Raw genomic sequence first — 96,837 nt, forward strand, 5'->3', positions numbered from 1 at the left:
TTTTTTGCTTACTTTTTTCATCAAGGAAAAAAGTAAGGCCCGCCCGGCCAGGGCAAGCTATGAAATAGCACTGGTTGCTATACCTGCAAAAAACATTAGCCACAGTGCAAAGCAGGCTACACCTATACATGGGCCAGAGGCCCCACCATAGCAAGTCACGAGCGAAGACGCTCGCGCCATAAGTGCTATACCTGCAAAAGACATAAAAAAAGCCCCATTCAGTTAAGAACAGAGCTTTTGATGTGCGCGCGGGGAGATTCGAACTCCCACACCCGAAGGCACCACCCCCTCAAGATGGCGTGTCTACCAGTTTCACCACGTGCGCAGCTGATTAGGTTTGCAAAAGTATACCGCAGAATTGAGAATTGCAACAGCCAACCACCACCAAAGGCATTTTTTTAACGCAGGTTAAGCTTCGCGTCTTTCAGCTATACCCTATACCTCAAACAGTCAGGCCAGTAGCTACTGCGGCAAGGTATAGCGGATGCCCAGGAAAAAACGCCGCCCCTGCATGGGCGCGTAATTGTACTCCGTGTCGAAGCTATAACCGTAGGGGTTATCCACCTCCACCTGCTTATCAAACGGATCGAAGGGACGCATCAGCGGATACCTGGGCATAAAGTTCAGCAGGTTTTTCACCCCGCCGTATACCTCCAGCCCCTCTCCCATGGCTTTCGTGGCCTGCAGGTTCTGCAGACTGAACCAGGGTGACTGCTCAGGCCTGAAATCATTTTCCTGCACCGGCAGGTACATCGGTCCTTTTACGCTGCCTGTGTAGTCCAAGGTGAGCGCCAACTGCCTGAATTGGTAGGAGGCGGTGAAAGTGCCCGAAAATCGGGGTGCGTGCAATTGCGGAATCCGCTCCTCCCCATGCTCGGGCGTACGCTGCACCTGGTATACATCCATCAGAGTAACACCGGCGTGCAGGCGCAGCGGGAACGTAAAAGCCAGCTCTGTATTCAATGCTATACCTTTGGAAATGGCGTGACCGCTCAGGTTGTCGTAAATGATCTGCGTGTTGTTGGTCAGGAAATCAGCGATGATTTTGTTCGTGAAATAGGTATAGAATACGGCCCCCTCCAGGTTCAGAAAACCACTGCCCAACGGAATGTAGCGCTGGTAGTTCAGGTTAGCGTTGTACGACTGCTCCGGCTTCAATTCATTGCGGATGACCACTTCGCGGGCACCAGTCAGGGCGGCGTGGTCTTCAGTGAACAGGTTGACTACGCGGTAGCCGTTGCCCATGCTCAGGCGGAAGATATTGTCTTCGTTCGGAGCCCAGCGCATGCTCAGGCGCGGCGAAAAGATACCACCGTGCGCCGAGTGGTAGTCGTAGCGCAAGCCGGAGAGCAGCGTGAATTTGTCGGAGGCTTTGAACTCGTGCTGGGCAAAGGCCCCCGGCAGCGACGTACGATCCGGCTGGTTTTCAGCACCCGCCTCACGCTGCGTGGCAGGCGTGTTATCGTCGTACCAGGTATAGCGGTAAGTGGTGCCCAGCAGCAACTTTTGCTTAGCTCCCAGGTTCTTGTCCCAGACCAGCTGCCCAAAACCTACCCGCTGATGCCCTCTGTAGACGGTCTCGCCGTAAGCGGCATTCTGCTGGTGATCATTGTAAGAGAAGCTGAACAGCAGGTGCTCAGGTATAGGCAACTGGTAACCACCCAGCACTTCGTAGCGACTGGTATAGACCGACTCGCCGTATACCTGGTCACCGCCCCGGTGCATGGGCTGCCACTGCATCTCCCCGCCAAACCGGTCTTCGTAGTAATAGCGGGCCGCCAGGTTGGCCACTCGGTTCTGCGGACGGTTCAAGCTCCATTTGTTGAAAACCGAAAAGCGGTGCTGCACCGGTATATCCGTAAAATTATCCTCGTTCACATCGCGCCTGTCTGCAAACCGGAAATAGTTGGTGCTGATCATAGTCGAGGCGCGAGTCCAACGTTTGCTATACCCAAGGTCGGCATTCAGTTCCTGGTGCGAGGTATAGAACAGATCGGCAGAGAGCCGCGGCGCCGTTAAGGGGCTTTTGGTGATGATGTTGATGAGCCCCGCCACTGCCTCCGAGCCGTACAGCGTGGAGGCCGGCCCTTTCACCACTTCTACCCGCTCAATTAAACTGTTGGGTATACCACTCAGCCCGTACACGGTGGACAGAGCACTTACGATTGGCATGCCGTCGATCAGCACCATGGTATAGGCGCCTTCCATCCCGTTGATGTGGATGTCGCCTGTGCCGCACACGCTGCAATTGATCTGAGGCTGCACCCCGTTCACGATCTCCAGCGCCTCGAAAATAGCCGGGGTTGGGTTCTTTTGAAAATACTTGGGGGTATAGATCTCCACCGGCACCGGAGATTCCAGCAGGTATGTCTCGCGCATGGTGCCCGACACAACAACCTCACGCAAACGTGCGTCCTGGGGCTGCAGGCGAACTTTCACGGTGCTTATCTCACCAGTCTTTACTGTTACCGTCAACTCCTGCGCCCTGAAACCGATGGCTGAAAAGCTGATTTTATGAACTCCTACCGGAACCTGCCCTAACTCGAAATGCCCCTTTTCGTCAGCAGTGGTCCCTATACTGCTACCAACCAATCCGACGCTGGCAAAGGATGCGGGCACCTCCCCAGTCATTACCTGCCCCTTCACTTTGCCAGTTTGGGCACTTACCAAGGAAGGGACGATGAGCAAAACACAAATCAGGTATAGGTACTTCATTTTCATTATTTAGGCTTATCATGTCTATTACGAGACAAACTTAAATAAAAGTTTAGATTTCCTTATACTTAATTTTAGATTACCCTAAAAACATTAATTCTCTGTCGTTGTTCAGATAAGGATACTGTTGTAAGTTTTTGGTACTGAAAGCCTTGTGAAACCGATTTCGAAAAAACGTGAAACATTTGTGGAGTGCCGAAACCTTATGCACAACGAACAATGTTGGTTTAGCAAAAACGCGCATAAAGTTTTGAGGACGCCGGTGCCCTCAAGCTTAAGTTTCGTATTTAATGTTTGGACTATTTCAGGGGTATAGCTAAATTTATACCTTCATAAAGAATAGTTATATTACAATATTTAGCCAGGGAGTTTATGAGTGTAGAGATAAAAGGACTATCCAAAGCGTATGGCAACAAACATGTATTGCAATCGCTAGACATCACAATAGAACAAGGCCAGTGCTACTGCCTGCTGGGCAAAAACGGAGTTGGCAAAAGTACCTTTCTCAACAGTATTCTCGATCTCATAAAACCTGATTCCGGCACCATTTCGCTCTTTGGAAAAGACTACCTGAGCAATCCACTCGAGGTAAAGCAGGATCTGGGCGCCCTTTGCGAAGACAATCCCCTGATTGAAGAATTTACGGGCTTGGAGTACCTTAACTTTGTGGCAAAACTCTATAGATTGCCTGAAGACGAGGCGCAGCAGCGTATCAACAGCCTGACCAATTACTTTTTCACGGAGCGTGAGTCGTTGCACAAGAACATTGCGGGCTACTCTACTGGCATGAAAAAGAAAGTGGGCATCGTAGCCGCTATCCTGCACAAACCACGCGTGCTCATCCTGGACGAGCCTTTCACGGGCCTCGACCCGATTGCAGCTCAACTGCTGGTGAAGCTGATCCGCAACTACAGCACGTCAAGCCGCGTGGTGCTTATCTCATCACACGACCTGAACTATGTAGAGCGTGTCGCCACGCACATCGGGGTGCTCAACGATGGGCAGCTGATGTACAACGGATCGGTGCAGGAATTTACCATGAACGGCGAGGCGCTCATCGACCAGGCCCTGTTTCAGTTGCTGCTCCCGCACCACACCGCTGCCGACGCCGACATCGACTGGATGTTGAATTAAGTTAGAAAATTAAAAAGTTGGGAAGTTAGAAAGTTATTTTTCTGGCTCTTCGACTTTCTACCTTTCTAGCTTTTTAACTTATCACTTAAGTAAATGGATCTGATTTTATATTCCTGCAAGGCAAGACTGAACAGCTATTTCCGACACAAGAAAATGCAACGGGTACTCCTGCTCGCGCTGGGCATTGTGCTGTCTGCCTTCTATGCCTGGCTGATTACGTTTCTGCTGCAGCAGGCCCGTGAAGGCGGCCTGAATATGGATGTCAGCCAGATGCTGGGCTATACCAACCTCCTCCTGCTGTCGTTCACGATACTGCGCGGTTTTTTCCCGGCCTATATCCCGAAAGCAGATTTCATCAACCGCATTTACCCCATCAAACCGCTCAAGCGCTTCTGGACTGAACTGATCGTGGAGTTGGTGTCGCCCTTCTACTTCGTGCTGCTCAACTTCCTGCTGCTGCTCTGCATGATGTCGCCTGACTATACGGTGTTGCATCTCGCGCAGAGTTTCCTAGTGTTTCTGACGGCGCATATTACAAGGCGGTCGCTGCAGGTGTTCATTGAGCGGCGCATCAACTGGCGCGGCAGTGCTTTTTGGGGAGCCGTGATCATGGTGGGCGCCTTTATCGCCCTGGAGGCCCGCGCGCCTATGTTTGAGCCGGTGACTTCCGTGATGATGCTGGTGGTGCACCTGGCTTCGCTGGCCTGTTTTCTGGTCGCGAACTACCTGCTGGAGCAGGCGGCCTACGAGCCGAAGCGCCGCACAGTGAACTACAGCAACGATGCCCGCCGCAGCCTGGGCTGGCGCCTTTTCAAGAACCACAAAATGGCGAAACAGCTGCTCCTGTTTGGTCTGGGCTTTAAGGTGCTCATGCTCGGCATCGACGCAACGGTATACTCGGCCAAGGGCATCCACATGCTCGACAAGAACGTATCGCTCTGGCTGTTTGTGGGTCCGCTTGTGATTTATACCTACGTGTTCAACAACGTGTGGGGCTTTTACAAAAACCTGTGGCTGACAACGGAACGCGCCACCGGAAACTACAAGGAATTTCTGAAGGCCAGCCTGCTGCCCCTTCGTATGCCCATTCTGATAGATGCGGCCATCGTGGTGTTGTATGTGGCTTTCTTTAACCACGAACAGGCAACCTTTATTTTGCTGATGTACAGTGCCGCCGTGCTGGTTTTGACTCCCATCGGCATCATTGCCTCATTCACGAGCCCTAAAATGGTGAAAGGCGGTATCCTGAGCTTTAGTGCGAAAACCTCATACCTGTACAGTTTCATCTCTATCCTGCTGCTGGGCCTGCTGTTCTTGCCCCTGCTGCACCCGATGCTGTACATGGTATACCCTGTCGTGATCGCCCTGACCGTTTTTGCCATGGTAGCGGTATTGCAGGAGTACAAGCAATACAAGTACAAGCTGTTTGAGACGCTCTACAAAACCGAATAAACCGCACATCGAACTAAGTGTGTAGCAATATTGTCATTGCAATAGCCTGACACACCCCACGGGCAAACTATATCAGATGGAATTCGATTATGACAAATTTTTAGTTGAACTGCAGGTGCAGAATCTTTCTAAAGAAGAGGCTGCTCAAGCGGTTTACCAGGAGATTCGCGACGCTGAAAATCAAAAGGCTGGCTTTTTGGACCAGGCCACCGAAAACCCGGATTTTTTCACCTACATCGGCAGCCAGGTAGACAGCTACATTACGTACCTGAAAGTGCTGCACAACAAGATAGCGCCACAAGGGCAGTATGCACCTGATGAGCAGGTATACCGTCCTGACATGGAAGTGATTAACCGTACACTGGAATTGGTGCAATACCTGGAGAAGGTGGAGCAAGGCAAGTTGGGGAATAAAGAGGTAACCACCCAAAAGACCAATCTCAACATGACCAGTGCCGATATTTGAATATCTTAAACAAAAAAAGAAAGGCTTCTTACGTTTCGTAAGAAGCCTTTCTTTTTTAAGTGATCCCGCTGGGATTCGAACCCAGGACCCATACATTAAAAGTGTATTGCTCTACCAGCTGAGCTACAGAATCAGTACTGTTTATTCCCAGTGTTGGGAGTGCAAAAGTAGACCTTTTTCTTTAATTCACAAAGTCTGCTCCCTTTATTCATGCTACTTACGGTAACTGTATAAAACGCTGGCGTTTCATTTTGGTTTAATCTTCCTAAGCATCAATCGGTTACCGGCCATCCAAAAAAAATTCATTTCAGAAAAAAAAAGCGCGTCATACCGGATAAAATCGCTTCAAGCCCTGAATCGCTGGTCAAGCGGGTAGCAGTTCACTCAAATCAGACACATCCACTTCTACATTTGCCTGCAGCTCCAGGTTCAGGAACATCCGGTTGGCTTTTGGCGTGATGTCATGCACCCGGACCTCCTCTACTGTACCGGTAAGCTTCAGGCCTTTCAGCTCCATACCTGTTTCCAGCATACCGTTTGCCTTGGCCAGTTCGTTCCCAATTATTTCGGCCAGATTTACTCTCGCCTTCTGGATGATCTGGTTGTAGGCCACCTTGTTGACCAGCACCTCGAGAGAGGAGTTATAAAAGCGGCTGGAAGTCTGGGCCTGCATGTTGAATCTGTGGATGTATACCTGCTGCGTGGCGTTGTCGTAGCCAGGCGTTGCCTGCACATACAGGTCCACATTGTCGCGCTTAAGGATGGTTCTTAATATCCGGATCCTGACCCTCAGGATAATGTCACCTGTACCGGAGCTGCTGCCTGCCAGCCCGACATCCAGAATCTGGGCATATGGGTTTGCATCCGTATCTTCTGAGGGCTTGGGTATGTATTCGCCTACCAGCTGCTTCCTGAGCACACCCTCCAAAGCAGGGTAAGAAATAGAGACCGGCACCTGAATTTTGACAAAGTTTTCCATATATAGACTTTAGGTATACAAAGGCATTTAAACTCAAAAATACCTAAAGGGTTTGAGGTGATCGAAATCGGCAGAAATAAAAAGAGCCCCAAACCCAGGTTTGAGGCTCTTCTAAAGTGATCCCATCGGGATTATAATAAAGCACACAAAGCTTTACAAATTAATAATTTCAACATACTAACAGAGCCTCGAATAGGCCACCCCACACACGAGACTTAAAGTTAGGATTAATTCCTTAAAACCGAATAATACACCGGAGCACCACAAGACAAACCGGGCATTCACAGACCTAGTCGCTTCCCCTAGCCCTCACTTGACTGTTATCGTGCCCTTCATGACGGGGTGGAAACTGCAATAGTAACTGGCGCTGGTCTTCGCAACCTTCTTCCAGGAGCCCTTGGCTGCCAGAGGCGGCGACTTCCATGACTTGCCGGACGCCTCTGTCACGTCGTGCGTGACCATATCCAGGTTCACGAAAAGCACTGTATCGCCGGGCCGCACGCTCAGGCTGGAAGGACTGAACTTCATCTGCACAATCTCCACGCGGTGCGTCTTGCTAGCAGGCCTTTCCTGTAAGGTGGAAAATCCCGTCAGCAGAAGCAGCGCGCAGGGAAACAGTACCTTGTGCATTGACATAAACATGGGGCATTATTTTTTGGACATTTTTTGCTGTATCATTTTCGCATGCTCCAGGTGTGCCTCCAGGGCCGGCACCACAGACATCAGTAAATCCTTCAATTCCGCATTCTCTGTCTCCGGAATCAGGAGATCCTTCACCGCAGCGATAACAGAGGTATGGTAGGCTACTTCATTGTCTATATAAGCCTTGTCAAAAGCCTTTCCTGACTTGGCACGCAGTTGCTCTTTGGTTTTCTCCGCGTCGGCCTTCAGCTGCTGGCTGACTGCATTGTCCTTGGGAGTCACGGATAACTTTTCCGTCAGCGCGACTGCCTGGTCGATGACGGCTTGATGATCATTGGCCATGGTCCGGGCAAATTCCAACACCTGGGTATCCTTAGACTTCTCCCTGGCAATAGCGGCAAAATCAATGTCAATCTGATTGGCCGTCACGGCTGCCGAGGCTACCTCCGCATCCGATAGCGTCGGGTTCCCCTGCGCCAGCACCGTGGACCCAAAGGCAAACACGCCAAGAAATAGCGCTGCAGTCTTCATGGTGAACTTCTCAAAACGTTTCATATTTTCTGATTTTAAAGTGATTAGATAAGTATTGGAGTAGCTGGCTCGTAATAAGTTACAAAAGAGGCCATCGTTTTTTGGGACGGCGCAGGAAGGTGCTCCCGTTGTAACCTATACCTGCCCCGGGCACTCTAAAACTTTAAAAAAGAACCCATGCGATTTCCAAAAGGCAAAATTGTGGCGATAGGCGGAAACGAGGACAAAGGCACCCTGCCCGTACCCGCCGAAGGCAACGTGCGCGACCAGATACGTTTTTTCGAGACTGGCATCCTGAAGCGCATTCATGACGAGTTGCATGGCATCGGCACCCGCATCGAGGTGATCACGACGGCCTCGCATATACCGGAAGAGATGGCCAAAGCTTATTATGATGGTTTCCTGCTGTTGGGCTGCGACAACGTGGGTGCCCTGCACCTGCAGACAAAAAAAGACTTAGCCATACCTGAAAACCTGGAAAGGCTGCGAAAAACAGATGCCGTCATGTTCACCGGGGGTAACCAAAGCAGGATTACAGAGGTTTTTACGGGTTCGCCGGCATTAGATATCCTACATGAAAGGTATTGGCAGGAGGAGAAATTTCTGATCTCGGGGACCAGCGCAGGCGCTATGGCCATGGCCGAAATCATGATCCTGGGCGCGGCCGAGAAAAACGTGTTGGTGAAAGGGGCCGTCGAACTCGGGTATGGACTGGGGTTCCTGAAAAATGTGATGATCGACACCCACTTTGTGAACCGCCGCCGCATTCCCAGAATGATTGAGAGTCTGGCCGCCCACCCGACCCTGATTGGGGTGGGGCTTGGGGAAGACACCGCAGTGCTTATCAAAGATGGGAATTGCCTGGAGACCATTGGCTCGGGGCTGGTGGTGCTGTTGGACGGCAGGCACCTAAAGGCGAACAATTACAGGCTACTGGCACCCGATGAGCCCCTCTGCCTGGAAAATATGATCATGCACGTACTGCCCAAAGGCAAGAAATTTGACACGCAATCCGGCCGTTTCATGTAAAAGCCTCCCATACCAGCGAACCCTGTTCTAGCCTCCTCACTGTCTTTTCTGTGATTTTGTAACCAATCGCTTCCCTTCTGACTCTAAATCAAAAAAGGCATTCATTCTTAAAGACAACTAATAATAAGTGGGCGTGGTATTCAGGTATACACCTGGTACAGTACCAGTTACATTCACTTACAATCTTAAAAAATCATGCATAAAACGGAAGCCGTGGTCAGCTATGCACCGGACAGCGAGATTGTCTCAAAGATAAAGGCCGGTGAAAAAGACCTGTTTGAAATCCTGATCAGGCGCCACAACGGAGCGCTTTACAAAGTGGGTCGTTCTTTCGGGCTTTTGCATGACGATGTGCAGGATCTGATGCAGGAGGCTCACATTGCGGCTTACCTAAATCTGGGGAAATTTGAGTCCCGCGCCGCCTATAAGACCTGGCTGATCAGAATAATGCTCAACAAGTGCTATCACTGGACCATGGAAAAAGCGCACAAATCCAAATCCGCCTTCTCGGAGGTCAGCCATACCGGAGAGGTAAATTTCGCGGAGAAGAATCCGTCCTCTGACGGGCATAGAGAAGTGCTGAACCGTGAGCTTGGGCGGGTGCTGGAGGAATGCATTGAGCAGCTGGCTCCTGAATACCGTACCGTTTTTGTACTGCGTGAGTTGGAGGGCCTGAATGTGCACGAGACGGCTGAGGTGATGGAGATCACGGAGACGAATGTAAAAGTACGGCTGAACAGGGCGAAAAGCATGCTGCGCAGGAAACTGGAGAGTTGGTATCCGAAGGCGGCCGTGTATGAGTTCAACCTCATTTACTGCGACCAGGTAGTGGAGCGGGTTTTCCAGCGGATCTGAAAGCGGTGCCAGCCCAACCGCTTAAGCCAGTTAGGCAGTAAAATGCAAGGCGGGAAGTCGTTTATTTTGATACTTATACTTTTACCACTCAGCCATGGAGACACAATCTTTTTGGGAGGCCACAACTCCCCAGCGCCCTGATTACCCCACCCTGGAGGGTAGCCTTCAGGTGGATGTAGCCATTGTGGGCGGCGGCATAACCGGCATTACCGCAGCGCACCAGCTTGCCAAAGCAGGCAAGCGTGTGGCGGTATTGGAGGCCCGCCGAGTGGGAGGCGGCACCACCGGCTGGTCTACCGGCAACCTGTATGTGCCCGTGGGGCCCTACTTCCATCACATTGCCAAAACCAGAAGTCAGGAAGTTGCCAACACCGTTGCGCAGGCAAGGTTCGCGGCGCTGGATTTTATTGAGCAGCACACCCGAAAGTACAGCATCGACTGCCATTTCGCGCGGCGGCCCTGGTACTTCTTCACGCAGGAGGAAGACATGGCGTCTACGATTGAGAAGGAGGCGGAGGCACTGCAACAGGCAGGTATGGCCGCTGAATTTGTGACGCAGGTTCCCGGGCTCAGGTTCGACAGTGTGCAGCGGGCTGTCCGTATGGATGGGCAGGCACGCTTCCATCCGTTGCGGTACGTGCTAGGCTTGGCAAAGGCAGTCACCCAAATGGGCGTCCAGATCTACGAACACACCACCGTGGTGGACCTAAAAGAGGAGGAAGATCACTGTCTGCTGACAACAACACAAGGCACGGTGACCTGCCACCAACTGATTCTTGCCACGCACATTCCCATCGGTATCCATACGGTGCAAACCGTGGCCGCTCCCTATCGAAGCTATGTAGTGGCCATGCGCCTGAAGTCGGGTGCTTATCCGGATGCCTATTTCTGGCACAACGACAAGACCCACCACGCCATTACCACCCACAGCACCGACTCCATGGTACTGGACATGCTGATGATCGCCGGCAATCACCACAAAACCGGGCAGGCCTCGCACCAGGAGTACCAGCACTATTTCAACGAACTCGAAGCCTATGCCCGGCAGCACTTTGACGTGGCCTCGGTCGAGTTCAGGTGGTCGGCCCAGCATTACCGCTCAGGAGACGGGGTGCCTTATATCGGGCTCACGCACAAAGGGTCGAAGCGAACGTACATTGCCACTGGTTTCTACGCCGATGGACTCACCTACGGCACCGTGGCCGGCATACAGCTGGCTGACACGATAGCCGGGGAAGGAAGTCCCTGGCTGGAGACATTTGACGCTACGAGGGGCACTAACCTGTCTACCGTCGGAAAGTTTATCAAGGAAAACGCCAACGTAGCCGCACAGTACCTGAAAGACATACCCGCGGGTCAGGTCAGCCATTTCGCTGATATAAATCCAGGTGAGGGCAGAACCATCGAGGTGGAATCTGAAAAGCTGGCCGTATACCGCGATGAGCAGAACCAACTGCATGTCTGCTCGGCAGTCTGCACCCACATGAAGTGCATTGTGAACTGGAACAATGCCGAGAAGACCTGGGACTGCCCCTGCCACGGAAGCCGCTTTATGACAGACGGGAGCGTGATTGAAGGCCCTGCCATCCTTAATCTGGAGCGGAAAGCGATTGACCCCAAAACCGGTCACTTACTAGAATCGGGAGGCAAAACCTCCGGCGAACGCGAAATCAATAACCCGATCACCTAAACCCTGACAGCCATGAATCTGATCTATACCGCTATTGGTTTTTTCGCGCTGGCCGCCTTGCTGGGGATGTACCTGCTCACCTTTGTGCTCCGGGGCAAAGAGACGCCCAAGGCGATTGTCTTCTCGCATGGTCCCATGGCGGTCGTCGGGCTGGTGCTCCTGATCATTTACATTACCAAAGGAGGTCCTAACCCCTGGGAGAGCCTGGTGCTTTTCGTGCTGGCAGCCTTAGGGGGACTGTACATGGTTTCCCGGGACCTGACGGGCCGTCCCATCCCCAAAGCCTTGGCCGTCGGGCACGGACTGCTGGCGGTGGCTGGTTTTGTGCTGCTGTTGGTTTTCGCGTTCGGGGAATGAGTCATTCTCCATACCCTCTCTATACCTAGGACTGTTTCATTCTAAGAAAACAGGCTAAAAAAACTTATTGTCATTCTGTAAAGAAACTTGGTTGAAATACAGGGCCCTTTCCCTCGGGAGGTTAAGCCGAAGCTACTCGCTACCAGGATCCTTACAGGATGACAAAAGAGATAGAATGAAACGGCCCTGCTGATATACCGCCTTCTGGTAAATGAAAGCGCCAGTTGGATTATCAGTTTTACTATCAACCGTTGGGATTCAGAAGGCTTCTTTGAAATTTGAGGTAACTCTTGTGAACCCGCCGGACATAAAAAAAGCCCAATCCTTACGGATTGAGCTTCTCATTTGTGATCCCGCTGGGATTCGAACCCAGGACCCATACATTAAAAGTGTATTGCTCTACCAGCTGAGCTACAGAATCGGTACTGTTTGTTAGTAGTTAAAAAAGCGCCTTACCGAAACAAAGCGCTTGCATTTGTGATCCCGCTGGGATTCGAACCCAGGACCCATACATTAAAAGTGTATTGCTCTACCAGCTGAGCTACAGAATCTTTTACTAACTTGCATTGTCAGGGACGTTTCCCTTAATTGCGTTGCAAAAGTAATAGCTATCTGTTTAAATGCAAAATCTTTGGTTCAAAATCTCTGGTTTTTTGCTCCTTTTTTTGGCGCTGAACACCGAACCAGTTTATAGTCAGACAGATAATAAAATCCTTTTGCGGGCCGATTCCCTCTTCAATAACCTGCAGTATACGGAGGCTTTCACGCTTTACGATTCGCTGCTGCAGCACGAGCAGGTATACACGCCACAAATGCTCCTCAAGATGGCCTACATCAAGGAGAGTGCGCGCGACTATACCGGGGCCATGTACTACCTGCATCTTTTCTACAAGAAACAGCCCAGCCGTTCGGTGCTAAAAAAGATGGAAGAACTCGGGCAAACCCACCGCCTGAGCGGCTACGAATACAACGACCTGCAGTTCTTCAAGACGCAGTTCAGCAAACACTACATGCGCATTCTGGAGCTGATGTTGCTGGTGGCCGTCGTGGCCGTGACGATTATGTTCGTGAGCTGGCGCAAAGGACACCGGTTCAGCCAGACGTTCAAGGTGGGCTTTGTGCTATACCTGCTCTTCATCCTCTACTACATCAACTTCCTCAACCTGGGTGATGCAGGCATCATCCGCAACGATCAGGTAGCCATCATGTCCGCGCCCTCGGCTGGCGCCACCTGGCTGGCCACCGTGTCGCAGGGACATAAGGTACCTATCACAGGCGAACAGGATATCTGGTACGAGATCCGGTGGAAGGGTGAAAAGGCCTATGTGCGGAAGCACAATCTGCTGGAGCTGCCTTAGCTTCTGCGTATCACGACACACGTATCACGTAGCACGACTTGTCTCAGGGAAATGACCTGACAGAAGACTGCTTGACAAAAAACTTTCTAAGGCTATTACGGATTTGATATCCGGAACAACAGCTATACCTGTGTAAAGTCTAATACCCTTTGAACGCTCTTTCGGATTTGCAATCCGCCTTGCAGAGGCTGTTGCTCTTGGCAGGCACGCGGATTGCAAATCCGCATAATAAGTGGCCCCGGATTGCAAATCCGGAACAGCAACCTGTGTCCTGGGTCAAGTAGTCCATTGTCAAGTCCTCTCTGAGGGCATCGTGCTACGTGATACGTGTGTCGTGATACGTAATTACTTCTTCAACGGCGAGTCCTTCTCCTTCGCCATCACATTGTAGACCAGCTTATCAGCCAGGCTTGGGAAGAGTTTGTTTACCCATACCGCCATTTTGCCCTGGGTCGTCATCACAAGGTCACGCTTGCGCTTGATGGTCGCTTGCAGGATGCGGTCGGCTACTTCTTCGGCACTCATCATTTTCTGTTCGTCACGCGGTGTCTCTCCCTGCTGCTGCCCGTCGGCGGCGAGGGCCGTGTTGCGGATGTTGGAAGCCGTGAAGCCCGGGCAGGCAATGAGGACATGCACGCCGGAGTGAAGCAGTTCGGTGCGCAGCGTTTCCAGGAAGCCGTGCATGGCAAACTTAGAGGCGGAGTAGCCTGTGCGGGCAGGCAAACCGCGGTAACCGGCAATGGAGGAAATACCAATGATAGAGCCTTTGACCGCTTGTATGTAAGGCAGTGCGAACTTGGTGCTGTAGACCGTTCCCCAGAAGTTGATGTCCATTACCTTGCGCAGCACGTCCAGGTCGAGGTCCTCGAAAAGCGCCCGCATCGAGATGCCCGCATTGTTGATGAGGATATCCAGTCTGCCATACCTGCTCACCGTTTCAGCGACCATGCGCTCGCAGTCGGCCTCGACGCTCACATCCGCGTTGATCGCCAGGTTGTCTATACCTGCCGCCGCCAGTTCCTGCGCGGTCTGGTCGAGGTTCTGTTGGTTTCGACCGGAGTAGGCCACATTCGCGCCTGCCTTCCCGAAAGCAAACACCAGCGCCTTGCCTATACCTGATGTGCCACCCGTTACGAGCACTACCTTATTTTTCATCTTTTTCAAATCAGCTTATACCTTGCCTACATAGCAGACAAATATTTAGATCCCGCACTGTGCAGGCATCAGATGCAAAACTACTACTTCTGCGCTAAATTTCGTTTAGGAATTCCGCCATGGGCAGATTACGCCTATACCTTAGATTTTGCGTACCTTTGCAGGTATAAAGCAGAGAAAAGATGAGTAACTATACCCCATTAAGCGAAGTAGGCGAGTTTGGCCTCATCAAGCGACTAAAGGAAAAAATAGAGTTGCGCCAACCTTCCACCATCAAGGGAATCGGCGACGATGCAGCCATTCTGGAGCCGGGCGAAAAACAGATCGTGGTGACAAGCGACATGCTGCTGGAGGGTGTGCACTTCGACCTCACCTTTTGCCCGCTGAAGCACCTGGGCTACAAAGCAGTGGCCGTGAACGTATCGGATATAGCGGCTATGTTTGCCAAACCGACGCAGATTACGGTGAACATTGCGCTGGGTGCCAAGTATACCGTGGAGGCCGTGGAGGAACTTTATGAGGGGATGCGCCTGGCCTGCGAAAACTACGACGTGGACCTGGTGGGCGGCGACACCACCTCTTCCCGCACCGGCCTGGTGATCAGCATTACGGCGATCGGCGAGGTAGCCAAAGGTGAAGCGGTACTGCGCAGCGGCGCCAAAGAAAACGACCTGATCTGCGTGACCGGCGACCTGGGCGCCGCCTACCTCGGACTTCAGATTTTGGAGCGCGAGAAGCAGGCTTTTATGGCCGATCCGGAAATGCAGCCACAGCTCGAAGACAAGCAGTATATTGTGGGCCGCCAACTGCGCCCGGAAGCCCGTATGGACGTGATCCACGACATGAAGGGGCGTGACATCAAACCAACTGCCATGATCGACGTGTCGGACGGGCTGGCCTCTGAGCTGTTCCACATCTGCGCGCAGTCCGGCGTGGGTGCCACCATCTACAAGGACAACCTTCCCGTAGATGAGCAGACGCTGGAAGCAGCCATGGAATTCAAGCTCGACCCGATCACCTGCATCCTCAACGGCGGCGAGGACTACGAGCTCCTGTTCACGGTGCCGCTGTCCGACTACGACAAAGTGAAGAACCACCCCGACATCAGCATTATCGGCAAGATCACCGACAAGAGCGAAGGCATCAACCTAGCCAACAAACACGGACAGTCCTTCCCGTTGCAGGCGCAGGGCTGGCAGCATTTTTAAGGTACGTATCACGACACACGTATCAAGTATCAAGATTTCTTCAATAAGATCATAAAACGAAAAAGGAAAGCTGCTCAGCTTTCCTTTTTCGTTAGGTATAAAGTCGTGCTACTTGATACGTGTGTCGTGATACCAAAACTTGCTTCGCAAGCCTAATCCTCCGGGAAGGGGATGAACACGAAGTTGGTGAAGTTCTCGCCGTCTACGACGAAAAGGCAGCAGAACTCGTCCGGGTCTTTGTAGGCCGCCACGAAGTCATCTATTTTCTCCGAATCCACCAATCGATGCTTGATGAAGTCTTCGAGGTAAGAAGCATAGATATGCCACTCCAGCGCCAGTTCTTCTTTGGCGAGGAAGAGCGAACCGATGGGCACCTCCGTGCGGGAGAAAACGAAGATCGGGTATTTGGAAATCTGGCGTTTGCGCACCTGGTAAGAGGCTTCGCGAAGCGTCTCGGCCACCACCACAAAGTCCCTGGAGATGGTGCCCAGGTATTTACCGTTCAGTTCAGGATCGTTTTGCATAATTCTTTTTTGCGCAGCACGACTTCTTCTGGACAAAGGACTATAGACTTTGTAACTTAAGACTTTCGCGTACAGGTATAGCCGAAAAAAATCTTTTGTCTTTTGTCAAATAGTCCTTTGTCTAGTTCTCACTGAAGCAATCGTGCTACTTGATACGTGCTACGTGATACGTCTAGTTAACAATACAATATTCTCAACGTGGTGCGTCTGCGGGAACATGTCCACAGGCTGCACACGCGTTACGTCATATTTCTCGGAAAGAAGCTCCAGGTCGCGGGCCTGCGTGGCGGGGTTACAGCTCACATACACAATGCGGTTCGCATGCACTTGCAGCAGTTTGGCCACCACCTTCTCGTCCATACCGGCACGCGGCGGGTCAGTGATCACCACATCCGGTTTACCATGGCGCTCGATCAATTCATCCGACAAAATATCCTTCATATCACCGGCGTAGAAGGTTGTGTTCGTAATGTCGTTGATCTGCGAATTGATCTTCGCGTCTTCGATGGCACTCGGCACATATTCTATACCTATGACTTCGCGGCACTGACGGGCCACGAAGTTGGCAATGGTACCGGCTCCGGTATAAAGGTCGTATACCAGTTCGTTTCCGGTCAGACCCGCAAACTCGCGGGTCAGTTTGTAAAGCTCATAAGCCTGGTCGGCATTGGTCTGGTAGAAGGATTTCGCCCCCACCCGGAAGCGTATACCTTCCATCTCTTCGTGGATGTAGGGCAAACCCTTGTAGCAGATAACCGGCAGGTCATGGAAAGTCTCGTTGCCTTTACCATTCACCACATACTGCAGCGAGGTGATCTCCGGAAATTCTGCCGCCAGATGATCCAGTATACCTGTCAGGGCTTCCTGGTCGTCGTGGTATACCTGCAGGATCACCATCAGCTCGCCGGTGTTGGCGGTCCTAACGATCAGGTTGCGTAACCAACCTGTCATGCGCATCTTATCAAAAAACACCAGGTTGTTGGCACGGGCGTAGTCGCGCACGGCCAGTCGGATGCTGTTGGACGGCTCGGGCTGCAGGTAGCAGTTCTGGATGTCGAGGATCTTGTCGAAGCGGCCCGGCATGTGGAAACCCAGTGCGCGGCGCTCGTGCTCCTCCCCTGACTTGATCTGCTCGTTGGTCAGCCAGCCGTAGTTAGAGAAAGTGAACTCCAGTTTGTTGCGGTAGAATCTGTCTTTGGCAGAGCCCAGGATTGGGTCGAAAGGCGGAAGCGCCACTTTGCCGATGCGCTCCAGATTATCCTGCACCTGCTTCTGCTTGTAGAACAGTTGCGTGTCGTAGCCGATGTGCTGCCACTTGCAACCGCCGCAGGTACCGAAGTGCTCGCAGAAAGGCTGCACGCGCACATCGGAGTAAGCGTGGAAACGCACGGCTTCCGCCTCCATAAAGCTCTTCTTTTTGCGGGTCACGCGCAGGTCTACCACGTCGCCGGGGGCCACACCGCCCACAAAAACCACCATGTTCTCATGACGGGCAAGGCATTTGCCCTCGGCCACCATCTCCTCAATTCGTATGTTTTCGAGTATCTCGAAATTTATCTTCTTCTTTTGCTTTCTCACAGTGCTGCAAAATTAACTAAAAATCGGGAGATGTGGGAAGTGGGTACTAATTAACTCAAGCACTGCTATCCCTGGACATTGTCCTCGCTCGCGCGCCTTCAAGCGAGGACAAGGGGTGATTACGAACCAATCGTCTAAAACAAAAAAAGGCCGCTCCCTTTCAGAAGCGGCCTTGCTATACCTTAAGGCATGTCAGCTCAATAAGGTTTGGCTTTGTGGGACTTCTGCTTCGCGTCTTCGACACCCTGCTCTCCGGTCACGTTGCCCATCGGACCGTCCATTCCTTTGTCCATTTTCTTCATCTGCTTCGTCACCTGCTCGATGCGCTCGCGCACCAAACGTCCGTAATTTTCATCGGCCTGCGTGAAATGATCCAGCATTCTTTCCTGAATACGGGGGTCGCATTTAGCCAAGTCGTTGCCCAGGTTGTTGATCAGTTCCTCACGCTCCCAGTCCTCGAAGTTGCGGAACGTCTCCCCGGCCTGCTTGAACGGATTGGCCCGCTCGATCGGCTGGCGTACCAAATTGGCTTCGTAGCGCGGGGTGTACTCTTTTGCTGGCTTCGGTGCTTCGCTCAATCCGCCCAGTATAGACGGCTCGTAGTTCACGTGAATGTTCTGTCCTTCGGCAAAATCCGTGTCGTAGGCCATCTGGCCGCCACGCTGGTTGGTGGCCACGTGTACTTTCGGCGCGTTGATCGGCAGCTGCAGGTAGTTGGCGCCGATGCGGTAGCGCTGCGTGTCGGAGTACGAGAAGGTACGTCCCTGCAGCATCTTATCGTCAGAGAAGTCCAGTCCGTCTACCAGCACACCGGTACCAAATGCAGCCAGTTCTACTTCGTTAAAATAATCTACCGGATTTCGATTCAGGGTCATTTTACCAACCGGGTACCACGGAAACTGCTCTTTCGGCCACAGTTTGGTGTCGTCCAGCGGGTCGAAGTCCAGTTCCGGGTGGTCATCATCGCTTATGAGCTGCACGTTGAGCTCCCACTCCGGAAAGTCGCCGCGCTCGATCGCCTCGTACAGGTCCTGCGTGGCATGGTTGAAGTTTTTGCCCTGTACCTCCTGCGCCTCTTTTTGGGTCAGGTTGCGGATACCCTGGAGCGGCTCCCAATGGTACTTCACCAGCATGGCCTCACCCTCAGCATTCACCCACTTGTAGGTGTTCACGCCGGAGCCCTGCATCTGGCGGTAGTTGGCCGGAATGCCCCAGGGCGAGTACAGGAAAGTAACCATGTGAGTGGCTTCGGGAGAGCCGGAGAAAAAATCGAAAATACGCTCCGCGCTCTGGATATTGGTTACCGGATCCGGTTTCTGCGAGTGAATCAGGTCCGGAAACTTCATGGCATCGCGGATGAAGAAGATCTTCAGGTTATTGCCCACCAGGTCCCAGTTGCCGTCTTCGGTATAGAACTTCACGGCAAAACCACGCGGGTCGCGCAGGGTTTCAGGTGAGCCTGACGGATGGCCTACAGTGGAGAAGCGCACAAAAGTGGGCGTCTCCTTTCCTTTTTTAAACACCTTGGCGCGGGTAAATTTCTCGACCGGGTCCTTGCCTACTGTGCCGTACGAGACAAACACGCCATGGGCACCGGCACCGCGGGCGTGCACTACGCGCTCCGGCACGCGCTCCCGGTCAAAGTGCGATATCTTTTCTATGAAGTGGTAGTTCTCCATGGTAGCGGGGCCGCTGCTGCCAAGGGTTCTGATGTTTTGGTTGTCGGTGACAGGATGCCCCTGACGGGTGGTGAGGGTGTTGCCTTTGCTGGCATTGCGGGATTTTTCGGCTTTGCTATACCTGGACTTTTCTTGCCCGTTGCCTTTGCTTCCGTTTTTTTTCATGACCTGCTTTTTTTGATAGATTTTCAGATAGTATTTAACGAAACCAATACCTAAGGGTTGATGAATTCAGGCTAAATCATTGATTCTTATCTGAATATCAACGCGCAAACACCGTTTTGTCATAAGCAGCGTCTAAGTCATTTCAACCCGCGTATACCTCTTACAATTATCACGTTATGTTACATCCCCATGAAAATAACCGCACTTGAACTGCAGACCAGCCAGCCTGAAGAACTGAAAGCATTTTACACGCAATTGCTCGGCTTGCCCTTGTTATCAGAAGACGACGAGTCTTTTAGTGTACAGGCGGGGTATAGCACGCTGACATTCCGGACTGGCGAGGCAGCGCAAAATGGAGGCTATCACCTGGCCTTTCATATACCTGGAAACGGGATTACGGAAGCTGCTGCGTGGCTGCGGGACCGGGTGGCGTTCCTGTATGCTCCCGGCGCAGCCTCCCCCGTAGTCGACCATGAAACCTGGCAGGCGAAGGCGCTCTATTTCTACGATCCTGCCTTTAATCTGCTGGAGTTCATCGCCCATCGCAGTGCCCCTGCCAGCCATACCCCATTCGGACCAGCTCAACTGTCAGGTATAGCCGAGGTGGGACTTCCGGTGATAGGGGTAGCAGCATTTGCACAGGAGCTGCGGGAAGAATTTAAACTGTCGCGCTGGAAAGTAGCAGATGCGCTGTTCGAAGCTGTGGGCGATGCGGAGGGCCTGTTCATTGTGGTGCAGGAACAAAGGCCCTGGTTTCCCACGCAAAACCCCGCCCTGGCGTTGCCACTGTGTGTACGGGTGCAGGCACCGGGTGCCGGCCGTATAGCCCATGGCCCTTTCGTGATCGAATCGGAGAAGACAAAAGTACAGGTATAGCCAACGCCAGCTGTGCAGATTACGGAAAGCCGCCGCCGGTATTGGCGAACGAAGAGAACACTGCGGCCCAAAGCCCGTTAATAAGGCAGAAGGTACATCAACCCAAAACACTTAAAACTATGAGACACAACGAAAGAAATTACGACAGCGACTACCGTAACCGCGACTACCGCTCCGGTGACAGTGATAATCTATCAAATTACCAAACCCGCTACGAAAACAGGGGCAATTACTACGGCAGGCCGGATCAGGGCCACGAAGAGCGCAGCGTAAGCAGCCAGGGGCGCTACTATGGCGGTTCTTCTTCTGGGTCGGGAGGCAGCTACGGAGACAGCAGCCGCAGTCAGGCTGATCGCCATACCCAGGGGCAAATGCACCAGAACGAGTGGGGCGGCGGCAGTTCATACAGCAACCGCGAAAGAGGCAGCTATGGCTCAGGACGTGGCAGTTCACAGAGCGACCATTACCGCTATGGCGACCCGAACCCTTACATGAATTACCAGCGCCAGGGAGGCTACGAGCGTGACCGAGACACCGACTGGCGCAGAGAGAGCGATGTAGACCATGCCAACCGTCGCTACGAGCGGCAGGAGAACAGCTACCGCCAGACCGGCCACGGACGTCGCTTCGACCAGTATGGCACGGATGAGCGCTACAACTACGCACACGGCCGGCAGGACGGTCGCAGAAGCATTGACAACCCTGAAAACCTGGACGACCGCTACTACGACCGCGGGGAACACAGCCGCAGCAGCAGCGACAACGACTATGGCAGCAACTACGATCACCGCAACCAGAACCGCAGGGGACGCGACGACAACTACGAATCAGGCCGCTTACGCGACAGTGGCCGCGATAGCTCCCCAAGCCGCAGCCCACGCGGCTATGGCTACCCTTCCGGCCCTGACTACTCAGCCAACTCCCCCATCACCAACTACGGTCCCGGAGTTCGCGGTTATCAGAAATAAAACCTAAAGCGAAGTCCACCTACCTCTGGTGGACTTCCTGCTTTACACCACCAAACCACCTTATTATGCGCTCATGCGTATGCTATTCCATACCCGGACAAAGCACAGGTATAGCGCGAGCCCTTTATTAAAAGACTATGAAAAAAATATTACGCTACAGCTGGCTATTGCTACTTTTTTTATTCCTGAGCGCCTGTAACCTTAGCGAGAAAAACAGGCGGTACGGCGTTGAGGGAGACACAGAGCTGAAAAGTTCGTACTGGATACTGCTTTCGCTCCAGGACCAGCAATTTGAGGACAACCCCGAAAACCAGACGGCTTACATACGCTTCGAGGCAGGTGAAAATGAGTTGACAGGCTTCACAGGTTGCAACCGCCTGATGGGCAGGTATAGCCTGAGTAACGGTTCCCTGCAACTCACGAACCTGGCTACCACACGGGCCATGTGCCCGATCATTGAGCAGGAAAACCTCCTGATGGCCGTGCTCAAAACGGTCGACTCCTATGAGATCGCGGGCGATGTGCTCACGCTCTTCCACCAAAAAACGGCCGTCGCCACCTTCAAGACAGGTTCGGAACCCAACATGCCAGATGTTCGATGAGAGAATAACTATCAGATTATAACCATATTAGCATGTAAGCAGTATGCTAAAGGCACCAACAGTCATGTATTTATTGAGCAGCTAAAACACCTATACCTATGGCAACAACTAAATGGATCGTTGATCCCACGCACAGCGAAGTACAGTTCAAAGTGCGTCACCTCATGATCACAACGGTGACCGGCTATTTCGAAAAGTTCAATGTGGAAGTTGAGACCGAGGGAGAGGATTTTCACAGCACCAAAAAGATCCTGTTCACAGCCGATGTCGACTCGATCAGCACCAACAACGAGCAGCGCGACACACACCTGAAATCGGCAGATTTCTTTGATGCCGAGAATCACGGGCAGGTGCGGTTTGAGGGCAAGAACTACGAGGAGCTGAAACCGGGCTTTGAGAAACTGCACGGAGACCTCACCATACGCGGCACCACGCGGCCTATTACGCTGGACGTGGAATATCACGGCACCGTGGTGGATCCCTATGGTCAGACCAAGGCGGGCTTCAGTGTGGAGGGCAAGATCAAACGAAAAGAATTCGGCCTCAACTGGGATGCCGTAACCGAAGCCGGCAGCGTGGTGGTGAGCGACGAAATTCGCCTTCACTGCGAGATCCAGCTCGTGAAACAGTAACCAGGATAGCTGCGCTAGTCACTGGCGCCCCGGCTGGCGCAGCTACCGAATTACCCTATACGTGTAGCATACTCCCGTTCGCTTAGCCCGCCAACTCCTGGCAAGCGCCTCTACCGGTTTCTCTGTCCGGTAAACCTTGCTTGTGCCTTTACCGGCTGTTTGGCCGCCCCATACCTCAGCATGCCTGTTTGCATGAATCCTCCTACTATTATGCAAAAGAAAAGCGCCAGAAAAGCGATAAAAGATACCTTAAACATCGACTTAAGCGATAAAGCGGCTCAGGAGCTATACCTGAACATCTGCAACTTTATGCTTCACAACGATGACAAGTGCTACATCAGCGTCATCAGGTATAAGTACCTGCTGCTCTGCGGTGAGATCAGCACGGCGGTAAGCGATTACTTGGTGATGGAACAACTCATCGAGAAGATGCAGGCCAAGCACCCCTTGGTGCTCTCAGCCATCGCCTACATAGCGCGATTCAAGTCCTGACTCAAAGTAAAAGGTATACCCCAACCCGTAGCAGGCAGGGTATACCTTTTATCTTTTCTAGGTGGCACGCTATTCCTGTAACAGCTTTTGATAGTTCGAGTTTCTGTCGATGAATTTCTTTACGACCGGGCAGGTAGCGATCACTCTCTTGCCGTTCTCCTCTGCGTAGCACAGGCCTTCCTCTATCAGCTTGTTCGCTACGCCTTTGCCCCGCGCCGACTCCGGCACGAAGGTGTGCGTAAAATCCATCACCTCTTCAGAAGGGGTGGCGTAGGCCAGTTCAGCGTCTTCCTCCCCCAGACTGGCGGTAAACTGCTGGTATTCTTTATCGTGCTTGATGTTCAATTCCATGGCTATGTTGCTTTAGTTGTTATTTTGGCGTCACCAATTGCCCTGCCGGATGATGTAGCAGCACGACAGAGCGACTCCCGATCCGTATGTTCCCACCGGCTTCCACGGTAGTTGCTTCATCTTTTATCTCAGTGTGGTAAGTATCCAGTATTTTGGTCCATTGCGCCCCATACTTTGCTTCGGGAATGATGTAGTCTACGTCTTCGTGGTGGGCGTTGAAGATCAGGTAAAAGCTGTCGTCTATGATCTGCTCGCCTTTGGGGCCAACCGAGTGCAGGCCGCGCCCGTTCAAAAACACCCCCAGCGACTTGGCAAAATCGTGGTTCCAGCGCTCTTCCGTCATCTCCGATCCGTCAGGCTGAAACCAGGCAATATCTTCCACTCCCAACCCCTTGATAGGCTGCCCCTGAAACCAGCGGCGTCGGCAGAACACCGGGTGGTTGCGGCGCAGATCAATGATTTTTTGTGTAAAGGCCAGCAGCTCTTTGTCGGCTGTGAGCCAGTTGATCCAGGATATTTCGTTGTCCTGGCAGTAGGCGTTGTTGTTGCCCTGCTGCGTGCGGCTGATCTCGTCGCCGGCCACCAGCATCGGCACTCCCTGCGATAAAAACAGCGTGGTGAGGAAGTTGCGCTTCTGCCTGTTCCGCAGTTCAACGATCTTTTTATCTTCCGTCGGGCCCTCGGCACCGCAGTTCCAGGAGCGGTTGTGGCTCTCCCCGTCGTTATTGTCCTCGCCGTTGGCCTCGTTGTGCTTCTCGTTGTACGACACCAGGTCATTCAGCGTGAAGCCGTCGTGCGCCGTGATGAAGTTGATGCTGGCCGTGGGGCGGCGGAAGTCATCGCGGTACAGGTCGGAGCTGCCTGTGAAACGCTCGGCAAATTCCCCCAGGGTACTCTCCTCCCCTCGCCAGTAGTCGCGTATGCAGTCGCGGTACTTTCCGTTCCACTCGGCCCAGCCGGGCGGGAACTTGCCCACCAAATAGCCGCCTTCCCCAATGTCCCAGGGCTCGGCAATGAGCTTTACCTGTGAGATAACCGGGTCCTGGTGGATGATGTCGAAGAAGGAACCCAGGCGGTCCACCTCATGCAGCTCGCGGGCCAGCGTGGCGGCCAGGTCGAAACGGAAGCCGTCGACGTGCATCTCCAGAATCCAGTAGCGCAGGCTGTCCATGATCAGGCGCAGCACCGGCGGCATCATGGCATTGAGGGTGTTGCCCGTGCCGGTATAGTCCATGTAAAAGCGCTTGTCCTCCTCCATCAGCCGGTAGTAAGACGAGTTGTCTACGCCCCTGAACGACAGCGTTGGGCCCATGTGGTTGCCCTCGCCGGTATGGTTGTACACCACATCCAGGATCACCTCTATACCTGCCTTGTGCAGCGCCTTCACCATGTTTTTGAACTCCACCACCTGCTCACCCAGTGTGCCACTGCTCGAGTAGCGCACGTCCGGCGCGAAAAACCCGATCGAGTTATAGCCCCAGTAGTTTGTCAGGCCATTGTCAGCCAGGTGCCGGTCGGTAATGAAATGGTGGACCGGCATCAGTTCGATCGCCGTAATCCCCAATTCCTGCAGGTACTTGATGGTAACCGGATGGCCGATGGCCGCATACGAGCCGCGGATCTCCTCCGGTATATCCGGGTGCAGCTTGGTCAGCCCTTTGACGTGGGCCTCATAAATAATGGACTTGTGGTAGGGAATCCTGGGCTTCTTCACTCCTTCCCAGTCGTAATTCGGGTCCACCACCACACTGAAAGGTATAAAGGGGGCACTGTCAAGCGTGCTCATCTCCATGTCTTCTTCAGAACCGCCTAATTCGTAGCCGAAAAGGGAGTCGTGCCAGTCGATAGTGCCCGAAATAGCCTTGGCATACGGGTCTATCAGGAGTTTGCTTGGATTGAAACGGTGGCCGTTGGACGGTTCGTAAGGTCCGTAAACGCGGTAGCCGTACAGTTGACCGGGCTTGATCTCGGGAAGGTAAGCGTGCCATACCTGGTGGGTGCGTTCGTTCAGTTTTATCTTCACTGATTCGCTTTCGTCTTCTGTTGTGTTGAAGAGGCACAGTTCTACACCGGTTGCATTGTCGGCGTAAAGGGCAAAGTTCACGCCTTCTCCATCCCAGGTGGCGCCCAGTGGGTAGGGACTGCCAGGGTATACGGTAATATTCATACGGATTTTGTAACTTAGTTAGCTGATGATGTCCTTTTCAGGACTTCTTCGTCTACGCAGAAAGCCCGGAAAGAGTCGGGCTATACCTTGTTTTATTGTGAGCGCCGGATATAGAGTACTCCCCTTATAATCATCGCTTTCTGCCAGATCGTATGAAGTAGCAGCACAGAAGACACCTTGAGCATAAAGTTTGGGCACGGCGCTATACCTGCATTTCACACTTTTTTGTACTTTTAACCAGGCATCCTCCCTCATCACTAAAAGTATCGGAATGAACGCCCTAGATTTCCTCCTCATCCTGCTTGTGCTGTTAAGTGCCTACACGGGCTGGCGCCGTGGCTTTGCCTTCAGCCTGCTGGACCTGGTGCGCTGGGTGGGCAGTCTGGTGCTGAGCTTCCGCCTATACCCTGCGCTCGCCGACTGGCTCAGCCGGGCCACCGACTGGAACGTGTACTGGATTCCGCCCATTTCCTTCTTTTTCATCGCGGTGCTCTCCAGCATGCTCATTCAGTTCATCGGCTCGCTTATACTGGATCAGTTCTCAGACGAGCTGCACACCCACCCCGTGAACAAAGCGCTCGGTACCTTACCGGGACTGCTGAGCGGCATCATCACTATTGCCATCATTTCCGTTCTGCTGCTGTTACTTCCACTCCCGGAGCGTTTTCACAACTACGTGCAGGACAGCAGCCTGGCGGGCCGGTTTGGCAACTATACCCATCTGGCTGAAGACGAACTCAATTCTGTATTTGAACGGGTGGCGGAGCGCACCCTCAATGAACTCACCATTGCGACGAAAACGGAGGAGTTTATCGAGTTGCCTTTCAAGACCGATGACTACGAGCCGCAGCCAGCACTGGAGGACCGCATGCTCGAACTCCTGAATGAGGAACGCATTGCCAGGGGACTGCAGCCTTTGCAGGCGGACACAGCCCTCACCAAGGTTGCCCGCCGCCACGCCGCCGATATGTTCTCGCGTGGCTATTTTTCGCATGTCTCGCCGGAGGGAGCCAGTGCCGCGGACAGAATCCGGGCTGCCCATATTCCATTCAGGGCGGCTGGCGAGAACCTGGCCCTGGCCCCCACTATTGCCATTGCCCACGAAGGACTGATGGAATCGCCAGGTCACCGGGCCAACATCCTGCACCTTCGTTTTAGGCGGGTAGGTATAGGCGTGCTGCAAAGCAAAGAGCATGGCCTGATGATCACACAGAAATTCCGAAACTAACGTATACCTGAGCAGGACCCAGGTAGAGTCATGCAGCACGCTAACAGCAACTTTATTAGCATCCAGCTCGGCAGTGGCGCCACACGTGCTACCTTCCTGCTGGATATGGGCAAACTCTGCTACGCTTATTTCAAACCGGAGACGGAGCAGCAAACCGCCAAACTCGTGCTCGACTTCGGCGCCTCGCAGAAAATATTCGAGAAGCAGGACGCGGAGCAGGTATACCTGGCCCTTTCCCGTTATACCTCTTCCCAGGTATAGGTATAGGTATAGCTGATCTGTAGTCCTAACCGCTTATAACTAGGGCTGTTTCATTCTAATAGGTTCTCCCCTTGAGGACAAGTGAGAACGAGTGTTCGAAACTTGCGAGCGTAGCTCTCAGAGGAGTGTTTACAGTTGGAGGGTAAATAAAACCTGGCCAATTGTTGACTTTGCGGGCCTGAATTTACACCCCTATAATCCCCTCAAGGGGATAGTCCCGGAGAATGCAACAACCCTGTCTTCTAATTTCCCTTTCATTCCCTAAAAAGTCTTCTAAGCTTACTTTAAGGCACAGACATATTCTTCCCTAAATGCTTGGTTCTGTACCTATATACCTCTTCTTAAATATTTTTTAAAAATAATTTGGTATTAATAAAACAATATCTACATTTGTAGTGTACTATGTAACTAATACACTAAAACAAACACAAATGATAGAGATCAAGAACCTCAGTTTCGGGTATAGCCGCAAGTCGCTGCTGTTCCGGAACCTGAACCTAACGCTGCAGGAGGGCCATATCTATGGGCTGCTGGGCAAGAACGGGGCGGGCAAGTCCACGCTGCTCAAAAACATGGTCGGGCTGGTTTCTCCCCTGGAGGGCAGCTGCCAGGTAAACGGCCTCGACTCGCGCAAACGGCTGCCGGCCATGCTCGGGGATCTCTATTTTATTCCGGAGGAAATTTACATGCCGTCGCTCACAGCCAGGCAGTTTGTGGCAAGCACCGCCCCTTTCTACCCCTTCTTCGATGAGGAGGCCTTTTACCGATACCTTTCCGAGTTTGAAGTGCCAGTGCACGCCGTGTTCAGCAAGATGTCCTTTGGGCAGCAGAAAAAGGCCATCATCGCCTTTGGCCTGGCCACCAATACCAGCGTGCTGATCATGGACGAGCCGACCAACGGCCTGGACATTCCTTCTAAGGTACAGTTTCGCCGCATCATCGCCTCGGCCCTCACCGAGACCCGCTGCATCATCATCTCCACCCACCAGGTGCGCGATCTCGACAGCCTGATCGATACACTGGTGGTGGTGGTGCATGACCGGGAGATCGTGCTGAACGAGTCGCTTGATGCGATCGGCGAACGGCTCACCTTCACGACCATACCTGAATCCGAAGCCCACAGTGCCCTCTACACGGAGGACGCGCTACGTGGCAAGCAGGCCATCCTGCCGAACCTGATGGGCAACTACAGCAAAGTGGATATGGAGCTGCTTTTCAACGCCATCACCAGTGGCAACACATCTGTAACCGAAATCCTTCAAAGACCTCACTATGAACAATCACTTTAACCTGAGTCGCTTTGCGCTGCTGTTTCGCAAGCACACCGTGGAGCACTACAAGACCTACCTGATGTCGCTGGGTGTGCTGCTCGGCGCCATGTTCCTGATTATGGGGACCGCCAGTTATATGGCTGTAAGCCCTATGCAAGCTACCGAGCAGTCCATCTTCTTCCTGTTCTTTCTGATGGGTGCAGGCATGGTGTTTTCGAGCACCGTGTTTGCGCAATTGGGCGATAAAAAGAAGGCGATCGCTTTTCTGACCTTGCCGGCGTCGCAGTTCGAGAAGTACCTGGTCGGCTGGCTTTACTCCTTTCCGATCTACCTGCTGTTGTTTATACCTTCTTTTTACCTGATCGTCTACATTCTGCTCATCATAGACCCGCGTGTGGGGCCTGAACATGAAGTAATGAATATTCTCACTTCTGAGCCGCCGATGCACATATTACTGACTTTCTATGCGCTGTTCAATGCCCTGATGCTGGTGGGCTCGGCTTACTTTAACAAGCACCATTTTATCAAAACGGCTTTTGCGGGTTTTCTGGGCATTTTGCTGCTTTACAACCTGAACAAGCAGGTGGTGCAGGCCATGCTCGGTCGCGACCTGTCATCGGTAAGCCCTTTTTCAGCAGCCTATTTTATGGAGGGTGACAAGCGCTTTGATGTAGGCGCTTACGAAGGGAATGAGGCGCTTATGCTGTTGCTGCTGGTTGTGCTGGCGCTGGTAAGTTGGATCGTGGCCTATTTCAAAATAAAGGAAAAGCAAGTTTAGCGGGGAGGAAACACTATGGAATTTAAAGAAAACGAACCCATTTACCTGCAGATCGCGGCCCACGTGTGCGACCAGATCCTGCTGGGCAAGTGGGCAGCAGAAGACAAGATACCCTCGGTGCGGGATTTGGCGGTAAGCTTTCAGGTGAACCCCAATACGGTGATGCGCACCTACGAGCAGCTGCAGCACCAAGAGGTGATCTACAACAAGCGCGGCATCGGCTTTTTTGTGACGCCGGATGCCGTCCGGAAAGTAAAGGCACAGCGCAAAGAGCGCTTTCTGCAGCAGGACCTGCCGGCGTTTTTCCGCAATATCTTTTTGCTGGAAATCGGCCTGGATGAGATTCAGCAGCGCTACGAGGCTTTTAAAACAGAAAATTACGAATCAGAAATCGAGCAGAAACCATGAAAACCAGCAATAAACTCTTACTCTTCGCTTTAGTGGTGCTTTTGGGCGCACTGGGCACTTACAACATCGCCCTGAAGGCGGAGTACAACACCAAATCTTACCTGGACCCTTACCGCAACTACGTCGCCCTGGATTTCAATGGCTTTGAGGAGATTGAGCTGAACTCAGGAGACATGCTCAGTGTGCTGATCGAGCCGGGCGATGAACATGCGGTGTACCTGTACGAAGGCAATGAAGAAACCGTGCAGATAAGTCAGCAGGCCAATACGCTGCAGATTGACGTGACTACCCATGATAAGCAAAAAAGCCTACGTGGCTGGGGATACCCACAACTGATCATCAAAACTCCGATGCTGCACACCCTGCGCTCTAACGCAAAACATATCTACAATGGCGAACCGGTCATTCACACGAAGCGTCAGAACACGGCTAGTTGGCTGAATACAACCCTAAAAGGCTTTAAACAGGACAGTCTCAGGCTGGAACTTGACAATGGGGTGATGGTACAACTGCACGGAAGTCAGCTACAGCACCTGTACGCCGTGACAGGCACCAGCCCCGAAAGTGATCCCAAGTTGCTCATTCATCCGGACAATAAGATTGAGCAGGCAAACCTGGACATCCGCAACCGAAGTCATCTGGCCCTGCTCAACGTGGCTATACCAGGGCTGCAGTACACGCTATCTGAGCAGGCACAGGTGGAGCTTTCCGGTGAAGCGCTGGCCATCCTCCGCAAATAAAACCTGCAGCGCTATGAAAAAAACAGGACTGATCTTGTTCGGGGGCTTGCTCCTTATAAGTCATTCGCATTGGAGCAGCAGTAGGGTTACGAAGCAAAACACATGTGCTGCTGTCTCCCAATCCTACACTGCTTGCCCTATGACGAGCGAAGTTTCCTACGGTGCAGTTTCTGACGCCTCCGCGGAACCGACAATACTATCAGAACCAGCGGTGGAACAGGGAACTGCGCTTTCGGGCAGGTTGCTGCAACTGGCCGGTGCTTTTGCAGAACTGGTGATGGTGATTTGATTTCATCAGCTTACTGCATGCAAAGTAAGGCCCGGGCAATTTAGCCCGGGCCTTTTGCTTTGCTGGATCATTTACAAGGTATAGCTCAGGCCCATTGAATAGGAAAGGAAGTGCATGTCCTGATTGACAGTGGTGCTGGCACCCTTTGCATCCTGGATATCGAATTCGGGGCGGGTGCGCAACACCCCTATCTCGAATGATAGCAGGAAGCGGCCGTCCTGTACGCCAAAGCCACTGGCAATACCATAAACAGGTGCCAACGCAGTGTCGGAGCTTCTCCGGACCGGGCCGAATCTGGTTTCTACCAAAACCTCAGGAGCTTGGTTATAGGACACGCCCAGCGAGCCTTTGAGGTAGCCAAACAGGATGTTAGGAGTGCTTTGCAGGTATACATCGCCCAGCAGGTGGGCACTTCTCCAGCCGCTTGCCTCTTTGCGCAGCACTAGGCCATCGTCTGGCCCGGCAAAAGTCTCTATATCGAAACGGTGGCTGCGGAAGCCGGTGGTGGCCCCAATGGCCAGGTATGGCTTCAGGTCGGTGCGGTAGTTGAGTTGCCAGTTTGCGCCTGTCCGGGCAAGGGGCGGGTAATCATCTTCAAAACGGTCTCTTTTGAAATCTCCGATGGGGGCGGCAGTGCCTACGCTGAACCCGATTCGGTGAACGCGTTGCGCCTCGGCTGGGGCAGACAGGCAAAAAAGAAGCGCCAAGACAGACAGGAAACGGATGAGCGGTCGAAGCATAGGCATGGACGGTTTAGACAAGTATAGCAACAGGTATAGGCGCTCTATCTGATCAGAAAGTCGTGTGTGTAGGTCGTGTCGCGTCTCAATTCGTCCCAATACAAGGTATAAGTTTGGCAATCTGACTGGTCGCAGTTTCTCACTTGCGGCGTTATCGCTATCTCGCCATCCTGCATCTCGTCATCGCGCAGCAGGAAACGCAGGGTATAGCTTCCGGTAACGTCGGTGTAAGTCACCGCTTTTTTCCGCACTGTGCCGCCCAGGCCTTCCTTGAAATGCCTTCGGTTATCCCAAATGGCCAACACTTGCACGCCCTGTAGAGGCTGCTGATTACCTGCCTGCAACACCCGCCCGCTCACCTCCGTGCAAGAGCCGGGACAGTATTTGCTGATGTAATCATCCTCCTCCTTTATGCAGCCAGTTAGCAGCAGCGCTGTCAGGATTCCTGATCCGCACCAGGTTTTGAGCCTTGTTATCATAGCATAACGGGATTACAAAACAAGATAACAAAAAATTGCTATACTTCAGCAAGCTGCTATACCTGCTTCACCATCTTGATATGGTCGATGCCATCCTCGTCGTACACCTCGCTGGACTGCTCAAAGCCGAAACGCTCGTAAAACTTTTTGGCATACAGCTGTGCTCCGATTCGTATCGGTGCTTTTCCAAATAGGCGGTAGCATTCCCCTATTGAAAACTGGACAAGCTCCTTTCCTACCCCCGTGCCGCGCACCAGCTGGCTCGTCACGATCCGCCCGATCGACATCATGTCCGGGTAGGCTATACCTATCGGCACCAGTCTGGCGGTGGCTACCAACACCTTGTTTTCGTTGTAAAACAGCACATGAAGGCACAGTTGGTCCCTGTCGTCCATGTCGGGGAACACACAGTTTTGCTCCACTACGAACACCTCGCTCCGGAGTCGCAGCATGTCGTAGAGCTCGTCGGGAGTCAGGTTGTGAAAGGCTTTGCAGATTTTGGTCAGGGCCATGGAGGTATGAGCTGGTGAGATTGGCTTATTGTTAGGCACAAAGATACGGCAGCCAGTCATTTATACCTATATTTGCACCATCCTCACCAAAATTAAGGAGTACCCATGGCTAGTGACATTTTCGAAATCCTTTTCAACATCATTCCCCTGGCGCTCTTCCTATACCTGTCCCTCACGCTCATGGGCGTCATCAAGTTCAACCAGCACACCGCTTTCCTCGCCAACGCCTCCCCGATCACGAAGTTTGCCGTTTACGGCGGCACCGTCGCTTTTGCTATTATGGCTTTCGCTGATCTGGCAAAATAGGCTGACATCCAATTAAATCATATTTAAAGAATAAATAGGTAAATCTTATATAACAATTATAAGATAGAATCGTATTTATAGGCACACTCTATTCAATGCCTCTCACCTTTGGCATTGTGCGCACCTGACTGTCTCATATCATTTTACAACTCGTACAATACTATCTTTCATGAAGATTTTAAACAGCTTAAGATTCACCTTCATCTTGATTTTATGCGCTACCCTTACAAACTGTGACGACGACGACCCAGTAGTGTGCAACACCATCGCCGTACATGATGGCAATGACCAAGGCGGAGTTATTGGCCAAGCACTCTCGAAAGACCTCCAAGTAAAGGTGACAAACACCGATGGGAAGCCTTTGCCTAACACGACAGTTCGTTGGGAAGTAGTAGAGGGTGGCGGATCCCTTTCAGTTTCTAATTCTAAAACCAATGAAGAAGGCATAGCTTCCTCTAGCTGGACCTTTGGCCAAAGTAATGGACGTGTGCGTGCTACCTTAGAAAACTCATCCCAATGCAAATCAAGTTCAACTGAATTTAAAGCCGAGCCCATATCGCTTACTTTAAATTCTAGCAGCACACATATAGATCCCATTGGGGTGAAAAGTCAGGAAAATTGCTTTGAATTCAATTATGTGATTGGTGTAACCACAAATACTGACTTGAGTCATTACTTTATTGATATTGAAGGCGAGTATAAATACGAGACACGACCAAGCTCTGAATTCTACTATGCCACGGGTACAGTAAGCGCAGATAGAAAATCTGTAACTTTCATGGATTGTTACATATTTGGAGATGAAAATTACATTGACGACTGGTTTACTATAAGCCTTTACAATTATAGTGACATCGAGGACGGGGAGCCGCGCGAGAATGCGAAACCAGTCATTACTTCTAATCGAATCGGTCCTTTCAGAACTAACCGACCACCTAACTCACCAAGGCTCGCTAACGGCTCAGACCGCCCTGTTGTTTCTGCCCGTTTAGGCAGACGCTAACCGGTACATACGGATACTTCTCACAGGTACCCGCTGTTTCGCAACGGGTAATCTGCTTCATGAATCCCTTTCCATCCCTTGACTTGACATTATATTCTACCTATTGTGCGGTAAAGGCAACAAAAAAGGCCTGTCCTTTTACAGAACAGGCCTTTTGAAAGGAAATTGAATCTTTATTAATAGGCGCGAACGGCCTTGTTTTCCACGAAGTTCATAAAGGCGCGGTTCACGACACGAGTACCGCCCGGCGTCGGGTAGTTACCGGTAAAGTACCAGTCGCCACTGTGGTTCGGGCAGGCCAGGTGCAGGTCTTCGATGCGTTGGTAGATCACCTGTACTTCAGCATTCACCTCCGGCGCTTTCACAATCTCAGACACTTTAACGGAAATTTCGTCATGCGTAAACAAGTCGAAGAGCTCTTTCACGTAGTTGGTTTCCATGATAGCCGGCGTACCTTGCACAGCTTGTATCTTGTCGTATACCTCGTCCACTTTGTAGTACAAGCCACGGTCTTTCAGCAGAGCCAGCATGGCACGGAAGGCCACAAACTCCTTTAAGCGAGACATGTCAATGCCGTAGCAGTCCGGGTAGCGGATCTGCGGAGCGCAGGATACGATGATGATCTTCTTCGGCTCCAGCTTGTCGAGCATGCGGATGATGCTTTTCTCGAGCGTCGTGCCGCGCACAATGGAGTCGTCGAGTACTACCAGGGTATCTATGCCTTTTTTCACCACCTCATAAGTCGTGTCGTACACGTGCGTTACCAGGTCGTCGCGGCTATCGTTATCGGTGATGAAGGTACGCAACTTCACGTCTTTGATCACCAGTTTCTCAGCACGCGGTTTAAACTGCAGAATCTCGTCGAGCTGTTCTTCGTTCAGCTCCTGGTTCAGGATAGCCTGCTTGCGGTAGCCGCGCAGGTAGTCTTCGATGCCTTTCATCATACCCAGCCACGATGACTCCGCCGTGTTCGGGATATAGGAGAAGACCGTGTTTTTCAGGTCGTAGTCGATGGCCTCCAGAATCTGCGGGCACAGGCGGCGGCCCATGTTCTTGCGCTCTTCATAGATCTCCGGGTCGTTGCCTCTGGAGAAGTAAATGCGCTCAAAGCTGCAGGACTTTTTCTCGAGCTGCGGCATGATCTCTTTCAGATCGGCATTGCCAGCCTTATCCACGATCAGGGCATGGCCCGGCGTGATTTCCTGGATCTCGCTGTACTCAATGTCGAAAGCCGTTTTAATGGCTGGCTTCTCTGATGCAATCACCACCACCTCGTCGTCCATGTAATAGTAGGCCGGGCGAATCCCGTTTGGGTCGCGCACCACAAAAGAGGCACCATAACCCGTCAGACCTGCCATGGCATAGCCGCCGTCAAAGTCCTTACAGGCGCGCTTAAGCACACGCTGCAGACTCAGGTTATCTTCGATCAGGGAGGTGATTTCTTTGTTTGTATACTCGTCTTTGTAAGACTCGAACAGCATCTGGTTTTCCTCATCCAGGAAGTGCCCGATCTTTTCGAGCACTGTAATGGTATCAGTCTTTTGCTTTGGATGCTGGCCCAACTCGATCAGCTTCTGGAACTGCTCATCCACGTTGGTCATGTTGAAGTTACCAGCCACGGCCAGGCTGCGGCTGCGCCAGTTGTTCTCGCGCACCATCGGGTGGCAGTTGTCTATACTGTTGACGCCGTGCGTACCGTAGCGCAGGTGGCCCAGGTATACATCGCCCAGAAAAGGCAGGTTCTCCCAAACCCAATTCGTATTCAGGGCTTTCTCAGGCTGATCTTCCTTCAGCTTTTTAAACTCCTTGCCGATCTTCCCGAAAATGCTGTCGATGGCGCGGGTCTTCACAGAACGGAAGCGGTTAATGTACTCCATACCAGGACCAGCATCTATCTTGATACTGGCTACCCCTGCCCCGTCCTGGCCGCGGTTGTGCTGCTTTTGCATCAGCAGGTATAGTTTGTTGACACCGTACATCGGAGTGCCATACTTTTCAACGTAATACTCGATTGGTTTTCGGAGCCTGATCAGGGCTATTCCGCACTCGTGCTTAATTGAATCGCTCATAGGGGTTGTAAAAGTATCTAGGCCAGCAGTTTCTCTATCCAGTGCAGCAGCAGGTCAGGTTTAAAAAAGAAGACCAGCAGCGGCAGGGCGAAAAAAACCAGCAGCAGCTTATTTGACAGTGAAATAACTAAATTTTCGGCAGTTTGATTCCTTTTCAGGAAAAGGTAATATGGTATTTTGATATAGTAGAACAAAGCTGCCCCCGTCAGTAGGATACCGACCACAAGCAAGGCCAGCAGCATAGGTTGTCCGGTGGCGGTGTAAGCTTCCCACACGTTGCTAAAAACCAGCAGCTTCCCTATAAATCCGGCCAGCGGCGGCAGCCCCGTTAAAGAGAGCAGAAAGAGCAGCGCCATAACGCCGGCAAACGGAATGCGGGGCCCCATTCCCTGAAAATCCTCGAGCGTGCGCACCTGCCAGTTTTCCTCGGCCATTTGCAGGAACAGAAACATGCCGAAGTTCATGAAGAGCAGCACCGTCATGTAAAAGAGCACGCTCACGGTATAGTCACTGCCAAATGCCAGCAATGCCATCAACAGAAAACCGGCATGTGACACCGAAGAGAAAGCCATCAGACGCCGCGGCGTGCGCTGCCAGAGCGCCGTGAAGTTACCAACCGCAAGCGTCGCCAGGGCGGCTATACCCAGGAAAAGCTGCACATCGGAAAAAGCACTGGCAATGGTCGGGTCGGCGAAGGCAGCCACAAAGCGCATGATTACGATGATGCCCGCCATCTTAGGACCTGTGGAGAAGAGCGCCACGATCGGCATGGGTGCTCCCTGGTAGACATCCGGCGTCCAGAAGTGAAAAGGGGCAGCCGATATTTTGAAAAGGAAACCAGCAAACACCAGGATGGCCGCCACCGTTACCATCAGCGGACTGGCATCCAGCAGGCTGCGCCAAAACGACACCAAGGTATAATCCAGCGAGCCGGTCAGGCCATAGAAAAAGGACATGCCGTAGAGCATCACGCCCGCCGAGAGCGTGCCATACAGCACATACTTCAGGCCCGCTTCCACAGCTCTTTTCTCTTCTTTGAGGGTAAGCGTCAGGATGTAGGAGGCAATGGACACGATCTCGATCGCCAGGAAAACCATCAGTAGGTTCACGGATTTTGCCATCAGGTTGAGGCCCAGTACGAGCATCAGGATCAAAGCATAATACTCACCCCGTCCTTCGCCCTGTTTGCGCTTTTCTATTTTCGGGTTTTGTAGGGAGAGCAGGATGGTAAAGATGCCCGTCAGGCTAAAGAGTATACCTGCGTAGCGGGCGATACCGTCGGAGCGCAACAAGTTCAGAAACTGCACCTCAGCCAAATGCCTATCCAGCACCAGCAGCACCAGCACCGAAAACAGCCCGGTGAGCGCAACCCAGGGTAACAGGCGTTTTACTGTTTTAGACTTGAAAAGATCGAGCGTAACCAGCAACAGGAAAAAGAGGGCCAGCAGCAGTTCGGGCAGCAGCGACCCTGCTCCAGCTAAAATGCTGTCGATGGTCTGGGTGAGTTGTGCTGCCTGTTCTTCCACGTTTCGGTATAAGGTATAGTAGTGTCCCTGATGATGCTTATAGCACCAGGGCTTGTATTATCTATGTAAAATCGCTTGCAGGATGTTGAGCTGTTCCTGTCCGTTGCGCAGCACCAGCTCTGTAAAACCAGTCACTGTCATGCCTGTCTTGTCGAGGAGCAGGTGCGGGAAGATGCCGAAGACAAAGGCCAGCACGGCCAGCGGCAACAGCATCAGGTACTCGCGTTTGGTCAGGTCGGTGAGCTGGGCTTTTCCGCGCAACTCCGGGAAGATCCAGTATTTGCCGAAGAACATGCGCTGCAGTGCCCACAGGTAATAGGCCGCTGAAAGCAACAGACCGATCACCGCCACGATCGCCATCCAGCGCGGCAGCATACCCGTGGCTTCCGGTGCACTGAAGCTACCGAGCAGCACCAGCAACTCGGCGATAAAACCCGAGAAGCCCGGCAGACCCAGCGAGGCAAAGAAGGCCACCACGACAAAAGCTGTATAGGCCGGCATGCGTTTGGCAAGTCCCCGAAAATTGAGGATCATACGATCGTGTGCCCGGTCATAGATCACGCCTACCACCAGGAAAAGCATGGCAGAGATGAGGCCATGGCTAAACATCATGTAAATAGCGCCGTTCACGCCTTCGTTCGTCAGCGAAGCCAGCCCCAGCAGCACAAAGCCCATGTGCGACACCGAGGAGTAGGCGATCAGCTTTTTGAGGTCGTTCATGGCCAGCGCACAGAGGGCCCCATAGATGATGGAGAGCACGCCCAGTCCGCCGACAAAGGTCGAGAAGTAGGCACCAGCATCCGGGAAAACCGGGTATACGATTCGGATGAGACCATAACCGCCCACTTTTAACAATATAGCCGCCAGCAATACAGAGATCGGCGTAGGTGCCTCCACGTGCGCATCAGGTAGCCAGGTATGCACCGGCACCGAGGGCACTTTGATCAGGAAGCCCGCCAGCACCAGCAGGAAGGCCACAAAACGAATCGGGAGATCGAAGAGGGAAACCCCTGAGAACACATGCAACAGACTACCCGGAATAAAGTTGGCCGGCTCCATCATGGCAGGTATACTGAAAGTGCGCACCAGGTCGGCTTCGCTGAACGCGCCTTGCTGCAGCATCTGCTGTATCTGGCGAACCATGTCCACGCTGGCAGGAACGTTATGCCCGATCAGGCCCATTTGCTGCGCCGTCGCCTCCGGATCGATCACGGAGGTATAGAGTCCGATCATCACGATCAGGATGAAGAGCGAACCGATCAAGGTATAGATGAAGAACTTAAGGGCCGCGTACTCGCGTTTGGGACCACCCCACATCCCGATCAAAAAGTACATCGGCAGCAGCATGAACTCGAAGAAGAGGTAGAAGAGGAAAAAGTCCAGGGCCAGGAAACAACCCATCACGCTCGTCATGAGCAGGAGGTAAAGCGAGAAGTAGCCCTTCACGTTTTTGGTGATGGTCCAGGACGAGATCACCCCGATCACGCCTACTATACCTGTCAGCAGCACCATGCCGATGCTCACGCCATCCACCCCTACAAAATACTCGATCTGGAAGCGGCCCAGACTACCCAGCGAAAAACCGATCCAGTCCACCTTCTCCACAAACTGGTAGCCTGTCTGCCCGTTTGCCACCGCAGCACCGTCGAAGCCCAGGTATAGCCACACGGCCACAACCAGTTGCAACAGCGTGCCGCCCAGCGTGACTGCTTTTATGCCCCGCTCCAGGCGCGCCGGAAGCAGCAACACCGCAAGCGCGGCCAGCAGGGGAAGAAAAATAAGGCTGGAAAGAGTATAATTCATCAATATGTTACGACACAAGTATCACGTATCAAGACACACGACTAACTGAGTCCGTGTCTGCACTGTTATATTTTTATAGCACCGTACCTAGTTTAGGTACATCTTGAAAGAGCATTAGACAAAGACCAGAAGACTGTTAGACACAAACCATTTCAATTCCCCCTTTGCACATTCCCCCATCTCCAAATCTTTACATCTCCAAATTTTCAAATCTTTTTGGTTCGCGAAATTAACATCAATTCAGCATGATGTATAGTATTATCAGAATAAATCCGAAAAGGGAGTAGGCGTAATAAGACTGCACCTTGCCATTCTGAAGTCCGCGCCCGAAACGGCCGAGCACTTTGGCCATCGCCCCAATCAGCCACACACTGCCATCCACTACCCAACTGTCAAACCATTTCACAATCTTGGAGAACACGACCAGCCATTTGCTCGCGTAGTCCAGGGTATAGTCGATCACGCGCTTGTCGAAGCGGTAGAGCATGCGGGCCATCCGCAGTAAGGGCCGTATAAACAGCTTGTCGTATACCCCGTCCAGGTAGTAATGGTGATACGTCAGCTTTGCCAGAGCACCGCGCGGCTGTTCCTGCAGCAGCGCTTCGCTGCTTCTTCCTCTATACCTGCCGAAGGCCAAGGCTATACCTCCTATTCCCAGCAAAGCAGAGAGCAGTCCGATCACCAGGTGCGTGCTTCCATTGGCGGCATCCTGCAACATTACAGCCTCTACCAGACTGCCGGCAAGCAAAGCGCCCTTCTGAGAAAGTTGCGTCAGGCTGATGCCCTGCATTACCCAGCTTCCGGTAAAGGACAGCGGATTAAGCGAAAAGAAGATGCCCAGCGACAACACTGCCAATAAGGCTACAGGTATAAGCATCACCCGCTCCATCTCCTGACCTGCCGAAAGTCGCAGCGCCCGCACATCAAATGGTAAACGGAACGAACCGAAGAACATGAACCACAGATGTCGCCCCATATAGTAAGCCGTGAGCAGCACGACTGTAAACCCGATTATCGGCACCATAAAGTACAGGAAGTTCCCATTGACCTGACTCATCGTCTGCGCCCAGGCCCAGCTTCCTGAAAGAATAGCATCTTTGGAAAGGAAACCTGAAAACAACGGCAAGCCCACCAGCGCGGCCGCGGCCAGCAGGTAGGTATAGAAGGTGAGCGGCATGGCCTTGCGCAGGCCACCCATGTTGCGGATATCCTGCGGGTCGATTTCAGCGGGCTGGTGCGTATGATGCAAGCCGCGGTGCATGGCGTGGATGATGATGCCGGCGTTTAGAAAAAGGGCCGCCTTGAAGAAAGCGTGCGTAGTCAGGTGGAAGAGCGAAGCATCGTGGGCGCCGGTGCCCATGCCCATTACCATATAACCCAGCTGAGAGATCGTAGAGAAGGCCAGCACCGCTTTAATGTCGTATTGCGTGAGCGCCGCCAGGGCGCCGAGTAGTGCCGTGATGGCGCCAATGATGGCGATGACGGTGAGGGCATCTACCGTAAAGAAAGCGTAGCAGCGGGCTACCAGGTATACGCCGGCCGCCACCATGGTCGCGGCGTGTATGAGCGAGGACACGGGCGTTGGACCCTGCATGGCATCGGGTAGCCATACCTGCAGCGGAAACTGCGCCGACTTGCCCACGCAGCCCATAAACAGTCCGAGTCCAGCCAGCGTCAGAAAAAGCGGACTTAACTCGACTGACCAAAACTGCCCCTCAAAGGTATAGCCTGTCACAAAGGACCCGTTCAGCCACTCCCCTGCCCCCATTAGCGTGCGCAAGGCCTCCAGGTCGAACGTCCGGAAATAGGTATAGAAGGCAAACAGACCTAGCAGCAGCCCGATATCGCCTACGCGGTTGACCATGAACGCTTTTTTGCTGGCCGCAATGGCAGCCGGACGCTCGTACCAGAAACCGATGAGCAGGTATGACGACAAGCCCACCAGCTCCCAGAACATAAAGAGCAGCAGCAGGTTATCGACCAGCACAATGCCCAGCATGCTGAAAGTGAAGAGGCCCAGGTAGGCAAAGTAGCGGCTATACCCTTTGTCGCCGTGCATATAGCCCACCGAAAAAAGCTGCACCAGTAGGGAGATAAACGTGACGATCACCAGCATCAGCACCGTCAGGTTGTCGAGCAGTATACCGGCTGTGAAATCGGCTATGAAGCTGGACGGCAGGCTAAACCAGACGGCCCGGCTGTGGTATACTTCTGTGTTCCAGGTTTGGGTAAAGAGGTAGATCGAGAGCGCAAAGGCAAGTGCGGTGGCACCAATCCCCAGCCAGTCGCCCTGCCGGGGCAGCTTTTTGCCCGCCAGGTATAGCAGCACAAAAGCCAGCAGCGGCAGCAGAAGCACTCCTACTGCCAGGGTGGTTTGGGGCGTGCCGGCCAATGGTTCAAGAAGTGCGGAAAGCTCCAAAATATAGGCTGTCTATGGGTTCGGTCTCAAAAAGAGGACACCCTGAGGTACCCCTCAGTTTCAGGGTGCCAATTTACATATATTGTTGCAATAATATAGCGCTTGATGGCACTGTATGGCTATGCATACTCCATATTTTTCAATTTCTGCAAACAATCATAATTCTATTTCGTTCTGTATGGTATTGTACCATCTAAACAAAATATGAACTATGGACACACAAGATCTTAAAAGAGACGCACAGGATTTGAAAAACAAAGCTGACAGAATCAACCCTCAGCATAAGGAGGGACCAGTAGCTGCGGCGATTGAAGACTATACCTCCCGCGTACCATCAGATGTATTCCTTTGGGCTGCGCTGGGCTCTATGGCCGTATCGGCGACACTGAAGATCATGAAGAAAGATGATGAAGCGCTGTTCGTAGGACAATGGGCTCCTTCTTTCTTACTGTTGGGCAACTACAATAAGATGATCAAGCTTATCGGCTACCAGAGCGACAAGTAAGAAGCGCCTGCTATAGTTTCGTGACGAGAAACAGAAAGAGGGAGCCCTGGCTCCCTCTTTCTGTTATATTTCTACGGTCACTTTACTGGGATTATAAACGACTTGTCAGTATTATTAAAATATGATTTAATGAAATTTATAAAGGATAGTTCAAAAATAATATTTTTTTTTGCCAACTGTACAAATTGTAGGTACAAATATACCTATCTTTGCACCGGCTAAAAGTTGAAGGTTGCCTCTCAGGCAATCCTTTGAAAAGCAGGGCTCCTCTCAAGGGAGCCTTCGCTTTTTATACGCCATACCTCACCCGGAAACGTGCCTGACAGCATGTCCCTGATGTGATAATCCGCTAAAAAGCTATAAGAAAATCGCTAGACCGGCTCTCCGGATGGTGCAGCGTTCAAGCTTTCCCTGGACTGCAAAGATGCACAGTATCTTTTCCGAAGATCTTGTACGCCATTCCAATCGATCACATCTTCTTCACTGCTGAGTTGCGCCAGGTTTTCTTTCACAGCGACATCCGAAATAAACATTCGGTCCTGGTAAAGGCCATTGGCATAGAAACGACAATAGGTACGTATTTCGTCCGCTTCTGTCAGTACAATCAAATCGCAAGACTGAAGCTTGCTGGTAAATAGAGAAAATTCATCCATAAGTGGCAATAGGTAATCTGAAAGCAAGGGGCAGCGAGTTTGGACGATATGCCTGCTCATAAAACAGCCCGGTATGCTTATTAACTTTGTGCATACGACAGTGTTTTAGAAAGGTTGTAAATCAATCCTCCATTTCGAAATTATTTTGAAGAACCTGTCCTAATACTCTCTAAAACGCTCCTGTTCATCAGCCAGTCTACAATTTTCATATTAGTACTTCTTCAAAAGAACATTTTCCACATCGATAAATCACCGCTGCTGCTGTCAATTGCCTGCACATCTTGCAATCCTACTGATCTTCAACTTGTTGAACAAAATTGTACTGCTACCGACCGTATCTAAATAAAACACCCAGGGCCACTACATAGCAGTGGCCCTGGGTGTTACTTTATAATCTGATAGGCCAGTTGAGCTTACCAGGCGGAATGTTACTTTTTGCCTTGTCCGTTAGGCACAGGGAAGCCGCGGTCGCGCATCAATGCGTCGATTTTGGCATCGCGGCCACGGAACATGCGGTAGGCTTCCGCCGGATCCATGGAGTTGCGTGGCGCAAACAGGTACTTCACCAGCTTGGCGGCAACGTCCTTGTCATAGAATCCACCTGGCGCTTCCGTGAAGGCCTCGGAGGCATCCGACGTCAGCACGTCGGCCCACATGTAACCATAGTAAGCAGTGGCATAACCCTCGCCGGAGAACACGTGTCCGAAGTGTGGTGAGCGGTGACGCATCACGATCTCTTTCGGCATACCTAGTTTAGCAAGGGTTTCTTTCTCAAACTTGTCCGGGTCCATGTTGTTCGGATCGGCCAGGTGGAAGTGCATGTCCATCAGGGCCGAGGCCAGGAACTCGGTCGTCTCGAAGCCCTGGTTGAACGTAGCGGCCTTCTCGATCTTGGCTACCAGCTCTTTCGGCATTGGCTCGCCGGTCTTGTAGTGCTTCAGGAACTGGTTGATCACTTTGTCGGTAGACAACCAGCGCTCCAGCAGCTGCGACTGGAACTCGGTGTAGTCGCGCACGCCGCTGTTGAGCGTCGGGTACTTCACGTTAGAGGCCAGGAAGTGCAGCGCGTGGCCGAACTCGTGGAAGAAGGTGGTCGCATCGTCCCACGACACCAGCACAGGCTCGCCCGGCGCTGGCTTCACGAAGTTAGAGTTGTTAGACGACAGCACGTTCTTCTTGCCATCGAAGGTAGTGTGGGCACGGTAGGTAGTCGCCCAGGCACCGGAGCGCTTGCCCTGACGCGCGAATGGGTCGAGGTACCAAAGGCCAATGTGCTCGCCAGTGGTCTTGTCCGTCACTTCCCATACCTTCACGTCCTCGTGGAATACGGGTACGGTTCCTTCCGGTACTGGTTTGAAGTTGAAGTTGAACAATTCACCTGCCGTGAAGAACATGGCCTGGGTCAGGTTGCCCAGTTCGAGGTAGTTCTTCACTTCGTCAGAGTCGAGGTCGTACTTGTCTTTGCGCACCTTCTCGGCGTAGTAGCGGTAGTCCCAGGGCTCAATGGTGATTTTGGTTTTGCTGGTGGCGTTCGCCAGTTTCTGCATGTCGGCCACCTCTTCGCGGGCGCGGGCGGTAGCGGCAGGCCATACGGCCATCATCAGCTCCATCGCCGCCTCTGGCGTTTTGGCCATGCGGTCCTGCAGGCGCCACTCGGCATAGTTGTCGTAACCCATCAGTCCTACACGCTCTTTGCGCAGCTTCAGGATGTTGACGATGTTCTGCTTGTTGTCGTTCGCGTCGTTGTTGTCGCCACGTGAGTAATAGTTCTTCCATACCTGCTCGCGCAAGCCGCGCTCGTCCGAGTAAGTCAGGAACTGGTCCATAGAAGAACGGGTGTTGGTGACGGCATACTGGCCCGGCTTGCCACGGTCAGCGGCAGCTTTGGCGGCGGCTTTCACAAACGACTCCGGCAAACCGCTCAGCTGGTCTTTGGTGAAGTATACCACATATTTCTCCTCGTCAGCCAGGATGTTGTTGCCAAAAGCGGTGTACAGCGAAGAAAGCTCCTTGTTGATGGCAGCGTAGCGCTGTTTCTTTTCCGGGCTCAAATCAGCACCTTCCATGGCGAAATTCTTGTAGATGAGCTCCACCACACGCTGCTGGTCAGCTGGCAGCGGGTTCTTCTGCGAGTTTTCGTACACGGTTTTGATGCGCTGGAACAGCTTCTCGTTCTGAGAGATCTTCGAGCTGAACTCAGAGATCTTCGGGGCCAGTTCCTTTTGGATCTCGCGGAACTCCGGCGTAGACATGTTGCTACCCCAGATGCCGTAGTAGGTGAACACGCGGTTCAGCTCTTCACCCGCTCTTTCCATCTCCTCGATCGTGTTCTCGAAGGTGGCAGGCTGCGTGTTGTTAGCGATCGCCTCGATCTCAGCCAGGTTCAGGGCCATGGCCTTCTCCATCGCTGGCTTCAGGTCGGCCAGGTTCATCTTGTCGAAGGCGGGAACGCCCTGGTAAGGGCCGCTCCACTCCTGCAGAAGCACGTTGGTTTCCGCCTGCTTCTGCTCGGTGGCCGCCTGGGTGTCCTGTGTCTGTGGCGTTTGCACCGAAGTACAGCTTGCCAGCGCGAGCAGGGCCACAATGCCGGATACCTTACCGGCCGATATGATCTGTTCTTTCATAGAATGTTAAAGTGAATGATAAATTTCAGCACAAGTTACAAAAAATAGGCCAAACGCCCCAATAAGCAATTTTAAGGTGGCCTGCTATACCTGAAACGCCCTTTGCAAACGTTTAGAAAGTATACTTCCTGCCGGGCGGCAAAATCATGAGCCCGCTCGTATAGAAAGAACAGCATACCCCTTTTATCATGCAAGATTCCCCCCTTAAAGACAAAGTGGCTTTACGCAAGCTTTACGATTCTGTGCTGCCCGAACTGGCGCAGCATATCCATCAGCATCTGGCGGACGTGATCCCGCTATTTCACGACTTCAAATTAGAGAAACTGGTAGACACCTGGACGCGCGAACCGGGCTCCGACGCCACCACCGAGATCAGCCTCGACAAGGGAAATGTGAACCAGATGGGCCTACGCTTACGCCTGGAAGGCTTCCAGCGGGTGGGCGCCGACAACTTCGACCTGACCAAAGACCTGCTCTTTAAGCTGGACCGCAACTTTTACACCATCGGCCCGAACCAGGACAACGTATGGCTGGAGAAGGAGTACCTGCAAAGCTGGGATAATGCCGACTACGAACTTGTGGCCGAGAAGTGGACCGAGCAGCTGATAGACGACCTGACCCAGCGACTGGAGAAATTAACGCTATGAAAAAACAAGCCCGTTTTCCCGGCTCCGCCTTCCTGCTTGCCCTGCTCACGACTGTGTGCCTCAGCGGCTGCCACGCCTGCCAGGCCCAGCAGCAGGAGAGTGGAACTAAGGACGGCTATACCTACAAAAGCCCCTCATCCGGAGGCACCGGCAAGGTATACATGGGGCGGGAAATCGCCGCGATCATGACGGCTACCGGCGGCAACTGGCTGGACCGCGACACACGGCAGGAAGAAGAAAACTCTACCCGCACGATAGCCAACATGAACCTGCAGCCCAACACCGTAGTCGCCGACATTGGGGCCGGCACGGGTTTCTATACCTTCCAGATAGCGCCTAAGGTACCGGAAGGCAAGGTATACGCCGTGGAAGTGCAGGACCGGTTTATCAAGACACTCGAGTCCCGCCGGGAGAAAGAGGGGGCCACCCATGTGACCGTCGTGAAGGGAGACAGTATGCAGGTCAACCTGTCCGCGGGCGCGATCGACATCGCCCTGATGGTGGACGTATACCACGAACTGGCCTATCCAATGGAGATACTCAGATCCATACACCAGGCTTTGAAGCCGGACGGCAAACTCCTGCTGCTCGAGTACAAGGCCGAGGACCCGGATGTCCGGATCAGGGCCCTGCACAAGATGACCAAAGAGCAGATCAGAAAGGAGCTGGAGGCCAATGGCTTTCGCCTGCAACGCCAGGAGGATTTCCTGCCAATCCAGCATTTTATGCTGTTTGAGAAGGTGGAGGAGGCTGGTGGTTAATGATTGTAGTGGGTTTTACAGTATCCCTATACCTTATTCCAACAGATAAATCTTTCAAAATCTGCACCTTAAATCATAACAACTTACGTAGTATAAGGTATAGCTGTAAAAATTGGAGTTTATGCATACAACCATATTCAAATTTGAGGAGGGAAGTCCGTATGTGGGGAGTCACCGACCCGTTGGACTGGAAATTCATGAGCGACTGATGTGGCAGGTCAGGCGTCTGCATCGACAAGACATGCAAAAGGCTGGCTGGGAGCTGATCATCTACACGCCTATACCTGCCTACCTGGACAAGCCCGCCACCATCGAAGTGTACTGGGATTACGACAACCCTGAGGAGTCCTGCAGTGATTAATACAGCATCTACACCCGAATACCCTTACCACAGCCCGAATCTCAGCTTTTTTAACACCCACACACTGGCTGGCAGATTGGAGATGATATGGGCCCATGGGACTTTCCTGGCTGAACGGGGCCGTCGCGGCTACCGCATCCAGCTGTACGACATGGGCGATTTCTTTGCGGAGGTATGGAGCAACCCGGAGACCCACATCGTTGGGCTGATCAGGGGGCTGGCCTCAAAGCGTGCCCTCGAACCCTACACGACTAAAATCAACCTGCTGGATATGATGTGCTGGTAAGGTTTTTACGCTATTTTTGAAGCGTGAACTCTGTTAAGCTCAGCTCTTATTGCCGCCTCTATGCTTTTTCGGATTACCGCAGCATGAAGTCCGCCCTCCCCTACATGCGCCGGGTGGTGCTTGCCAAGGCGCTGACCGAAGTCGAAGAGTCCGACGCGCGGCGCGTCGTGCTGCACCTGCCAGGCAGCGGGTTCCTGAACTACCTTCGGCCGCTGGGCGGTCGGCAGACCCAAGCGACAGGTATAGCTTCTCTCATTACAGCACTTCAGCTACTCTATAAGCAGAACGGCTTCTCAGCCAGGTATATCGTGGTGGAGCGGAGCTAGTCCCAATTTAAAGGATGCAGCGCCCATCCATAACAATTCGTTAATGGCACACCGTTGCGGGAGCAAAGCTTTAATCGTAATATTGCAATCATAAAATCATTTCAGCTTCCGAACAAACCTACGAAAGCATACCTGATTTTTACTTTGCGTAGTTGACTTAGCTCCATTCCTAACCTCGACACCCATGACCCAGATAGCCCTTTTCAGCGATATACACGCCAACCTGCCTGCCCTGGAGGCTTTTTTTGCAGATGTGGAGGCCCGCCAGCCTGATTTCATGTACTGCCTCGGCGACCTGGTGGGGTACAATATCTGGCCAAACGAAGTGATCGATGAAATCCGCAAACGCAACATCCCGACCATAGCGGGCAATTACGATTTCGGCATAGGCCGGGAAAGCGACGACTGCGGTTGCGCTTATAAAACAGAAGAGGAAAAGGCCAATGGCGCCGTCTCGATCGCCTTCACAAACAAGATCATCAAGCCTGCGCAGCGCCGCTACCTACGCACCCTGCCGGCGCATATCAGAGTGGAGTTTCAATTGAATAACGACAAGCTCAACCTCTTGCTGGTGCATGGCAGCCCCCGCAAGATCAACGAATACCTGTTCGAAGACCGCGACGAGAAGAGCCTGCTGCGCATTATGAAAGAGGCGGATGCCGACATCATGTGCTTCGGGCACACGCACAAACCCTACCACCGCATCCTCCACAGCAGCGAAGGCGATCAGCCCCACTTCCGACATGCGATCAACATCGGTTCGGTGGGCAAACCCAAAGACGCTGACAACCGCGGCGGCTACGTGATGCTGACCATTGATGAGCAGAGCTCTGTGCTGAACAAAGACAGTATAGAAGTGGAGTTCATCCGTTTCGCCTATGACGTGGAGAAAGTGGCCAGAGCGGTAGAAGCTTCTGAACTGCCAAACGCTTATGCTGAAAACTTGCGCAAAGGCTGCTAGATATAATTACAAAGTCATCTCACCTCAGCACGGCAGCTGACTGCGTTTATCGCAAACCCGGGACAGGGACACGGCTAAAAATCGGTGCCCTGGTTCTTTGCAGGGCTTGATGCTGTGGGATTATGAAAAGACTTCCTTAAAAAATGATCGTGAAGGTCGTGCCCTCATGCAGAACGCTGTCTACTTTGATTTTTCCCTGCACACTGTCTACCATCCTTTTCACGATATAGAGGCCGATGCCACTGCCTTCTACATGGTTGTGAAAGCGTTTGAACATCGTAAACACACCCTTCTCCTTGCCGGCAGGTATGCCTAATCCGTTGTCCTGCACCGACAGGTAGGACTTGCCGCCATGCTTCTCGAGCTTAACAGTGATCTTTGGCGTTCTGTCAGGAGAGCGGTATTTAATGGCGTTGCTGATCAGGTTGCCCAGAATACTCTTGAGGTTCTTTTTAGAGAAACCGGCAACCATGCTGTCAGCCGCGCTGATGTCAAGCTGCGCACCGGATTTTGAGATCATACTCTGCAAATCCTGTTTAACGTCTTCAATCACCGCATACAGGTCAAGCTCCTCCGACTTTTCATCTGCACTCACTTTGTCAATTTCCACAAGGGTGGTCAGGTCTTTGATTGTGGTGGAGAACCGATTGAGCGATATCTTCATCAGATCGGTGATTTGCCTGATCTCCGCCCTGTCTAAGTTTTCTTTCGAAACAGAATCAGAAAGCAAATCAATAAGCCCTTTGATGTTGGCGACGGGCGATTTGAGGTCGTGCGAGGCAGTGTATACAAAGTTGTCGAGGTCGAAATTGGCACGGGCCAGGCCCCTATTTTCCTGCTGCAGCTCAGTCGAGAACTTATGGCTGCGCTCCAGTAAATCCAGGCTCTGTAAATGAAAGGCCAGCAGGTCAGCGAACATTTTGAAGGTGTTGATTACCCTGGAGTTGTTCACAGAAGCCGGCTTGGAATCGATGGCACAGAGCGTACCGAAGAACTCGCCGTTTTTGAGGATGATAGGTATAGAGATGTAACTCTGCAGTCCGTAGGTCTTGGGGGTATGGTGGTCTTTGTAAAGCGGGTCTTCTGCCACATTATCGATTACGATCGGGTTGCGGTGCGCCCTTATCTCGTTGCAAAGGGTGGTTTCGATCTGTAGTTCTCCGCCTATCTCCAGGCCAAAGTTCACTTCGTCGCGCACGCTGCAGGCCAGCCATCTGTCTTCTGTTACGCGTGCGACTGCCGCAAACCCCATTCCGGTGGTCTGGCAAATAACTTCGAGCATCGTTGGAACGATCGGAATCTGCCTGATGGCTTCCAGGTCTTTCAATAGCTCGTCTTGGGTTTCAATCATTAGAGAGGGATCATTTCAGAATCGCATCGTCATGCAATCTGTAAGCTGCTGTTCATTGTATGTTTAAACATACTAAGAAATGTGCAAAAAGTAAAATTCTCGCCCCTAAAAATGCACTTCCTCTGCCCTTTGCTTACCCAGACTGACATGATTGCCCGGCCGCCAGTGAGCAGAACAGCCGGGCAACCTGTCATAGCCTTAGCGGGTGACCTGTCCCCGTAGTTCCCCGTTAGGGTATTGGTCGCTGTGTATGTTAACGTACCACTCTCCGGCAAGCAGTTCTGCCTCCTGTGCGGCTGTGAGCGGGGAAGTGGATCTCGTCATCGGGCTCACATAGGGGTTGGCGCTGGAGTAAGGGTCGTTGCTGGTGCCAGGGTTGATCGGTACTGTAACCGGACCGGCTACACCTACCCCGCCCTTGTGAAAGTGCATGGCAGTTGGTGTGATTCCCTGAAAGGAGATGGTATAGCTCAGCACTTTGGTATCCATGTTATAGGTGCCCTTGAAGGTTCCCGTCGCCTGGGTAGTGACGGGCGGCACCTCATTGGCACCGGTCAGCGCCACCTCCTTAAGAGCCACAATTTCATCGCCCGGTATCACGGTGTTGTCATCGTCGTCGTCATCACAGGCGGTCATCATAAAGGACAGGCTCAGCAGCGCGCCGAGTAGTATTCCGAAATTGATTCGATAGGTTTTCATCTTCATTAAAAATTAAGGAGAATTGATTCAAAAAGTTAAAGCATAGAGATTCTTCCTGACGCAGCCTGAGCCGTGCCATATCGTGGTGTGTAAAGCTCCCGCAAGAGTCTGACGGTGTTATCTTAATGTAAAGCCGGCTGTAAAAAACACCCCTGCACTGGTGAGCTTCACTCGCCCTTCGCCAATACTTGCCAGCGGTATTTTGACGAATGGCTCTGCTCCGATCGTGATGGCAGGAGACAGTTGACGCGTATAGCCTACAGACAGATTCTGTATCCCGAACCAGTGCCTGTTCTCGTTAGAGAATTCACGGGTGTTGCGGTAGGGCTCTCTTCCAGAGTAGTAGTAGGTATAGGTATATTCCTCGTTAAGCATCAGGTAGCTGGACAGCCCCGCCTGCACCGAAAGCATGTTCCTGCCCCAGCCCAGCACCTGGTACTGCAGATTGACAGGTATATCCAGCACCCTGCATGTTGCAGCTATCACATCGGGTTGCCGTTTGCCGTCCCAATAGTCCGGGGAGGGCTTGTAGTCTGCGGGTGTGGCCTGGTATAGTTTGTTCGCCCACACCGCGCCCGTCACCAGACTCAGCCTCCGGGTAATGGGCACACTCAGCAGCACACCCGCATTGGCACTCACCGCATCCGGATCTTTGAAGCGAACGGTGGTGATATCAGGGGCCGCAACCAGCGTCACGGTGATGCTGCGCAGGAACCCCCGCTCTCCTATCGCCTCTGGCTGGCCGCTGTCGGCAGGTATAGAAGTAGTGTCAGGTATAGGCAGTGCCGCTTCCTGCCGGGCTATACCTGCAACCGCCTGCGGTGGGTCCTGTCGAGTTACCGGTATTACAGTCACTACAGTTTGCAAAGGCTCCTCTATCCTGGCTGCCCGGCCGGCAGGTATAGCAGTGCCGGGTATAGCACGGTGCTCAGGTATAGCACGGCGTTCCCGTCCGGTTTTCTTTGCAAGTCGGACTCCGTAGCCTGGCTGCACGGCAGGGTATGGCGCAGCGGGTGATTCAGACTCCGGTAAGGCAGTAGGCGCTCCTCCTTCGGTGCGATCAGGTATAGCATCAGGTATAGCAGCTACTCCTGGAGCTTGCCTTCCTGCTTGTTCTGCAGGTATAGCAACCGTTTCCCGACGTGGGGCTTCTCTTTCCCTCAGCTTCCAGACAAGGCCTACCGTCACCAGCAGGGCCAGCAGCACGATGGGCAGCAAGCGTCTTATACCTGCCCAGCCGCCCTGCGGCCCGTCCAGTTTGCGTTCCATCGCCGCCCACGCCTCCTCATCGAAGGGCGGCTCGTATTGGTCGGCTGATTTCCTGAACAGGCGGTCCAGCTCCTCGTCAGACATATTGTTTGCGTTCATCGATTTTGCTTCTTTGTAATGCCTCCCGCAAATTTGCCCGCGCCTTGGCCAGGTTCGACTTCGACGTGCCCACTGCTATACCCAGCGTTTCGGCTATCTCTTCGTGGGTATAGCCGTCTATGGCATACAGGTTGAAAACAGCCCGGTAGGCCGGCGACAGCTGCTGCACCAGTGAGATCAGGTACTCGTAGTTGAGCTGCTGCTCCACATCGAACGGATCGGAAGGCGGCTCTGCTTTGTCGATGTCCTGCAGGTTATAGTTCTTCAGGTTATGCCGGTAGTTGTCCAGCGCTGTGTTGATCATGATCCGCCGCAGCCAGCCTTTGAACGGCTTGGGCGGATGGTACTGATCCAGCCTAGTGAACACCTTCATAAACCCGTCGTTCAGCACATCCTTTGCTTCTTCGGCATCCTGCGAGTAGCGGACGCATACACTCATGGCATACCCGAAGAAGAGCCGGTAAAGCTCTCTCTGTGCCCCGCGGTCCTGTTTCAGACACTGGCGTAGCAGCTCATCCAATACTTCGCCTTCTGTTTTGCTCACTGTTCCAGAATTTGCGCTCCCATCACGGACCAATTCTTAAAAGGGTTGCCTCAGGATTGAAAAATAATCGGTATACCACACCTGTGTTTTACGTTTATAAGCAATTGTTAATCAGGACACAACACAAATAACTAAAGTGAAACCACAGAGGCTGAAGCCGTAATGGGTGAGCTATTCGATAGGCATAAAAAATCCCTGCCGCTTTTCAGCGGCAGGGATCATACGCTCCGTGGAGCCTGGGTGGTTGTATCTTTAAAGAAGCCTGGCTATACCTGAAAATAGTAGGCCCTGACCAGGGCGATGACGGCGACCAGCAGAAAGATGGTGTTGAGCACATAGCTGGCATGCGCCTTTTTGGTGAGGCCGTAAAAGATCAGCAGCAGGCACCCGATGATGTTCATACCCAGGTACTCTACCGACTGCCCATGCGTGAGGCCCATGCTGTTCAGGCTGAAGGCCGCAAGCGAGAAGAACGCCCCTCCCCACCCGACTGCCTCTCCCATGTATTTGCGTAGTATGTCCATCGTTTAATTCACAATTAATGATAATTGCAAAGTAAACAGGTGAAAATGGGCTAAAAAATGCTTTTATTCGCTTGACTAATGCAAAAAACGAATCAAAGCGGATGGAGCTACAGCAGATCAGGTATTTTTTGGCACTGGCGCAGGAACTACACTTCTGGAACACGGCCGAGCGCATGTTCATCACACAGTCTGCCCTCAGCCGGCAGATCAAAGCCTTGGAAATAGAACTGGGTGTGCAGTTGTTCGAGCGAAACAAGCGGAGCGTGAAGCTGACAGAGGCAGGCGCGTTTTTGCGGGATCAGTGGGCGCCGCTGCTCGATGAGATAAACCGGGTGCACCTGCAGGCGCGCAAAATACACGAGGGCGCGTTCGGTACCGTTCGGATCGGGTACCCGGGCTCTATCGCCTATGGCTTCATGCCGGACCTGATCACCAGTATTTCCAAAGCACTGCCGGAGCTGAAGGTGGACCTGGTGGAGCCGACCGACATCAGCTTTGAGCAGTTGCTGCTCAGCTACCAGATGGACATCGCCTTCCGGCGCGACCCGGCCGAAAACCCGGCGTTGCAGTCGGAGTGGCTTTACTCGGAGCCGTACGCGCTGGTCGTGCCCGAAAGCCACCGCCTCACCGGGCAGAACTTCACAGGTATGCAGGATCTGAAAAATGACAAGTTCATCCTGTCGAACCTCGCACAGACGACCTACTATACCGCAGGCCTTCGCCAGATCTTCGAAGACTACCGCATCACGCCGGATGTGCGCATCGAAACCGACTTCGGGGGCATGGTGCTGGGGCTGGTGTCCAAGGGGCTGGGCGTCACGATTCTGCCTTACTCCTATTCGTTTGGCAACCTGCCCAATGTGCGCTTCATCCCCCTGCCTTACAGCACAAACCTGTATGTGACCTGGCGGAGAAGCGACTACAGCCCTGTGCTGAAGAACATCCTGAAGCTGGTGTCCGAAACGGCTGCCAGGTATGCTGCAAAGGGAAGCTGAGGCTTAGTGCGCCACTTTCTCGGCGGGTTTTTTGAATAGCCTTTTACCTAAGTTGAGCACCTGCGCGATGACAGCGCCAAGCAGTAAGCCGCCCAGGGCCAGCACCAGCACTTTTACAAACCAGGCAAGCGCAGGTATACCGGCAAAGGGACCTTCCAGCACCTCCAGCGGAAGGTGCAGGCCATGCGCGATGATCTCAGCACCCACCCACAGCATGGCCGCTGTACCCACGTAGCCTAGTATCACAAGGAAATTCGGCATGGACTTCACTATGCCGCGCCCGATCTTTTGGGTGGTCGGGTGAAATTTATCCTGGGCCATGTGCACCCCGATGTCGTCTGCTTTCACAATCAGGGCCACAAAGCCATACACAGCGATGGTAATAAAGATCGCCACGACAATCAACACCACGATCTGGTTCATTATCGGACTTGCAGCCACGGTGGCGTAAGCGATGGCCATGATCTCTGCTGAAAGGATAAAGTCTGTGCGCACGGCACTGCCTACCCGTTCTTTTTCCAATTCCTCCGGGGTGATCACTTTCATATCCGCTGTCGGTTCATCGGTAGGTTCGTGGCTTTTGCTGAACATGGAGTGTACCTTTTCATAGCCCTCGAAGCACAGGTAGGCACCGCCCAGCATCAGGATGTAAGGTATAACCGCCGGCGCAAAATAGCCGAGCACCAGCGCGGCCGGCCCCAGATAGATCGCTTTGTTGATGAGTGATTTTTTGGCGATCTGGTAGATGATGGAGAGTTCGCGTTTCGGATCGAGGCCCACCACATACTTCGGCGTCACGGCCGTGTCGTCGATCACGATGCCAGACACTTTGCCGGTCGTTTTTGCCACCTGCGTGGGTACGTCATCCAAGCTTGCCGCGCTTACTTTCACCAGCGCCGCCACATCATCCAATAGTGCGAGAAGACCTGTCGCCATTCGTTATTCTTTAGTTTAAGGTATAATTCTTTTGTGTTGCCTACTCTGTACGGATTACGTGCGGGAGCAGTCTTTTACACGATCCTAATTTAAGAGAAAGATTTGGGAATATGGCAGGAGGCGCAGGTCAGACAGGAAAAATTGTATGTAATATTATTCACCATTAAAACACAAACTGCCTTTAGCTATAATCTGACTTCAAGCTGGCTTACCTGATGACGGCGCACATTGGTTGGCAGGTATCAACCCTTTGACATCGGTGTGCAGAAGTTTTACGCAATCGTAATTCTTAACCAACTTGATAGGTTGACCTGATCAATGGTTAGAGCCTTTTAGGTTTCAAGCTGTATGTCCTGGTCATCATAGATGCAAACCAAAGCCCCATTCAATGACATGAGCAGAACGGGTATGCGCCAAAAGCATGACGCCGGCAGAAACATGTTGGTGGAGGTTATACTTTAAACCATACCGCTGGTAGTAGCTGGGGTATAGACCGTAGGGCTGGTGCACGTAGCGCCCCAACTGAAAAACAAACGACAGCTTGTCCAGGTGCAACTCATGGCCAACAGTCACGCCTGACAGCCACTGATCCAGCACTTCATCTGGCACAGGCTGACTCTTGTTTATAAATTCTTCCCGAACTGCCGTATTGTAAAAGCCATCGGCACCGAGTAGCAGCGTGCTCTTCTGTGACACCCTTTTGCTGGCGTATGCCGAAAGACTGTACATGGGGTGCTTTTCATCTATCCTCAAAACTTCCTTCACGCCCCCTGCCAGTCTCAGGTTAAAATAGAGCCGCTTGTCTAAAAGTGCAGCCGTGGTGTCCTGCACATCCAACAACCTTACTTCCCCTGGCTGGTACCGCAGCCCCACACCTAGTAAGGGAAAATTCATACCATTGTTTGGTTTGTTGAGGGCACCGTTGGAAAAATGCCGGAAAGCCAGGTTCAGGTTTAGGTATACATGCTCCTTTATCGGAAACTCGTAGCGCACAGTTCCACGAAGCGCGAAGGTAAACTTGCTTCCGATTGCCATGTTTTGCTCGTTTGTACCGGGGGTATAGTGGCGGGTAGAGTACACCAGACCGGTGCCGAGGTTAAAGCGCAGGCTACTTTTTTTAAACTGTAAAAGCGTGTTATCCAGGTACGATGTCAACGAAACCGCTTCTCCCAGTTCATCCGGAACGCCATAGTTGTAGTACGACAGCGCAAAACCTACCTGCGGGTGATTGTATTGCCTCTCCCAGTTACGCTTGCCAATGGTATGTTTGTTGGCATATACCTCGACCGCGTAAGGGTGCGTGAAGTTAAGCACTGACAGCCCGCTTCTGTAACGAAAAAGAGTGCCATAATAAGCATTGGCTCCAACCGACCAGGGGGCTTTAGTGAAGGCAGGGATTTCGGAGGGTTGAGCCAGTACAGCCGAGAAACTGCAAATAGTAAACAACAGGTATAGCGCCAAAGCTTGTAAAGGGTGCTTCATAGATTGTGGTGGTAAATACAGCAGGTAGGGCTAGCGAGGACAGTCGCCTGTACTCCTCCCGGAAAAACAAAGCTATTCAATAAGGTACAGGAAAGCCTAGAAAAGCTTGTTATTAAAAAAAGCAGTGTGCAGATGTAAGGTATGGAATTGCAGGAAATGCGGAAGGACTAGAGATAAGTTTGAATATGAAGAGCTACCGAAATAGGAATAGCAGCATTGGGATGAATCTGGAGTAAGCGAATCAATAGATTTCACTCTCTATTGCCCGAGTTGGGAAGAGTATTCAGCTTTATTGAAGACAGAAGAATTTTAACAGAAAAACCGGGTAACACCGGTTTTTTTAATTAAGTATTTTTCTTAAATAGTAATATCTACATATTTATTTTAATAATAGATCTTAACTAATGAAAGAAAACAAACAACCATTAACTCAAGCTATTCAGCAATTAGGAGTTGTAGGAGGACAGCTTTTTAGAAGATTCCCTCTATTTATGTTTGCTATTGTAGGAATTTTAGGATTTGCTGCTTACTCAATAATCAATAACAATGAGGGCATGCAAATCTTTCTATGTGTTCTAATCTCGATTACTTCATTCATAATCTTCATGAAAACTTCTAGTTATGGAGAAACTATACTTTCATTTATGCTAGGTATACTAACAATATCCACCATAGATTGGGATGAAAACAATGAGCTTATATTTATTATTGTCTTCGTGCTCTTCAATGTCTTACTATTTATAGGTACTTCTATAAAGCTGCATGCACAAGTTGAAACAATATTAACTCATGCAGCTACTTTTATAGATTTAAGAAACTACAAGAAAGTCTACAAGGAATTACAAGATTTATTACGAACGGGTACTAAAGGGGGACAGTTAGGTGCCCTAAATAAAGCTGAATCAATTAGATTTATAGCTTATTTAGGAATACCAGTTAGTGAAATGGGATATTCTTTGAATGCAATTGAAATCATAAAAGTTGTAAACAATATCGAATTAAGGCAGGCTTTAAACTATTTTAGAGCTATATACTTTTTCAAATTACGCACTGCAAATTATAACAGCTTTGAGGCTATCTTAGATACATTTTTTAACCAGTTAAAGACCATCCCACTTAGCCCTGAAGAGTTTCTAATCATCTTTGACAAGACAAAAAGAACTGTGATTTCTCATGAAATCACGTTGGACCAATACTTTTCAAATCTAAGAAACTTACTTTTATCCGGAGCTGATGAAGATGAGATAGTAAATGTGCTAAGTAAAAGCCGTGTCTAATATTTATGATTAATGTGATAAAAGACCTATATTTTTTTAGAAACTGAGTCTATAACATTTGTTATCAAGTTCGGACTAGTAGGCTCACTTTCTTGCCCATTATAGCCAGTATTTTGATGAGCAAAGATAGCCTGTGTAGCCTGCACTAGTACCTTATCATTTCCGTCTTCAGAACGAGCTGTATTCAAAATACTCGCCGTTGAACCTAGTGCATTAGACTTATGAGCATTTATTACATGGTTATGCATTTGAGCATTGTAATTCTTGACACTAAATACTACAGCATAAATCATTAATGAAACAAGAAGAAGGTTAGCTAGGCTATATTTTATAAATGTAAAATATAGAATTAAAGTGTAATTATCTTTTGTTAAATTATTAAGAAGATCAACCGATGATTCTTGTAGTCCGTTATTAACTGAGTTTATAATATTGGAATACATACCGGTTTGAGAAAGGCTTTTATATATTATCGCTATTAAGGCAATAATCAATATTCCTGTAATGACAGCCCAAGTATTTGCTGCCCTCTTGTTAATAGATGCCAATGTTTCAAAATCATAGCTCTTAGAATTAACTTCTAGTTTCTTTGTAAATTCATCAAACTTAGCACTTTCATGAAGAAGCTTTTCTCGTTCTAAATTCAGTTCTTCGTTAAGCTTTTTAGCTTCTTCGCTCTGAGCTAATACGAAATCCCTTTCGTTTTTAATTCGGTTTTTTTCGGTTCTAATAAAATCTTGTTCTTCCCTTATTTCTTTAACCAACTCCTCGATCTCTTTCTTGTCTTTTTCAAGCTCTTCTACAAGCTTTTCGTATTTTGGCCTTATGTTGTTGCTCTTCTCTATATCAAGATTCTCAATCATGGTAGCTATAAGCCCTTTTAACTTTTGAAGGCTGGTCACATAAGTATTTTCAAAATCTAACCCAGATAGGATTTCAGTATAGTACGAATTATTAAAAAATTGCTGATTATAAATATGAAGTATGCCACAAGCTTCATCAATCAATTCATATTCAAAACCGGAGGAACTAGCAAGTTTAGCTTGAAGCTCGGTTAATTTTTTTAATATCTGTTCCACTTTATTGAGTTCTGTTCTAAGTTTCTTTTAAATATATTAAATACATTTTATACTAACAATTCCGTCCCCTACACCATCCCCCGAAAACAAAAAAGCCCTGCAAGCTATTAACTTACAGGGCTTTCTATTTATTAAATGTACCTTGGGCCGGAGTCGAACCGGCACGAGTGTAACCTCATTGGTGTTTGAGACCAACGCGTCTACCAATTCCGCCACCAAGGCATTTTGTTCTGGCCGGTTTCAGGTAAAGTACCCTGGGCCGGAGTCGAACTGCAATCCCTGAACTTCTATCAGGAACGGGTTGCAAACTTAGATAAAGTTTCCTGAATACGCAACAAATATTTTTTCTTCAAATAGTAGGTTTTCACCTCCTGCAGGGCCTCTTCTTTGGTAACTCCATGAAGCTCAGGGTATCGCTGCAGCACCGGCAAAACATCATTTTCCAGCTGCGCCATCACACCGGTGCTCTTCTCTCCTATCTCGCGCAATTTATCCGCGTCAAAGTCGAACTCCAACTCCATCAGCTCCTCGTTGATCTCCATCATCTCCATCAGAAAATCGCCAGGAATCTCGTTTTTGCCGCCTTCTTCCAGCAGGCCGTGCTCCTTCAGGATGTACTGCATGCGCAGGTCGGCATCGCTCAAAGTGCGGTAGGCGTTGGTGTTGAGCGTAGACATTTCCAGGATCTTCTGCTGCGTGCCCAGGTCCTCGTTGGCATAGAAATCCGGGTGGTACTCGCGACTCAGCTCGTAGTAGCGGCGCTTGATCGCCTTCTCGTCCGGCAAAAAACTCTCAGGTATATGGTAAAACTCGAAGTAATTCATTTTTGACAGTTAACAGTTTTCAGTAAACAATAAGCAGTTATCATTCAGATAAACGGTATACGTTGCAAAAGTACAGGAATTGTTGATTGCTGATTGTTAATTGTTGATAGGTTACTGCTTACCGGTTACTGGTAGTTGTTTATTGCGAACTGTCTAGATGTTGACTGAAACATTTGACCAGGCCTGCGGCTTATCGGCAAAAAGGGCTTTGGTGGCTTTCCATACCTGCCCGAAGAGTTCGGAGTCGCGGTAATTGTTGAGGTGCTCCTCGGAGTCCCAGAGGCTATAGGTGCTGTAGATATTCGGGTGGTTGAGGTCCTGCAGCAGCTCCACATGGTTGCAGCCCTCAAAAGCCCTGATTTTGTCTTTGGAATTGCGGAAAATCTCCAGAAAATCGGCGGTCTTCTCTGGCTGAAATGTCATGCGAACGATGCGGATTAACATATTGAGTGAGTTAGTGAATGAGTGATGGAGTGATTTTTGGGTGGTTAAATTGTTTTTCGTGTGGAACAATTAGGTTGATTATTTCCCCTTCCACTGAAAGCTTTCGGATTTATACAATTGCTAATCCATCCGACATAATTTCAAAATTAATAAATCCCCCATTCACTCCATCACTCAATCACTAACTCACTCAATCCTTACCCTCCCGGATAAAACCGCACGTCAACCTGCGAGTCGAAGCCGAGGCCGAGCAGTTCGGCGGCGTTGCCCTTGTTGATGCCGATGCAGAGCTGGCCGAGGTGGTTGTAGAGGCAGCAGCAGTCGCCGTCTTCTACCTGGGTGTAGTTCTGGTGGATGCGCCCCACCGTCTCGCGGCCAAAATGCACGGTGTAGGTGCGGCCATGCCCGATGGTGTCCACGCTGTCTTTGGTGATGTTGGTGATCAGGTTGCCGTAGCGGTCCACATGAATGACATGCCCTGTTACAGAGTGGTCGTTGAGACGCAACTGGCGGTTGAGGAGTTGCTTGTAGCTGGTGGTGCGCTCGCCCAGCACATCAATGTCGCCGCCCTTCGCCAGGAAGAGCGCGGCAGGGGCCAGCAGTTCCTTGGCCGGAAACGGCATCACGTCTTCGTCAGTCTGCAGTTCCACCACAATTTCGGGCTGACCGTCGGTGAGCAGGGAGAGCAAACCGTTATCGGCCAGCAAAAAGTAGTGCCCTTTGTATTTTGCAGCATGATATTTGCCCTGTTTGCAACCGTGCGTATCTACGGCGATCAGGTGCACCGTGCCTTCGGGAAATTCCCGGAAAACGGACCCGATCACATACTCCGCCTGCGGGATGTTGAACGGCTCTATGCCATGCGAAATGTCCACGATCTGGGCCTGAGGCTGCAGCGACAGCATGGTGGCCTTAACGGCAGCCGCATAATGGTCGGTATAACCAAAGTCGGAGGTGAATGTAATTACAGCCATAGAGCGAACTATAATTTGTGTAGATTTGTCATCATTGTGTAACAATTTTAGCTAATTTACAGAATATATTACCAACGTACTATATTAAGCTTAAACATTTGGTAGAGAAAACAATAACCTTAGAGAACATCTCTCTTATCGATTTTCTGGGGACAGAGAATCAGAATATCAAACAGCTTGCAGCCGCATTTCCGAGCAGCAAGATCATATCCAGAGGCAACGAAATCAAAATTCAGGGGCAGACGCCTGAGATAACCAAAATACACGAGATCCTTTCTTCGCTGATCGATCACTATCACAAGTTCGGAAAGATTACGCATAACAGCGTAAATAGATACCTTTCTTCTGATCCTTTTACGGATGAGGATGTGATCGTGACGTCGCCGGACGTGATCGTGTATGGCAGCAAGGGTGGCATCATCAAAGCCAAGACGCCGAACCAGAAAAAACTGGTGGACCTGGTGGAGAATCATGACCTCGTGTTTGCACTCGGGCCTGCCGGTACCGGTAAGACCTATATTTCGGTAGCCATGGCGGTGCGTGCGCTCAAGAACAAGGAGGTCCGCAAGATCATCATTTCCCGCCCTGTGGTGGAAGCCGGTGAAAACCTGGGTTTCCTGCCAGGCGACATGAAGGAGAAGGTGGACCCGTATCTGCGCCCGATCTATGACGCCCTGGAGGACATGATCCCGATGGAAAAGCTCAAATACTATCAGGAAAACAAGATCATCGAGATCGCACCGCTGGCCTACATGCGTGGCCGCACCCTGAGCAACGCCTTTGTGTTGCTCGACGAGGCGCAGAACACCACGCCGGCGCAGATCAAGATGTTCCTTACCCGTATGGGTCCTACCTCGAAGGTGATGATCAACGGCGACCGTTCGCAGATTGACCTGCCGCGCCACCAGCGCTCCGGCCTGATGGATGCCCTCCATACCTTGCGTGATATCAAGGGGATAGGATTCATCGAGATGCAGCCGGAGGACGTGATGCGTCACCGCCTGGTTCGCGACATCGTGGATGCCTACACCAAAGCTGATGATGAGCGCCTGGCCGCCCGTCTTGAAGCTGAGGCCGCTGAGGAAGGCACTCCCGTGAGCGTGAATGGCCGCAAAAGAAAGGTATAGCAGCTGATCGGATAACACAAGATGATTGAGGTGATACGTGCTGAACGCGAGCAGGATAGGTCTGCCGCGTTCAACATACGTGAGCAGGTTTTTGTGGAAGAGCAGCAGGTGCCCCGCGAGGCCGAACGCGACCAGTTCGAGTCGACGGCCCGCCACTACCTGGCTACCTGCGAGGGCGTGCCTTGCGGTGCTGCACGCTGGCGACAGACCGACCAGGGTATAAAACTGGAGCGCTTTGCCGTGCTGGCCGATTACCGCAACCGGCAGGTGGGTGCCGCGCTGTTGCAGGCCGTACTGCTGGACGTGCAGGCGGATCATGCCGACAGCAAGGTATACCTAAACGCACAGTTACCGGCCGTTAACTTCTACAAGCGCCACGGCTTCGTAGCCGAAGGCGACATGTTCACCGAGTGCGACATACAGCACTACAAAATGGTGTATAAGGGCTGATGAAACGGTGGGCTCCCTACCCTTTTGTCCGCATTGCCCTTAGCTTTATAGCAGGTATACTCGTGTACCTGTTCACAGGCAGAGAGTTCAGGTATAGCCTTGAACTCTTTGCCTTTTTTGTTGCCACATACCTGGTGCTATACCTTGTTTCGCGCCGGTTGAAGTCTGTGGAAGCCAACACGATTGCAGGTATAGCCGGCCTGCTGTGCTTTGTGGCCGGTGGTATTTGGCTCACGCACCTGCACACCGAAGCGCACCATCCGCGACACCTGAGTAATTTGTCAGGTATACCGGCTTACTATGTCGGGGTGGTGGACGATTACGTGGTGCAGAAACCCGGCTACCAGAACACGGTGCTGCAGGTAGAGCAGGTGCAGGTTAACGGCCAATGGCAGCCTGCCGAGGGTAGGGTACAGCTATCCGTCCCGCACGACTCCAACCGCGAATATGAAGTAAGCTACGGCGACCGACTGCTGATCAAAGGTGCACCTCTACCTGTAGCACCATCTCCCAACCCCAACCAGTTCGATTACCGCGCCTTTCTGGCTAACAAGCAAATTCATCACCGGCATTTCCTGCAGCCGCACCAGTTCCAGAAAATCGACTCCGCCCCGCCTAACCCCGTGCTGTCCTTCAGCATTTACCTGCGTCGCCAACTCGATGCTTTGCTGAAAGCGTCAATCGACGAGCGAAGGGAATACGGCATATCCTCTGCATTGATTTTGGGAGTGAAAGACGAGCTGGACAATTCGATCCGTGATGCCTACGCTCAGACCGGCACCATGCATGTGCTAGCCGTGTCGGGTCTGCACGTCGGACTGATCTACGGCATACTAGCTTTTCTGCTGGCTGGCTTTAAGCGTTCCGCTAAACAAAGGACGGTATATGCCACTGTGATTTTAAGTGTGCTCTGGCTCTATGCTTTCATTACGGGCCTCTCCCCTTCTGTTCTTCGCGCAGCCTTCATGTTCAGTCTGATCACGGTAGCGATGGTTTCCAGGCGGCAGCACAACATCTACAACACACTTGCCATTGCCGCCTTTGCACTGCTATGGTATAATCCATATTTCCTGCTCGAAGTAGGTTTTCAGCTTTCTTTCCTGGCGCTGCTCGGCATCGTATACCTACAGCCCAGATTCTATAAGCTGATAGAATTTGAAAACAGGGTGCTGGACAAAGGATGGGCGCTTTTCACAGCTTCTCTGGCAGCGCAACTGGCCACTTTTCCGCTGGGGCTTTACTACTTTCATCAGTTCCCGGTATACTTCTGGCTGGCGAACCTGCTCGTAGTGCCTGCCGCTACTTTCGTGCTTTATTCGGGTGTAGCCGCGATGTTTTTCTCCTGGGTGCCGCTGCTCAGCACGGTGCTGTTCAAGATTCATTTTGCCATCACCTGGGGCATGAACGAGTTTAATATGCTGGTGAACCTGTTGCCGCAAGCCGTTATCAACGGCATCGACATCAGCACCTCACAAACCTGGCTGCTCTATACCTTGCTTCTTTTGTTTATTCTGTTCTTCGCCTATAAACAGCTCCGCTATTTTGCTTTAGCTACTGTAGTAGTGGCTTTGTTAGCGACACAGGAAATTCTTGAGATCAACACGCAGCAACACCAGCGCAGCCTGGTAGTTTACAACATGCGCAACGCCACCGCTTTCAGCTTCCTGCAAGGGCAGCAGGCGACGGTGGTCAGCCACCAACCGCTGGCCCCGCAAAACTACATCTTCAACATTCAGCCATACCTATGGCACAAAGGGGTACACCAGGCTGATGCCTATACCTTCGCAGATGCACCAGCCTCCCACTTAGGCCACGCCCTGCTCCCTGACAGCAATAACCTGTACGTATGGCAGGGCAAGCGCATGCTCGTCGTTTCGAAACCGATCCAAATGCAGCCACTCCCGGATTTTGAAATCGACTACCTGCTGCTCACCCAGAACGTCCGGATAAAGCCAGAGGAGTTGCAGGCATTCCGTTTCAAACAATTGGTGCTCGACGCCTCAAATGCACCCTGGTACCTGCAGCGGCTGAAACCACAGTTAGCGGCGGCGGGGATTGCGTTTTATGATCTGACGGAGCAAGGCGCGCTGGTGGTGGATTTGTAGAGGGCTGGATCAGGGTTTACTGGATTCATATGCACGATTGTCATCCCCCTGCCCCCCTCAAAGGGGGACTATCGGCTACTGCTCTCCCACTTGTCATCCTGGAAGGATCTTGGTGGAAGAGAGGCAGGCAGTTGCTATAACACACCCCTGCCCCTCTCGAGAGGGGAGTTTTAGCTACTGCCATTTTACAGGCAAAGGCGTTGTAGCTACAGTCGTTACTTTGCTATACCGAGTCCAACCACCCCTGCCCCTCCTTATCCAAGGAGGGGAGCTTCTGCTGCTACTACTTTACAGGTATAAGCTTTGTTGTAACTGCTATACACCACTGGCAGGTATAGCAAGAGTAACTTGCCCCGCTGGCTATGAAACGAATCGCACTTGCCAGGTGCACCGATGACGATTTTGTGTTTGAGCGGTCAGCGAGTTTAAAATCGTCTTGATTTTTTTGCTTACTTTTTTCATCAAGGAAAAAAGTAAGGCCTGCCCGGCCAGGGCAAGCTACAAAGCATAACAGGTTGCTATACCAACAAAAGGCCTTAGCTACAAAGCAGCTATACCTATACCTGGGTCAGTGGCCCCGCTAAAGTAGTCACGAGTGAGGTAGCTCGGGTCATAAAAAACTCCCCCTCCTGTTTTGGGGGTAGGGGCCCTCTTTAAAAGGAGGGGGCCAGGGGGAGGTAAAACAAAAAGCGCTGCCCCAACAGGACAGCGCTTTTCAGTTTAAGGTGAGAGAGTAAAATATCTTAGTTCTGAGCTTTTGGACCTTCGGCTTTCTTTGGCTGCTCAGCCTTATACTTGCCGTTGAACTTCTCGTAGAGGTATTTTTGCTTATCGTTCAAGTCGATCTTGCGGCCCTGGATGAATGCGTGCGTCACGTTGTTGGTGCGCATGTCCAGGATGTCGCCGGCGGATACGACGATGGTCGCGTCTTTGCCCACTTCAACAGAACCCACCTGCTGGTCGATGCCTAAGATCTTAGCGGTGTTCAGCGTGATGGCTGACAATGCCTGCTCCTTATCCAAACCATGCGCTACAGCTGTACCAGCTATGAAAGGCAGATTGCGGATACCGTGTGTGCTTAGGTCGTAGTCCAGCGCGAAAGGGATACCGGCCTGCTGCAACAGGTACGGCGTTTTGTACGGCATGTCCACATCCTCGTCCGAGCGGGAAGGCAGGGCGTGCACACCCGAGTAGATCACGGCGATGTTATTCGCCTTCAGGAAATCGGCCACGGCCACCGCGTCACGGGCACCTACCACCACAATATCCTTCACGCCATGCTGCTTCACAAAATTCACCCCTTCGATGATCTCCTTGCCATAGTTGGCGTGCAGGTATAGCTTCTTGGAACCGTCAAACAAACCCGTCAGCGATGAGAGTTTCAGGTTCTCCTTTTCGTTTTTGGCCTGCTTGTACACCGAAGCGTCGCGCAGCAACTGACTCAGATCCCGGATAGCCTGCTCACGGTCCTGGCCCATACTGGCCATGCGCGGGTTAGGTGCCATACCTGTGTTGATGATCATGTTCGGCCAGCTCAGGTGTATCCCCACGTCGGCTTTCACGATGGCGTCTTCCCAGTTCCAGGCGTCCAGCTGCACCACCGACGAGGAGCCGGAAATGGTACCGCCCACCGGCGTTACCTGCGTCATCAACACGCCATTGGCCCGGATGGTCGGCGCGATATCAGAGTCGGTATTGTAGGCTACCACAGCGCGCACGTTGGGGTTGAACTGCCCCACTTCGCGCATGTCCAGGGTGGCGCGCACACTCTCGATCTCGTTCAGACCCAGCTGGGAGTTCGGCTGTATCAGACCCGGGTAAATGTGCTGACCGGCCACATCGATCACCTCGTGCCCGTTGCGGTTGGCGCCACTCAAGGGACCTGCGTACGTGATCTTGCCATTGTCGAAACCAACGGCGGCGTTCTCTACTACCTTGCCGTTGCCCACGTGCAGGGTAGCGCCTGTGAGTAACAAAGGCTTACTTTGCTTCGCGGCCGGCACCGGAACCTGCGCAACCGCAGGCACACTCAGCATAAGCGCCACGAAAGCCGAAATATATCTTTTTTGAATTTTCATCTTATTGATTGTTAGATTTCAGTGATTGTTGATTGCCTATTGTTGATTGTTTTTATCCAAAAGAAGGTCAACAATTAACAATCAATCAATTAACAATTTAGTAAGCCATGTAGTCCGCTTCCGTGTGGTGCTCTACGTCCTCGCAGTGCAATACAGAAGCGCGGCGCATGGGCGGTCCCTGTGTTCTGGCACCAGTGGTTTTGGCCTGTAGCATCTTTTGAACCAGTCGCATGCGCTCCTTCTCCAGCTCGGTGCGCAGTTGCGTGTCGCGCTCCAGGTCGTAGTAGGCGATGCCGTCTACAAAGGTTTTCTCAGCACGGGCATAGATGGACAGCGGGTGGTTGTTCCACAGCACCACGTCGGCGTCTTTGCCTACTTTAATGCTGCCCATGCGGTCGTCCAGGTGCATGAGTTTGGCGGGGTTCAGGGTCACCATTTTCAGGGCGTCCTCTTCGCTCACACCAGCGTACTTCACGCTCTTGGCAGCTTCCTGGTTCAGACGGCGGGCCATTTCGGCGTCATCCGAGTTGATAGCAGTCGTTACACCCAGTTGGTGCATGATGCCGGCGTTCTGTGGGATAGCGTCTTTCACCTCCATCTTGTAAGCCCACCAGTCAGCGAAGGTAGAGCCGCCTGCACCGTGGTCGCGCATTTTGTCGGCCACTTTATAGCCTTCCAGGATGTGGGTGAAGGTATTTACTTTAAAGCCCATCTGGTCGGCTACTTTGATCATCATGTTGATCTCAGACTGCACGTAAGAGTGGCACGTAATATGGCGCTTGCCGTTCAGGATTTCCACAAGTGTCTCCAACTCGATGTCGCGGCGTGGCTCGCCAGCAGCGGCTTTCTGCTTCTTCGACATCTTGTTGTAGTTCTTCCAGGTCTGCTCGTATTCTTTCGCACGCTGGAAAGCGTCTACGTATACCTGCTCCACGCCCATTCTTGTCTGCGGGAAACGTACATTGTGTGCAGGAGCGCGGTTAGAGTGCTTCACGTTCTCGCCCAAAGCAAATTTGATAAAGCCGTCTGCATTTTCGACAAACAGCTCGTCCGGGCTCTTGCCCCAGCGCAGCTTGATAATGGCGGACTGACCACCGATCGGGTTGGCAGAGCCGTGCAGCAACTGCGAGGTTGTTACCCCACCGGCTAGCTGACGGTAGATGTTCGGGTCTTCGTGGTTTATCACATCCATCATGCGCACTTCAGCCGTTACGGCCTGCGTACCTTCGTTCACGCCCTGCAGCGCGATGTGCGAGTGCTCGTCGATGATACCGGCGGTTACGTGCTTGCCTGTGCCATCGATCACGCGGGCGCCCGATTCACTCAGGTTCTTGCCTACTTTCGCGATCTTGCCGTTTTTCAACAGCACGTCTGTGTTCTGCAATACGCCTTCTTTCTCGTTCGTCCATACCGTAGCGTTCTTGATCAGCACCGTCTCCTGCTTTGGCAGCTCAACCTGACCGAAGGCCTGGAACGGATAGATCATGTTGCCCAGTTCAATCGCCTGCTTCTCTTTGGCCGCGTCTTTCTTAGCCTTCTCGGTCATGGCTTCGGAGAACTTAGCCGACCACTTCACCAGCGTGGCATCCGGCAACTGGCCTTCGCCCTGCAGGTTCTTATCCGCGTACCAGCCGCTCAAACGGATGGCTTCTTTGCTCTTCTTGTCTTTGTTGAACGACAGCGTTACCAGGTTGCCGCTCACAGTGATCTTTCCGGTCACGGTGTCCTGACCGATCACTTTCAGCTCCGGTTTCTCAGCTGTGCCGGCAATCTGCAGTTTGCGCTCCGGCTGCTGCCCGATCTTCAGAGTATACACGCCACGGTAATCGGCCGGTACTTCGGTGATCTTGTACTGGTTGCCCTGCACCCAGTTCTCCAGGATCACATTGTCCTCGGCAAACAGGTTGCCGCTGGTGATGATGAAGTTGGCCAGTTTGCCTTTGTCGAGGCTACCCACGTGCTTGTCGGCTTTCAAAAGCTGGGCCGGCGTAGCGGTTAGCGCCTTCAGCGCTTCTTCTTCTGACAGGCCGTATTCGATGGCTTTGCGAAGGTTGGGCAGGAAGTCTTTTTTGTCTTTCAGGTCGGCTGTGGTGAAGGCAAACGGTATACCTGCTTTCTGCAGCGCTGCCGGGTTAGACGGGGCCATTTCCCAATGCTTCATGGCCTCCAGCGGCACACGGCGGGCATCATATGGGTCCTCCACGTTGTACGCCTCCGGGAAATTCAATGGAACAATAACCGGGGCATTGGTTGCCTTGATCTCTTTGATCATCTGGTACTCGTCGCCGCCGCCTTTGATGATGTACTGCTTTTTGAACTCGTCGCCCACCTTGTCGGCGCGCAGCATGTTCAGTTTGCTATTGGCCTCAAAGATCTGCGGATAGTTGTTGGCGCTGGTGAAAGCGGCCAGCGAGATGTTCTGCTCACGGCCCGGGTTCATGTTGTTCCACTGCGCATCCAGGTAGGTCTGGCGCAACAGGGCGATAGCGCCCATCAGGGAGTTCGGGTAATCCTGCGGTGAAGAACCTTTCTCAAACGAGAGCGCAGCTGCAGCTTTGTCAAGCAGGATCACTTCGTTTTCGCGCTTGTCAGCCAGTGTTACCAGCGTGGCTGTACCACGGGCAATGCCGTCGCGGTGCACCGCCAGCACGGTACCGAAGCCCAGCTTGCGCAGTTCCTCGGCTTGCTTTTTGTCTACTTTAAAGAGCTCCACGGCATTGGTTTCCGGACGGATGGCCTGGTTCCAGTTGTAGGCCCCCTGCTTGGTAGATTCCTCCTGTGGTGGTGCGGTCCAGCTGCGGCGCTCTGCCTTTACCTCTGGCAGACCATAGCTGGTGAACATATCCACCAGACCCGGGTAGATGTGCTTGCCTTTGGCATCCAATACTACGGCGCCAGCCGGCACTTGCACTTTGGTGCCCACGGCCTCTACCTTGCCATTGCGGATCAGCAGAGTCGCGTTTTCTAATTTGGTTTTGTAATCGGTGTGGATGGTGGCGTTGGTGAGAGCGACCAGTCCGGTGCGCTCGTCGTATACGCCATTGCGCGGAAAGGTCTCCTGCGCCATCGCACTACCTGCTGTTCCCAGAGCGAGACAGGCTGCAATGGTTAAGATTTTTCTCATTGTTCTGTGAAGGTGAAGTAGAGGTTAGTTTAGGTTTAAACACACAATATAGACATCTTCACTTTAAAATTCCTTGTAAAACGTTATAAAATATTCAGGATCAAGCTCCATATACTTTATCTAATATAAAAAAGTCCATCATCAACAGGCGCAGCACCTCGGTATAGACCAGAAACGCTGCATTACGTATGTACTCCTGATATTTTGAGAACCCTTCTAGAAACAACGTTTGCATGCGCTTATACCTATACCTTGCCTCTCTGCTACTGGCACTTTTCATGCTGAAATCCTTTCCTGCGCTGGCGCAGGAGCAAACGGTGGAAAACAAAACTGTTGATCCGCCCAAGCCGAGCATGCGCAGCGTAAAGGGGCTTATACCTGCTCCGGTCATCTACTATACCCCCGACACCAAATTCGGCATCGGCGCTTCCCTCCTGGGCTACTTCCGCCTGCGCAGCTACACCGACACCACCTATACCCGCCTCTCACTGGCCCGCCTGGTAGTGGACTATACCCTGAACAAACAAACGGACCAATGGCTGAGCTGGAACATCTTTACGCGTGAGGAGCGCCTGATGCTGCGCGGCGAACTGCGCCACCGGATCTATACTGACCGCTTCTACGGCATCGGCAACGACACCCGTAAGGAAGACCGCGAGTTGTATGACTACGATATGATCAGCGCCAAAATAGCGGTACTCAAACACGTGGGCTTCCGCAGTTTCCTGGGACCTGACCTGCAATTCACGGAGTACTATGACGTGGAGCTGGAAGAGGGCAGCCAGCTGCTCTCGCAGCAGATACCGGGCTACAAAAAAGGCCGTAATGTGGGCCTCGGCGCCGTTTTCCTGATCGACCACCGCAACAGCACCTCCTACCCGAGCAAGGGTTTTTACCTGGAACTCTCCGGCTATCACTTCGGCAAGACATTCGGCAGCGACTTCCGGTACAACAACCTCAACTTTGAGTTTAACCGCTACTATGGCCTGGGCAATGACCGTGTGCTGGCCACCAACACCATGCTCCGGCTCAACGAGGGCGATGTGCCCGTGCAGCGCCTGGCCACAGCCGGCGGTGACAAGATCCTGCGTGGCTACGCCCGCAACCGCTTCCACGACGACCACTTCGTCGGCTCCCAGGTAGAGTACCGTTTCCCGCTGTTCTGGCGACTGGGAGCAGCCGCTTTCGCAGGCGTGGGCGATGTGTTCGACAAACCAAAAGACGTGAGTTTTTCAACCCTCAAGTACTCCGTCGGCACTGGCCTGCGCTACGCCATCCGCCCCGACCAAAAGCTCAACTCCAGGCTGGATGTCGGGTATGGCCGGGAAGGGATCAACATCTATCTGATGATTGGGGAAGCATTTTAGGATCGGGATTTTCAAGATTAAAAGATTATCGAGGACAATGGACATCCACTATCCATTCAAGAGAGGGACTGTTCGGTAGCTGCTTTCCGATCTGTCATCCTGAAAGGATCTTGGTTGAAGGGGGGGTTAGGCTGTTGCTATAACACACCCCTGCCCCTCTCTTCAAAGAGGGCCCCTAACCCTAGAGAGGAATCACCTCCCCTAGCCCCTCCTAAAAACAGGAGGGGTACTTTCTGCCTTAACCATATCAGGGTATAAGCCTTGTAGTTTCAATCGTTCCTTTGCTAGACCGGATCCAACCACCCCTACCCCTCCTTATCCTTGAAGAGGCCCCCTACCCCCAGGCGGGGAACCTGTAACTGCCATTCGATAGGTATAAGCTGTGTAGAACGCACCACTGGTAGGTATAGCAAGACTCACTTGCACTGGACCTACAAAGCAGAAAGCTATTCACGGTGTACCATCGACGATTTTGTGTTTGAGCGGTCAGCGAGTTTAAAAGCGTCTTGATTTTTTTGCTTACTTTTTTCATCAAGGAAAAAAGTAAGGCCCGCCCGGCCAGGGCAAGCTACAAGGCAATAAAGGTTGCTATACCTGCGACAGCCGTAGCTACAAAGCAAGCTACACCTATACCTGGGCCAGAGGCCCTACCATCGTAGACACGAGCGAGGACACTCGCGCCATGATACTACACCCCCGCTAACAGGTCAAAAAAAACCCTCATAGCACTAGCAAAAATCCCTGAAACTTCCCTACATTTCTACTGGAAAAGTACTGCTTTATACCTGTTATAACACAGAACCTGCCCCTCACTTTATACCTTACTGACTTTATGAACCGACATGCACTTGCCAGCTGCCTGCTGGGGCTCTGTTTGCTGCTGGGCACGCCTAACTGTGTCCAGGCGCAGGATCAGCAGACGGATGCTATACCTGACACCACCCTGCCAAAAGCGGAGAAGACGCGGGGCCTTATACCTATTCCAGTGCTCTATTATACCCCCGACACACGGCTGGGATTCGGGGCAGCACTGCTTGGCTTCTTCAAACTGAAGAACAGCGAGGACGAAGGATACACCCGCCTCTCCACCGCGCGCCTGATCGTGGACTATACCTTACGCAAGCAGACCGACCAGCTCCTGGACTGGGCCATCTTCACCCGTGACGAGAAATACCTGCTGCGGGGCGAGCTGCGCCACCGCGTATACACCGACCGCTTTTATGGCATCGGCAACGATACACCGCTTTCGGATGAGGAGATCTATGAATACGATTTTGTGAGCACCCGCCTGGCGGCTTTGAAAAAAGTTGGAGCCCGCACCTTTTTGGGTCCGGACTTCCAGATCGCGAACTACTACGATCTGCAGCTCAACCCCATCAACGAAGACCGGGAGAGTCAGCTACTCTCTCAACAGATTCCAGGCTACCAGGGTGGACTGAACAGCGGTCTGGGCCTTGTCTTCCTGCTTGACAGTCGCGACAACGTGGCCTTTGCCAGTAGCGGCACTTACCTGGAAATGTCTGGCTACCGCTTTGGCAGCACCTTTGGCGGGGACTTTGGTTACACCAATTTCAACCTCGACTTCCGCAAGTATTTCCAACTGAAACCGAACCACATTCTGGCGCATAATACTAGTTTCAACCTCAACAACGGCGAAGTTCCTGTCATGCGCATGGCCATGGCCGGTGGCGACCGCATCCTGAGAGGCTACGCCAAAAACCGTTTTTTGGAGGACAACTTTGCCGGAACACAGTTCGAATACCGCTTCCCGCTGTTCTGGCGCTTCGGCATGGCAGCTTTTGCCGGTGTAGGCGATGTGTTCGACAAACCAAAGGATGTGAGCTTCTCCACTTTGAAATATTCCATCGGCTCAGGATTGCGCTATGCCCTGAACCCGGAGCAAAAACTGAACATCCGGGCTGACATTGGGTATGGGCGTGAAGGGGTAAATTTTTATGTGATGATTGGGGAGGCTTTTTAATACCGCTATACCTGGTGTAGGGTATTTGCAAGCATTAAGGATTGAAATATAGATGACAGAAATTGATAAGGAATGGTTTGAAGGCAAATCCCAGACAGCTTCGCTACTTTTACTTGAAATGGCATCCTTAATTGGAATTCAATTTATTCTTCTCCTTATTTCAGGTATAGCATTCGGTTTGGGTCCGGAAAGCACGATGAAGGGCTGGATTGAGGCTTTCACTATCTCGCTTTTGCTTGCCGTTGTCCTGTACCACTTTTATATTTTCAAAAATCAATACTTCAAAGTTTTACTGTTTTCAATATTAAGCATAGCTCTACTTGGTAGCCAAATCTACATTTATGTCGAGATACTCAAGTGGGATATTGGGTTTGGCTTCATGATCATCATCCTAACAGGAGTTTTCGCTCCATTAAATTATCGGTTAATCAAATATGTATTGAGCGGAAAGCAATCCAAATAACTTCTTCACCAAATGCGACGAAAGTCACATACCAAATTCATAAAGAAGCGTAGATTTGTCAGCGATAAGCCAATTCGCCCCTAAAGCATGCCCAAGCTGTTTCCGGTCCCTTCTCCCCTGCTTCAGAAAACGATCTTTATTGCTTTTGTCCTTCTGATCCTGCTTACTTCGCTGCTGAATTCGGCGATGGCTTTGGGAGCCGGTCTGGTTGTGGGGCTCGTGCTGGGCAACCCGTTTCAGGCGCATACCGGCACAATTTCCAAACACCTGTTGCAGGCGGCGGTAGTGGGTTTGGGCTTCGGAATCGATTTGTACCAGGTGGCGGAGACCGGACTGATGGGCATTGTCTATACCCTGGTGTCGCTGGCCGCTACCCTGGGGGTCGGGCTGCTTTTGGGCAAGCTGTTCTATACCCCGCCCCGCCTCACGCACCTGCTGTCGTCGGGCACGGCCATTTGCGGGGGCAGTGCCATTGCGGCGGTGGCTCCGGCTATCAAAGCCAACGATCAGGAAATTTCCGTGGCACTCGGCATTGTGTTTGTGCTGAATGCGGTGGCGCTCTTTATTTTCCCGCCGATCGGACATGCACTTGGTCTCTCACAGCAACAATTCGGCACCTGGGCGGCGATCGCCATACACGACACCAGTTCGGTGGTAGGCGCTGCCACGCGCTACGGAGACGAAGCATTGCAGATTGCCACCACGCTTAAACTCACCCGGGCGCTTTGGATCGTGCCGCTGGTGCTGGTCTCCAGCCTGCTGTTCAAAGACGGGCAAAAGAAACTGAGCATCCCCACCTTTATTCTGCTCTTTGTGCTGGCTTCGGTCATCAGCACCTTTATACCTGCCATGGAAACCGTCTCGCCCACCCTCGTGATGCTGGCAAAAAAAGGACTGCTTCTGAGCCTTTTCCTGATCGGTGCTAACATTAGCCTGAGCGCTCTGAAAGCGATCAGTCCAAAACCCTTCTGGCAAGGCCTTATTCTATGGCTTTTTATTTCAGTGGTTTCACTGTCTTTTATCTACGGATTAGGCTAAGCCTGGCACATCATAGACAAAGACTATCATAACATCAATTTAATTGATTTGAACTATATAGCTAGGGGCTATACTTTTGAGGCATTCAAACACAGCAATCTCAAAACCCTTGGATATGAACAGCGAAAATCAACCCGCCAAACTAACTACCGCTTCCGGTAAGCCCTACTACGAACACGAAAACAGCATGACTGCCGGTCCGCGCGGCCCGATTTTACTCGAAGACTTTATCCTGCACGAAAAACTGGCGCACTTCAACCGCGAGCGCACCCCGGAGCGTGTGGTGCATGCCAAAGGAACAGGCGCATACGGCACCTTCACCGTTACCCACGACATCACCCGATATACCAAAGCCAAACTGTTCAGCGAAATCGGCAAAGAGACCCGCGTGTTTCTGCGCTTCTCCACAGTAGGCGGCGAGAAAGGCAGCGCCGATTCGGAGCGCGACCCGCGTGGCTTTGCCGTGAAGTTCTATACCGAGGAAGGAAACTGGGACCTGGTGGGCAACAACACGCCGGTGTTCTTCATCAAAGACCCAAAGAAATTCCCGGACTTCATCCATACCCAGAAGCGCGACCCGCGCACCAACACCAAGAGCGCGACCATGATGTGGGATTTCTGGTCGCTGAACCCGGAGAGTCTGCACCAGGTTGTGATCCTGATGAGCGACCGCGGCACGCCGTTTTCTTACCGCCACATGCACGGTTTCGGCAGCCATACCTTCTCGTTCATCAACAAAGACAACGTGCGTTTCTTCGTGAAATTCCACTTCAAGACACTACAGGGCATCCAGAACCTGACCGACTCCGAAGCCACTGTGATGAAAGGCATGGACCCCGATCATGCGCAGCGCGATCTGGTCACAGCCATCGACCGCGGCGACTTCCCGCGCTGGGCCCTGAAGGTGCAGATCATGACCGAAGCCGAGGCTGCTACTTACAAGTGGAATCCATTTGACCTGACCAAGGTATGGTCGCAGAAGGACTACCCGCTCATCGAGGTGGGCGTGCTGGAACTGAACGAGATTCCGGACAATTACTTTGCGCACGTGGAGCAGGCGGCCTTCGCGCCGGCGCACCTCGTGGACGGCATCGGCTTCTCGCCGGACCGCATGCTGCAGGGCCGTCTCCTGTCTTACCCGGACTCGCAGCGCTACCGCATCGGGGCTAATTACGAGCAGATTCCGGTGAACCGCTGCCCGTTTGCGGTGAACAACTACCAGCGCGACGGCGCCATGCGGGTAGACGGCAACGGAGGCAGTGCCCCGAACTACTTCCCCAACTCTTTCGACAACATCAAGGCGGACGAAACTTACAAAGAGCCGGCGCAAAACCTGGGCTCAAACGTAGTGGCCGACTGGTACGACCGCAACGCCGAGGGTGAGAACGACCATTATACCCAGCCGGGCGATCTGTTCCGTTTGATGACGCCGGAGGACAAGAAAAACACCATCTGCAATATCGTGGGAGCCATGCAAGGTATAGACGGACCGAAGCGGGCAGAGATTATAAACCGTCAGCTGTGTCACTTTTTCCGCGCCGACATTGGTCTCGGACTGGGTGTTGCGCAAGGCCTGGGTGTAGACGTAAGCGCCTTTGCGAGCGACACCATACACGCCAATTAGGACTGACACGAGCATTTTATGCTATGGAAAAGCCGGCCCCGTGCCGGCTTTTCCTGTTTCAGGAAACCTGCTTGGCTCCTTACCTACCACACAGACTTAGCAGGGCACGCATATTCTTTGTTCCGCTATACCTGCCCCGTTTGGGTATACCTGTGCTACTGCCTGCTCCCCGGAACCTAATGCCGCTCAAAATTGTATTAAAATTTATACATGAATAAATGATCATGTATTGCAATTACCTATTATACACACCTGCATGACCGACCTGAAAGTAAGGGTAGACAAGAAAAAGCTGGAACGAACGGCCTATGTGCTCAAATGCGTGGCCCACCCGGTGCGCATCAGCATCATCGATCTGCTGGAGCAGCAAGACCAACTCACGGTGAGTCAGCTGCAGGAGGTGCTGCAGATCGAACAGTCGCTCCTCTCCCACCACCTCACCAACATGCGCGACAAAGGCTTGGTGGAAACCCGCCGGCAGGGCAAAAACGTGTTTTATTTTCTGACGGACTCCAGCATCTCCAACATCATCGATTGCATCAAGGGCTGTAAACCGGTGCAGTAAGCCTGTATAGTAAAATGAAATTATTTTCATATCATTACTTTTTGAACTGAAATCCAGGCCGAGCCGGTGCACTGAAAGCGCCCTGCAAACGTTAAATGAACATAGGTCAAACCGCAATCTATATGAAACTATTCCTGATGACCGTAATGGCAGCCAGCCTGCTGAACTGCAGCAGCCCACAGCAGGGCGACGCTAAAGTGAAGACAATCTCTGCCACAGAATATAAGCAGCACCATGAAAAGATCGACAACCAAGAAGTTATGCTGGTTGATGTGCGCACTCCTGCTGAGTTTGAAGCGGGACACCTCGACAAAACGCAGCACGCCGACTTCCTGAGCGGGGAGTTCGAAAAAGAAATGCAGAACTGGGACAAGGACAAAACCTACTACCTGTACTGCGCCAGCGGCAACCGCAGCGGAAAAGCGGCCAAACTGATGGAAGAGGCAGGTTTTAAGAACGTCTACAACATCGGTGGGTACCAGGACCTTAAATCAGCTGGCCTTCCGGTGAAAGAATAATAGCTGCATTTGGGAAAGCAGCATGATCGTCACCTCATATTTTCACGTATCTTTACAGGATTTATATGATGCCATGCTGCTAAAACAACCCACTTTCCAAACTGCATTTTCTTCGGATTTCTATAAGATAGACGTTGATCAGGAAAATAACTTGTTGATGGCCGTGTGGTTACGGGGTGTGAGCGAATCCGAAATGATCACGGGCGGCACCAAACTTTACGAGGCACTCCGCGACACAGGCATTACCCGAGCAGTGGCCAATGCAGAACGACTGAGCATGCTGGACACAGCCACCAAGGATTGGATGTCTACGAGTTTCTACGAATTGCTTTCGCAGACCCCACTTCAAAAACTGGCCAGAGTGCTGCCAAGTACCCTTTTCTATAAGCTGGCGCTCGAGGCAGTCGCTACCCGAGCTGAAGCACAAAACATTAACCGGTTCCAGTTCAAAAACTTCTCCAACCAGAAAGACGCCCTGATCTGGATCAATCAGTAGACCCAATTGGTGGAGTTCATCCTACCGAAAAAATCGACACGATTACAGGTATACGATTAAGCTGACGGAGAGCTTTTCCCAGACACATCTTTCGGGATATTTTCAGATTCCTTCGCATTCAGGTCGCTTCTCCACACCCCTTCTTTTTGGGTGGCCATACCTTGGGCTGACCGGTTTTACATAGCAAAACCACTATACCTGATCCGGAAAAATTTATATCACAAACTTGCAGTATAGCTATGCCTTAATGTAACTTGTGGTGCAAAGGAGAAAGGAACAGGGACATGCGCATACTACACACTTCAGACTGGCACCTCGGCCAGCGACTCGTCAACCTCGAACGAACCGAAGAACACCAGCATTTCCTGGATTGGCTCCTGCAAACCATTGAAGCCGAAAAAATTGACGTGTTGCTGATGGCAGGCGACGTGTTCGACACCGGTGCTCCCTCCAACACGGCCCTCAAACAATACTATACCTTCCTGACCAGGGTATGCGCCACCTGCTGCCGCCACATCATCATCACGGGGGGCAACCACGACTCCGTCTCCACACTCAACGCCCCCAAGGAACTGCTGGAGTGCTTTAACATAAAAGTGATAGGCGGCGCCACGGCTGACCTGCTGGACGAACTGATCGAACTTCGGGACGAAAACGGCGAGTTGGAACTCGTGGTTTGTGCAGTGCCCTTCCTGCGCGACCGCGACATACGCCTTTCCATACCTGGCGAAAGCTACGAGGAGCGCGAGCAGCGCATTAAGCAAGGTATAGCGGCGCACTACGCCGCCTTCGTGCCGCACGTGCAGCCATACAAAGCGCAAGGTATACCGGTGGTGGCCATGGGCCACTTGTTTGCCGCCGGCGGCTCCGCCTCTGACAGTGAGAAGGAAATACACGTGGGCAACCTCGGCCAGATCGGGGCCGATCAGTTCCCCAAAGAGTTCGACTACGTGGCGCTCGGTCACCTGCACCGTCCGCAGCAGGTCAACAAAACGCACCACATCCGCTACTCCGGCTCCCCTATTCCACTCAGCTTCAGCGAAGTGGCCGACAATAAAGTGGTTTATGTGCTGGACTTTGAGGCTGGCAATCTCACGGACCTGAAAGAGATTGCGATACCTGTCTGCCGCAAACTGGTGCGCTTTAAGGGCGAACTGGAGGAGGTAAAGCAGAAGATTGCGGTCTACGATAACAGCAGCTATACCTTGCCGGCCTGGGCCGAACTGCAGGTAGAACTCGACGCGCCTATACCTGACCTGAATCAGCAGTTAGACGAAATCCTGAAACTGAAAAGTGACGAACTGCAACTGCTGATTCACCGTCCGCCCATCATCAAAACAGCCCGAAGAACCCTGGAGCAGGAAGTGCGCGAAGAAGTGGACCTTTATACCCTGAGCGAGAAAGACGTGTTCCTGAAACGCTGCGAAAGCGCCTTCCCGGAAAGCGACCACACGGAGTTGCGCCATACCTTTGCGGAGCTGTTGGAGTTGATGCGGGAGGAGGAGGAATCTTAACCTCGCGGTGTCCGCAGGTCCCGCGAGTGTTTGAAAGCAATTGTAAAAGGGTTGGGACAAAGCGGGCAAAGCCACAGCAAGATCAGCCTACAATACCGATAAAGTATCAGTTCTGAGCTATTCAAAAAAGAATTTATTTCACCAAGTACCCCTACTTGTGCCTAGTGCCTTAAGTCTACTGTATGAAAATCCTAGCCGTCCGTTTCCTCAACCTCAACTCGCTGAAAGGTGAGCACGAGATCCGCTTCGACCAGAGTCCGCTGGCTAATGCGGGGTTGTTTGCCATTACTGGTCCGACTGGTGCTGGCAAGACCACGATTCTGGATGCGATCACGGTGGGACTTTACGGCATGGCACACCGGCATAACAACGAGCGTCCCCTGGAACTGATGACCCGCCACACGGCAGAATGCTTTGCAGAGGTGGAGTTTGAGGCTGGTGGCAAGGTATACCGCTCGAAGTGGCACCTCCGACGCAGCCGGGGCAAAGCAGAGGGCAAGATACAGCCCGTGCACATGGAGTTGTATGACTTTGAAAAAGACGAATTGTTCGATCTAAAGCCAAGCGAAGTGCCCGCCATGGTGGCCGAGATCTGCGGACTTGACTACAGCCAGTTTCTGCGTTCCGTTATGCTATCGCAAGGCGACTTTGCCCGCTTCCTCAAGGCAAATCCGAGCGAGCGCAGCAGTTTGCTGGAAAAGATCACCGACACGGGCATCTACTCCGACATCTCCAAGTTCGCGTTTGAGAAGGCCAAGCAGGAGCGACTGAAATACGAAAGTCTGGAGCAGCTGATTCAGAACACACAACTATTGCCCGAAGAGCAGCGTGTGGCTTATGAAGCGAGCATACAAGAGCTGATAACGCAAGAAACGGCCCTTCAGCAAGATCTGACCACACTGCAGGCCAAGGTGCAATGGCTGCAGCAGGTAGCGCAGCTGCAAACGCGACAGCAGCAACACGAGCAGTCCCTCGCGGTACAGGAGCAGAAGCTACAGCAGCTACAGCCTGACTTTGTGAAACTTGCCCAGCACCAGCAAGCCCACCAGTTTGTGGGCGAACTGGCTGAGATCCGCAGCGCCAACAGCAAAGTGGTGGAAGCACAGGAGCAGCTGCAAACCCTGCAAAAACGAGTGCCTACGCTGGAGACGGAACTGGAAGCCGCCGGAAAAATCGCCCTGGAGGCCACCAAGGCGTGTCAGCAGCAAGAAGAGTCTATACAGAAACTGGATCCTATCCTGACGCAGACCGTCCGTCTTGACCACCACCTCAACAGCATTCGTGCATCCTATACCAGGAATAAAAACTCCTATATTGCCTTTGATGAACAGCTAAAGCAAGAACAGCTACAATTGCAGGCTAGGCAAGAGGAGCTAGATAAGCTGACGCAGGAGGCGACAGGTATAAAAAACTGGCTGGAGCAAAATGCCAAACTGCAGGACCTCAAGGAGCATCTGCCTGAGTTCAAAGTCGTACTGCGCGACCTGCAGGAGGTGGAGCAGCGCATCCGCCGCCTTCAGCAGGAGAAACAGGAACTGACGCAGCAGCGGGCTTCAGAAGCCGGTCAGCTTACTGCGCTGCAGGAGCAGCAGGCAAAGCAGCAGACACTACACGAGCAGCTGCAACGACAAAAAACCGAAAAGCTAACTGTGCTGCAAGGTATATTAGCCGATAAAAGTATGGACGAACTGGAGCAGGCAGCGCAAGCGCAGCCTGCCTTGCTGGCCCGCTATGAGCGTCTGCACGAAGTGGCGCAACAGCACACCTCGCAGCAGCAAAAACTCCAGCTGACCAACGATACTCTGGCACAGCTAAAGCAACAACTAAAAGAGACCGACACCGCACTCCAGGGTAACAAGAACAGGTATAGCCAGGCCAGCGAGCACCTGCTGGCCCTCCAAAAACTGGTGCAGCTGCAGCAACAGATCCAGCAGTACGAGGAAGCCCGCCATACCTTGGCGCAGGACGAGCCGTGTCCGCTCTGCGGCTCCACTCACCACCCGTTTGCGGAGAACGGCTATACCTTCGATTTGCCCGAAGAAGTGCAGAAACGTGACAGTCAGCAGCAATTGGTGAAGGAGTTGGAGCAAGGCCTGCAAAAGTTACAGCTACTACACAATTCCCTGGAACAAAAACAGCAGCTGGAGCAGATCGCCAAAACGGAAGCAGAAACCGAGTTGCAGCGACTCCGCCATACCTTTGCGCAGGCGACCGCAGGATTGCCGCAGGAAACAGGTATAGACGACCTAGCCCAGTTAGCACAGCTCCTGCACCAGCAGCAGGAAGCAGCCACGGCATTGCAGCAGCAACTGGCACTAGCCCGGACGCTAAGTCGTGAACTGGAAGGTATAAACCAGCAATTGCAGCAGCTCCGCGAAGCGCAGGTGCAGGCCCAGTCGACCTTTAACCAGCTGCAGGCATCCGACAAAATGCTGCAAAGCCAGCTTCAGAAACTACAGGTGAGTCTGGCAGACGAACTGGAGCAACAGCAGGCCCATACCGAAACCGCCGAATCTTTTGCCACTACATTCGGACTGCGCTACCAGGCCGAAGAGCGCCACAACCTGGTGCAAACCTTGGATCAGCTAGCCACTTCCTATACCCTAAAGCAACAGGCGTTGGAAGGGATGCGCGAGAGGTATATCGCCTTACAGCAATTGGTTAAAAATTTAAAAGATAACGAATCCCAGAAACAGAAAGAACTGGAAGAGCGCAAGCTTGGTCTGACAGAAGAGCACGAACAGCTGACCAAACTCAAGAACGAGCGCTATACCTTGTTTGGCGACAAAGACCCGGACCAGGAGCGCAGGTCGGCCAACGAGGAGCTGAGCGCAAGAGCCCGGCATGCCGAAGAGGCCCGTCGCCACCAACTGCAGAAACAGCAGGAGCTCCAGGAAGCCCGTGCCCGCCAGACAGAATGCCAACAAAAACACCAGCAGAACACCTCGGTGCTGGAAGAGCTGCGTCAGGGCCTGCTACACGTGCTGCAGCAAAAGGGCATCGCCACCATCGAAGTGCTGAGCCAGATGCTGCTCCACCGCGACGAGGCCGACCGCCTGGCCAACCTGAAAGCGCAGACCGAAAAGCACCTGACCGAGCTCCGCAAGAGCCTGAGCGACGTGCAACAGGAACTCGCACAGCTGCGGCAAAACCAGCTGACCGATGAAGGTATAGCGGAATTGCAAGAGCAACAGCATCAGAAAACAGCACTGCAGCGGGAGCTGATCTCGCAGCGGGCACGCCACCAGCAGCTATTGGAGCAGGATGCCCAACAGCGCGAGAAGAACAAAGCGCTGGCCGAACAGCTGAAAACGCAGCAGCAGGTTTGCCACCGCTGGAGCCAGCTGGCTGACCTGATCGGGTCTTCAGACGGGTCCAGGTTCAGCCGCTTTGCGCAGGGGCTCACCCTGGCCCGGCTCGTGGAACTGGCCAACCGCCACCTGCTCAAGCTCAACGACCGCTACCGCATCCTTAAGTCGCCGGAGGAGGACCTGGCCTTGCAGATTGTCGACACCTACCAGGCGGAAGCCGTACGTCCGATGAACACGCTGTCCGGAGGCGAGAGCTTCCTGGTTAGCCTGGCCCTGGCGCTGGGCCTTTCGGACCTGGCCGGCCGCCGCACCCAGATCAACTCACTCTTTATCGACGAGGGCTTTGGCACACTCGATGCCGACACGCTGGAGGCCGCCATCTCAACGCTGGACAACCTGCATGCCGCCGGCAAAACCATCGGTATCATCTCGCATGTCGAGGCACTGAAGGAGCGCATCAGCACCCAGATTGTGGTGACCAAAAAGCCTGGCGGAGTAAGTTCTATACGCGTTGTGGCGTGATTATGCAGATAAATTTCTTTTTCATAACATAGGACTACACCTGCCCGATTCGGGTAGTTATACCTTCCTGTGCTAAGCAGGACCCTTTCGGTTGATATAGAATTGCATTTTTTTAAGCAACCTCTCTATTCACGAATTCAGGTTGTCATTATTAACCATTAAATTCTTATATTGCTCCCTGCTAATGAATCAATTACGGTAATTCTAACTGTAGAGAGGTACTTATGCTTCTACTATTCCTGACTCGTATTTTCCTACTTATCAGCCTGACGCAGCCGCAGCAAAAAATCCTGATCCAGGATTTGAAAACTGAATTGGACCGGACGGAGGATATAACCCGGAAAGTAGAGTTGTACTGCGAACTAAGCAAGGCGCACAACAGCATCAATCCGAAAACCACCATTGCGTACGGCAACAAGGCGGTTGCCCTGGCACGGAAGGCGGGTAATGACAAATTACTGGCCTTAGCCTACAATGAGACCGGCTCTGGCCACTACCTGCTCGGCGATATCGACAAGGCCGTTCAGTTTTACTACATGGCGCTCCGCATCCGTGAGAAGTTGGGTGATCCGTCAGACCTGAGTGCCAGCTACAACAACATCGGCAACGTGTACGCCGAACAGCGCAACCACAAAGAGGCGCTGCCGCTCTACAAAAAATCGCTCTCCCTTGCCACCACCGCACAGGATACCCTGCGCATGAGCAGCGCCCTGAGTAACATTGGCGGCGTATACCTGGACCAAGGTAAGTATGACCTGGCGCTGGTCTATTACCGGGAAGCGCTTCCAATCCAAGAAAAGCTGAATGATAAACAGGGAATTGTGATCTCGCTGATCAACATCGGCGACGCCTACAACGGCAAAAACGACTTTCAGACCGCCCTCTCCTACCTAAACAAAGCCCATCTGATAGCCAATGACCTGGGCAGTCAGCATGATGAGGTATACGTGCTGCGCGGCAAAGCCGAGTCGTACCTGAAAGCCGGCAATTTCGAAAAGGCGCTCGATAACGCACTGGCCAGTATGGAACTTGCCAAAGCATACGAAGGCAAGTATGTGCTTCGTGAGAATGCCGCCATTTTGGACCGCATTTACGCCGCCATGGGTAACTTTGAAATGGCCCACCACTACCTGACACTGCACACGGCCTACAACGACAGCCTGCACAACGAACGGGCGGCCGATCGCATTGCGCAGGAACGCGTGAAGTACGAAACAGCCCAGAAAGACAAAGAGAACCTGCTGCTTCGAGCCGAACAGGAACTGAACCTGCGCAAACTGGAGCAGCGCAGCATTGTGCAGTATTTCACGATTGCGCTGCTGCTGCTGGTGTGCGCCGTGGCCTATGTGTTCTTCAGAGGACGACAGCACCAGAGCCGCATCAACAAGCTGCTCACCCAGAAGAATGAGCTGATCATGCACAAGAACCAGGCACTGAACCAGCACCAGAAAGCCCTGACGGAGCAGGCCCAGCAGCTCAACATACAGAAAGAGAAACTGACGCAACTCAACACCATCAAAGACAAGCTCTTCTCCGTCATCGCCCACGACCTGCGTGGTCCGCTGGTGGCGCTCAAAGGACTACTGCATGTCATGGCCATGGGCAAAGTACCGGCCGATAAGCAGGAAGGGCTTTTCAACAGCTTAGTAAAAGGGCAGCAGAACGTACTCTGGATGCTCGACAACCTCTTCGACTGGGCCAGAGCGCAAATGGAAGGCTTCGAGGCCGACCCCAAACCGCTGCCACTGCGCGAATTGGCTGACGAGAATATCCGATTGCTTCAGCCAGTGGCCAGCAGCAAAGAGGTGGTGCTGGACAACAGGATCGACCCGAGCCTGACGGGCTGTGCCGACAAGGAAATGATCCGACTGGTGCTCCGCAACCTGATCTCGAACGGCATCAAGTTCTGCAAGGCCGGCGACACGGTGACGCTTTCAGCCAGGCTGCAGGATGACCATGTGCTGGTATCGGTAAAAGACACCGGTATTGGTATGACGCCGGAAGTGCAACAGAAGCTTTTCGGAGCCAGCAGTTACTCCAGCCGGGGCACTGCCAACGAAAAAGGCAGCGGCCTGGGCCTGGCACTCTGCAAAGACTTCGTGGAGCACAACGGCGGCGCGATCTGGGTAGAAAGTGTACCAGGTATGGGTAGCACGTTCATGTTCACACTCCCGTGCTCCGTTAAGAAAGAAGAAAAAGAAGACGATACCCCTCCGGTGCCTGAGAAAGAAGAAAAAGAAGAAGAACAGTTGCAAATAGCTTAGCGTTTTCACAGAAATATAAAAATGGCTGCTTCTGAAAAGAGGCAGCCATTTTAAATGCAGCGTGTCAGAAAAACAAATAGTTCTGTTTGTTGTAAAAGGAGAATAGCAGCACCTTTGCCCCATGAATAAGTCCATCTTACACCTACTCGTATTTGCCAGCCTGCTGGCTGCGCCTGCCTGTAAGCAGGACAATGAAAAAGCACGGGAGGAATTCCGCCAGCGCCGTGGTGCCGTGGAGCAAAACACACCCGAGGCCACCGCGCCACAGGAAGACCCTGCCAGGCCAGCTGTAGTCCCGAGCGACAACACAAAGGCAGTGCCGGAGACGGAAACCCCGACGGTGCCCGGCGACCGGGTGGTGGGTGTAAAAGACGGCGACACCTTTGAGCTGCTGCGCAACGGGCAAACCATCACGGTACGCCTGCTCGGCGTCGACACACCCGAGAAGAACCAGGCCTTTGGCCAGCGGGCCAAGCAGTTTGCCTCCGACCTGGCCTTTGGCAAAAACGTGCGCCTGATCGAAAACAACAAAGACCGCTACGGCCGCACCGTGGGCACGATCATACTGCCCGATGGCCGCAGCCTGAACGAAGAACTGGTGCGCGAAGGCTATGCCTGGCACTACACGGCCTATTCCAAAGACAAAACCCTGGCTAACCTGGAAGCCGATGCGCGCCGCTTTAAGCGCGGCCTCTGGCAGGACCCGAACCCGGTAGCTCCCTGGGATTTCCGCAAGCAAAAACCTGCTCCCGTGGACAACAGCAAGGCCCCTGTACCTGCCGGCTCCACCAAACGCCAGGTATACCTCTGCGATAGTTCCGGTTCATCTGTTTACCACTATAGCACGAACTGTTCTGTCTTGAAGCGTTGCAAAGAGCAGGTCATCACGGTTACAGAAGCCGAGGCGATCCGCCAGCACAACAGACGCGCCGACAAAACTTGCAGCCCTAAATAATTCCGCCTATTTTAGGTATAGCAATCTATCCAACAAATCATTTTTATGTTCAAGAAGACCCTGGCAGGTATGTGTGGCCTGCTCATCTCGCTGGCTGCCTGCCAGTCACCCGACAACGCACAAACAGAACAGACTGACGCGCAAGAGAGCACCGCAATAGCCGACACAACAAAGCGGGAGCCCCGTCCCAAACCAGAGTATTACTCCTTCAAAGGGCTGGAGAAAAAGCGGGTGTACATCTGCATGGACCCAAGCGAAGATACTTTTCACCAGAAACACGATTGCCCGGTGCTGATCAGCTGCGCGAGCACCTTCCGTAACCTGACCCTACCGCGTGCCGTCGAGGCTTTCGGTCGCTACAACTGCGAGACCTGCAGCGCCGACCTGGCCTATGTGTTTGACGAGAATGCCGTGAGAATGGAAACCGGGCTGCAAGGCCAATAGTTACAGCACACATTTAAACGCGCAATGCGGCAGTTCCTTTAGAGCTACCGCATTGCGCGTTTAAGGTATCATAAGTACTACTTTCTGCCTTTCAGTACCAGCAGCGGCACTTCGGCCTGGTAGGTCATTTTTTCAGCCAGACTCTGCGAGAAGAGCTCGCGCAGGAAGCCTTTTTCGCGCCGCAGTATGGCCACCATGTCGCCGCCTGATGCGTTGTAGTATTCTTTAATACCGTCGGTGCGGTGTTTACTGACCACTTCCTCGAAATGGATGGGAGCGCCCGGGAAGGCCTGCGCCATCTCCTGCATAAATCCATCTTTCTTATCGCTCGTGCGTCCTGCTTTGTTCACATGCACCACGTCTACTTTGGCCCCGAACATGGCTGCAAAGTCCAGCACTTCGCGCAGGGTGGCTATATCATCAGCGGCATAGTCCGATGCATAGATGATCTTCTCGATGCGCGGATGAGTGGCTGTGGAAGGGATAGACAATACCGGGCATTTCACCTGCTCCATCACTGCTTCGGCATTGCTTCCGATCAGCATTTCCTCGAGCGCGTTGCCACCGCCCGTGGTTCCCATCACGATCAGATCGTAGCCGGCGGTCTTGGTCAGGTGCTCGGCCAGATCGGTCAGCAGGGCCTCTCTGATGATGTAGTCGCAGGTAAATCCGCCATCCCGGTTCGCACCATGGCGCTCCTCTATTTCGCGGCAGAGGTTCACCAGTCGTTCTTCGGCATCCCGCATCTGCTCACCCAGCAACTCGCTGGCCACCAGGGCGGTTTCGGAGGTGTCGACGATGGGCAGGTGCACCACATGCAGCAGGGTAAGGTGGCTTCCTGACTGACGGGCGATCAGCATGGCGTATTCCAGCGCGTTGTTAGCTGTTTTAGAAAAGTCGGTAGGGCAAAGGATTTTTTTCATGTTGTCTGGTGGTTGGGTAGGCGGTTTATATCAAAGATTCACTATGTATACGTGTTGAAGTAAAGATTTGCTTTAATCCGGAAAATAAAAATGACCTGCATCATTTCAGGCGAATTCAGTGCGCCTGCTTATACCTGTCCCGGAGACGCTTTGTTTGATCCTTATGCCAACAGAACTTCTGACCAGTGAGGAAATTAGGGGTATGCAAGCCCCTACTCTTTTAAACAAGCTAAATGTTCTCCACAAAGCCATTGCAGAAGTTTTCCGTTAACCAGAGCTGTCCCCTTGAGGGGACAGTCTCTTCTGAAAACTAACGTCAATGGTGCTTGGATACATATTGAGATGGTTTCAAAGAGTCGAAGAAACGAGCCCCGAGCATAGCTCCTTCACTATCTGCCTATCGTCTTGTTTAGCTCCTTCACTTCCTCCCAGGACCAATAGCGTTTCGGAGCTATACCTGCGTACTTTTCCCGGAAGTAGTCCACTACCAGTTGCTTCATCTCCTCAGCAGGTATAGAGGAGGTATGAATTTCCCGGGTAGTCGGGTGGTCGTAGCGCTCCATACGCGAGAGATCCTTTCCTTCGAGACGCAACAGCGGGCCGGTTTCAGTCAGACTGTCTGCCGTCCAGGTATAGCCGGAGGTTTCCAGGGAGTTGAGCTGCGCTGCCAAAGGCTTCAGGCTGATGCGGGGCAGGGTGGGCCTGGAAGCGAAATCGACCCAGGTGGTGTACTTGTACTCCAGTTCGTAGCGGTTGCCCTCGTAGCAAGTCAGCACGATGTCGAAGCCGATCGTGCGGCTGAACAGGGCGTAGTAATGCACCGGTTTCTGGGTTTCGATCACAATCAGGCCCAGGTCGGGGAAGCGTTGCAGTTTGGTGTCGGGCTTGTACATGTCGCGGTAGCCGATCAGTACGTCAGCCACCTCCTCTTCCCAAACCGGTTTTTCCCAGTCAGGGTCCTGCAGTACGCGGCCAAACTCCCGCAGAAAATACCTGAACTTGTCCACGCAGCGTTTCGCTTCTTTCTCCTCGGACTCGTCGGCGGCAAAAGGGGCATAGAACATGTCGCGCTCGCGGGTGTTGAGCCAGCAGACCAGCTTCAGCGCCTCCCCTGCCAGTGGATGGTTCAGGTCCAGTTCCCGGAAATCGCCGATGTGGGCCATCAGGCGCAGTAGTTCCTCGTTCTCCAGCGCCGGTTCCGGGTTCAGCAAACTCCATACGCCCACAAACCCATCGATGTCGAAATGGTTGGCTGTGACATAAGGCAAATCCAAACCGGGCAGGTTGAGCCGTAGGGCATGCAGCACCATGGCAGCGCTGGTATCGTCGCGCACTTCAGCGGGAGTGGGCGCGCCACGCCAGTGCGAAAGCACCAGTCCGTTGGGGTGCATGCTGTCTACGATGATGGCCTTTTTCTCTTTTACGTCGCCAAAAGGTATAAACTGTCGCTTTATCATGCCTTAAATATAGCTAAATCTGATGGCATCCCTTAAATTCGGGCGTTCTTAACAACACACCAGGTGCAACAGGCATCCGGAACACCCAATTGTCCGGGCTTTCGTTTTAATTACAAAATCATCAACAAACAGCACGATGTCAACCCTCCAGCAGCTATACCGCAGTTCCCTTTCCCTCCTGACCGACCTCTACCAGCTCACCATGGCCTACGGCTACTGGAAAGAAGGTATAGCAGAGCGGGAAGCCGTTTTTCACCTTTACTTCCGCAAGGCGCCTTTCAAGGGAGGGTATACGGTAGCGGCGGGGCTTGCCCATGTGGTGGAATATCTGCAGCAGCTGCAATTCACGGAAGAGGACCTGGCATACCTGGGCGGCCTGCGCGGCGGCCAGAACGAGCCGCTGTTTGAGCAGGCTTTCCTGGACTACCTGCGCGACCTGCGCTTTACCTGCGACGTGGATGCCATTCCGGAGGGAAGCGTTGTATTTCCGAGCGAGCCGCTGATCCGGGTGCGGGGACCGCTCCTGCAGGCGCAGTTGGTGGAAACGCCCCTGCTGACGATCGTGAACTTTCAAACGCTGATCGCCACCAAAGCGGCCCGCATCAAAGAGGCAGCCAAAGATGACCTGGTGAGTGAGTTCGGGATGCGCCGCGCCCAGGGGATTGACGGGTCGCTGGCAGCCGCCCGGGCCGCTTATGTGGGGGGCGTGGATGCCACCTCCAATCTGCTGGCCGGCAAACTGTTCGGCATACCAGTGAGCGGCACCCATGCCCACAGCTGGGTGCAGGCCTTTGAGAGCGAAGCAGACGCCTTTGAAGCCTACGGCAAAGCCTTCCCCCACGACTCGGTGTTTCTGGTGGACACCTACAACACACTGGAAGGCGTGCGCCACGCCATTGAGGTAGCCAAAAAGCTGTACTCCACTGGCTTTAAGCTAAAAGGCATCCGACTGGACTCCGGCGACCTGACCTACCTTAGCATCGAGGCCCGGAAGCTGCTCGACGAAGCAGGCATGACCGATACCAACATTGTGGCTAGTAACGACCTGGACGAAAACATCGTGAGCAGCCTGAAACAGCAAGGCGCCAAGATCAATGTCTGGGGAATCGGTACGCAGCTGGTGACGGCCTATGACCAGCCGGCGCTGGGCGGGGTGTACAAACTGGCGGCTTTTAAACAGGAGAACGGGGAATGGAACTATACCCTGAAACTGTCGGAGCAACTCGAAAAGACCTCTAACCCAGGTATACAGCAGGTACGCCGCTTTTATGATGAACAGGGGTTTGTGGGAGACATGATCTTCAACGAAGCAGAACCGCTGCCAGCAAAAGCACTCATCGTGAATCCGCTTGACAACACCCGCCGCAAAGCGGTGCCGGAAGGCACTCCCTACAAAGACCTGCTGCAGCCTGTGCTCGCCAAAGGAGAACTTGTGCAGGAACTGCCCGACCTGAAAGCCATCCGGAAGCACCGCCAGGAGGAGATCGGCAAACTGCACGAAAGCATCCGCCGCCTGCTGAACCCGCACAGTTACCCGGCCGGTCTGGAGGCTGGTTTCCACCAGTTCAAAACCAATCTGGTGCTGGCCATCCGCGAGAAAGGCGAGGCTGCTTTGAAAGCGCGGCAGGCACACTAGCACAGGTGCTATACCTTATCGTTTGCGGCCGCGCCGGTTGGAGATGCGCTCAACGCGCTTGCCACGCACCCATTTGAGGTATTTTTGCAGGTCTTCGGCCTGCTGCAGCGCAGGTATAGAGTTGTACTGCATGGCCAGTTCGCGGTTGCTGAAGGTCAGGTGCAGGGTGCTGTGGCAGGGCTGGCACAGCTCGGCCGTGGCTCCGTAGCGGCCTCCCTCCTCCCGGGGTACCAGGTGATGCCGCGTGAGGTATAGCACCTCCCGGCCGCAGAGCTCACAGACCAGTTCCGCCTCTTTCTTTGCCATAAGGTTTTTACTTTATGCGCGGCCTCACTGTTACGCGCGAGTGCTACATAGTTCGGGCTTTTGCCTGAGCATACGTGTGCGTATTTTCAGCCTGCATACCCTATCCAAAACTATACAATTACACCCTTTGCCTGATTAAAAACATTTGTGCCACTCGCAAGGTTTACAAGTCTTGCGCCCAGCTGGTAGCGCTCACTTTGCACACGTGCTTACCAACATGAATAGACAAGGATCTGCTGAACAGGTATAGCGCTCGGAAGACGAATCGCGTATACACAAGGTTCTGTGGTTAGCTGTAGCTGTTGAGCTGATGCACCGACACGATGTCCGCCTTCTATGGGGACAGTTACATGGTGTGAGTAGAAATAAAATTTACCGCTAAGCAGACGCAAATTATTAGTACATTGGCGCCCTGTTTTGATTTCAATGTTTAAACTATGAATAGATTTCAGGATAACAATCCTGCTCCGATAATGGCCCCTGCCCAAGAGTCCCTGGTGCCGAAAGACCAGATCCGGGAGGGCCTGCTGATCTTTTTGCTGGCGGCCATCCAGTTCACGCACATGATGGACTTTGTGATCATGATGCCGCTGGGGCCACAGCTGATGCGGGTGTTCAGCATCTCGCCCCGCGAGTTTGGCCTGCTGGTGTCGGCCTATACTTTTAGTGCGGCCATCGCCGGTTTTGTGAGCGCCCTCTTCATCGACCGCTTCGACCGAAAACATGCCCTGCTGGCGCTGTACGTCGGCTTTATTGTGGGTACGCTGGGTTGCGCCATTGCCCCTAACTATGGATTGCTGCTACTGGCCAGAGTGGTAGCCGGCGGTTTTGGCGGTGTGCTAGGTGCGCTGGTGCTGGCCATTATAGGCGATGCCATACCAGAGCATCGCCGGGGTGCGGCAACGGGTCGCGTGATGGCGGCGTTCTCGGTGGCCTCTATTGCCGGTATACCGATCGGGCTATACCTGGCCAGTGAGATGAGCTGGCATGCTCCTTTTTACCTACTGGTAGGACTTAGCGTGGTGATCCTGTTGGTGGCAGTGCGCTTTTTGCCGGCCATGCGCGGGCACCTGACCAATGCCAGACCCGGCAATCCGTTCCGTGCCCTCAAGGCGATGGTGGTGCAGCCCAACCTGCAATGGGCCATGGCGCTCACGGTTACCCTCACCATGGCAGGCTTCCTGGTGGTACCCTTCATCAGTCCGTATATGGTGGCCAACGTGGGCTTTTCGGAGCGCGACCTGAGCTACATCTACCTGTTCGGCGGACTGGCAACGGTCTTCACTTCGCAGTGGGCGGGGCGCCTGGCCGACAGGTATGGCAAGCACCTCATTTTCCGGTGGGCCGCCATTCTCTCTATCATCCCGATTTTGCTCATTACTAACCTGCCACCTGTGGGCATGGTGCTGGCTCTCACGGTTTCTACGTTCTTCTTTATCCTTTTCGGAGCCCGCTTTGTGCCGGCCATGTCGCTGGTCACTTCCAGCGTGGAGCCGGAGCTACGTGGCAGCTTCATGAGCATCAACTCTTCGGTACAGCAGTTGGGGGCAGGTATAGCGGCTTTTGTGAGCGGCCTTATTGTGCAGGAAACAGCCAGCGGCACGCTCACGCACTACAACTGGGTGGGCATTATGGCGAGTGTGGTCACGCTGGTGGCCGTGTGGACCGTTAACCGTATCCGGACGGTAGGCTGACAGGTATAGAAAAAGCCGCTCGTAAGGGCGGCTTTTTTATTTCTATCGTAGCGTTCGTGTCATGAAAAAATTCTGAGAGAATACTGGGTAGTGTGTTTTACCATTCCGGAGCAATTGGAGCACTTCCCGCAGTTCCTCAGGATCGGCGCTCTTGAGTAGGTAACCGTGCACGCCTTCGTCGAGCAGTTTCTTCACTAACTCTTCTTCCCCATACATCGAAACGATCAGGATCTTTACTTTGCGGTATTTGCTGAGCACGTAGCGGGCCACGGCAATGCCATCCATATCAGGCATCTCGAGGTCCAGCATGATGATGTCCGGCAGGTTGCCTTCTATTTTCTCAAGCAGTTCAGCCCCGTTAGCAGCGTCACTTATCACCGTGATTTCCTCAAAATTCTTCAGAATCTCGATTACGCCCTTCCTGAAGAGGGTATGATCATCCGCGATGGCAAGTGTCAGTGGCTGCAGCTCCATAATAGCAAACCCTAGTTAAGCAACCCAAAGTTATAAATAATAACGATAAGATAAGCAACAGGGACAACAATTTCAGCTTTTATACCTGCTCCCAGCTTTGAAAAGAAGTTGATGGCACCGTTTAGCAGGTCCACGCGGCTCTGCATGTTTTTCAGGCCCAAACCGCTGCTTACCCCTCCCTCATCCAGGGTGGCGTTGTAGTTGAATCCCTTGCCGTTGTCGGTATAGCGGAGGGTCAGCTTATCGTCTTCGCGGTGCAGATTGATGGTGATCAGGCTAGCCTCGGCATACTTCAGGGTATTGTTAACAAGTTCCTGCAGGATGCGGAACAGCAGCAATTCCTGTCGGGCTTCGAGCCGGAATTTTTCGAGGTTGTGGGTGAACTTCACCTCCAGGCCACTGTCGGGCGGTACTGATCGGGCCAGACTGTTGATGGCCTGCACCAGCCCCATTTTGTCGAGTACTACTGGCAGCAGGTCGTGCGAGATGCGGCGCACACTCTGTATCGCCTCGTCGAGCAGTTCTTTGGAACGGTGGGCTGTTTCGGCAGCAGCTTCGTTTTCAGCGCACTTGCGCTCCACCTGGCCTATGTTGAGCCGGATAAGGGCCAGCATACCGCCTACTTCGTCATGCAGGTCGCGGGCCACGCGGCGGCGTTCTTCCTCCTGCGCGTCAAGGGCCGCTTCCAGCATCTGCCGCTGCCGTAGTTCCTGCAGTTCGCGCAGGTGCTCCTGGTGCTGCAGCATACGGCGCTGGTAGGCAAACACGAACACGATAATGCCTATGGCCATTACCAGCAACACCGGCGTGATGATGAGCAAAGGAGTCAATGTTTCTATCATGCGGCCATCCTCCTCAAAATAAACACATGACTTGTGTAGAACAGGATAAGAAGTACCATGTTGATGGCTACACAGATGCGTGCCGCATCATTTGAAATGGCCAGCGCCTCATTAAAAATAGCATAGGACATACTTGTTCCGGCATAATAAATCAGGATGGCGCAACTTAGTAAGAACATTGGGTCACGGTCCAGGTAAATGATTTTAGCATTGTTGGCGACCTTGTAAAAGTAAGTGATGGCCAGTATGATCAGCATGACACTGGCCGCAACCCGCGACACGGAATTCATCTTGGTTAAACCGTCCGTGATAAAGGCATCATAATAGTTGAGTACACAAAGCAAAACTATCCCGAAAATAATGGTGCGCTTGAGCATGATTTTGTCGAAACTGTAATAAAATATGCCAGCTAACACGCTAAAGCCAATTAAGGTGTACACATGATTCATCCAGAGATTATTCGTAGTCCCCAGCTTTGCTGTTATGATTTGCGCCGCCTGGGCAATTACCCCTAGTATTATATAGAGGAGCATTAACCTGAATTTGGGATCTTTCTGTTTCCGGATCAACCAAAGCCCCACTCCGAAAGGCAAAAGAGGGCTCAACACGGCGACCCATTTCAAGGAAGGATAGATATGTGCCAGGAAGAACTCCATTAGCCTGCTAACTCGCTTTTGTTAACCGAACAGTCAGGTGGACAGGGCGAGGCTAGGTCCAATATCAGGCCTTCGGTCATGTCGTTGCCTTCAGCGTCTGTCCCTACCAGTAGTAGTTGCTGTTCTCCGTTATCATCCAGGGCATAGTAGATGCGCATTGCCACGCAGTTTTCCTGTGCGAGAAGTTCCTTGACGGTGTCGGCTCCGAACAGATGCGAATTGGTTTTGCCTTTGCCGCTTGATCTGTATCGGGCTGTCCATCTTTTTGCCTGGTCACGTGTTATCGGCCCGCCTTCTTTTCCTGTGATTTCCATGGATTTTGTTCGTAGAGAAGATTAAATGTAAATATATAAAATTTTAGATAAAGCAATTTATCGTATTTTTATCTTTCAACTAATCTTACATTTTACCTAGAGACGGGATGGAACAGGAATATTTTGAAGCGAACAGACAAGCGTGGAACCTGCGCACCGCCGTCCACAAAGACTCCGCTTTTTATGATGTGGCCGGGTTTAAGGCGGGAAAGTCCAGCCTGAATGCCATTGAGTTGAAGGAGGTAGGGCCTGTTGCCGGCAAGCGCCTGCTGCACCTGCAGTGCCACTTCGGACAGGACACGCTCTCCTGGGCCAGGCTGGGCGCCGAAGCCACCGGTATAGACCTGTCGGACGAGGCGATAAAAGAAGCGGAGAAACTGAACCGGGAGCTTGGTCTGAATGCCCGCTTCGTGTGTTCCAATGTGTATGATCTGAAAGAAAACCTGCAGGGGCAGTTCGATATTGTGTTCACCTCCTACGGGGTGATCGGCTGGCTGCCCGACCTGAACCGCTGGGCCGAAGTGATCGCGCATTTTCTGAAGTCGGGCGGCACTTTCTATATGGCCGAGTTTCATCCGGTGGTGTGGATGTTCGACAATGACTTCACGCAAGTGCAATATCCCTACCACAATACCTCTGAGCCAATCATAGAAGAGCAGACGGGCACCTACGCTGACCGTGATGCACCGATCAGGTATAAGGAATACTCCTGGAACCACAGTCTGAGCGAAGTCATCACGGCGCTGCTGAACCAAGGCCTGAAACTGGAGCTTTTCCACGAATTCCCCTACTCCGCTTACAACTGCTTCAGCCACACCGTGCAGGGCCCGGACGGCTACTGGCGCATTAAACATTTGCAGAATATGATTCCGATGGTGTATAGTTTGAAGTGCATGAAGGTATAGGGTTTTCATAGTTGCTTTCCCCATTCACTCCGAAAAAGGACCTATAGAACTACTGCTGGTCTGTCATCCTGAAAGGATCTTAGCTGAAGGGGGAGGTTAGGCAGTTGCTATAACACACCCCTGCCCCTCTCAAGAGGGGAATTTCAGCTATTGCCATTTGATAGGTACAAGTTATGTAGTTACAGCAGTTTCTGTGCAGTACCGGGTCTAACCACCCCTGCCCCTCCTTGTCCTTGAAGAGGGCCCCTACCCCCAGGCGGGGAATCTGTTATCGCCGTCACACAGGTATAGACGTCATAGCTTCAGTTTTCGTGGACAATTGACATCCCCCTGCCCCCTTCAAAGGGGGACTTTCTGCCTTTAACCATATCAGGGTATAGGCTTCGTGGTTAAAGCAGTTCCTTTGCTAAACCCGGTCCAACCACCCCTACTCCTCCTTATCTAAGGAGGGGAATCCGTAACTGCCAATTCACAGGTATAAGCGCTGTAGTTACAGCATCACATTACTGGCAGGTATAGCAAGACTAACTTGCACCGGAAGCTATGAAACAGATAGCCTTAGCCATGTGCACTCTTGACGATTTTGTGTTTGAGCGGTCAGCGAGTTTAAAATCGTCTTGATTTTT

At 52.4% G+C, this 96,837-nt stretch carries 90 protein-coding genes and 5 tRNA genes; 51 read left to right on the top strand and 44 right to left on the bottom strand.

Annotated features, from left to right (window positions below):
- Positions 1 to 243: 243 nt before the first annotated feature.
- A tRNA-Leu gene (locus IEV97_RS12930) sits at positions 244 to 325 on the bottom strand.
- 137 nt (positions 326 to 462) lie between these two features.
- Complete coding sequence (locus IEV97_RS12935; RefSeq protein ID WP_188502313.1) at positions 463 to 2,715, bottom strand: TonB-dependent receptor; 2,253 nt, start codon at positions 2,713 to 2,715, stop codon at positions 463 to 465.
- 372 nt (positions 2,716 to 3,087) lie between these two features.
- On the opposite strand from IEV97_RS12935, the gene IEV97_RS12940 reads away from it, so the two are divergent.
- From IEV97_RS12940 to IEV97_RS12950, 3 genes are all read left to right on the top strand, one after another.
- The gene (locus IEV97_RS12940; protein WP_188501912.1) at positions 3,088 to 3,849 is read left to right on the top strand and encodes an ABC transporter ATP-binding protein; all 762 of its coding nucleotides are present in this window, start codon (positions 3,088 to 3,090) and stop codon (positions 3,847 to 3,849) included.
- 93 nt (positions 3,850 to 3,942) lie between these two features.
- Positions 3,943 to 5,301: a hypothetical protein gene (locus IEV97_RS12945; protein WP_188501913.1), complete on the top strand. Its 1,359-nt coding sequence runs from the start codon at positions 3,943 to 3,945 to the stop codon at positions 5,299 to 5,301.
- A gap of 76 nt (positions 5,302 to 5,377) precedes the next feature.
- Entirely contained in the window at positions 5,378 to 5,767 is a 390-nt protein-coding gene (locus IEV97_RS12950; RefSeq protein ID WP_188501914.1) for a hypothetical protein, read from the top strand.
- A gap of 60 nt (positions 5,768 to 5,827) precedes the next feature.
- Here the strand turns inward: IEV97_RS12950 and IEV97_RS12955 are convergent.
- The 4 genes from IEV97_RS12955 to IEV97_RS12970 all read right to left on the bottom strand — a co-directional run bounded on the left by IEV97_RS12955 (position 5,828) and on the right by IEV97_RS12970 (position 7,943).
- Positions 5,828 to 5,900: transfer RNA gene (locus tag IEV97_RS12955), tRNA-Lys, on the bottom strand.
- Positions 5,901 to 6,131: 231 nt separating this feature from the next.
- Positions 6,132 to 6,746 carry a DUF4403 family protein gene (locus tag IEV97_RS12960; protein ID WP_188501915.1) on the bottom strand — a complete coding sequence of 205 codons (615 nt, stop codon included), beginning with the start codon at positions 6,744 to 6,746 and terminating at the stop codon, positions 6,132 to 6,134.
- 309 nt (positions 6,747 to 7,055) lie between these two features.
- The gene (locus tag IEV97_RS12965; protein ID WP_229733934.1) at positions 7,056 to 7,382 is read right to left on the bottom strand and encodes a plastocyanin/azurin family copper-binding protein; all 327 of its coding nucleotides are present in this window, start codon (positions 7,380 to 7,382) and stop codon (positions 7,056 to 7,058) included.
- A 12-nt stretch (positions 7,383 to 7,394) separates the two neighbouring features.
- Complete coding sequence (locus IEV97_RS12970) at positions 7,395 to 7,943, bottom strand: DUF4142 domain-containing protein (protein ID WP_188501916.1); 549 nt, start codon at positions 7,941 to 7,943, stop codon at positions 7,395 to 7,397.
- Between the two features lie 153 nt (positions 7,944 to 8,096).
- On the opposite strand from IEV97_RS12970, the gene IEV97_RS12975 reads away from it, so the two are divergent.
- The 4 genes from IEV97_RS12975 to IEV97_RS12990 all read left to right on the top strand — a co-directional run bounded on the left by IEV97_RS12975 (position 8,097) and on the right by IEV97_RS12990 (position 11,850).
- The gene (locus IEV97_RS12975; RefSeq protein ID WP_188501917.1) at positions 8,097 to 8,948 is read left to right on the top strand and encodes a cyanophycinase; all 852 of its coding nucleotides are present in this window, start codon (positions 8,097 to 8,099) and stop codon (positions 8,946 to 8,948) included.
- 195 nt (positions 8,949 to 9,143) lie between these two features.
- Positions 9,144 to 9,803 carry a sigma-70 family RNA polymerase sigma factor gene (locus IEV97_RS12980; RefSeq protein ID WP_188501918.1) on the top strand — a complete coding sequence of 220 codons (660 nt, stop codon included), beginning with the start codon at positions 9,144 to 9,146 and terminating at the stop codon, positions 9,801 to 9,803.
- Positions 9,804 to 9,897: 94 nt separating this feature from the next.
- Positions 9,898 to 11,493 carry an FAD-dependent oxidoreductase gene (locus IEV97_RS12985; protein WP_188501919.1) on the top strand — a complete coding sequence of 532 codons (1,596 nt, stop codon included), beginning with the start codon at positions 9,898 to 9,900 and terminating at the stop codon, positions 11,491 to 11,493.
- A 12-nt stretch (positions 11,494 to 11,505) separates the two neighbouring features.
- A complete protein-coding gene (locus IEV97_RS12990) occupies positions 11,506 to 11,850 on the top strand; it encodes a hypothetical protein (protein ID WP_188501920.1) in 345 nt (114 codons plus the stop codon).
- 348 nt (positions 11,851 to 12,198) lie between these two features.
- Here IEV97_RS12990 and IEV97_RS12995 read toward each other — a convergent pair.
- Both IEV97_RS12995 and IEV97_RS13000 read right to left on the bottom strand, forming a co-directional pair.
- Positions 12,199 to 12,271, bottom strand: a tRNA-Lys gene (locus IEV97_RS12995).
- 57 nt (positions 12,272 to 12,328) lie between these two features.
- A tRNA-Lys gene (locus IEV97_RS13000) sits at positions 12,329 to 12,401 on the bottom strand.
- Between the two features lie 165 nt (positions 12,402 to 12,566).
- Here IEV97_RS13000 and IEV97_RS13005 point away from each other — a divergent pair.
- A complete protein-coding gene (locus tag IEV97_RS13005; RefSeq protein WP_229733935.1) occupies positions 12,567 to 13,208 on the top strand; it encodes an SH3 domain-containing protein in 642 nt (213 codons plus the stop codon).
- 345 nt (positions 13,209 to 13,553) lie between these two features.
- Here the strand turns inward: IEV97_RS13005 and IEV97_RS13010 are convergent, their stop codons facing one another.
- The gene (locus IEV97_RS13010; protein ID WP_188501922.1) at positions 13,554 to 14,363 is read right to left on the bottom strand and encodes an SDR family oxidoreductase; all 810 of its coding nucleotides are present in this window, start codon (positions 14,361 to 14,363) and stop codon (positions 13,554 to 13,556) included.
- A gap of 182 nt (positions 14,364 to 14,545) precedes the next feature.
- Between IEV97_RS13010 and thiL the strand changes: the two genes are divergently transcribed.
- Positions 14,546 to 15,571: a thiamine-phosphate kinase gene (gene thiL, locus IEV97_RS13015; protein WP_188501923.1), complete on the top strand. Its 1,026-nt coding sequence runs from the start codon at positions 14,546 to 14,548 to the stop codon at positions 15,569 to 15,571.
- A gap of 152 nt (positions 15,572 to 15,723) precedes the next feature.
- Here thiL and IEV97_RS13020 read toward each other — a convergent pair whose 3' ends face one another.
- The 3 genes from IEV97_RS13020 to IEV97_RS13030 form a co-directional block, all read right to left on the bottom strand.
- Complete coding sequence (locus tag IEV97_RS13020; protein WP_188501924.1) at positions 15,724 to 16,095, bottom strand: hypothetical protein; 372 nt, start codon at positions 16,093 to 16,095, stop codon at positions 15,724 to 15,726.
- 159 nt (positions 16,096 to 16,254) lie between these two features.
- A complete protein-coding gene (rlmD, locus tag IEV97_RS13025) occupies positions 16,255 to 17,673 on the bottom strand; it encodes a 23S rRNA (uracil(1939)-C(5))-methyltransferase RlmD (protein WP_188501925.1) in 1,419 nt (472 codons plus the stop codon).
- Positions 17,674 to 17,870: 197 nt separating this feature from the next.
- Positions 17,871 to 19,517: a catalase gene (locus IEV97_RS13030; protein WP_188501926.1), complete on the bottom strand. Its 1,647-nt coding sequence runs from the start codon at positions 19,515 to 19,517 to the stop codon at positions 17,871 to 17,873.
- 189 nt (positions 19,518 to 19,706) lie between these two features.
- Between IEV97_RS13030 and IEV97_RS13035 the strand changes: the two genes are divergently transcribed.
- From IEV97_RS13035 to IEV97_RS13055, 5 genes are all read left to right on the top strand, one after another.
- Positions 19,707 to 20,393, top strand: coding sequence for a VOC family protein (locus IEV97_RS13035; protein WP_188501927.1), 687 nt, complete (start codon positions 19,707 to 19,709; stop codon positions 20,391 to 20,393).
- Positions 20,394 to 20,512: 119 nt separating this feature from the next.
- Complete coding sequence (locus IEV97_RS13040) at positions 20,513 to 21,361, top strand: hypothetical protein (RefSeq protein WP_188501928.1); 849 nt, start codon at positions 20,513 to 20,515, stop codon at positions 21,359 to 21,361.
- Positions 21,362 to 21,498: 137 nt separating this feature from the next.
- Positions 21,499 to 21,963: an META domain-containing protein gene (locus IEV97_RS13045; RefSeq protein WP_188501929.1), complete on the top strand. Its 465-nt coding sequence runs from the start codon at positions 21,499 to 21,501 to the stop codon at positions 21,961 to 21,963.
- Positions 21,964 to 22,061: 98 nt separating this feature from the next.
- A complete protein-coding gene (locus IEV97_RS13050) occupies positions 22,062 to 22,595 on the top strand; it encodes a YceI family protein (protein WP_188501930.1) in 534 nt (177 codons plus the stop codon).
- A gap of 210 nt (positions 22,596 to 22,805) precedes the next feature.
- Positions 22,806 to 23,087 (top strand): hypothetical protein, encoded by a 282-nt coding sequence (locus IEV97_RS13055; protein WP_188501931.1) that lies wholly within the window; start codon positions 22,806 to 22,808, stop codon positions 23,085 to 23,087.
- Positions 23,088 to 23,156: 69 nt separating this feature from the next.
- On the opposite strand, the gene IEV97_RS13060 is transcribed toward IEV97_RS13055, so the two are convergent.
- The gene (locus IEV97_RS13060) at positions 23,157 to 23,438 is read right to left on the bottom strand and encodes a GNAT family N-acetyltransferase (RefSeq protein ID WP_188501932.1); all 282 of its coding nucleotides are present in this window, start codon (positions 23,436 to 23,438) and stop codon (positions 23,157 to 23,159) included.
- A gap of 19 nt (positions 23,439 to 23,457) precedes the next feature.
- A complete protein-coding gene (gene glgX, locus IEV97_RS13065) occupies positions 23,458 to 25,605 on the bottom strand; it encodes a glycogen debranching protein GlgX (RefSeq protein WP_188501933.1) in 2,148 nt (715 codons plus the stop codon).
- A gap of 271 nt (positions 25,606 to 25,876) precedes the next feature.
- Between glgX and IEV97_RS13070 the strand changes: the two genes are divergently transcribed.
- From IEV97_RS13070 to IEV97_RS13100, 7 genes are all read left to right on the top strand, one after another.
- A complete protein-coding gene (locus IEV97_RS13070; RefSeq protein ID WP_188501934.1) occupies positions 25,877 to 26,833 on the top strand; it encodes a CvpA family protein in 957 nt (318 codons plus the stop codon).
- 30 nt (positions 26,834 to 26,863) lie between these two features.
- Entirely contained in the window at positions 26,864 to 27,094 is a 231-nt protein-coding gene (locus IEV97_RS13075; protein ID WP_188501935.1) for a hypothetical protein, read from the top strand.
- A gap of 431 nt (positions 27,095 to 27,525) precedes the next feature.
- Positions 27,526 to 28,383, top strand: coding sequence for an ABC transporter ATP-binding protein (locus IEV97_RS13080; RefSeq protein ID WP_188501936.1), 858 nt, complete (start codon positions 27,526 to 27,528; stop codon positions 28,381 to 28,383).
- Positions 28,367 to 29,143: a hypothetical protein gene (locus IEV97_RS13085; RefSeq protein WP_188501937.1), complete on the top strand. Its 777-nt coding sequence runs from the start codon at positions 28,367 to 28,369 to the stop codon at positions 29,141 to 29,143. Before IEV97_RS13080 ends, IEV97_RS13085 begins: the two co-directional genes overlap by 17 nt.
- A 15-nt stretch (positions 29,144 to 29,158) precedes the next feature.
- Entirely contained in the window at positions 29,159 to 29,551 is a 393-nt protein-coding gene (locus IEV97_RS13090) for a GntR family transcriptional regulator (RefSeq protein WP_188501938.1), read from the top strand.
- Complete coding sequence (locus IEV97_RS13095) at positions 29,548 to 30,291, top strand: hypothetical protein (protein WP_188501939.1); 744 nt, start codon at positions 29,548 to 29,550, stop codon at positions 30,289 to 30,291. Before IEV97_RS13090 ends, IEV97_RS13095 begins: the two co-directional genes overlap by 4 nt.
- A gap of 139 nt (positions 30,292 to 30,430) precedes the next feature.
- A complete protein-coding gene (locus tag IEV97_RS13100) occupies positions 30,431 to 30,580 on the top strand; it encodes a hypothetical protein (RefSeq protein ID WP_188501940.1) in 150 nt (49 codons plus the stop codon).
- A 71-nt stretch (positions 30,581 to 30,651) separates the two neighbouring features.
- Here the strand turns inward: IEV97_RS13100 and IEV97_RS13105 are convergent, their stop codons facing one another.
- The 3 genes from IEV97_RS13105 to IEV97_RS13115 are packed head-to-tail and all read right to left on the bottom strand — an operon-like array spanning position 30,652 to position 32,311.
- Positions 30,652 to 31,320 (bottom strand): hypothetical protein, encoded by a 669-nt coding sequence (locus IEV97_RS13105; RefSeq protein ID WP_188501941.1) that lies wholly within the window; start codon positions 31,318 to 31,320, stop codon positions 30,652 to 30,654.
- Between the two features lie 44 nt (positions 31,321 to 31,364).
- A complete protein-coding gene (locus IEV97_RS13110) occupies positions 31,365 to 31,799 on the bottom strand; it encodes a carboxypeptidase regulatory-like domain-containing protein (protein ID WP_188501942.1) in 435 nt (144 codons plus the stop codon).
- 56 nt (positions 31,800 to 31,855) lie between these two features.
- Positions 31,856 to 32,311 (bottom strand): GNAT family N-acetyltransferase, encoded by a 456-nt coding sequence (locus IEV97_RS13115; RefSeq protein WP_188501943.1) that lies wholly within the window; start codon positions 32,309 to 32,311, stop codon positions 31,856 to 31,858.
- A 105-nt stretch (positions 32,312 to 32,416) separates the two neighbouring features.
- On the opposite strand from IEV97_RS13115, the gene IEV97_RS13120 reads away from it, so the two are divergent.
- Both IEV97_RS13120 and IEV97_RS13125 read left to right on the top strand, forming a co-directional pair.
- Entirely contained in the window at positions 32,417 to 32,617 is a 201-nt protein-coding gene (locus IEV97_RS13120; protein ID WP_188501944.1) for a hypothetical protein, read from the top strand.
- A 169-nt stretch (positions 32,618 to 32,786) separates the two neighbouring features.
- The gene (locus tag IEV97_RS13125; RefSeq protein WP_188501945.1) at positions 32,787 to 33,620 is read left to right on the top strand and encodes an Ig-like domain-containing protein; all 834 of its coding nucleotides are present in this window, start codon (positions 32,787 to 32,789) and stop codon (positions 33,618 to 33,620) included.
- 176 nt (positions 33,621 to 33,796) lie between these two features.
- Here the strand turns inward: IEV97_RS13125 and IEV97_RS13130 are convergent, their stop codons facing one another.
- The 4 genes from IEV97_RS13130 to nuoL all read right to left on the bottom strand — a co-directional run bounded on the left by IEV97_RS13130 (position 33,797) and on the right by nuoL (position 41,437).
- Positions 33,797 to 35,689, bottom strand: a complete 1,893-nt coding sequence (locus IEV97_RS13130; protein WP_188501946.1) for an amidophosphoribosyltransferase — start codon at positions 35,687 to 35,689, stop codon at positions 33,797 to 33,799.
- A gap of 17 nt (positions 35,690 to 35,706) precedes the next feature.
- Positions 35,707 to 37,215 (bottom strand): NADH-quinone oxidoreductase subunit N, encoded by a 1,509-nt coding sequence (locus IEV97_RS13135; RefSeq protein ID WP_188501947.1) that lies wholly within the window; start codon positions 37,213 to 37,215, stop codon positions 35,707 to 35,709.
- A gap of 57 nt (positions 37,216 to 37,272) precedes the next feature.
- Positions 37,273 to 39,018, bottom strand: coding sequence for a complex I subunit 4 family protein (locus IEV97_RS13140; RefSeq protein ID WP_188501948.1), 1,746 nt, complete (start codon positions 39,016 to 39,018; stop codon positions 37,273 to 37,275).
- Positions 39,019 to 39,253: 235 nt separating this feature from the next.
- Complete coding sequence (gene nuoL / locus IEV97_RS13145; protein ID WP_188501949.1) at positions 39,254 to 41,437, bottom strand: NADH-quinone oxidoreductase subunit L; 2,184 nt, start codon at positions 41,435 to 41,437, stop codon at positions 39,254 to 39,256.
- Between the two features lie 211 nt (positions 41,438 to 41,648).
- Between nuoL and IEV97_RS13150 the strand changes: the two genes are divergently transcribed.
- Positions 41,649 to 41,942, top strand: coding sequence for a hypothetical protein (locus IEV97_RS13150; protein ID WP_188501950.1), 294 nt, complete (start codon positions 41,649 to 41,651; stop codon positions 41,940 to 41,942).
- Positions 41,943 to 42,313: 371 nt separating this feature from the next.
- Here IEV97_RS13150 and IEV97_RS13155 read toward each other — a convergent pair whose 3' ends face one another.
- Together IEV97_RS13155 and IEV97_RS13160 are read right to left on the bottom strand one after the other, a co-directional pair.
- The gene (locus IEV97_RS13155; RefSeq protein ID WP_188501951.1) at positions 42,314 to 42,595 is read right to left on the bottom strand and encodes a hypothetical protein; all 282 of its coding nucleotides are present in this window, start codon (positions 42,593 to 42,595) and stop codon (positions 42,314 to 42,316) included.
- Between the two features lie 428 nt (positions 42,596 to 43,023).
- The gene (locus tag IEV97_RS13160; RefSeq protein WP_188501952.1) at positions 43,024 to 45,219 is read right to left on the bottom strand and encodes a M3 family metallopeptidase; all 2,196 of its coding nucleotides are present in this window, start codon (positions 45,217 to 45,219) and stop codon (positions 43,024 to 43,026) included.
- Positions 45,220 to 45,407: 188 nt separating this feature from the next.
- Between IEV97_RS13160 and IEV97_RS13165 the strand changes: the two genes are divergently transcribed.
- From IEV97_RS13165 to IEV97_RS13190, 6 genes are all read left to right on the top strand, one after another.
- On the top strand, positions 45,408 to 45,866 hold the full coding sequence (locus IEV97_RS13165) for a hypothetical protein (protein ID WP_188501953.1): 459 nt from the start codon (positions 45,408 to 45,410) through the stop codon (positions 45,864 to 45,866).
- Positions 45,863 to 46,627, top strand: a complete 765-nt coding sequence (locus tag IEV97_RS13170) for a class I SAM-dependent methyltransferase (protein ID WP_188501954.1) — start codon at positions 45,863 to 45,865, stop codon at positions 46,625 to 46,627. The genes IEV97_RS13165 and IEV97_RS13170 overlap by 4 nt, the downstream gene beginning before the upstream one ends.
- Positions 46,628 to 46,748: 121 nt before the next feature.
- On the top strand, positions 46,749 to 46,988 hold the full coding sequence (locus IEV97_RS13175) for a hypothetical protein (RefSeq protein WP_188501955.1): 240 nt from the start codon (positions 46,749 to 46,751) through the stop codon (positions 46,986 to 46,988).
- A complete protein-coding gene (locus tag IEV97_RS13180) occupies positions 46,981 to 47,274 on the top strand; it encodes a hypothetical protein (RefSeq protein ID WP_188501956.1) in 294 nt (97 codons plus the stop codon). Before IEV97_RS13175 ends, IEV97_RS13180 begins: the two co-directional genes overlap by 8 nt.
- Positions 47,275 to 47,297: 23 nt before the next feature.
- Positions 47,298 to 47,600: a hypothetical protein gene (locus IEV97_RS13185; RefSeq protein ID WP_188501957.1), complete on the top strand. Its 303-nt coding sequence runs from the start codon at positions 47,298 to 47,300 to the stop codon at positions 47,598 to 47,600.
- A 184-nt stretch (positions 47,601 to 47,784) separates the two neighbouring features.
- Positions 47,785 to 48,561 (top strand): metallophosphoesterase family protein, encoded by a 777-nt coding sequence (locus IEV97_RS13190; RefSeq protein WP_188501958.1) that lies wholly within the window; start codon positions 47,785 to 47,787, stop codon positions 48,559 to 48,561.
- A 136-nt stretch (positions 48,562 to 48,697) separates the two neighbouring features.
- Here IEV97_RS13190 and IEV97_RS13195 read toward each other — a convergent pair whose 3' ends face one another.
- The 5 genes from IEV97_RS13195 to IEV97_RS13215 form a co-directional block, all read right to left on the bottom strand.
- Positions 48,698 to 49,912 carry a sensor histidine kinase gene (locus IEV97_RS13195; RefSeq protein ID WP_188501959.1) on the bottom strand — a complete coding sequence of 405 codons (1,215 nt, stop codon included), beginning with the start codon at positions 49,910 to 49,912 and terminating at the stop codon, positions 48,698 to 48,700.
- 198 nt (positions 49,913 to 50,110) lie between these two features.
- On the bottom strand, positions 50,111 to 50,611 hold the full coding sequence (locus tag IEV97_RS13200; protein WP_188501960.1) for a CHRD domain-containing protein: 501 nt from the start codon (positions 50,609 to 50,611) through the stop codon (positions 50,111 to 50,113).
- A 117-nt stretch (positions 50,612 to 50,728) separates the two neighbouring features.
- Complete coding sequence (locus IEV97_RS13205) at positions 50,729 to 51,979, bottom strand: hypothetical protein (RefSeq protein ID WP_188501961.1); 1,251 nt, start codon at positions 51,977 to 51,979, stop codon at positions 50,729 to 50,731.
- On the bottom strand, positions 51,957 to 52,523 hold the full coding sequence (locus IEV97_RS13210) for an RNA polymerase sigma factor (protein WP_188501962.1): 567 nt from the start codon (positions 52,521 to 52,523) through the stop codon (positions 51,957 to 51,959). Before IEV97_RS13210 ends, IEV97_RS13205 begins: the two co-directional genes overlap by 23 nt.
- A 266-nt stretch (positions 52,524 to 52,789) precedes the next feature.
- Positions 52,790 to 53,047, bottom strand: a complete 258-nt coding sequence (locus IEV97_RS13215; RefSeq protein WP_188501963.1) for a CBU_0592 family membrane protein — start codon at positions 53,045 to 53,047, stop codon at positions 52,790 to 52,792.
- A 101-nt stretch (positions 53,048 to 53,148) separates the two neighbouring features.
- Here IEV97_RS13215 and IEV97_RS13220 point away from each other — a divergent pair, with 101 nt between their 5' ends.
- Positions 53,149 to 54,042, top strand: a complete 894-nt coding sequence (locus IEV97_RS13220) for a LysR family transcriptional regulator (protein WP_188501964.1) — start codon at positions 53,149 to 53,151, stop codon at positions 54,040 to 54,042.
- Between the two features lie 3 nt (positions 54,043 to 54,045).
- On the opposite strand, the gene IEV97_RS13225 is transcribed toward IEV97_RS13220, so the two are convergent.
- Both IEV97_RS13225 and IEV97_RS13230 read right to left on the bottom strand, forming a co-directional pair.
- A complete protein-coding gene (locus IEV97_RS13225) occupies positions 54,046 to 54,978 on the bottom strand; it encodes a DUF808 domain-containing protein (RefSeq protein WP_188501965.1) in 933 nt (310 codons plus the stop codon).
- Between the two features lie 360 nt (positions 54,979 to 55,338).
- Complete coding sequence (locus IEV97_RS13230; RefSeq protein ID WP_188501966.1) at positions 55,339 to 56,460, bottom strand: acyloxyacyl hydrolase; 1,122 nt, start codon at positions 56,458 to 56,460, stop codon at positions 55,339 to 55,341.
- Between the two features lie 404 nt (positions 56,461 to 56,864).
- On the opposite strand from IEV97_RS13230, the gene IEV97_RS13235 reads away from it, so the two are divergent.
- Complete coding sequence (locus tag IEV97_RS13235) at positions 56,865 to 57,737, top strand: hypothetical protein (protein WP_188501967.1); 873 nt, start codon at positions 56,865 to 56,867, stop codon at positions 57,735 to 57,737.
- 26 nt (positions 57,738 to 57,763) lie between these two features.
- Here IEV97_RS13235 and IEV97_RS13240 read toward each other — a convergent pair whose 3' ends face one another.
- From IEV97_RS13240 to IEV97_RS13260, 5 genes are all read right to left on the bottom strand, one after another.
- Positions 57,764 to 58,816 (bottom strand): coiled-coil domain-containing protein, encoded by a 1,053-nt coding sequence (locus IEV97_RS13240; RefSeq protein WP_188501968.1) that lies wholly within the window; start codon positions 58,814 to 58,816, stop codon positions 57,764 to 57,766.
- A 138-nt stretch (positions 58,817 to 58,954) separates the two neighbouring features.
- Positions 58,955 to 59,038: transfer RNA gene (locus IEV97_RS13245), tRNA-Leu, on the bottom strand.
- Positions 59,039 to 59,106: 68 nt separating this feature from the next.
- Positions 59,107 to 59,640, bottom strand: coding sequence for an iron-sulfur cluster co-chaperone HscB C-terminal domain-containing protein (locus IEV97_RS13250; protein ID WP_188501969.1), 534 nt, complete (start codon positions 59,638 to 59,640; stop codon positions 59,107 to 59,109).
- A gap of 153 nt (positions 59,641 to 59,793) precedes the next feature.
- Entirely contained in the window at positions 59,794 to 60,084 is a 291-nt protein-coding gene (locus IEV97_RS13255) for a putative quinol monooxygenase (RefSeq protein WP_188501970.1), read from the bottom strand.
- Between the two features lie 197 nt (positions 60,085 to 60,281).
- Positions 60,282 to 61,058, bottom strand: a complete 777-nt coding sequence (locus IEV97_RS13260) for an SAM hydrolase/SAM-dependent halogenase family protein (RefSeq protein ID WP_188501971.1) — start codon at positions 61,056 to 61,058, stop codon at positions 60,282 to 60,284.
- A gap of 98 nt (positions 61,059 to 61,156) precedes the next feature.
- On the opposite strand from IEV97_RS13260, the gene IEV97_RS13265 reads away from it, so the two are divergent.
- Genes IEV97_RS13265 through IEV97_RS13275 form a run of 3 tightly spaced genes read left to right on the top strand, consistent with a single transcriptional unit; the run spans position 61,157 to position 64,740 of the window.
- Positions 61,157 to 62,185, top strand: a complete 1,029-nt coding sequence (locus IEV97_RS13265) for a PhoH family protein (protein ID WP_188501972.1) — start codon at positions 61,157 to 61,159, stop codon at positions 62,183 to 62,185.
- A gap of 21 nt (positions 62,186 to 62,206) precedes the next feature.
- On the top strand, positions 62,207 to 62,635 hold the full coding sequence (locus tag IEV97_RS13270; RefSeq protein WP_188501973.1) for a GNAT family N-acetyltransferase: 429 nt from the start codon (positions 62,207 to 62,209) through the stop codon (positions 62,633 to 62,635).
- Complete coding sequence (locus IEV97_RS13275; protein WP_188501974.1) at positions 62,635 to 64,740, top strand: ComEC/Rec2 family competence protein; 2,106 nt, start codon at positions 62,635 to 62,637, stop codon at positions 64,738 to 64,740. Before IEV97_RS13270 ends, IEV97_RS13275 begins: the two co-directional genes overlap by 1 nt.
- Before the next feature lie 743 nt (positions 64,741 to 65,483).
- Here the strand turns inward: IEV97_RS13275 and IEV97_RS13280 are convergent.
- The gene (locus IEV97_RS13280) at positions 65,484 to 66,818 is read right to left on the bottom strand and encodes an amidohydrolase family protein (protein ID WP_188501975.1); all 1,335 of its coding nucleotides are present in this window, start codon (positions 66,816 to 66,818) and stop codon (positions 65,484 to 65,486) included.
- Between the two features lie 97 nt (positions 66,819 to 66,915).
- Positions 66,916 to 69,942 (bottom strand): amidohydrolase family protein, encoded by a 3,027-nt coding sequence (locus IEV97_RS13285; RefSeq protein ID WP_188501976.1) that lies wholly within the window; start codon positions 69,940 to 69,942, stop codon positions 66,916 to 66,918.
- A 233-nt stretch (positions 69,943 to 70,175) separates the two neighbouring features.
- Here IEV97_RS13285 and IEV97_RS13290 point away from each other — a divergent pair, with 233 nt between their 5' ends.
- The 13 genes from IEV97_RS13290 to IEV97_RS13350 all read left to right on the top strand — a co-directional run bounded on the left by IEV97_RS13290 (position 70,176) and on the right by IEV97_RS13350 (position 87,004).
- Positions 70,176 to 71,309, top strand: a complete 1,134-nt coding sequence (locus tag IEV97_RS13290; RefSeq protein ID WP_188501977.1) for a BamA/TamA family outer membrane protein — start codon at positions 70,176 to 70,178, stop codon at positions 71,307 to 71,309.
- A gap of 832 nt (positions 71,310 to 72,141) precedes the next feature.
- Entirely contained in the window at positions 72,142 to 73,290 is a 1,149-nt protein-coding gene (locus IEV97_RS13295) for a BamA/TamA family outer membrane protein (protein ID WP_229733936.1), read from the top strand.
- A gap of 52 nt (positions 73,291 to 73,342) precedes the next feature.
- A complete protein-coding gene (locus IEV97_RS13300) occupies positions 73,343 to 73,753 on the top strand; it encodes a hypothetical protein (protein WP_188501978.1) in 411 nt (136 codons plus the stop codon).
- Between the two features lie 87 nt (positions 73,754 to 73,840).
- The gene (locus IEV97_RS13305; protein WP_188501979.1) at positions 73,841 to 74,791 is read left to right on the top strand and encodes a YeiH family protein; all 951 of its coding nucleotides are present in this window, start codon (positions 73,841 to 73,843) and stop codon (positions 74,789 to 74,791) included.
- Positions 74,792 to 74,906: 115 nt separating this feature from the next.
- Complete coding sequence (locus IEV97_RS13310; RefSeq protein WP_188501980.1) at positions 74,907 to 76,415, top strand: catalase; 1,509 nt, start codon at positions 74,907 to 74,909, stop codon at positions 76,413 to 76,415.
- A gap of 256 nt (positions 76,416 to 76,671) precedes the next feature.
- Positions 76,672 to 76,980, top strand: coding sequence for an ArsR/SmtB family transcription factor (locus IEV97_RS13315; protein ID WP_188501981.1), 309 nt, complete (start codon positions 76,672 to 76,674; stop codon positions 76,978 to 76,980).
- A 122-nt stretch (positions 76,981 to 77,102) separates the two neighbouring features.
- On the top strand, positions 77,103 to 77,498 hold the full coding sequence (locus IEV97_RS13320; RefSeq protein WP_188501982.1) for a rhodanese-like domain-containing protein: 396 nt from the start codon (positions 77,103 to 77,105) through the stop codon (positions 77,496 to 77,498).
- Positions 77,499 to 77,571: 73 nt separating this feature from the next.
- Positions 77,572 to 77,994 (top strand): hypothetical protein, encoded by a 423-nt coding sequence (locus IEV97_RS13325; protein WP_188501983.1) that lies wholly within the window; start codon positions 77,572 to 77,574, stop codon positions 77,992 to 77,994.
- Between the two features lie 284 nt (positions 77,995 to 78,278).
- On the top strand, positions 78,279 to 79,508 hold the full coding sequence (locus tag IEV97_RS13330; protein WP_188501984.1) for an exonuclease SbcCD subunit D C-terminal domain-containing protein: 1,230 nt from the start codon (positions 78,279 to 78,281) through the stop codon (positions 79,506 to 79,508).
- Between the two features lie 182 nt (positions 79,509 to 79,690).
- Positions 79,691 to 83,341: an AAA family ATPase gene (locus IEV97_RS13335; RefSeq protein WP_188501985.1), complete on the top strand. Its 3,651-nt coding sequence runs from the start codon at positions 79,691 to 79,693 to the stop codon at positions 83,339 to 83,341.
- Between the two features lie 224 nt (positions 83,342 to 83,565).
- On the top strand, positions 83,566 to 85,605 hold the full coding sequence (locus tag IEV97_RS13340; RefSeq protein WP_188501986.1) for a tetratricopeptide repeat-containing sensor histidine kinase: 2,040 nt from the start codon (positions 83,566 to 83,568) through the stop codon (positions 85,603 to 85,605).
- Positions 85,606 to 85,726: 121 nt separating this feature from the next.
- The gene (locus IEV97_RS13345) at positions 85,727 to 86,560 is read left to right on the top strand and encodes a thermonuclease family protein (protein ID WP_188501987.1); all 834 of its coding nucleotides are present in this window, start codon (positions 85,727 to 85,729) and stop codon (positions 86,558 to 86,560) included.
- A 45-nt stretch (positions 86,561 to 86,605) separates the two neighbouring features.
- Positions 86,606 to 87,004: a hypothetical protein gene (locus IEV97_RS13350; protein WP_188501988.1), complete on the top strand. Its 399-nt coding sequence runs from the start codon at positions 86,606 to 86,608 to the stop codon at positions 87,002 to 87,004.
- Positions 87,005 to 87,081: 77 nt separating this feature from the next.
- On the opposite strand, the gene IEV97_RS13355 is transcribed toward IEV97_RS13350, so the two are convergent.
- Positions 87,082 to 87,927: a universal stress protein gene (locus IEV97_RS13355; RefSeq protein ID WP_188501989.1), complete on the bottom strand. Its 846-nt coding sequence runs from the start codon at positions 87,925 to 87,927 to the stop codon at positions 87,082 to 87,084.
- 389 nt (positions 87,928 to 88,316) lie between these two features.
- A complete protein-coding gene (locus IEV97_RS13360; RefSeq protein ID WP_188501990.1) occupies positions 88,317 to 89,384 on the bottom strand; it encodes a DUF6687 family protein in 1,068 nt (355 codons plus the stop codon).
- A 136-nt stretch (positions 89,385 to 89,520) separates the two neighbouring features.
- On the opposite strand from IEV97_RS13360, the gene IEV97_RS13365 reads away from it, so the two are divergent.
- Positions 89,521 to 91,020, top strand: a complete 1,500-nt coding sequence (locus tag IEV97_RS13365) for a nicotinate phosphoribosyltransferase (RefSeq protein WP_188501991.1) — start codon at positions 89,521 to 89,523, stop codon at positions 91,018 to 91,020.
- A 15-nt stretch (positions 91,021 to 91,035) separates the two neighbouring features.
- On the opposite strand, the gene IEV97_RS13370 is transcribed toward IEV97_RS13365, so the two are convergent.
- A complete protein-coding gene (locus IEV97_RS13370; RefSeq protein ID WP_188501992.1) occupies positions 91,036 to 91,326 on the bottom strand; it encodes an HNH endonuclease in 291 nt (96 codons plus the stop codon).
- Positions 91,327 to 91,763: 437 nt separating this feature from the next.
- Between IEV97_RS13370 and IEV97_RS13375 the strand changes: the two genes are divergently transcribed.
- Positions 91,764 to 93,020 (top strand): MFS transporter, encoded by a 1,257-nt coding sequence (locus IEV97_RS13375; RefSeq protein ID WP_188501993.1) that lies wholly within the window; start codon positions 91,764 to 91,766, stop codon positions 93,018 to 93,020.
- A gap of 42 nt (positions 93,021 to 93,062) precedes the next feature.
- On the opposite strand, the gene IEV97_RS13380 is transcribed toward IEV97_RS13375, so the two are convergent.
- The 4 genes from IEV97_RS13380 to IEV97_RS13395 are packed head-to-tail and all read right to left on the bottom strand — an operon-like array spanning position 93,063 to position 95,306.
- A complete protein-coding gene (locus IEV97_RS13380) occupies positions 93,063 to 93,494 on the bottom strand; it encodes a response regulator (RefSeq protein ID WP_188501994.1) in 432 nt (143 codons plus the stop codon).
- Positions 93,495 to 93,505: 11 nt separating this feature from the next.
- Positions 93,506 to 94,336 carry a sensor histidine kinase gene (locus tag IEV97_RS13385; RefSeq protein WP_188501995.1) on the bottom strand — a complete coding sequence of 277 codons (831 nt, stop codon included), beginning with the start codon at positions 94,334 to 94,336 and terminating at the stop codon, positions 93,506 to 93,508.
- On the bottom strand, positions 94,333 to 94,992 hold the full coding sequence (locus IEV97_RS13390; RefSeq protein ID WP_188501996.1) for a hypothetical protein: 660 nt from the start codon (positions 94,990 to 94,992) through the stop codon (positions 94,333 to 94,335). The genes IEV97_RS13385 and IEV97_RS13390 overlap by 4 nt, the downstream gene beginning before the upstream one ends.
- Positions 94,992 to 95,306: a hypothetical protein gene (locus IEV97_RS13395; RefSeq protein ID WP_188501997.1), complete on the bottom strand. Its 315-nt coding sequence runs from the start codon at positions 95,304 to 95,306 to the stop codon at positions 94,992 to 94,994. The genes IEV97_RS13390 and IEV97_RS13395 overlap by 1 nt, the downstream gene beginning before the upstream one ends.
- 107 nt (positions 95,307 to 95,413) lie before the next feature.
- On the opposite strand from IEV97_RS13395, the gene IEV97_RS13400 reads away from it, so the two are divergent.
- Entirely contained in the window at positions 95,414 to 96,211 is a 798-nt protein-coding gene (locus tag IEV97_RS13400; RefSeq protein WP_188501998.1) for a class I SAM-dependent methyltransferase, read from the top strand.
- Positions 96,212 to 96,837: the final 626 nt, after the last annotated feature.

Source organism: Pontibacter amylolyticus (genome assembly GCF_014638845.1).
GTDB classification, from domain to species: domain Bacteria; phylum Bacteroidota; class Bacteroidia; order Cytophagales; family Hymenobacteraceae; genus Pontibacter; species Pontibacter amylolyticus.

Excerpts from the sequence above, each read along its gene's own strand:
- IEV97_RS13230 (WP_188501966.1), bottom strand. The coding sequence starts at position 56,460 with ATGAAGCACCCTTTACAAGCTTTGGCGCTATACCTGTTGTTTACTATT.
- IEV97_RS13205 (WP_188501961.1), bottom strand. The coding sequence starts at position 51,979 with ATGAACGCAAACAATATGTCTGACGAGGAGCTGGACCGCCTGTTCAGG.
- IEV97_RS13060 (WP_188501932.1), bottom strand. The coding sequence starts at position 23,438 with ATGGAATTGAACATCAAGCACGATAAAGAATACCAGCAGTTTACCGCC.
- IEV97_RS13215 (WP_188501963.1), bottom strand. The coding sequence starts at position 53,047 with ATGGACATACTACGCAAATACATGGGAGAGGCAGTCGGGTGGGGAGGG.
- IEV97_RS13345 (WP_188501987.1), top strand. The coding sequence starts at position 85,727 with ATGAATAAGTCCATCTTACACCTACTCGTATTTGCCAGCCTGCTGGCT.
- IEV97_RS13365 (WP_188501991.1), top strand. The coding sequence starts at position 89,521 with ATGTCAACCCTCCAGCAGCTATACCGCAGTTCCCTTTCCCTCCTGACC.
- IEV97_RS13200 (WP_188501960.1), bottom strand. The coding sequence starts at position 50,611 with ATGAAAACCTATCGAATCAATTTCGGAATACTACTCGGCGCGCTGCTG.
- IEV97_RS12950 (WP_188501914.1), top strand. The coding sequence starts at position 5,378 with ATGGAATTCGATTATGACAAATTTTTAGTTGAACTGCAGGTGCAGAAT.
- IEV97_RS13130 (WP_188501946.1), bottom strand. The coding sequence starts at position 35,689 with ATGAGCGATTCAATTAAGCACGAGTGCGGAATAGCCCTGATCAGGCTC.
- IEV97_RS13045 (WP_188501929.1), top strand. The coding sequence starts at position 21,499 with ATGAAAAAAATATTACGCTACAGCTGGCTATTGCTACTTTTTTTATTC.
- IEV97_RS13030 (WP_188501926.1), bottom strand. The coding sequence starts at position 19,517 with ATGAAAAAAAACGGAAGCAAAGGCAACGGGCAAGAAAAGTCCAGGTAT.
- IEV97_RS13055 (WP_188501931.1), top strand. The coding sequence starts at position 22,806 with ATGCAAAAGAAAAGCGCCAGAAAAGCGATAAAAGATACCTTAAACATC.
- IEV97_RS13260 (WP_188501971.1), bottom strand. The coding sequence starts at position 61,058 with ATGGCTGTAATTACATTCACCTCCGACTTTGGTTATACCGACCATTAT.
- IEV97_RS13225 (WP_188501965.1), bottom strand. The coding sequence starts at position 54,978 with ATGGCGACAGGTCTTCTCGCACTATTGGATGATGTGGCGGCGCTGGTG.
- IEV97_RS13315 (WP_188501981.1), top strand. The coding sequence starts at position 76,672 with ATGACCGACCTGAAAGTAAGGGTAGACAAGAAAAAGCTGGAACGAACG.
- IEV97_RS12935 (WP_188502313.1), bottom strand. The coding sequence starts at position 2,715 with ATGAAGTACCTATACCTGATTTGTGTTTTGCTCATCGTCCCTTCCTTG.
- IEV97_RS13250 (WP_188501969.1), bottom strand. The coding sequence starts at position 59,640 with ATGAATTACTTCGAGTTTTACCATATACCTGAGAGTTTTTTGCCGGAC.
- IEV97_RS13140 (WP_188501948.1), bottom strand. The coding sequence starts at position 39,018 with ATGAATTATACTCTTTCCAGCCTTATTTTTCTTCCCCTGCTGGCCGCG.
- IEV97_RS12965 (WP_229733934.1), bottom strand. The coding sequence starts at position 7,382 with ATGTCAATGCACAAGGTACTGTTTCCCTGCGCGCTGCTTCTGCTGACG.
- IEV97_RS13320 (WP_188501982.1), top strand. The coding sequence starts at position 77,103 with ATGAAACTATTCCTGATGACCGTAATGGCAGCCAGCCTGCTGAACTGC.
- IEV97_RS13350 (WP_188501988.1), top strand. The coding sequence starts at position 86,606 with ATGTTCAAGAAGACCCTGGCAGGTATGTGTGGCCTGCTCATCTCGCTG.
- IEV97_RS13155 (WP_188501951.1), bottom strand. The coding sequence starts at position 42,595 with ATGGATGAATTTTCTCTATTTACCAGCAAGCTTCAGTCTTGCGATTTG.
- IEV97_RS13195 (WP_188501959.1), bottom strand. The coding sequence starts at position 49,912 with ATGATTGAAACCCAAGACGAGCTATTGAAAGACCTGGAAGCCATCAGG.
- IEV97_RS13150 (WP_188501950.1), top strand. The coding sequence starts at position 41,649 with ATGGACACACAAGATCTTAAAAGAGACGCACAGGATTTGAAAAACAAA.
- IEV97_RS13330 (WP_188501984.1), top strand. The coding sequence starts at position 78,279 with ATGCGCATACTACACACTTCAGACTGGCACCTCGGCCAGCGACTCGTC.
- IEV97_RS13340 (WP_188501986.1), top strand. The coding sequence starts at position 83,566 with ATGCTTCTACTATTCCTGACTCGTATTTTCCTACTTATCAGCCTGACG.
- IEV97_RS13175 (WP_188501955.1), top strand. The coding sequence starts at position 46,749 with ATGCATACAACCATATTCAAATTTGAGGAGGGAAGTCCGTATGTGGGG.
- IEV97_RS13070 (WP_188501934.1), top strand. The coding sequence starts at position 25,877 with ATGAACGCCCTAGATTTCCTCCTCATCCTGCTTGTGCTGTTAAGTGCC.
- IEV97_RS13115 (WP_188501943.1), bottom strand. The coding sequence starts at position 32,311 with ATGGCCCTGACCAAAATCTGCAAAGCCTTTCACAACCTGACTCCCGAC.
- IEV97_RS13290 (WP_188501977.1), top strand. The coding sequence starts at position 70,176 with ATGCGCTTATACCTATACCTTGCCTCTCTGCTACTGGCACTTTTCATG.
- IEV97_RS13305 (WP_188501979.1), top strand. The coding sequence starts at position 73,841 with ATGCCCAAGCTGTTTCCGGTCCCTTCTCCCCTGCTTCAGAAAACGATC.
- glgX (WP_188501933.1), bottom strand. The coding sequence starts at position 25,605 with ATGAATATTACCGTATACCCTGGCAGTCCCTACCCACTGGGCGCCACC.
- IEV97_RS13310 (WP_188501980.1), top strand. The coding sequence starts at position 74,907 with ATGAACAGCGAAAATCAACCCGCCAAACTAACTACCGCTTCCGGTAAG.
- IEV97_RS13400 (WP_188501998.1), top strand. The coding sequence starts at position 95,414 with ATGGAACAGGAATATTTTGAAGCGAACAGACAAGCGTGGAACCTGCGC.
- IEV97_RS12970 (WP_188501916.1), bottom strand. The coding sequence starts at position 7,943 with ATGAAACGTTTTGAGAAGTTCACCATGAAGACTGCAGCGCTATTTCTT.
- IEV97_RS13255 (WP_188501970.1), bottom strand. The coding sequence starts at position 60,084 with ATGTTAATCCGCATCGTTCGCATGACATTTCAGCCAGAGAAGACCGCC.
- IEV97_RS12940 (WP_188501912.1), top strand. The coding sequence starts at position 3,088 with ATGAGTGTAGAGATAAAAGGACTATCCAAAGCGTATGGCAACAAACAT.
- IEV97_RS13370 (WP_188501992.1), bottom strand. The coding sequence starts at position 91,326 with ATGGCAAAGAAAGAGGCGGAACTGGTCTGTGAGCTCTGCGGCCGGGAG.
- IEV97_RS13040 (WP_188501928.1), top strand. The coding sequence starts at position 20,513 with ATGAGACACAACGAAAGAAATTACGACAGCGACTACCGTAACCGCGAC.
- IEV97_RS12980 (WP_188501918.1), top strand. The coding sequence starts at position 9,144 with ATGCATAAAACGGAAGCCGTGGTCAGCTATGCACCGGACAGCGAGATT.
- IEV97_RS13300 (WP_188501978.1), top strand. The coding sequence starts at position 73,343 with ATGACAGAAATTGATAAGGAATGGTTTGAAGGCAAATCCCAGACAGCT.
- IEV97_RS13050 (WP_188501930.1), top strand. The coding sequence starts at position 22,062 with ATGGCAACAACTAAATGGATCGTTGATCCCACGCACAGCGAAGTACAG.
- IEV97_RS13125 (WP_188501945.1), top strand. The coding sequence starts at position 32,787 with ATGAAGATTTTAAACAGCTTAAGATTCACCTTCATCTTGATTTTATGC.
- IEV97_RS13105 (WP_188501941.1), bottom strand. The coding sequence starts at position 31,320 with ATGCTTCGACCGCTCATCCGTTTCCTGTCTGTCTTGGCGCTTCTTTTT.
- IEV97_RS13285 (WP_188501976.1), bottom strand. The coding sequence starts at position 69,942 with ATGAGAAAAATCTTAACCATTGCAGCCTGTCTCGCTCTGGGAACAGCA.
- thiL (WP_188501923.1), top strand. The coding sequence starts at position 14,546 with ATGAGTAACTATACCCCATTAAGCGAAGTAGGCGAGTTTGGCCTCATC.
- IEV97_RS13160 (WP_188501952.1), bottom strand. The coding sequence starts at position 45,219 with ATGAAAGAACAGATCATATCGGCCGGTAAGGTATCCGGCATTGTGGCC.
- IEV97_RS13075 (WP_188501935.1), top strand. The coding sequence starts at position 26,864 with ATGCAGCACGCTAACAGCAACTTTATTAGCATCCAGCTCGGCAGTGGC.
- IEV97_RS13380 (WP_188501994.1), bottom strand. The coding sequence starts at position 93,494 with ATGGAGCTGCAGCCACTGACACTTGCCATCGCGGATGATCATACCCTC.
- IEV97_RS13020 (WP_188501924.1), bottom strand. The coding sequence starts at position 16,095 with ATGCAAAACGATCCTGAACTGAACGGTAAATACCTGGGCACCATCTCC.
- IEV97_RS12975 (WP_188501917.1), top strand. The coding sequence starts at position 8,097 with ATGCGATTTCCAAAAGGCAAAATTGTGGCGATAGGCGGAAACGAGGAC.
- IEV97_RS13280 (WP_188501975.1), bottom strand. The coding sequence starts at position 66,818 with ATGAAAATTCAAAAAAGATATATTTCGGCTTTCGTGGCGCTTATGCTG.
- IEV97_RS13295 (WP_229733936.1), top strand. The coding sequence starts at position 72,142 with ATGAACCGACATGCACTTGCCAGCTGCCTGCTGGGGCTCTGTTTGCTG.
- IEV97_RS13325 (WP_188501983.1), top strand. The coding sequence starts at position 77,572 with ATGCTGCTAAAACAACCCACTTTCCAAACTGCATTTTCTTCGGATTTC.
- IEV97_RS12985 (WP_188501919.1), top strand. The coding sequence starts at position 9,898 with ATGGAGACACAATCTTTTTGGGAGGCCACAACTCCCCAGCGCCCTGAT.
- IEV97_RS13335 (WP_188501985.1), top strand. The coding sequence starts at position 79,691 with ATGAAAATCCTAGCCGTCCGTTTCCTCAACCTCAACTCGCTGAAAGGT.
- IEV97_RS13110 (WP_188501942.1), bottom strand. The coding sequence starts at position 31,799 with ATGATAACAAGGCTCAAAACCTGGTGCGGATCAGGAATCCTGACAGCG.
- IEV97_RS13375 (WP_188501993.1), top strand. The coding sequence starts at position 91,764 with ATGAATAGATTTCAGGATAACAATCCTGCTCCGATAATGGCCCCTGCC.
- IEV97_RS13385 (WP_188501995.1), bottom strand. The coding sequence starts at position 94,336 with ATGATAGAAACATTGACTCCTTTGCTCATCATCACGCCGGTGTTGCTG.
- IEV97_RS13190 (WP_188501958.1), top strand. The coding sequence starts at position 47,785 with ATGACCCAGATAGCCCTTTTCAGCGATATACACGCCAACCTGCCTGCC.
- IEV97_RS13080 (WP_188501936.1), top strand. The coding sequence starts at position 27,526 with ATGATAGAGATCAAGAACCTCAGTTTCGGGTATAGCCGCAAGTCGCTG.
- IEV97_RS13085 (WP_188501937.1), top strand. The coding sequence starts at position 28,367 with ATGAACAATCACTTTAACCTGAGTCGCTTTGCGCTGCTGTTTCGCAAG.
- IEV97_RS13010 (WP_188501922.1), bottom strand. The coding sequence starts at position 14,363 with ATGAAAAATAAGGTAGTGCTCGTAACGGGTGGCACATCAGGTATAGGC.
- IEV97_RS13100 (WP_188501940.1), top strand. The coding sequence starts at position 30,431 with ATGACGAGCGAAGTTTCCTACGGTGCAGTTTCTGACGCCTCCGCGGAA.
- IEV97_RS13120 (WP_188501944.1), top strand. The coding sequence starts at position 32,417 with ATGGCTAGTGACATTTTCGAAATCCTTTTCAACATCATTCCCCTGGCG.
- IEV97_RS13360 (WP_188501990.1), bottom strand. The coding sequence starts at position 89,384 with ATGATAAAGCGACAGTTTATACCTTTTGGCGACGTAAAAGAGAAAAAG.
- IEV97_RS13395 (WP_188501997.1), bottom strand. The coding sequence starts at position 95,306 with ATGGAAATCACAGGAAAAGAAGGCGGGCCGATAACACGTGACCAGGCA.
- IEV97_RS13170 (WP_188501954.1), top strand. The coding sequence starts at position 45,863 with ATGAAAAAACAAGCCCGTTTTCCCGGCTCCGCCTTCCTGCTTGCCCTG.
- IEV97_RS12990 (WP_188501920.1), top strand. The coding sequence starts at position 11,506 with ATGAATCTGATCTATACCGCTATTGGTTTTTTCGCGCTGGCCGCCTTG.
- IEV97_RS13090 (WP_188501938.1), top strand. The coding sequence starts at position 29,159 with ATGGAATTTAAAGAAAACGAACCCATTTACCTGCAGATCGCGGCCCAC.
- IEV97_RS12960 (WP_188501915.1), bottom strand. The coding sequence starts at position 6,746 with ATGGAAAACTTTGTCAAAATTCAGGTGCCGGTCTCTATTTCTTACCCT.
- IEV97_RS12945 (WP_188501913.1), top strand. The coding sequence starts at position 3,943 with ATGGATCTGATTTTATATTCCTGCAAGGCAAGACTGAACAGCTATTTC.
- IEV97_RS13390 (WP_188501996.1), bottom strand. The coding sequence starts at position 94,992 with ATGGAGTTCTTCCTGGCACATATCTATCCTTCCTTGAAATGGGTCGCC.
- IEV97_RS13270 (WP_188501973.1), top strand. The coding sequence starts at position 62,207 with ATGATTGAGGTGATACGTGCTGAACGCGAGCAGGATAGGTCTGCCGCG.
- IEV97_RS13275 (WP_188501974.1), top strand. The coding sequence starts at position 62,635 with ATGAAACGGTGGGCTCCCTACCCTTTTGTCCGCATTGCCCTTAGCTTT.
- IEV97_RS13235 (WP_188501967.1), top strand. The coding sequence starts at position 56,865 with ATGAAAGAAAACAAACAACCATTAACTCAAGCTATTCAGCAATTAGGA.
- IEV97_RS13035 (WP_188501927.1), top strand. The coding sequence starts at position 19,707 with ATGAAAATAACCGCACTTGAACTGCAGACCAGCCAGCCTGAAGAACTG.
- IEV97_RS13165 (WP_188501953.1), top strand. The coding sequence starts at position 45,408 with ATGCAAGATTCCCCCCTTAAAGACAAAGTGGCTTTACGCAAGCTTTAC.
- IEV97_RS13220 (WP_188501964.1), top strand. The coding sequence starts at position 53,149 with ATGGAGCTACAGCAGATCAGGTATTTTTTGGCACTGGCGCAGGAACTA.
- IEV97_RS13095 (WP_188501939.1), top strand. The coding sequence starts at position 29,548 with ATGAAAACCAGCAATAAACTCTTACTCTTCGCTTTAGTGGTGCTTTTG.
- IEV97_RS13355 (WP_188501989.1), bottom strand. The coding sequence starts at position 87,927 with ATGAAAAAAATCCTTTGCCCTACCGACTTTTCTAAAACAGCTAACAAC.